The 114,621-nt window shown below is 72.8% G+C and carries 95 protein-coding genes, 2 pseudogenes and 2 riboswitches (2 of these 99 cut by a window edge); of the genes and pseudogenes, 59 read left to right on the plus strand and 38 right to left on the minus strand.

The window, feature by feature from the left end:
* On the minus strand, positions 1-581 hold the beginning of the coding sequence (locus ACIGXJ_RS26235; protein WP_399649903.1) for a methyltransferase domain-containing protein. The gene continues 586 nt to the left of window position 1, outside the view; the window shows 581 of its 1,167 coding nt (coding positions 1-581); it begins with the start codon at positions 579-581; its stop codon lies beyond the left edge, outside the window.
* Between the two features lie 90 nt (positions 582-671).
* Here ACIGXJ_RS26235 and ACIGXJ_RS26240 point away from each other — a divergent pair, with 90 nt between their 5' ends.
* From ACIGXJ_RS26240 to groL, 4 genes are all read left to right on the plus strand, one after another.
* Positions 672-1,781 (plus strand): polysaccharide deacetylase family protein, encoded by a 1,110-nt coding sequence (locus ACIGXJ_RS26240; protein ID WP_399649906.1) that lies wholly within the window; start codon positions 672-674, stop codon positions 1,779-1,781.
* Positions 1,778-2,683, plus strand: a complete 906-nt coding sequence (locus tag ACIGXJ_RS26245) for a polysaccharide deacetylase family protein (protein ID WP_399649909.1) — start codon at positions 1,778-1,780, stop codon at positions 2,681-2,683. Before ACIGXJ_RS26240 ends, ACIGXJ_RS26245 begins: the two co-directional genes overlap by 4 nt.
* A 250-nt stretch (positions 2,684-2,933) precedes the next feature.
* Positions 2,934-3,242 (plus strand): co-chaperone GroES, encoded by a 309-nt coding sequence (gene groES / locus ACIGXJ_RS26250; protein ID WP_019329594.1) that lies wholly within the window; start codon positions 2,934-2,936, stop codon positions 3,240-3,242.
* Positions 3,243-3,379: 137 nt separating this feature from the next.
* The gene (gene groL, locus ACIGXJ_RS26255; RefSeq protein WP_399649912.1) at positions 3,380-5,005 is read left to right on the plus strand and encodes a chaperonin GroEL; all 1,626 of its coding nucleotides are present in this window, start codon (positions 3,380-3,382) and stop codon (positions 5,003-5,005) included.
* Positions 5,006-5,116: 111 nt separating this feature from the next.
* Here groL and ACIGXJ_RS26260 read toward each other — a convergent pair whose 3' ends face one another.
* The 3 genes from ACIGXJ_RS26260 to ACIGXJ_RS26270 all read right to left on the minus strand — a co-directional run bounded on the left by ACIGXJ_RS26260 (position 5,117) and on the right by ACIGXJ_RS26270 (position 7,862).
* Complete coding sequence (locus ACIGXJ_RS26260; protein WP_399649914.1) at positions 5,117-5,824, minus strand: ester cyclase; 708 nt, start codon at positions 5,822-5,824, stop codon at positions 5,117-5,119.
* A 70-nt stretch (positions 5,825-5,894) separates the two neighbouring features.
* Positions 5,895-6,668 (minus strand): SDR family NAD(P)-dependent oxidoreductase, encoded by a 774-nt coding sequence (locus ACIGXJ_RS26265; protein ID WP_399649916.1) that lies wholly within the window; start codon positions 6,666-6,668, stop codon positions 5,895-5,897.
* A 516-nt stretch (positions 6,669-7,184) separates the two neighbouring features.
* Positions 7,185-7,862: an MOSC domain-containing protein gene (locus ACIGXJ_RS26270; protein WP_399649918.1), complete on the minus strand. Its 678-nt coding sequence runs from the start codon at positions 7,860-7,862 to the stop codon at positions 7,185-7,187.
* Positions 7,863-7,942: 80 nt separating this feature from the next.
* On the opposite strand from ACIGXJ_RS26270, the gene ACIGXJ_RS26275 reads away from it, so the two are divergent.
* Positions 7,943-8,848 carry a LysR family transcriptional regulator gene (locus ACIGXJ_RS26275; RefSeq protein ID WP_399649921.1) on the plus strand — a complete coding sequence of 302 codons (906 nt, stop codon included), beginning with the start codon at positions 7,943-7,945 and terminating at the stop codon, positions 8,846-8,848.
* A gap of 117 nt (positions 8,849-8,965) precedes the next feature.
* On the opposite strand, the gene ACIGXJ_RS26280 is transcribed toward ACIGXJ_RS26275, so the two are convergent.
* Positions 8,966-9,295 (minus strand): WhiB family transcriptional regulator, encoded by a 330-nt coding sequence (locus ACIGXJ_RS26280; RefSeq protein WP_399649924.1) that lies wholly within the window; start codon positions 9,293-9,295, stop codon positions 8,966-8,968.
* Between the two features lie 378 nt (positions 9,296-9,673).
* Between ACIGXJ_RS26280 and ACIGXJ_RS26285 the strand changes: the two genes are divergently transcribed.
* The 4 genes from ACIGXJ_RS26285 (at position 9,674) to ACIGXJ_RS26300 (ending at position 14,079) form a co-directional block, all read left to right on the plus strand.
* Complete coding sequence (locus ACIGXJ_RS26285; RefSeq protein WP_003948568.1) at positions 9,674-10,285, plus strand: response regulator transcription factor; 612 nt, start codon at positions 9,674-9,676, stop codon at positions 10,283-10,285.
* Between the two features lie 319 nt (positions 10,286-10,604).
* Entirely contained in the window at positions 10,605-11,192 is a 588-nt protein-coding gene (locus ACIGXJ_RS26290) for a sigma-70 family RNA polymerase sigma factor (RefSeq protein ID WP_399649927.1), read from the plus strand.
* Between the two features lie 151 nt (positions 11,193-11,343).
* Positions 11,344-12,846, plus strand: a complete 1,503-nt coding sequence (guaB, locus tag ACIGXJ_RS26295) for an IMP dehydrogenase (protein ID WP_399649931.1) — start codon at positions 11,344-11,346, stop codon at positions 12,844-12,846.
* 108 nt (positions 12,847-12,954) lie between these two features.
* A complete protein-coding gene (locus ACIGXJ_RS26300; protein ID WP_399649934.1) occupies positions 12,955-14,079 on the plus strand; it encodes a GuaB3 family IMP dehydrogenase-related protein in 1,125 nt (374 codons plus the stop codon).
* Between the two features lie 63 nt (positions 14,080-14,142).
* On the opposite strand, the gene ACIGXJ_RS26305 is transcribed toward ACIGXJ_RS26300, so the two are convergent.
* The gene (locus ACIGXJ_RS26305; protein ID WP_399649936.1) at positions 14,143-14,616 is read right to left on the minus strand and encodes a hypothetical protein; all 474 of its coding nucleotides are present in this window, start codon (positions 14,614-14,616) and stop codon (positions 14,143-14,145) included.
* A 179-nt stretch (positions 14,617-14,795) separates the two neighbouring features.
* Positions 14,796-16,004: a nucleotide sugar dehydrogenase gene (locus tag ACIGXJ_RS26310; protein ID WP_399649939.1), complete on the minus strand. Its 1,209-nt coding sequence runs from the start codon at positions 16,002-16,004 to the stop codon at positions 14,796-14,798.
* A gap of 315 nt (positions 16,005-16,319) precedes the next feature.
* On the opposite strand from ACIGXJ_RS26310, the gene ACIGXJ_RS26315 reads away from it, so the two are divergent.
* From ACIGXJ_RS26315 to ACIGXJ_RS26355, 9 genes are all read left to right on the plus strand, one after another.
* On the plus strand, positions 16,320-18,026 hold the full coding sequence (locus ACIGXJ_RS26315) for a glycerol-3-phosphate dehydrogenase/oxidase (RefSeq protein ID WP_399649941.1): 1,707 nt from the start codon (positions 16,320-16,322) through the stop codon (positions 18,024-18,026).
* 191 nt (positions 18,027-18,217) lie between these two features.
* The gene (locus ACIGXJ_RS26320) at positions 18,218-20,179 is read left to right on the plus strand and encodes a protein kinase (RefSeq protein ID WP_399649944.1); all 1,962 of its coding nucleotides are present in this window, start codon (positions 18,218-18,220) and stop codon (positions 20,177-20,179) included.
* Positions 20,180-20,356: 177 nt separating this feature from the next.
* Positions 20,357-22,948, plus strand: a complete 2,592-nt coding sequence (locus tag ACIGXJ_RS26325) for a protein kinase (protein ID WP_399649947.1) — start codon at positions 20,357-20,359, stop codon at positions 22,946-22,948.
* A 146-nt stretch (positions 22,949-23,094) separates the two neighbouring features.
* On the plus strand, positions 23,095-24,657 hold the full coding sequence (locus ACIGXJ_RS26330; protein WP_399649950.1) for a serine/threonine-protein kinase: 1,563 nt from the start codon (positions 23,095-23,097) through the stop codon (positions 24,655-24,657).
* 97 nt (positions 24,658-24,754) lie between these two features.
* Complete coding sequence (locus ACIGXJ_RS26335) at positions 24,755-25,801, plus strand: serine/threonine-protein kinase (RefSeq protein ID WP_399649952.1); 1,047 nt, start codon at positions 24,755-24,757, stop codon at positions 25,799-25,801.
* 193 nt (positions 25,802-25,994) lie between these two features.
* Entirely contained in the window at positions 25,995-27,704 is a 1,710-nt protein-coding gene (locus ACIGXJ_RS26340; protein ID WP_399649956.1) for a serine/threonine-protein kinase, read from the plus strand.
* A 44-nt stretch (positions 27,705-27,748) separates the two neighbouring features.
* The gene (locus ACIGXJ_RS26345; RefSeq protein ID WP_399649958.1) at positions 27,749-28,528 is read left to right on the plus strand and encodes a serine/threonine-protein kinase; all 780 of its coding nucleotides are present in this window, start codon (positions 27,749-27,751) and stop codon (positions 28,526-28,528) included.
* A 350-nt stretch (positions 28,529-28,878) separates the two neighbouring features.
* A complete protein-coding gene (locus tag ACIGXJ_RS26350) occupies positions 28,879-30,498 on the plus strand; it encodes a succinic semialdehyde dehydrogenase (RefSeq protein WP_399649961.1) in 1,620 nt (539 codons plus the stop codon).
* Between the two features lie 37 nt (positions 30,499-30,535).
* Positions 30,536-32,314 (plus strand): GMC oxidoreductase, encoded by a 1,779-nt coding sequence (locus ACIGXJ_RS26355; RefSeq protein WP_399649963.1) that lies wholly within the window; start codon positions 30,536-30,538, stop codon positions 32,312-32,314.
* Positions 32,315-32,463: 149 nt separating this feature from the next.
* Here the strand turns inward: ACIGXJ_RS26355 and ACIGXJ_RS26360 are convergent, their stop codons facing one another.
* Positions 32,464-33,408, minus strand: a complete 945-nt coding sequence (locus ACIGXJ_RS26360; RefSeq protein ID WP_399649966.1) for an LAETG motif-containing sortase-dependent surface protein — start codon at positions 33,406-33,408, stop codon at positions 32,464-32,466.
* 689 nt (positions 33,409-34,097) lie between these two features.
* Entirely contained in the window at positions 34,098-34,379 is a 282-nt protein-coding gene (locus ACIGXJ_RS26365) for a chorismate mutase (protein WP_399649969.1), read from the minus strand.
* Positions 34,380-34,719: 340 nt separating this feature from the next.
* Here ACIGXJ_RS26365 and guaA point away from each other — a divergent pair, with 340 nt between their 5' ends.
* The gene (guaA, locus tag ACIGXJ_RS26370) at positions 34,720-36,300 is read left to right on the plus strand and encodes a glutamine-hydrolyzing GMP synthase (RefSeq protein WP_399649972.1); all 1,581 of its coding nucleotides are present in this window, start codon (positions 34,720-34,722) and stop codon (positions 36,298-36,300) included.
* Between the two features lie 38 nt (positions 36,301-36,338).
* Here the strand turns inward: guaA and ACIGXJ_RS26375 are convergent.
* Both ACIGXJ_RS26375 and ACIGXJ_RS26380 read right to left on the minus strand, forming a co-directional pair.
* Positions 36,339-36,803: pseudogene (locus ACIGXJ_RS26375) on the minus strand (pyridoxamine 5'-phosphate oxidase family protein); the annotation flags it as partial.
* A 340-nt stretch (positions 36,804-37,143) separates the two neighbouring features.
* Entirely contained in the window at positions 37,144-37,776 is a 633-nt protein-coding gene (locus ACIGXJ_RS26380; RefSeq protein WP_399649975.1) for a hypothetical protein, read from the minus strand.
* Positions 37,777-37,967: 191 nt separating this feature from the next.
* Between ACIGXJ_RS26380 and ACIGXJ_RS26385 the strand changes: the two genes are divergently transcribed.
* Both ACIGXJ_RS26385 and ACIGXJ_RS26390 read left to right on the plus strand, forming a co-directional pair.
* Positions 37,968-38,780 (plus strand): class II aldolase/adducin family protein, encoded by an 813-nt coding sequence (locus ACIGXJ_RS26385; RefSeq protein WP_399649977.1) that lies wholly within the window; start codon positions 37,968-37,970, stop codon positions 38,778-38,780.
* Positions 38,781-38,922: 142 nt separating this feature from the next.
* On the plus strand, positions 38,923-39,453 hold the full coding sequence (locus ACIGXJ_RS26390; RefSeq protein ID WP_399649979.1) for a DoxX family protein: 531 nt from the start codon (positions 38,923-38,925) through the stop codon (positions 39,451-39,453).
* 319 nt (positions 39,454-39,772) lie between these two features.
* Here the strand turns inward: ACIGXJ_RS26390 and ACIGXJ_RS26395 are convergent, their stop codons facing one another.
* Both ACIGXJ_RS26395 and ACIGXJ_RS26400 read right to left on the minus strand, forming a co-directional pair.
* Positions 39,773-40,000 (minus strand): hypothetical protein, encoded by a 228-nt coding sequence (locus ACIGXJ_RS26395; RefSeq protein ID WP_399649982.1) that lies wholly within the window; start codon positions 39,998-40,000, stop codon positions 39,773-39,775.
* A complete protein-coding gene (locus tag ACIGXJ_RS26400; protein ID WP_399649984.1) occupies positions 39,987-41,462 on the minus strand; it encodes a PspC domain-containing protein in 1,476 nt (491 codons plus the stop codon). The genes ACIGXJ_RS26395 and ACIGXJ_RS26400 overlap by 14 nt, the downstream gene beginning before the upstream one ends.
* Here ACIGXJ_RS26400 and ACIGXJ_RS26405 point away from each other — a divergent pair.
* The 3 genes from ACIGXJ_RS26405 to ACIGXJ_RS26415 all read left to right on the plus strand — a co-directional run bounded on the left by ACIGXJ_RS26405 (position 41,434) and on the right by ACIGXJ_RS26415 (position 44,221).
* Positions 41,434-41,712: a hypothetical protein gene (locus ACIGXJ_RS26405; protein WP_399649986.1), complete on the plus strand. Its 279-nt coding sequence runs from the start codon at positions 41,434-41,436 to the stop codon at positions 41,710-41,712. The genes ACIGXJ_RS26400 and ACIGXJ_RS26405 overlap by 29 nt on opposite strands.
* 476 nt (positions 41,713-42,188) lie before the next feature.
* Complete coding sequence (locus ACIGXJ_RS26410) at positions 42,189-43,481, plus strand: PspC domain-containing protein (RefSeq protein WP_399649988.1); 1,293 nt, start codon at positions 42,189-42,191, stop codon at positions 43,479-43,481.
* Positions 43,478-44,221, plus strand: coding sequence for a LuxR C-terminal-related transcriptional regulator (locus ACIGXJ_RS26415; RefSeq protein WP_399649990.1), 744 nt, complete (start codon positions 43,478-43,480; stop codon positions 44,219-44,221). Before ACIGXJ_RS26410 ends, ACIGXJ_RS26415 begins: the two co-directional genes overlap by 4 nt.
* Positions 44,222-44,537: 316 nt before the next feature.
* Here ACIGXJ_RS26415 and ACIGXJ_RS26420 read toward each other — a convergent pair whose 3' ends face one another.
* Positions 44,538-45,626, minus strand: a complete 1,089-nt coding sequence (locus tag ACIGXJ_RS26420; protein ID WP_399650225.1) for an NlpC/P60 family protein — start codon at positions 45,624-45,626, stop codon at positions 44,538-44,540.
* A gap of 473 nt (positions 45,627-46,099) precedes the next feature.
* On the opposite strand from ACIGXJ_RS26420, the gene ACIGXJ_RS26425 reads away from it, so the two are divergent.
* Positions 46,100-46,453: a hypothetical protein gene (locus tag ACIGXJ_RS26425; RefSeq protein WP_399649993.1), complete on the plus strand. Its 354-nt coding sequence runs from the start codon at positions 46,100-46,102 to the stop codon at positions 46,451-46,453.
* Positions 46,454-46,794: 341 nt separating this feature from the next.
* On the opposite strand, the gene ACIGXJ_RS26430 is transcribed toward ACIGXJ_RS26425, so the two are convergent.
* Positions 46,795-48,003 carry an NlpC/P60 family protein gene (locus ACIGXJ_RS26430; RefSeq protein ID WP_399649996.1) on the minus strand — a complete coding sequence of 403 codons (1,209 nt, stop codon included), beginning with the start codon at positions 48,001-48,003 and terminating at the stop codon, positions 46,795-46,797.
* 8 nt (positions 48,004-48,011) lie between these two features.
* Positions 48,012-48,180, minus strand: a riboswitch (cyclic di-AMP (ydaO/yuaA leader).
* A 219-nt stretch (positions 48,181-48,399) separates the two neighbouring features.
* On the opposite strand from ACIGXJ_RS26430, the gene pcrA reads away from it, so the two are divergent.
* Positions 48,400-50,886: a DNA helicase PcrA gene (pcrA, locus tag ACIGXJ_RS26435; protein WP_399649998.1), complete on the plus strand. Its 2,487-nt coding sequence runs from the start codon at positions 48,400-48,402 to the stop codon at positions 50,884-50,886.
* A 74-nt stretch (positions 50,887-50,960) separates the two neighbouring features.
* Here pcrA and ACIGXJ_RS26440 read toward each other — a convergent pair whose 3' ends face one another.
* Both ACIGXJ_RS26440 and ACIGXJ_RS26445 read right to left on the minus strand, forming a co-directional pair.
* A complete protein-coding gene (locus ACIGXJ_RS26440) occupies positions 50,961-52,586 on the minus strand; it encodes a peptidoglycan DD-metalloendopeptidase family protein (protein ID WP_399650002.1) in 1,626 nt (541 codons plus the stop codon).
* A 199-nt stretch (positions 52,587-52,785) separates the two neighbouring features.
* A complete protein-coding gene (locus ACIGXJ_RS26445) occupies positions 52,786-53,760 on the minus strand; it encodes an esterase/lipase family protein (protein WP_399650004.1) in 975 nt (324 codons plus the stop codon).
* 530 nt (positions 53,761-54,290) lie between these two features.
* Here ACIGXJ_RS26445 and ACIGXJ_RS26450 point away from each other — a divergent pair.
* A complete protein-coding gene (locus tag ACIGXJ_RS26450; protein ID WP_399650006.1) occupies positions 54,291-54,707 on the plus strand; it encodes a cobalamin B12-binding domain-containing protein in 417 nt (138 codons plus the stop codon).
* A gap of 369 nt (positions 54,708-55,076) precedes the next feature.
* Here ACIGXJ_RS26450 and ACIGXJ_RS26455 read toward each other — a convergent pair whose 3' ends face one another.
* Positions 55,077-56,834: a DUF5691 domain-containing protein gene (locus ACIGXJ_RS26455; RefSeq protein ID WP_399650009.1), complete on the minus strand. Its 1,758-nt coding sequence runs from the start codon at positions 56,832-56,834 to the stop codon at positions 55,077-55,079.
* A 79-nt stretch (positions 56,835-56,913) separates the two neighbouring features.
* Positions 56,914-58,272 carry an SWIM zinc finger domain-containing protein gene (locus tag ACIGXJ_RS26460; protein ID WP_399650012.1) on the minus strand — a complete coding sequence of 453 codons (1,359 nt, stop codon included), beginning with the start codon at positions 58,270-58,272 and terminating at the stop codon, positions 56,914-56,916.
* A gap of 134 nt (positions 58,273-58,406) precedes the next feature.
* On the opposite strand from ACIGXJ_RS26460, the gene ACIGXJ_RS26465 reads away from it, so the two are divergent.
* The 4 genes from ACIGXJ_RS26465 to ACIGXJ_RS26480 all read left to right on the plus strand — a co-directional run bounded on the left by ACIGXJ_RS26465 (position 58,407) and on the right by ACIGXJ_RS26480 (position 65,238).
* Positions 58,407-59,699 carry an AAA family ATPase gene (locus ACIGXJ_RS26465; protein WP_399650015.1) on the plus strand — a complete coding sequence of 431 codons (1,293 nt, stop codon included), beginning with the start codon at positions 58,407-58,409 and terminating at the stop codon, positions 59,697-59,699.
* Positions 59,700-59,996: 297 nt separating this feature from the next.
* A complete protein-coding gene (locus ACIGXJ_RS26470) occupies positions 59,997-62,603 on the plus strand; it encodes a DUF5682 family protein (protein WP_399650018.1) in 2,607 nt (868 codons plus the stop codon).
* A gap of 299 nt (positions 62,604-62,902) precedes the next feature.
* On the plus strand, positions 62,903-64,060 hold the full coding sequence (locus tag ACIGXJ_RS26475; RefSeq protein ID WP_399650021.1) for a VWA domain-containing protein: 1,158 nt from the start codon (positions 62,903-62,905) through the stop codon (positions 64,058-64,060).
* A gap of 239 nt (positions 64,061-64,299) precedes the next feature.
* Complete coding sequence (locus ACIGXJ_RS26480; RefSeq protein ID WP_399650025.1) at positions 64,300-65,238, plus strand: hypothetical protein; 939 nt, start codon at positions 64,300-64,302, stop codon at positions 65,236-65,238.
* A 276-nt stretch (positions 65,239-65,514) separates the two neighbouring features.
* Here the strand turns inward: ACIGXJ_RS26480 and ACIGXJ_RS26485 are convergent, their stop codons facing one another.
* Together ACIGXJ_RS26485 and ACIGXJ_RS26490 are read right to left on the minus strand one after the other, a co-directional pair.
* A complete protein-coding gene (locus ACIGXJ_RS26485; RefSeq protein WP_399650028.1) occupies positions 65,515-65,799 on the minus strand; it encodes a hypothetical protein in 285 nt (94 codons plus the stop codon).
* Between the two features lie 330 nt (positions 65,800-66,129).
* A complete protein-coding gene (locus ACIGXJ_RS26490) occupies positions 66,130-66,612 on the minus strand; it encodes a hypothetical protein (RefSeq protein ID WP_399650030.1) in 483 nt (160 codons plus the stop codon).
* Positions 66,613-66,788: 176 nt separating this feature from the next.
* On the opposite strand from ACIGXJ_RS26490, the gene ACIGXJ_RS26495 reads away from it, so the two are divergent.
* The 3 genes from ACIGXJ_RS26495 to sucD all read left to right on the plus strand — a co-directional run bounded on the left by ACIGXJ_RS26495 (position 66,789) and on the right by sucD (position 70,426).
* Positions 66,789-67,802: a hypothetical protein gene (locus tag ACIGXJ_RS26495; RefSeq protein ID WP_399650032.1), complete on the plus strand. Its 1,014-nt coding sequence runs from the start codon at positions 66,789-66,791 to the stop codon at positions 67,800-67,802.
* Positions 67,803-68,332: 530 nt separating this feature from the next.
* Positions 68,333-69,514 carry an ADP-forming succinate--CoA ligase subunit beta gene (gene sucC, locus ACIGXJ_RS26500; RefSeq protein ID WP_399650035.1) on the plus strand — a complete coding sequence of 394 codons (1,182 nt, stop codon included), beginning with the start codon at positions 68,333-68,335 and terminating at the stop codon, positions 69,512-69,514.
* 27 nt (positions 69,515-69,541) lie between these two features.
* Positions 69,542-70,426, plus strand: a complete 885-nt coding sequence (gene sucD / locus ACIGXJ_RS26505) for a succinate--CoA ligase subunit alpha (protein ID WP_399650038.1) — start codon at positions 69,542-69,544, stop codon at positions 70,424-70,426.
* Between the two features lie 316 nt (positions 70,427-70,742).
* On the opposite strand, the gene ACIGXJ_RS26510 is transcribed toward sucD, so the two are convergent.
* Positions 70,743-71,933, minus strand: a complete 1,191-nt coding sequence (locus ACIGXJ_RS26510; protein WP_399650041.1) for a helix-turn-helix domain-containing protein — start codon at positions 71,931-71,933, stop codon at positions 70,743-70,745.
* 96 nt (positions 71,934-72,029) lie between these two features.
* On the opposite strand from ACIGXJ_RS26510, the gene ACIGXJ_RS26515 reads away from it, so the two are divergent.
* A complete protein-coding gene (locus tag ACIGXJ_RS26515; protein ID WP_399650044.1) occupies positions 72,030-73,985 on the plus strand; it encodes a DUF6350 family protein in 1,956 nt (651 codons plus the stop codon).
* On the opposite strand, the gene ACIGXJ_RS26520 is transcribed toward ACIGXJ_RS26515, so the two are convergent.
* Complete coding sequence (locus ACIGXJ_RS26520; protein WP_399650047.1) at positions 73,982-74,806, minus strand: hypothetical protein; 825 nt, start codon at positions 74,804-74,806, stop codon at positions 73,982-73,984. The genes ACIGXJ_RS26515 and ACIGXJ_RS26520 overlap by 4 nt on opposite strands.
* Positions 74,807-75,135: 329 nt before the next feature.
* On the opposite strand from ACIGXJ_RS26520, the gene purN reads away from it, so the two are divergent.
* Positions 75,136-75,774: a phosphoribosylglycinamide formyltransferase gene (gene purN, locus ACIGXJ_RS26525; protein WP_399650050.1), complete on the plus strand. Its 639-nt coding sequence runs from the start codon at positions 75,136-75,138 to the stop codon at positions 75,772-75,774.
* Positions 75,771-77,336, plus strand: a complete 1,566-nt coding sequence (gene purH / locus ACIGXJ_RS26530; protein WP_399650053.1) for a bifunctional phosphoribosylaminoimidazolecarboxamide formyltransferase/IMP cyclohydrolase — start codon at positions 75,771-75,773, stop codon at positions 77,334-77,336. The genes purN and purH overlap by 4 nt, the downstream gene beginning before the upstream one ends.
* Before the next feature lie 98 nt (positions 77,337-77,434).
* On the opposite strand, the gene ACIGXJ_RS26535 is transcribed toward purH, so the two are convergent.
* Positions 77,435-77,974 (minus strand): hypothetical protein, encoded by a 540-nt coding sequence (locus tag ACIGXJ_RS26535; RefSeq protein ID WP_399650055.1) that lies wholly within the window; start codon positions 77,972-77,974, stop codon positions 77,435-77,437.
* A gap of 268 nt (positions 77,975-78,242) precedes the next feature.
* Here ACIGXJ_RS26535 and ACIGXJ_RS26540 point away from each other — a divergent pair, with 268 nt between their 5' ends.
* From ACIGXJ_RS26540 to ACIGXJ_RS26555, 4 genes are all read left to right on the plus strand, one after another.
* Positions 78,243-79,100: a bifunctional methylenetetrahydrofolate dehydrogenase/methenyltetrahydrofolate cyclohydrolase gene (locus ACIGXJ_RS26540; RefSeq protein ID WP_399650058.1), complete on the plus strand. Its 858-nt coding sequence runs from the start codon at positions 78,243-78,245 to the stop codon at positions 79,098-79,100.
* Positions 79,087-79,560 (plus strand): DUF3017 domain-containing protein, encoded by a 474-nt coding sequence (locus tag ACIGXJ_RS26545; protein ID WP_399650061.1) that lies wholly within the window; start codon positions 79,087-79,089, stop codon positions 79,558-79,560. Before ACIGXJ_RS26540 ends, ACIGXJ_RS26545 begins: the two co-directional genes overlap by 14 nt.
* Positions 79,561-79,822: 262 nt before the next feature.
* The gene (locus tag ACIGXJ_RS26550) at positions 79,823-81,124 is read left to right on the plus strand and encodes a DUF2690 domain-containing protein (protein WP_399650064.1); all 1,302 of its coding nucleotides are present in this window, start codon (positions 79,823-79,825) and stop codon (positions 81,122-81,124) included.
* Between the two features lie 336 nt (positions 81,125-81,460).
* The gene (locus ACIGXJ_RS26555; protein ID WP_399650067.1) at positions 81,461-82,450 is read left to right on the plus strand and encodes a malate dehydrogenase; all 990 of its coding nucleotides are present in this window, start codon (positions 81,461-81,463) and stop codon (positions 82,448-82,450) included.
* Positions 82,451-82,654: 204 nt separating this feature from the next.
* On the opposite strand, the gene ACIGXJ_RS26560 is transcribed toward ACIGXJ_RS26555, so the two are convergent.
* The 8 genes from ACIGXJ_RS26560 to ACIGXJ_RS26595 form a co-directional block, all read right to left on the minus strand.
* Positions 82,655-83,488: a serine hydrolase gene (locus tag ACIGXJ_RS26560; RefSeq protein WP_399650071.1), complete on the minus strand. Its 834-nt coding sequence runs from the start codon at positions 83,486-83,488 to the stop codon at positions 82,655-82,657.
* A gap of 50 nt (positions 83,489-83,538) precedes the next feature.
* Positions 83,539-83,940, minus strand: a complete 402-nt coding sequence (locus tag ACIGXJ_RS26565; protein ID WP_399650074.1) for a thiol-disulfide oxidoreductase DCC family protein — start codon at positions 83,938-83,940, stop codon at positions 83,539-83,541.
* Complete coding sequence (locus tag ACIGXJ_RS26570) at positions 83,937-84,470, minus strand: hypothetical protein (protein ID WP_399650077.1); 534 nt, start codon at positions 84,468-84,470, stop codon at positions 83,937-83,939. Before ACIGXJ_RS26570 ends, ACIGXJ_RS26565 begins: the two co-directional genes overlap by 4 nt.
* Before the next feature lie 34 nt (positions 84,471-84,504).
* Positions 84,505-85,503, minus strand: a complete 999-nt coding sequence (locus ACIGXJ_RS26575) for a hypothetical protein (protein ID WP_399650079.1) — start codon at positions 85,501-85,503, stop codon at positions 84,505-84,507.
* Positions 85,500-86,138, minus strand: coding sequence for a DUF5819 family protein (locus ACIGXJ_RS26580; protein WP_399650082.1), 639 nt, complete (start codon positions 86,136-86,138; stop codon positions 85,500-85,502). The genes ACIGXJ_RS26575 and ACIGXJ_RS26580 overlap by 4 nt, the downstream gene beginning before the upstream one ends.
* Positions 86,135-86,458, minus strand: a complete 324-nt coding sequence (locus ACIGXJ_RS26585) for a hypothetical protein (RefSeq protein ID WP_399650085.1) — start codon at positions 86,456-86,458, stop codon at positions 86,135-86,137. Before ACIGXJ_RS26585 ends, ACIGXJ_RS26580 begins: the two co-directional genes overlap by 4 nt.
* A 106-nt stretch (positions 86,459-86,564) precedes the next feature.
* On the minus strand, positions 86,565-86,930 hold the full coding sequence (locus ACIGXJ_RS26590) for a hypothetical protein (RefSeq protein ID WP_399650087.1): 366 nt from the start codon (positions 86,928-86,930) through the stop codon (positions 86,565-86,567).
* 177 nt (positions 86,931-87,107) lie between these two features.
* On the minus strand, positions 87,108-87,371 hold the full coding sequence (locus tag ACIGXJ_RS26595) for a helix-turn-helix transcriptional regulator (protein WP_399650090.1): 264 nt from the start codon (positions 87,369-87,371) through the stop codon (positions 87,108-87,110).
* 267 nt (positions 87,372-87,638) lie between these two features.
* Here ACIGXJ_RS26595 and ACIGXJ_RS26600 point away from each other — a divergent pair, with 267 nt between their 5' ends.
* Genes ACIGXJ_RS26600 through ACIGXJ_RS26610 form a run of 3 tightly spaced genes read left to right on the plus strand, consistent with a single transcriptional unit; the run spans position 87,639 to position 91,267 of the window.
* On the plus strand, positions 87,639-89,420 hold the full coding sequence (locus tag ACIGXJ_RS26600) for a hypothetical protein (RefSeq protein ID WP_399650093.1): 1,782 nt from the start codon (positions 87,639-87,641) through the stop codon (positions 89,418-89,420).
* Positions 89,407-89,760, plus strand: coding sequence for a hypothetical protein (locus ACIGXJ_RS26605; RefSeq protein WP_399650095.1), 354 nt, complete (start codon positions 89,407-89,409; stop codon positions 89,758-89,760). Before ACIGXJ_RS26600 ends, ACIGXJ_RS26605 begins: the two co-directional genes overlap by 14 nt.
* A 10-nt stretch (positions 89,761-89,770) precedes the next feature.
* Positions 89,771-91,267, plus strand: a complete 1,497-nt coding sequence (locus ACIGXJ_RS26610; protein WP_399650098.1) for a hypothetical protein — start codon at positions 89,771-89,773, stop codon at positions 91,265-91,267.
* On the opposite strand, the gene ACIGXJ_RS26615 is transcribed toward ACIGXJ_RS26610, so the two are convergent.
* Entirely contained in the window at positions 91,264-92,007 is a 744-nt protein-coding gene (locus ACIGXJ_RS26615) for a hypothetical protein (RefSeq protein ID WP_399650100.1), read from the minus strand. The two genes, ACIGXJ_RS26610 and ACIGXJ_RS26615, sit on opposite strands and share 4 nt — an antisense overlap.
* Positions 92,008-92,217: 210 nt before the next feature.
* On the opposite strand from ACIGXJ_RS26615, the gene ACIGXJ_RS26620 reads away from it, so the two are divergent.
* The 5 genes from ACIGXJ_RS26620 to ACIGXJ_RS26640 all read left to right on the plus strand — a co-directional run bounded on the left by ACIGXJ_RS26620 (position 92,218) and on the right by ACIGXJ_RS26640 (position 99,385).
* Positions 92,218-93,717 (plus strand): aldehyde dehydrogenase family protein, encoded by a 1,500-nt coding sequence (locus ACIGXJ_RS26620; protein ID WP_399650103.1) that lies wholly within the window; start codon positions 92,218-92,220, stop codon positions 93,715-93,717.
* 167 nt (positions 93,718-93,884) lie between these two features.
* Positions 93,885-95,402 (plus strand): GMC family oxidoreductase, encoded by a 1,518-nt coding sequence (locus tag ACIGXJ_RS26625; RefSeq protein WP_399650106.1) that lies wholly within the window; start codon positions 93,885-93,887, stop codon positions 95,400-95,402.
* Complete coding sequence (locus tag ACIGXJ_RS26630) at positions 95,402-96,502, plus strand: glycine betaine/L-proline ABC transporter ATP-binding protein (RefSeq protein ID WP_399650108.1); 1,101 nt, start codon at positions 95,402-95,404, stop codon at positions 96,500-96,502. The genes ACIGXJ_RS26625 and ACIGXJ_RS26630 overlap by 1 nt, the downstream gene beginning before the upstream one ends.
* Entirely contained in the window at positions 96,502-98,436 is a 1,935-nt protein-coding gene (locus ACIGXJ_RS26635) for an ABC transporter permease subunit (protein WP_399650110.1), read from the plus strand. Before ACIGXJ_RS26630 ends, ACIGXJ_RS26635 begins: the two co-directional genes overlap by 1 nt.
* A gap of 1 nt (position 98,437) precedes the next feature.
* Positions 98,438-99,385, plus strand: coding sequence for an ABC transporter substrate-binding protein (locus ACIGXJ_RS26640; RefSeq protein ID WP_399650112.1), 948 nt, complete (start codon positions 98,438-98,440; stop codon positions 99,383-99,385).
* 3 nt (positions 99,386-99,388) lie between these two features.
* Here the strand turns inward: ACIGXJ_RS26640 and ACIGXJ_RS26645 are convergent, their stop codons facing one another.
* Both ACIGXJ_RS26645 and ACIGXJ_RS26650 read right to left on the minus strand, forming a co-directional pair.
* Entirely contained in the window at positions 99,389-100,117 is a 729-nt protein-coding gene (locus ACIGXJ_RS26645; protein WP_399650115.1) for an isocitrate lyase/phosphoenolpyruvate mutase family protein, read from the minus strand.
* Positions 100,114-100,614, minus strand: a complete 501-nt coding sequence (locus ACIGXJ_RS26650) for a carboxymuconolactone decarboxylase family protein (protein WP_399650118.1) — start codon at positions 100,612-100,614, stop codon at positions 100,114-100,116. Before ACIGXJ_RS26650 ends, ACIGXJ_RS26645 begins: the two co-directional genes overlap by 4 nt.
* A 47-nt stretch (positions 100,615-100,661) precedes the next feature.
* Between ACIGXJ_RS26650 and ACIGXJ_RS26655 the strand changes: the two genes are divergently transcribed.
* From ACIGXJ_RS26655 to ACIGXJ_RS26680, 6 genes are all read left to right on the plus strand, one after another.
* Complete coding sequence (locus ACIGXJ_RS26655; RefSeq protein ID WP_399650120.1) at positions 100,662-102,092, plus strand: PLP-dependent aminotransferase family protein; 1,431 nt, start codon at positions 100,662-100,664, stop codon at positions 102,090-102,092.
* 43 nt (positions 102,093-102,135) lie between these two features.
* A complete protein-coding gene (locus tag ACIGXJ_RS26660; protein WP_399650123.1) occupies positions 102,136-102,510 on the plus strand; it encodes a hypothetical protein in 375 nt (124 codons plus the stop codon).
* 25 nt (positions 102,511-102,535) lie between these two features.
* A complete protein-coding gene (locus ACIGXJ_RS26665) occupies positions 102,536-103,720 on the plus strand; it encodes a glutathionylspermidine synthase family protein (protein ID WP_399650126.1) in 1,185 nt (394 codons plus the stop codon).
* Positions 103,721-103,795: 75 nt separating this feature from the next.
* Positions 103,796-103,886, plus strand: a riboswitch (ZMP/ZTP riboswitch).
* A gap of 34 nt (positions 103,887-103,920) precedes the next feature.
* A complete protein-coding gene (locus ACIGXJ_RS26670; RefSeq protein ID WP_399650128.1) occupies positions 103,921-105,372 on the plus strand; it encodes a glycine hydroxymethyltransferase in 1,452 nt (483 codons plus the stop codon).
* Positions 105,373-105,760: 388 nt separating this feature from the next.
* Entirely contained in the window at positions 105,761-106,774 is a 1,014-nt protein-coding gene (gene trpS, locus ACIGXJ_RS26675; RefSeq protein ID WP_399650130.1) for a tryptophan--tRNA ligase, read from the plus strand.
* Positions 106,775-106,943: 169 nt separating this feature from the next.
* Positions 106,944-107,528, plus strand: a complete 585-nt coding sequence (locus ACIGXJ_RS26680; RefSeq protein WP_399650133.1) for a 2'-5' RNA ligase family protein — start codon at positions 106,944-106,946, stop codon at positions 107,526-107,528.
* 56 nt (positions 107,529-107,584) lie between these two features.
* Here the strand turns inward: ACIGXJ_RS26680 and ACIGXJ_RS26685 are convergent.
* Positions 107,585-107,731, minus strand: a pseudogene (locus ACIGXJ_RS26685) (helix-turn-helix domain-containing protein); the annotation flags it as partial.
* Positions 107,732-107,911: 180 nt separating this feature from the next.
* Here ACIGXJ_RS26685 and ACIGXJ_RS26690 point away from each other — a divergent pair.
* A complete protein-coding gene (locus ACIGXJ_RS26690) occupies positions 107,912-108,841 on the plus strand; it encodes a YihY/virulence factor BrkB family protein (protein ID WP_399650135.1) in 930 nt (309 codons plus the stop codon).
* Here ACIGXJ_RS26690 and ACIGXJ_RS26695 read toward each other — a convergent pair.
* On the minus strand, positions 108,795-110,117 hold the full coding sequence (locus tag ACIGXJ_RS26695; RefSeq protein ID WP_399650137.1) for a D-alanyl-D-alanine carboxypeptidase family protein: 1,323 nt from the start codon (positions 110,115-110,117) through the stop codon (positions 108,795-108,797). The genes ACIGXJ_RS26690 and ACIGXJ_RS26695 overlap by 47 nt on opposite strands.
* 91 nt (positions 110,118-110,208) lie before the next feature.
* Here ACIGXJ_RS26695 and ACIGXJ_RS26700 point away from each other — a divergent pair, with 91 nt between their 5' ends.
* The 3 genes from ACIGXJ_RS26700 to ACIGXJ_RS26710 all read left to right on the plus strand — a co-directional run bounded on the left by ACIGXJ_RS26700 (position 110,209) and on the right by ACIGXJ_RS26710 (position 113,460).
* The gene (locus tag ACIGXJ_RS26700) at positions 110,209-110,448 is read left to right on the plus strand and encodes an SCO4848 family membrane protein (RefSeq protein WP_399650140.1); all 240 of its coding nucleotides are present in this window, start codon (positions 110,209-110,211) and stop codon (positions 110,446-110,448) included.
* 45 nt (positions 110,449-110,493) lie between these two features.
* Entirely contained in the window at positions 110,494-111,735 is a 1,242-nt protein-coding gene (locus ACIGXJ_RS26705; protein WP_399650142.1) for a metallophosphoesterase, read from the plus strand.
* 183 nt (positions 111,736-111,918) lie between these two features.
* Positions 111,919-113,460 (plus strand): ABC transporter substrate-binding protein, encoded by a 1,542-nt coding sequence (locus ACIGXJ_RS26710; protein ID WP_399650144.1) that lies wholly within the window; start codon positions 111,919-111,921, stop codon positions 113,458-113,460.
* A gap of 39 nt (positions 113,461-113,499) precedes the next feature.
* Here the strand turns inward: ACIGXJ_RS26710 and ACIGXJ_RS26715 are convergent, their stop codons facing one another.
* Positions 113,500-114,621, minus strand: partial view of an ATP-binding protein gene (locus ACIGXJ_RS26715; RefSeq protein WP_399650147.1) — the 3' portion only. Its footprint extends 327 nt past the window's final position; the window shows 1,122 of its 1,449 coding nt (coding positions 328-1,449); the start codon falls outside the window, past its right edge; it ends in the stop codon at positions 113,500-113,502.

Here is a 114,621-nt window from a genome sequence, read left to right on the forward strand (position 1 = left end):
GCCGCCCGCACGGCCCAGGACAGCGGGGGCGAGTAGGCCTCCGGGTCGAAGATCCGGCCGCGTCCGCCGCGCCGGGCGGGGTCGACGAACACGGCGTCGTAAGGGGCCGTGTCGATGTCGGTGACATCCGCCTCACGCACGTCGATCAGGTCCTCGAGACCGAGCGCGCCGGCGTTGGCGCGCGCCACCCGCGCGGTCAGCGGGTCGCGGTCCACGGCGAGGACGCGGATGCCCGCGCGGGCCAGGGCGATCGCGTCCCCGCCGATCCCGCAGCACAGGTCGGCGACGGAGGTGACGCCGAGGTCCTTGAGCTTCTGCGCGCGATACGCGGCCACGCTCGCCCGCGTCGACTGCTCGACCCCGTTCGGCGTGAAGAACATCCGCCCGGCGTCCTCGGCCCCGAACTTCGCCGCCGCGCGCTGCCGCAGCCGCGCCTGGCCGAGCGCGGCCGACACCAGTTCGGCCGGGTGCTCGCGGCGCAGCCGGGTGGCGACGGCCAGTTCCTGCGCGGGGTCGGTGCCGCGCACCTCGTCGAGGAGGGCGCGGCCTGCGGGCGTGAGGAGGGCGTCGAGGTCGTTCACCGGGACATTGTCGGCCAGTCGGTGGATGGTGTGCCCGCGGCGGCGGTGTCGGGCGGGGTTCGGGGCGGGGGACTGCGAGGATCCGGCGCCATGACAGTAGTAGTACAAAATGATAAAAGTCGGGCGAGGGAGCAGGGGCGGGGGCAGGGGCGCTCGCTCGGGCGGACCCGCGGTGCCCGGGCCGGTGGTCCGCGTGACCGTGACCTCCATGGCCGCAGACCGCGTGTCCCTCGTCTGCGGGCCCGGATCGCGCTCGCCGTGCTGGCCGCCGCCGCGGTCGCCTCGGGCTGCGCGGACGGGGGCGGCTCCGGCGGTTCCGGTGGCCCCGGCGATACCGGCGGGCCGGTGGGTGCCGACGCCCCGGGCGCCTCGCGCGGCGCGCGGGGCGAGGCGCCTCCGGCGCCCGGCCGGCAGCCGCACCTGAAGGCCGCCCCGGCCCGCGCCCTGGAGGTGTACGCCGCGCGGCTGCACGCCGAACACACCGCCCGCGTGGCCGCCGCGAAACGCTGGGGGCTGAAGAAGGTGCCGCTCAGGGCCCCGGCCCCGCCCGCCACGAAGCCGGAGATCACCACCCGCGAGGGCTTCGAGGTCGACGGTCACGAGGAGCTGGGTCTCCCGCCGGTCTTCACCACGGTCCCGACCGAGCAGAAGGTCGTCTTCCTCACCATCGACGACGGCGCCGAGAAGGACCCGGCGTTCCTGCGCATGATGAGCGAGCTGCGGATCCCGTACACCGCCTTCCTCAGCGACTATCTGATCAAGAAGGACTACGGGTACTTCAAGCGGATGCAGGACCGCGGCACCGGCCTCAACAACCACACCCTGCACCACCCCTACCTGCCCGGACTGTCGTACGCCCGCCAGAAGCGCGAGATCTGCGGCATGCAGGACGTCATCGAGAAGCGCTACGGCGAGCGCCCCGTCCTGTTCCGGCCGCCCTTCGGCAGCTACAACAGGGACACGCTGCGCGCCGCGAAGGCCTGCGGCGTGAAGTACGCCCCCCTCTGGAACGAGGAGGTCTTCGTCGACCGCTGGGACTACCGCGAGTGGGACCGCAGTCTCCATCCCGGCGACATCGTCCTCAGCCACTTCCGGGGACGGGACGCCTGGAAGGGCACGATGCCCGACATGATCCGCCGGTTCCTGCGGAAGGTCACGGACGAGGGGTACGCGGTGGCCCGGCTGGAGGACTACCTGTGACGGTGTGGCGGCTGATCGCGGGCACCCTCGCCGTGACCGCCCTGCTGACGGGCTGCACCCGGTCCGCCGACCACCCCGCCGCACGCACGTCGCCGACGGCGGCGGGTGCACCGGCCGATGAGGCTCGCAGGGCTCACGGCGCCGACTCCCGGGGGGCCGGCTCGCGCGCCGGCGCCCCCCGCACCGCCGCGCCCGCTCACTCCGGCGCGCCTGAAGCGACCGGCCGGCGCGCCCGCGCGCCGCAGCCCGCGTACCGCCGTTGGGGTCTCACCGCCCCCCTCGCGCGACCGCCGCACCCCGTCGACCGGCCACGGCCGCAGGGGGCCCACGGGGCCGGTCCGGTCGTCGTCGAGCGGGTGCGGACCCGGGACCGGGTCGTGTTCCTGACGTACGACGACGGGGCCGAGCGGGACCCCCGGTTCGTCGACCTCGTCCGGGAACTGCGGCTCCCGGTCAGCCTGTTCCTCACCGACACCGTCGCAGGGCCGGGTTACGCGCACTTCGCGCGGCTGCGCGCGGTAGGTGCGAGCGTGCAGAACCACACCCTCGACCACACCTACCTGCGCGGCCTGCCGTACGCCGGGCAGCGGGCCGCGATCTGCGGCCAGCAGGACAAGCTCCGGGCCCGCTTCGGCGTCCGCCCCCGCCTCTTCCGCCCGCCCTACGGCGCGTACGACACCACCACGCTGCGGGCGGCCGCCGACTGCGGCGTCACGGCGGTCGTCCGGTGGGGCGCCACGGTCACCGACACCGAGGCACCCGCGGGGCTGGCCCCGGGCATGATCGTCTCCCTGCCCGCCGACGAACCCACGGCCGCGCCACTGCGCGAGCGCACGGTCGCCGTCCTGCGGGAGATCCAGCGCGCGGGACTGACGGTGGGAAGGCTGGAGGACTACCTGTAGGACCCCGCGGGGAGCACCTTCCGGCGCCGTCGGGACCACCCGGGGACGCTGCCCGCGTCCGCCGCGCCGCACGGCAATTGGCACTCCGCTTGACCGAGTGCTAATCGCGGTCATAGTCTCGGCTCTGGCACTCCCCCTAGGAGAGTGCCAACAACGCGACGGGCAGGTCCGGCACCCGCGACGACGGATCGACCTGGTCGCCACCTCAGACAGTTAACCCCGTGAGATCTCCGAAGGGGGAGGTCGGATCGTGACGACCGCCAGCTCCAAGGTTGCCATCAAGCCGCTCGAGGACCGCATCGTGGTCCAGCCGCTGGACGCCGAGCAGACCACGGCCTCTGGCCTGGTCATTCCGGACACCGCCAAGGAGAAGCCCCAGGAGGGCGTCGTCCTGGCCGTGGGCCCGGGCCGCTTCGAGGACGGCAACCGTCTTCCGCTCGACGTCTCCGTCGGCGACGTCGTTCTCTACAGCAAGTACGGCGGCACCGAGGTGAAGTACAACGGCGAGGAGTACCTCGTCCTCTCGGCTCGCGACGTGCTCGCGATCGTCGAGAAGTAAGTCACCTCGCTTCACCCGAAGCACCTCGAAGCACCTTTTTGCTTCCACTGCGCCCCTGGCCCCCGCGACCGATAAGAAGCCGGGCGCCCGGGGCGCAGTTTCTTTACCGCAGACTTTCCGAGAGGGCTCCCGCTGCCATGGCGAAGATCCTGAAGTTCGACGAGGACGCCCGTCGCGCCCTCGAGCGCGGCGTCAACAAGCTCGCCGACACCGTCAAGGTGACCATCGGTCCCAAGGGCCGCAACGTCGTCATCGACAAGAAGTTCGGCGCCCCCACCATCACCAACGACGGTGTGACCATCGCCCGTGAGGTCGAGGTCGAGGACCCGTACGAGAACCTCGGCGCCCAGCTGGTGAAGGAGGTGGCGACCAAGACCAACGACATCGCGGGTGACGGTACGACCACCGCCACCGTGCTGGCCCAGGCGCTCGTCCGCGAGGGCCTGAAGAACGTAGCCGCCGGTGCCTCCCCGGCCGCCCTGAAGAAGGGCATCGACGCGGCCGTGGCCGCGGTCTCCGAGGAGCTCCTCGCGACCGCCCGCCCGATCGACGAGAAGTCCGACATCGCCGCCGTGGCCGGCCTGTCCGCCCAGGACAGCCAGGTCGGCGAGCTCATCGCCGAGGCGATGGACAAGGTCGGCAAGGACGGTGTCATCACCGTCGAGGAGTCCAACACCTTCGGTCTGGAGCTGGACTTCACCGAGGGCATGGCCTTCGACAAGGGCTACCTGTCGCCGTACTTCGTGACGGACCAGGAGCGCATGGAGGCCGTCCTGGAGGACCCCTACATCCTCATCAACCAGGGCAAGATCTCCTCCATCCAGGACCTGCTGCCGCTGCTGGAGAAGGTCATCCAGGCGGGTGCCTCCAAGCCGCTGCTGATCATCGCCGAGGACGTCGAGGGCGAGGCCCTGTCGACCCTCGTCGTGAACAAGATCCGCGGCACCTTCAACGCGGTCGCGGTCAAGGCCCCCGGCTTCGGTGACCGCCGCAAGGCGATGCTGCAGGACATGGCCGTCCTCACCGGCGCCACGGTCATCTCCGAGGAGGTCGGCCTCAAGCTCGACCAGGTCGGCCTGGACGTGCTGGGCTCCGCCCGCCGCGTCACCGTCACCAAGGACGACACCACCATCGTCGACGGTGCCGGCAACTCCGCCGACGTCCAGGGCCGCGTCGCCCAGATCAAGGCCGAGATCGAGAACACCGACTCCGACTGGGACCGCGAGAAGCTCCAGGAGCGCCTCGCGAAGCTGGCCGGCGGCGTGTGCGTGATCAAGGTCGGCGCCGCCACCGAGGTGGAGCTGAAGGAGAAGAAGCACCGTCTGGAGGACGCCATCTCCGCGACCCGCGCCGCGGTCGAGGAGGGCATCGTCTCCGGTGGTGGCTCCGCTCTGGTCCACGCCGTCAAGGTCCTCGAGGGCAACCTGGGCAAGGAGGGCGACGAGGCCACCGGTGTCTCCGTCGTCCGCCGCGCCGCCGTCGAGCCGCTGCGCTGGATCGCCGAGAACGCCGGCCTGGAGGGCTACGTCATCACCTCCAAGGTCGCCGAGCTCGACAAGGGCCAGGGCTTCAACGCCGCCACCGGCGAGTACGGCGACCTGCTCAAGCAGGGCGTCATCGACCCGGTCAAGGTCACCCGCTCCGCCCTGGAGAACGCCGCCTCCATCGCCTCCCTCCTGCTCACGACCGAGACCCTGGTCGTCGAGAAGAAGGAAGAGGAGGAGCCGGCCGCCGGTGGTCACAGCCACGGCCACGCTCACTGATCGCGGTAACGCGAGGTCCCGAAGGCCCGGCACCCCGGTGGGGGTGCCGGGCCTTCCGGCTGCCCCGCCCTCCGGGCGGACGACGGGAACCGTCGGACAGGCCCTGGAGCCCTACATCTCCAGCTGGTCCAGCACACCCAGCTGCGCCATCAGCCCCAGCCGGTCGTACGACCACCAGCCCTCGACGATCTTCCCGTCGCCCCCGCACCGGAAGACCGTCGTGCCGGCCATGCTGCACTCCCTGCCGGTGGCCGCGACCCCCAGGAAGTCACCCTTGTGGGTGCCCTTCCAGAACCACCGCGCGCACACCCGGTCGCCGTCCGCGATCAGGTCCTCCACCGTGAACGTGAAATCGAACGCCCCGCGCCACATCTCCATCTCGCGCCGGATGTCGTCCCGCCCGAGGGTGTCCTGCTCGTTGGCCGGGTCGTGGTCGTGGTAGTGCTCCGCGATCAGGTCGTCGAGCGGCGGAAGCTCGCCCGTCGTCCCCATCGTCTCCAGCAGCCGCCGCACGTTCGACGCGTACAGCTGCTCGTCCCGGACGACCTCCAGATCGGTGAACGTCGGCATCTCGTCGCAGAGGGCGACCATGTCGCGGAAGATCCTGTCGGTCTCCGGAAGGTTCGAGTTCCGCATCGCCTCCTCGTACGACGGGAACTCCACGATCTCGATGTAGTGCGACGCGTCCGACCGGTCCTTGCCGATCACGTTGTGCGTCGCGGTCCGCTTCCCCCTGGTCTGCTCGACCCACGTGTCCATCAGCCGGTTCATCTCGTCGAACCGGCTGGTCTTGCAGTCGATGAGCTGTACGAACGTCATGGCGCCGCCTCCGGTCCCCCGTGGGGTCCGTCCCGACAGCTCCATTCTCCACCGCGCCGCCGCGCCCGGCCTACTGTGGCCCGTACTTCCGCCCCGTCCGGGACGTCACCCCGCCCAGCAGCCCGCGCGGGACCACCTTCACCACCCCCATCAGCGCCTTGTACCGCGGGTCCGGGATCGACAGCGACTTGCCCCGGTGCAGATCGGCCAGCGCCGACGCGACCAGCTTGTCGGCGTCGAGCCACATCCAGCCGGGGATGTTGTCGGTGCCCATCCCGGCCCGCTGGTGGAACTCCGTGCGCACGAACCCCGGGCACAGCGCCATCAACCGCACACCGCTGCCCGCCAGATCGCGCGCCGCCCCCTGCGTGAACTGCACGACCCACGCCTTGGACGCGCCGTACGTCCCGCGCGGCACGAACGCCGCCACCGAGGCCACGTTCACGACACCGCCGCGCCCGCGCTCCCGCATCGCGTCCGTCGCCGCCGAGGTCAGCCGGAGCACCGCCTCGCAGTGCACCTTGAGCATCCGCAGCTCGTCCTCCAGGGACACCTCCAGATAGCGGCCCTTGTTGCCGAAGCCGGCGTTGTTGACCAGCAGGTCGACCGCCCGCTTCCGGTCGGACAGCCGGGCCCCGACGGCGTCGATGCCCGCGTCCGTCGCCAGGTCGGCCACCAGCACCTCCGCCTCGATGCCGTGCCGGTCGTGCAGCTCGGTCGCCTGTTCGGCGAGCCGCTTCGCGTCCCGCGCCACCAGGACGAGGTCGTGCCCGTCCGCCGCCAGCCGCCGTGCGAAGGCGGCACCGATACCCGCGGTCGATCCCGTAATCAGAGCCGTTGTCATGCCGCAAGGTTATGGCCGGACCGGACGGATCGGTTCCCCGCACGCCGCCCGCCCGCTCCGCCCGTACGGCGCCCCCGGGCCGGCTGGGCCGCGGAGGCGCAGGGCCGGCTTCATGACGCTCCGTGCACATGGGTCGAGCGTCCTCGATCACGGCCGCCCGGGCATCGGGGAGCGACCCCACCTCACCCCCGAGCCGACCCGGGCCGTGCTCCGGGGGTTGTCCCCCAGGAGCCGTGCGGCGCCCGCGAAGAAAGGTGACTGCGTCTCAGACGAGAGCGTCTCGCGCGTGACGGCTCGTCAGTCTCCGTGACTCAGGCAGCGTCTGTCGCCACCGCTCAGCTCTCCAGGACCGCCCGGCAGTTGCCGCCCGTACTCGGCGTGGCCGTGCTGGGATGCAGCTGCCGCCGGTACTCGGCCTGGCCGTGCTGCGACGCAGTTGCCGCTGTTACTCGGCCTGGCCGTGCTGCGACGCAGTTGCCGCTGTTACTCGGCCTGGCCGTGCCGCGACGCAGTTGCCTACCGCTGCTCGACCCGCCCGGCCGCCGTGTACTTGCGCGCCGCCGCCAGCAGCTCCGGATGCAGCGCCTCACCGGCCGGCAGCACCCGCGGCAGCAGGTCGCGACGGGTGGTCTCGGCCCGGAACGCCAGGGCGACCGTCACGTCGTGGTCCGGCCGGTGCACGATCTCGACCGGGTCGCCGGCCCGTATCCCGCCCGGCTCGATCACCCGCAGATAGGCCCCCGGCGCCCCACGCTCGGTGAACCGCTTCACCCACCGCTCCTCGCCCAGATGGGCCTGGAAGGTGCGGCACGGGATCCGCCCGCAGGTGACCTCCAGCACCACCTCGGGCCCGATCCGCCAGCGCTCGCCGATCAGCGCGCCGGAGACGTCCAGGCCGAGGGTGGTGAGGTTCTCGCCGAACGCGCCGCAGGCCAGCTCGCGGCCCAGCTCGACCTCCCAGGCGTCGAGATCCTCCCGGGCCACCGCGTACACGGCCTGGTCGTCGCCGCCGTGATGCCGGGTGTCGCACACCGAGTCGCCGGCCAGCCCGCTCGCGCCGACCCCCTTCGGGCCCGGTGCCGCCACCCGCACCGGCCCCTGCGCCGGCCGCTTGTCGATGCCGGTCAGCCCTTCCGGCTGGTCGGTGTACGGGACGCGCGTCGCCCTGCCCAGGTTCACGGAAAGAAGCTTCATGGCCGCACGGTAGGGCGCCGACGGTCAAAGCGTCGACGCATTATTCGCGGCCGCACCCAAGGGCGGCTTATGCTCGAAGGGTGATCGAGGCCCGACATCTCCGTGTGCTGCGCGCTGTGGCCGCCACCGGCTCCTTCTCGGCGGCGGGGCGCGAGCTGGGCTGCACCCAGCCCGCCGTCAGCCAGCAGATGAAGGCCCTGGAGGCGTCCGTCGGCACCCCGCTGCTGGTGCGCGGCGGCCGCGAGATGCGGCTGACGCAGGCGGGCGAGGCCCTGGTGCGGCACGCCGCTGGCATCCTCGCCGGGCTGACCGCCGCCGAGGAGGAGGTCGCGGCCATCGCCGGGCTGCGCGCCGGCCGGGTCCGCCTCGTCTCCTTCCCCAGCGGCAGCTCCACCCTGGTCCCCACCGCGCTCGCCGCCCTGCGCGCCGCGCACCCGGGCACCCGGGTGTCCCTGGTCGAGGCCGAGCCGCCGCGCTCGGTGGAGATGCTCCGGGAGGGCGACTGCGACATCGCGCTGGCCTTCCGCTACGAGGACGCGGCGGGCGTACAGGAAGGGGAGTGGGACGACCTCGTCGTGCGGCCCCTGCTGACGGACCGTCTGGTGGCGCTCGTGCCCGAGCGCAACCGGCTGGCCCGGGCCGGGTCCGTGGCGATCGGGGAACTCGCCGACGAGCCCTGGATCGCGGGCTGCCCGCGCTGCCGCGGCCAGCTCGTGGAGGTCTGCGAGAAGGCGGGCTTCACGCCGCGCATCGACTTCGCCACCGACGACTACCCGGCCGTGGTCGGCCTGGTCGGCGCAGGTCTCGGCGTCGCCGTACTGCCCCAGCTGGCCATCGAGTCCGTACGGCCCCGAGGGGCGCGCGCGGTGACGCTGGAGCCGGCGGTGCGCCGCGAGATCGTCGCCCTCACGCTGCCCGACCTGGCCCAGGTCCCGGCCGTGACGGCCACGTTGGACCAGCTGGCGACCGCCGCGGGCCGTAAGTAGGGCGGGCGGCGCAAGAAGAGAGGGGCACACACACGCGTGCCCCTATGTCTCCGGAGAGAGCGTCTGCCTCGGGGGAGACACTCCCCCAGGTGCGGACGTCTCAGAAGAAACGTTCCTTCAAGTGTTCGAGACGGCGTCGCCGCCGGGAGCCGAAGCCGTCACCAGACGGTGGCGTGCCCGGCCCATGAGTTCCTCGCGCTCGTCCTCGGTCAACCCGCCCCACACGCCGTACGGTTCGCGCACCGCCAGCGCGTGTGCCGCGCACTGCGCGCGGACCGGGCACCTCATGCAGACCTCTTTGGCCGAGTTCTCACGAGCACTCCGGGCCGCCCCGCGCTCGCCCTCGGGATGGAAGAAGAGCGAGCTGTCCACTCCGCGACAGGCAGCCAGGAGCTGCCAGTCCCACAGGTCCGCGTTCGGTCCGGGAAGGCGGGAGAAATCTGCCATTGCGTGACCCCTTGTAGCCGTTCTGAGCGGATACGGTGCCCACGACCGTACAACTACGATCTAAGGAGATGAAAATATGACTCATTGCGAATCTAGCCTCGGACACCAGCAAAAGGGAAGAAAATGGGCCGAATGGGGCACGGTTGTGATGAAACGTTGAGGGTCTGCCGTTCATGTCTCCACCGTGTCCGCCCCCTCACGTAGAGTGCCGAAGATGGCAGACGGCCCCGTAACTCTTTCGAGTGACCGTCGTTGAGAGTGCGAGGCGGTTGAAAACACAAGCGCTCGGGCAGGCGTCCGAGACGGTCGACCGCACAGGTGACGATTCGTACCAGCCTGGAGGCTCAAGGTGACGCGCATCAGCTGCGGAGGGCGGCCATGACTTCCGTCCTCGTCTGCGACGACTCCCCGCTTGCCCGAGAGGCGCTCCGCCGCGCGGTCGCGACCGTGCCCGGTGTCGAGCGCGTGACGACGGCGGCCAACGGCGAGGAAGTCCTCCGCCGCTGGGGTGCCGACCGCTCGGACCTGATTCTGATGGACGTACGCATGCCCGGTCTGGGCGGCGTCGAGACCGTTCGGCGGCTGCTGTCCGCCGACCCCGGGGCGCGCATCATCATGCTCACCGTCGCGGAAGACCTGGACGGCGTCGCGCTCGCGGTCGCCGCGGGTGCCCGGGGATACCTCCACAAGGACGCCTCGCGCGCGGAGCTGCGGGCGACGGTGACCCAGGCGCTCGCCGACCCGACGTGGCGGCTCGCGCCCCGGCGGCTGCGGTCCGCCGAGATGGGGGCGGCTCCCACGCTCACCGCGCGGGAGATCCAGGTCCTGGAGGGCATGAGCCACGGACGGTCCAACGCCGAGATCGGGCGTGAGCTGTTCCTCTCCGAGGACACGGTCAAGACCCACGCGCGGCGACTGTTCAAGAAGCTCGGGGCGTCGGACCGGGCCCACGCCGTGGCGCTGGGCTTCCGGTGGGGCCTCGTCCGCTGACGCTCCCGAGGTGCGGCGAGCGGTTCGCGGCCACTCGTCCGCCGTCCTCCGCGACTGGTCCCGCGCCGGCCCTCCGTGGCCGGTCGCGCCCCGCGGCGGAGCCGCACATGTGAAACGGTCCCGCGTCCCTTTCGGGGCGCGGGTGCTCGTTTCGTGGCGGATGCCGCATCCTTGAGGTGTGGAGTTCCTCGGGGACGAGTCGGTCGAGCGGAAGGGGAGGGCGCAGGGGATGAGTTCCGGCGCACCTGCTCATAACGCTTCGGTGCACAACGACGGCCGTGGTGCCGCGGACGGTTCCGGCGCAGGGCACCATGGACCGATGCGCGACGACGAGGCGACCCGTGCCCAGGGGGCGATCGGTGCTCTCGTCCACCGCGCGGTCGACGGGGACGAACAGGCCACGCACGACCTGCTCGCCCATGTCCACCCGCTGGCGCTGCGCTACTGCCGTACCCGGCTGTCCCGGCTCCCGGGGGACGCGCGCCACTTCGTCGAGGACCTCGCCCAGGAAGTGTGCGTGGCGGTGCTGCTGGCGCTGCCGCGCTACCGGGACACCGGCCGGCCCTTCGAGGCCTTCGTCTTCGCCATCGCCGCGCACAAGGTCGCCGACCTCCAGCGGGCCGCGATGCGCCACCCCGGCTCCACGGCCGTCCCCTCCGACGAGATGCCGGAGCGCCCGGACGACTCCCTCGGCCCCGAGGAGCGCGCGCTGCTCAGCAGCGACGCCGAATGGGCCAAGAAACTGCTGGCCAACCTGCCCGAGAACCAGCGCGAGCTGCTTCTGCTGCGCATCGCCGTCGGCCTCACCGCCGAGGAGACGGGCCAGATGTTGGGAATGTCACCCGGCGCGGTCCGGGTGGCCCAGCACCGTGCGCTCAGCCGGCTGCGGGCACTGGCCGAGCAGTAGGAGCGCGGTACGGCACCTTGGTGGAGAAGGTGGCCGATCGCGTCCGTAGGAACATACGAAGACGAGTACGGCCTCGGACCGTGGAATGAGACGGGTGCACTTCCCGTTAGCATGGACATCCGCACCGATCAAGGCCATTGGGGAAGGTGTCATGACTGCCAACGTCGACGGAGTGCCCGACAAATTCGCGACACTCGGGCTGACCTACGACGACGTGCTGCTGCTGCCGGGTGCATCCGAGGTGCTCCCCAACGCGGTCGACACCTCGTCCCGGATCTCCCGTAATGTCCGGGTCAACATCCCGCTCCTGTCCGCCGCCATGGACAAGGTCACCGAGTCGCGCATGGCGATCGCGATGGCCCGTCTGGGCGGCGTCGGTGTACTGCACCGCAACCTCTCCATCGAGGACCAGGTCAACCAGGTCGACCTGGTGAAGCGGTCCGAGTCGGGCATGGTCACCGACCCGATCACCGTGCACCCGGAGGCGACCCTCGCCGAGGCGGACGCGCTGTGCGCCAAGTTCCGCATCAGCGGTGTCCCCGTCACCGACCCGGCCGGCAAGCTCCTCGGCATCGTCACCAACCGTGACATGGCCTTCGAGAGCGACCGCAGCCGCCAGGTGCGCGAGGTCATGACCCCGATGCCGCTGGTCACCGGCAAGGTCGGCATCTCCGGTGTGGACGCCATCGAGCTGCTGCGCAAGCACAAGATCGAGAAGCTCCCGCTGGTCGACGACGCGGGCGTCCTCAAGGGCCTGATCACGGTCAAGGACTTCGTCAAGGCCGAGAAGTACCCGAACGCCGCGAAGGACTCCGAGGGCCGCCTGCTCGTCGGTGCCGCCGTCGGCGCCAGCCCCGAGGCGCTGGAGCGCGCCCAGGCGCTCGCCGCGGCCGGTGTGGACTTCCTGGTCGTCGACACCTCGCACGGCCACAACAGCAACGCGCTCAGCTGGATGGCGAAGATCAAGTCGGCCGTGAACGTCGACGTGATCGGCGGCAACGTCGCCACCCGTGACGGCGCGCAGGCCCTGATCGACGCCGGTGTCGACGGCATCAAGGTCGGCGTGGGCCCCGGCTCGATCTGTACCACGCGCGTGGTCGCCGGCATCGGTGTCCCGCAGGTCACCGCGATCTACGAGGCCGCCCTCGCGGCCCGCCCCGCCGGCATCCCGGTGATCGGCGACGGCGGCCTGCAGTACTCGGGCGACATCGGCAAGGCGCTCGCCGCCGGCGCCGACACCGTCATGCTGGGCAGCCTGCTCGCCGGCTGCGAGGAGTCGCCGGGCGAGCTGCTGTTCATCAACGGCAAGCAGTTCAAGTCCTACCGCGGCATGGGCTCGCTGGGCGCCATGCAGTCGCGCGGCCAGGGCCGGTCCTACTCCAAGGACCGCTACTTCCAGGCGGAGGTCTCCTCCGACGACAAGCTCGTCCCCGAGGGCGTCGAGGGCCAGGTGCCCTACCGCGGCCCGCTGGCCAACGTCCTGCACCAGCTCGTGGGCGGTCTGCGCCAGACCATGGGCTACGTGGGCGCGGCCACCATCGAGGAGATGGAGTCCAAGGGCCGCTTCGTCCGCATCACCGCGGCGGGCCTGAAGGAGAGCCACCCGCACGACATCCAGATGACGGTCGAGGCGCCGAACTACAGCCGTAAGTAGTCACAGGTCTCGCACAAGGGCGGCCCCGGGATGCTCCGGGGCCGCCCTTGTCGTACCCGTCGGCGATACTGGAAGACGCTGAAACGCATCAGGGAAAGGCCACACATCGTGACTGAGATCGAGATCGGGCGCGGCAAGCGCGGCCGCCGGGCGTACGCCTTCGACGACATCGCCGTCGTCCCCAGCCGCCGTACGCGGGACCCGAAGGAGGTCTCGATCGCCTGGCAGATCGACGCCTACCGCTTCGAGCTGCCGTTCCTGGCCGCCCCCATGGACTCCGTGGTCTCCCCGGCCACCGCGATCCGCATCGGTGAGCTCGGCGGCCTCGGCGTGCTCAACCTCGAAGGCCTGTGGACGCGCTACGAGGACCCGCAGCCGCTGCTCGACGAAATCGTCGGGCTGCCCGTCGAGGCGGCCACGCGCCGGCTGCAGGAGATCTACGCCGCTCCCATCAAGGAGGAGCTGATCGGGCAGCGCATCAAGGAGGTGCGCGACTCCGGCGTGGTCACCGCCGCCGCGCTCTCCCCGCAGCGCACCGCCCAGTTCTCCAAGGCCGTCGTGGACGCGGGCGTGGACATCTTCGTCATCCGCGGCACGACCGTGTCGGCGGAGCACGTCTCCGGTTCGCACGAGCCGCTGAACCTGAAGCAGTTCATCTACGAGCTGGACGTCCCGGTCATCGTCGGCGGCTGCGCCACCTACACCGCGGCCCTGCACCTGATGCGCACGGGCGCCGCGGGCGTACTGGTCGGCTTCGGCGGCGGCGCCGCGCACACCACGCGCAACGTGCTGGGCATCCAGGTGCCGATGGCCACGGCCGTGGCGGACGTGGCGGCGGCCCGCCGTGACTACATGGACGAGTCCGGCGGCCGGTACGTGCACGTGATCGCCGACGGCGGTGTCGGCTGGTCCGGCGACCTGCCCAAGGCGATCGCCTGCGGCGCCGACGCGGTGATGATGGGCTCCCCGCTCGCGCGCGCGACCGACGCGCCGGGCCGGGGCCACCACTGGGGCATGGAGGCGGTCAACGAGGAGCTGCCGCGCGGCCAGAAGGTCGACCTCGGCACCGTCGGCACCCTCGAGGAGGTCCTCACGGGCCCGTCGCACACCCCCGACGGCTCCATGAACCTCTTCGGCGCCCTGCGCCGCGCCATGGCCACCACGGGCTACAGCGAGCTGAAGGAGTTCCAGCGCGTCGAGGTGACGGTCGCGGACTCGCAGCACCGCCGGTAGGCACCCGCACGGCGGCGAGGGGCCCTTCCACAGGTGTGGACGGGCCCTTCGTCGTACGTGTCCCTACGCGGCCGCTGCCTTCTTCGTGCCCGAGTACGCGGCGACCGCGCCGAGGGCGAGGAACAGGAAGGTGACCGGGTTCGCCGACCTCTGCCAGGCCTCCGTCAGGATGCCGAAGTGGTCGACGAAGAAGCCGGCCGCCGGCACGCCCAGGAGGTCGGCGGCGCCGATCGTCGTGCCGATGAGCTGGCCCAGCCAGACGGATCCCACGGACAGCAGCGCGCTCAGGAGGGGCAGCACCGGGTGCGAGCCGCCCGCCTTGCCGGCCGCGTAACCGACGAGGAGGCCGACCCCTACGGCCACGAAGCCGATCTGCTTCTGCGTGGCGCCGACGATCGCCCCGTACATCCCGGCGGTGACCAGGGCGACGACGACCGCGGTGACGATGCCCAGCGCGAGACTGCCCTCACCCGGGCGTGCGGGCACCGGCGGACCCGGCGGGAAGACACCGGGCTGCGGTGGAACTGACTGGCTCATGACAGGAACCCCCGTGACTGCGAATGAGACGCCGCACGGTAACAGGCCGGGTCGTGAACTCGGCTGGGGTTCCTTGAGGGGGCGCGTGGGGTGGAAGGGGCGCCCATGGGACGCCACCGCAAGCCCACCCGCTGCGACCGACTCCGTCTTTGGACGGTGAGGTGCCGGAGCGCCCCCTGTCACAACCTGTGCGCCGCCCCCGTGGGCGTGGCCCCCCGCGTGTCCAGCAGGAGCTGCGCCTTCACCGACAGGCCCTGGAGGTCGTAGGTGCGGTGGGGCTGGAGGAGGATCGTGAGGTCGGCCTCCGCCGCCGCCTCGTAGAGGGAGTCCGCGCGGGGGATCGGGCGGTCCAGGACCGTCCAGGCCGGGATGTGGGGGTCGTGGTAGCTGACCGCCGCGCCGAGGGACATCAGGCGGACGGCGATCTCATGGGCCGGGGTGCCCTGCTGGTCGGCGAGGTCGGGCTTGTAGGTGACGCCCAGCAACAACACGCGGGCGCCCCGGGCCGACTTGCCGTGCTCGTTCAGGAGCGTGGCCGCGCGCTGGACGACGTAGCGCGGCATCTGGTCGTTGACCTGCTTGGCCAGTTCCACCATGCGCAGGCCGCGGCCGGGCTGTCCGATGAGGTCCTGGGGGACGGTGTGGCCGCCGACGCCGGGGCCGGGGCGGAAGGCCTGGAACCCGAAGGGCTTGGACTCGGCGCAGCGGATGACGTCCCAGAGGTCGACGCCCAAGTCGTGGCAGAGGACGGCCATTTCGTTGACGAGGGCGATGTTGACGTGCCGGTACGTCGTCTCCAGGAGCTGCACCGCCTCGGCCTCGCGCAGCCCTCGCGCGCGGACCACCTTGTCGGTGATCCGGCCGTAGAAGGCGGCGGCGGACTCTGTGCAGGCCGGGGTGAGGCCGCCGATCACCTTGGGGGTGTTGGCGGGGGTGAAGGCACGGTTGCCGGGGTCGACGCGGGTGGGGGAGTGCGCGAGGTGGAAGTCGCGGCCCGCGCGAAGCCCTGAGCCCTCTTCGAGGAGCGGGCGCAGCACGTCCTCCGTGGTGCCGGGCAGGACCGGGGACTCCAGGATGACGGTGGTGTGCGGGCGCAGCCGGGCCGCGAGGGTGCGGGCGGCCGACTCCACCTGGGTCAGGTCGAGGCCCCCGTCGGCGGCGCGGGGGGTGGGCGCGCAGATGACGGCGGTGCGCACCCGGCCGAGTTCCGCGGGCCCGTCGGCGAGCCGGAAGCCCTCCGAGTGCATCCGGCGCAGTTCGGCGGGGCTGAGGGAGCCGGCCTCAGGTCCGGTGCGGTAGCCGACCGTGGGGATGCCGGCGGTGACGGCGGCCTGGGCCAGCGGCAGGCCGAGCGGGCCGAGTCCGATGACGGCGAGATCTGCGGGCATGGCGTATGCCGTCCTTCCCAGTAACCGAAGCGGGGCAGGTGCGCAAGCCCGGTGGACAGAACGGGCGAGCGCACTGTCAGACTAGGCGTAAATATGACCGATATGCGGGATTCATTCCTTGTGTCGTCCGGTGTGGCGCCGGTGTTCGTGTGCGGGTCCGCGCACGGTAGGGCGGGAGTTGTCCACAGGTCGATCGTGCGTGGTGGCTGAAGTCGGGCAAGCCGGTCAGAATTTGGGCAGGAGGGATGCAGAGCGATACGGACGGGGCTTCGCCCGACGGGTGCGGCCGGTGCGACCGACGAGCGGGAGGCAGCGGTGAGGACAGCGACACTGGGACCGGCGCAGCGCGCCGGGGCCCTCGCGGCCATGGCCGAGCACGAACTGGACCTGCTGGTCGTCGGCGGCGGAGTGGTCGGCGCGGGCACCGCGCTCGACGCCGTCACGCGCGGGCTGTCCACCGGCCTGGTCGAGGCACGCGACTGGGCGTCCGGCACGTCGAGCAGGTCCAGCAAGCTGATCCACGGCGGCCTGCGCTATCTGGAGATGCTCGACTTCGCGCTGGTGCGGGAGGCGCTGAAGGAGCGCGGCCTGCTCCTGGAGCGGCTCGCACCGCATCTGGTGAAGCCGGTGCCGTTCCTGTACCCGCTCCAGCACCAGGGCTGGGAGCGGTGGTACGCCGGATCGGGCGTCGCCCTCTACGACGCCATGTCGATGGCCCGCGGACACGGCAGGGGACTGCCCGTGCACCGCCATCTGACCCGCGGCCACGCCCTGCGCGTGGCGCCCTGTCTGAGGAAGGACGCGCTCGTCGGGGCGCTCCAGTACTACGACGCCCAGATGGACGACGCCCGCTATGTGGCGACTCTGGTGCGCACCGCCGCGGCCTACGGCACCCAGGTCGCCAACCGTGCGCGCGTCACCGGCTTCCTGCGCGAGGGCGAACGCGTGGTCGGCGCGCGCGTGCAGGACGTCGAGGCCGGCGGGGAGTACGAGATCCACGCCAAGCAGATCGTCAACGCCACCGGCGTGTGGACCGACGACACCCAGGCCATGGTGGGCGAGCGCGGGCAGTTCCACGTCCGCGCCTCCAAGGGCATCCACCTCGTCGTGCCCAAGGACCGCATCCACTCCAGCACCGGGCTGATCCTGCGCACCGAGAAGTCCGTGCTGTTCGTCATCCCCTGGGGCCGGCACTGGATCGTCGGCACCACCGACACCGACTGGGACCTCGACAAGGCCCATCCGGCCGCATCCAGCGCCGACATCGACTACCTGCTGGAGCATGTGAACTCCGTCCTGGCCGTGCCGCTCACCCGTGACGACGTCGAGGGCGTGTACGCGGGCCTGCGCCCCCTGCTCGCCGGGGAGTCGGAAGCCACCAGCAAGCTCTCCCGCGAGCACATCGTGGCCCACCCGGTGCCCGGCCTGGTCGTGGTGGCGGGCGGCAAGTACACGACGTACCGCGTGATGGCCAAGGACGCCGTCGACGAGGCGGTCCACGCCCTCGACCGGCGGGTCGCGGAGTGCGTCACCGAGGACATCCCGCTGGTCGGCGCCGAGGGCTACCGCGCGCTGTGGAACGCGCGAGCGCGCATCGCCGCCCGCGCCGGACTGCACGTGGTGCGCGTGGAGCACCTGCTAAACCGCTACGGCTCGATGACGGAGGAACTGCTCGAACTCATCGCGTCCGACCCGTCGTTGGCCGAGCCGCTGCAGGGCGCCGACGACTATCTGCGGGCCGAGATCGTCTACGCCGCCTCGCACGAGGGCGCCCGGCACCTGGACGACGTCCTCACCCGGCGCACCCGGATCTCCATCGAGACCTTCGACCGCGGTACACGCTGCGCACGCGAGGCCGCCGAGCTGATGGCGCCGGTACTCGGCTGGGACGCCGACCACGTCGAACGGGAGGTGAAGCACTACGAGAAGCGGGTGGAGGCCGAGCGCGAGTCCCAGCGCCAGCCCGACGACCTGACCGCGGACGCGGCCCGGCTGGGGGCGCCGGACATCGTGCCGCTGTAACGGCCGGCAGGGGCGCCGGGGCAGGGGTGGGCGCGGTCCACGCCCCGTCACACCCCGCCGCGGAAGGGGTTATTCAGCCCAGTACGGGACACCTGGGCACGGGTGTGCGGCGAGGGGCCCCCGGGGCGTGGGGCACTTGCCGGGTGAGAGACAATGGAGCCTCTGTCAGGGCGGGTTGTACGAGGGGACTCATGTCGGAGGCGGAGCGGGCGGGGACACCCCGTCAGGACAAGAGCGCACGTCTCCTCGCCGGGCGTTACCGGCTGGGAGACGTGCTCGGCCGCGGCGGCATGGGCACGGTCTGGCGGGCCGAGGACGAGACCCTCGGCCGCACGGTCGCCGTCAAGGAGCTGCGGTTCCCGTCGAACATCGACGAGGACGAGAAGCGCCGGCTGATCACGCGGACCCTGCGCGAGGCCAAGGCCATCGCACGGATCCGCAACAACAGCGCGGTGACGGTCTACGACGTCGTCGAGGAGGACGACCGGCCGTGGATCGTGATGGAGCTCGTCGAGGGCAAGTCGCTCGCCGAGGTCATCCGCGAGGACGGCCTGCTGGAGCCCAGGCGCGCCGCCGAGGTCGGACTCGCGATCCTGGACGTGCTGCGCTCCGCGCACCGCGAGGGCATCCTGCACCGCGACGTGAAGCCGTCCAACGTGCTGATCGCCGACGACGGCCGGGTCGTGCTCACCGACTTCGGCATCGCCCAGGTCGAGGGCGACCCGTCCATCACGTCCACCGGCATGCTCGTCGGCGCCCCCTCCTACATCTCGCCGGAGCGCGCCCGCGGCCACAAGCCGGGCCCCGCGGCCGACCTGTGGTCGCTGGGCGGCCTGCTGTACGCCGCCGTCGAGGGGACCCCGCCGTACGACAAGGGTTCGGCGATCGCCACGCTCACCGCGGTGATGACCGAGCCGCTGGACGAACCGAAGAACGCGGGGCCGCTGGCGGACGTGATCCGCGGGCTGCTCACCAAGGACCCGGCCGAGCGGCTCGACGACGCGGGCGCGCGGGCGATGCTCAACGCCGTGATCCACGCCCCCGACCCGGCCGAGGTGCCGGAGGCGCTGGACGCCACGCGGGTCGTGCCGCTGCCCGCGCAGCCGGGCGAGCCCGGTTCCGGCGGCCGGCGGGGCGAGGAGGCGGCCGAGCGGCTGCGCGGGGCGCTGCGTTCGGTGCGCAAGGCCGCCGCGAGCACGGCGGTCTCGTCGCGGACGAGGACCGGCGGCGGCGAGACGCGCACCACGGCGACGCCCGAGGCCGGTGCCGCCGCGGTCGGCGCGTCGCGCACGCAGTCCACGAGCGGCACCAACGCCGGCACCGGCGGCCGCAGTTCGGGCTGGCCCGTGATGCCTCCGCCGGACCTGCCGCCGCGGCCGGTGCAGCGCGCGCCGCTGACCGATGTCGTGCCCAGGCGGACGCTGGTGATCATCGCGGTCGTCGTGGCGCTGGCCGTGCTCGGCACCGTGCTCGCCCTCACCCTCGGCGGCGACGACACCGACGCGGCGCAGCCGGGCCCCGGCACCCGCACGGCGGCCGGGTCCACCCCGAGCGCCGACACCAAGGACGACGACCAGGGCGGGACGCACCCCGACGGCGACGCCTCGAAGTCCGCCGACCAGGGCTCGGCACCGGGCGCCGGCGCATCGAGCGGCGAAGGCACCCCGACCCCCACCGGCTCCGCCGAGGGGACCGACACCGGCAAGGGCGAGAAGGACGCCGACGTGGCCCGCACGCACCAGGGTGCTCAGGGCTACTCGATCGGGCTGCCCACGGGCTGGAAGTTCCAGACGGCCAGCTCCTCCGGCGACCGTTTCACCGGTCCCCGAGGGCAGAAGCTGCTCATCGGCTGGACCAGCACGCCCAAGGACGACCCGGTCGCCGACTGGCGCGACCAGGAGCGCTCCATGGTCCGTTCGCAGTACCAGCGCATCCGCATACAAGCGGTGGACTACCGCGGCTGGGACACGGCCGACTGGGAGTTCACCTACACCGAGGACGGGACGAGGTACCGGACCGTCGACCGCGGGTTCGTCGTCAACGACCACCAGGGCTATGCGCTGATGTACACGGCGAAGGCCGCCGACTGGCGCGGGGACCTGCGCCGGGACACCTGGCGGACGCTGGCGAGGACGTTCCAGCCGAAGAAGTGAGCCGGGGGTCCGGGGGGCCGGGCCCGGTATTTCGGGGGTCGCGGACGAAGTGAGATGTCCCATCCCCTCGGTGCGGGTTGCCTCCGGCACGTATCGTGAGTGCTTGCGGACCGTACGCAGCCGGAACCGAGCGGCGGGCGAACGGAATTGACCAGCCGGGCGGCCGGGGGAGGCAACGTGGACGACTATGCGGGACGGGTGCTCGCCGGCCGCTACCGCCTGCCGCTGCCGCCCGCCGACGAGTACGAACTCACCGAGACGCGCGCCTTCGACACCTACAGCGGACAGGAAGTCCTGGTCCGGCAGGTGCCGTTGCCCGAGGTCGTCGAGGCGGAGGTGCTCGACGCGGACGGGCTGCCCGAGGGTTTCACCGCACGGGAACCGGGCGCACGACGGCCCGCCGCACGCCCCGGCAGCGCGCGTCGGCCCGCGGACCCGGCGGTACGGCGTGCCGTGGAGGCCGCGCAGGCCGCGGCGGCGATCCCCGACCACCCACGGCTGGACCAGGTCTTCGACGTCTTCGCCGAGGGCGGGTCGCTGTGGATCGTCAGTGAGCTGGTGGCGGCGCGGCCGCTGGCGGCGCTGCTGGCCGAGCGGCCGCTGACGCCGTACCGCGCGGCCGAGGTCGCCTCCGACGTCCTCATGGCACTGCGGGTGCTGCACGGCCACGGCTGGGTGCACCGCAACATCACCGCCCGCACGGTCCTCGTCTGCGACGACGGCCGTGTCATGCTCACCGGCCTCGCGGTGGGGGCGGCGGAGGAGGCGCTGTGCGGGTACGACCCCGTCCCGGCGCCGGACGGCGACGACAACGGCGGCGGCGGGCACCCGGCGGGACCTGACGGGGGCACGGCACGCGGACCGGGTGCCGGCGGACCGGGCACTGACGGCGGACCGGGCGCCGGTGGTGCGTCGCCCTACGCCGGACCGCGCGGGATCGCCGGCGGGGGGGCGGGAGGCCACCCGGCCGGACCGGGCGGCAGCGTGGCCGACGCCGAGACCGCGCGGCGCGCCGCCATCGAGGCGCGGGGCGCCGGACGGCTGCCGGGGGCGCAGGAGCCCGGCGGGCCCGGCACCGCGGCCCTGCCCGCGAGCCGCCGCGCGCCGGAGACCGACGACGATGTCAGGGCGGCGCGCGCCGGGGCGATCGCGGCCTACCGCGCGGGCGCCCGCGCCGCGGCCCGGGTCCAGGAGGCCCAGCGGAGCGGCCCCACCCCGCTGCCCGGGGCCCGCCCCGCGCAGGGGACCGCGCCGCAGTCGCCGTACCTCCCCGGGCAGGACACCGGAGGCCGGCACGGCACCACCCCGCCGGGGCGGATAGCCGACCCGTACGGGGTGCGCGCCGGTTCCTGGCACGGCGCCTCACCGCGCGGCGGCAGCGCGCCCGGCGTACCCGGTGACACCGGCCGCCAGGCCCTCCCACCCGCCGGTCACCCCCAGGGTTCCGCAGCGGTGCCCGCCGGATCCGGGGCGGCCCACTGGGACTCCCAGGCCGCCCCCGCCCGCCGGGGCCCCGCCACCGCGCTCGCCGCCGAGCGGGCCCGGCAGGCACGGATGGCCGTCGTGGGGCCCGTCACCGAGCGGTGGGCGCCGGAGCAGGCCGGGCCGGTCCACGAGAACTGGCAGCTGGCGGCGCCCATCGGTCCGGCCACCGACCTGTGGGCACTGGGCGCGCTGCTCTTCAGGGCCGTACAGGGGCATGCGCCCTACCCGGAGGAGTCCACGGCCGAGCTGGTGCAGATGGTGTGCGCGGAGCCGCCCGCGTTCGCGGAGGAGTGCGGTCCGCTCCGGCCGGTCGTGGAGTCGCTGCTGCGCCAGGACCCGACCGAGCGCATCGACTTCGAGGAACTCGGCGGCTGGCTGCGCTCGCTCGTACGGTCGGCACCCGAGCCGGACGCCGGTGTGAACGTCGTCGCCCTGCCGCCCGTCGACGCGGGCCGGCTGCCCGTCGTACGGCGTCGGGGTGAGCTGGTGCGCAAGCGCCGCGCCGGGCTGCCCGCGCCGCACGGGCGGCACAAGCGGGCCCGGGAGCCGGAGCGTTCGCCGCGCAGCCTGGGCCGCACCCTGCTGGTGGCGGTGCTGGTGGCGATGGCCGTCGCGATCGCGTATGCCGCGCTGTTCATGCCCAAGTCCGAGGAGGCCGGCTCGGGCGGGGCGCCCCGCGCGGACCGTACCGGGGCGGCGGGCCAGGCCGACGAGGCACCCGAGCCGGAGGCCAGCAGCGAGCCCAGACCGGACCACACCACGCCCGGCGGCAACGACCCGTCGGAGTCGGCCGGTTCCCCACAGACCCGGACGACCGGGCCGGACGCCGCCGACGGGTTCACCGTACGGGCCGACGAGGCCGGTTTCCGGATCGCCGTCGCCGACGGCTGGGACCGCACGCCCCGCAACGGCCGCGGCCAGGTGCGCTACTCCCACGGCGCGTTCGAGCTGATCGTCGTACCGGGGAGGGACACCGCGGCGGAGTTCGGCGCGGACCCGATGGTGTACCAGCGGGAGCGGGAGGCCGAGTTGCAGCCGTACCGCGACTCCACCTGGGCCACGGCCACCGGGCTGAAGACGATATCGGTGGGCGGACGGACCATGGCCGAGGGGCAGTTCACCTGGACCGGGGCGGACGGCCGGGAGTTGTTCGTGCGCAATGTCGCGATCCTCCTCGACGGCCGCTACCACGTCGTGCAGGTACGCGGCCCCGAGGCCGAACGGGACGAAGTGACACGGCTGTACGAGCAGGCGTCCACCACCTACCAGGTCACCGGCGGCTGATTCACGGGACCGCGTTTCGGTTCCCTTCGGTCACGCAAAGCGACAACCGTCACAGTGCGGTATCCGAGCGGCCCCGCGTGTTCCCCGTCAGGTCACCGGTACTTACCCTGACCCTGTCAATATCAAAGCGGGGCAACGTGAATCAGATGCAGGGCCAGCTCATTGCGGACCGTTACCGCCTGGCCGAATCGATCGGCCGTGGTGGCATGGGCCGGGTCTGGCGGGCACGGGACGAGGTGCTGCACCGGACCGTCGCCGTCAAGGAACTGACGGCCGCTCTCTACGTCTCGGAGAGCGACCAGGCCGTCCTGCTGGCGCGGACCCGGGCCGAGGCACGCGCGGCCGCGCGGATCAACCACTCGGCCGTCGTCACCGTGCACGACGTGCTGGAGCACGACGGCCGCCCGTGGATCGTCATGGAGCTGGTCGAGGGCCGCTCGCTCGCCGACGCGGTCAAGGAGGACGGCCGCATCGCGCCCACCGAGGCCGCCCGGATCGGCCTGTGGGTGCTGCGCGCGCTGCGTGCCGCGCACACCGCCGGGGTGCTGCACCGCGACGTCAAGCCCGGCAACGTCCTGCTCGGCCGCGAAGGCCGGGTGCTGCTCACCGACTTCGGCATCGCCCAGATCGAGGGCGACTCCACCATCACCCGCACCGGAGAGGTCGTCGGCTCCGTCGACTACCTCGCCCCGGAGCGCGTCCGCGGCCACGACCCCGGGCCCGCCTCCGACCTGTGGGCGCTCGGCGCGACGCTGTACACCGCGGTCGAGGGGCGCTCGCCGTTCCGCCGCACCTCACCGATCTCCACCATGCAGGCCGTCGTCGAGGAAGAGGCCGACGCGCCCGCCCACGCCGGCGCGCTCGCGCCCGTCATCGACGCCCTGCTGCGCAAGGATCCGGCCAGTCGTCCGGGCGCCGCCGAGGCCGAACGGATGCTCGCCCAGGCGGCGGAGGGCCGCGTCCCGGCCGTCACCCAGCCGTACGTCCCCCCGCAGGCGGGCCCGCACCAGGGGCCGGCCACGGCGTCGCCGACGTCCACGACGACGCCGTACCCGCAGGCCCCCTACGGGACCCCGGGGCGCCCGCGCAGACGGCGCACCCTCGCCCTGGTCCTCGTCCTCGCGGCGCTCGTCGGGGGCGGCACCGCGGTCGGCGTCCAGCAGTGGCAGGCGCGGAACCAGCAGCACACCGGCGGACCCGGCCCGACGCCCACGGAGACGCAGACCTCCGGCACCCTCCCCGACGGCTGGGAGCGCCGCGACGACCCCTACGGGTTCAGCATCGCCGTGCCCGGACCCGAGTGGAAGCGCACGGACTTCGACAAGGCCACCGGGCAGGTCGACTACTCGCCCGACGGCGGCGAGCACTTCTTCCGTATCGCGGTCGACCCGGCACCCGACTTCGACGACCCCTACGAGCACCAGGCCGACCTGGAGGACCGGGTGGGCCGGCTCGTCGACTACCGCTCCCTGGGCATGGAGAGGAACATCTACCGGGACTGTCCGGGCGCGCTGTGGGAGTACACCTGGACCGCGCAGGACAAGCCCGAGGTGAAGACGAAGCCCGGGCCGCGCCGCGCGATCGACCAGATGTACATCTCCCGTGACGGGGTCGAGTACGCCCTCTACGCCTCCGCCCCGGCCGCGGACTGGGCGACGATGCGCGAGCAGTTCGACACCCTGCTGCGCAGCTGGCGGCCGAAGAACTGAAGAACCGCTGAACGGCGGTGCGGCGACCGTCGGTTGTCGGCCAATCACGCACTCACCTCCCGGAGGGTGGTGCTCCGGCTGGTGCATCATGGGGCGTATGGGGACCGAGGGGGCCGGCGGACGTGTGATCGCGGGACGCTACCGGCTGGAGACGGTGCTCGGACGCGGAGGCATGGGCGTGGTCTGGCGGGCCACCGACCTGCTGCTCGGCCGGCCCGTCGCCGTCAAGGAACTCGCCCTGGACGACTCGTTCTCCGCGAGCGAGTCCCGGCGACGGCGCGAGCGCACCCTGCGGGAGGCGCGCGCGGTCGCGCAGCTGCGCCATCCGCATGTCATCGTCGTCCACGACGTCGTCGAGTGCGACGAACGCCCGTACCTGGTCATGGAGTTCATCGACGGCGGCTCCCTCGCCGACCGCATCACCGCGTACGGGCCCGTCGACGCCCGGGAGGCCGCCCGGATCGGCGTCGCCCTGCTGGGCGCCCTGCGCGCCGCGCACACGGCCGGGGTGCTGCACCGCGACCTCAAGCCCGCCAACGTCCTGGTGGAGAACGGCACCGGCCGGGTCGTCCTCACCGACTTCGGTGTCGCCCACGTCAGCGGTACGACCACGCTCACCGAGTCGGGGTCCTTCGTCGGCTCGCCCGAGTACACCGCGCCGGAGCGCATGTCGGGGGCGGGCACCGGCGCCGCGTCCGACCTGTGGTCGCTGGGGGCGCTGCTGTGCGCGGCGGTCAGCGGCGAGTCGCCCTTCCGCCGCGAGTCGCTGGGCGCGGTCGTGCACGCCGTGCTGTCCGACGACATCCGCCTGCCCGAAGGCGTGGGCCCGCTGCTGCCCGTCGTACGGGGGCTGCTGGAGCGTGATCCGTCGCGGCGGCTGGACGCCGTGGAGGCCGAGCGGATGCTGCGGGCCTTCCGGGAAACCGGGCGCACCCCCGAGCCGGAACCGGCCGAGCGGCCGGCGCGCGCCGGGAGGCTGGCGGTCGCGCTGCTGGTGGCGGCGATGGCGGCGGCCGGACTGTCCGCGGCGGCACTGCTCGTCAACGGCGAGGGGGAGGGCGGAGGTTCACCGACCAGCCCGGCACCGTCGACGTCGGTGAGCACCTCCCAGCCGACCCCCTCCGTCTCGGCCGGCGGTGTGTAGGGCCTGACCGCGCCGGGCCGGGGCTCGGTGACCTCGCCCGTCCGAGCGGGGGCAGTTCGTGTGGGCCTGTGCCTGCCCGTTCGAGCGCGGTCACGGCTTCGTGCACATGCCCCGTCCGGGCAGGGTCACGGGTTCGTGACCGTGCCCGCTTCCGGCTGGCTGATCACGCGGCCGGCGCGATATGCATGGACCCATGAGCAACAACGGGGGAGCCCGCTACGGGGCCGACGAGCCGACGAGTTTCGGCCTGCAACCGCCGCACCCGCAACCGCCGGTCCAGGCCCCTCCCGCGGGGGTCCCGCACCCCGGCAACCCGTACGCGACCCCGGCCCAGGCCGTCCCGCCGCAGCAGCCCGGCCAGATCCCGGCCCCGGTCGCGCAGCCCGCCCACGCCGCCCACGACCCCGGCGCCGGGCGGCTGATCGCCGGGCGCTACCGGCTGCTCGCCAAGCTCGGGCACGGCGGCATGGGCACGGTGTGGCGGGCCAAGGACGAGACCGTGGACCGTGAGGTCGCCGTCAAGGAGCCCCGCGTCCCGGACCACCTGCCCGAGCGGGAGCAGGCCAACGCGTTCGAGCGCATGCGCCGCGAGGCCCGCGCCGCGGCCCGGCTCGACCACCCCGCGGTCGTCAACGTCCATGACGTGGCGGTCGTGGACGGGCGGCCCTGGATCGTCATGGAGCTGGTGCAGGGGCGCTCCCTCGGTGCCGCGCTCCAGGAGGGCACGCTCGGCGCCCGCGAGGCCGCCCGGATCGGCCTGGAGGTGCTCGGTGCGCTGGAGGCGGCCCACGCGGCCGGGATCCTGCACCGTGACGTCAAGCCGGACAACGTGCTGCTGGGCCGGCACGACAGGGTCGTCCTCACCGACTTCGGCATCGCCCAGATCGAGGGCGAGACCAACCTGACCGACACCGGCGGCTTCGTCGGCTCGCCCGAGTACATCGCGCCGGAGCGCGTCCTCGGGCAGCGGCCCGGCCCGGCCTCCGACCTGTGGTCGCTGGGCGTGGTGCTGTACGCGGCGACGGAGGGCGTCTCGCCGTTCCGCCGCAGCAACACCCCGGCCACCCTCCAGTCCGTCCTCAACGCCCACCCCGCCCCGCCCGCCTCCGCGCAGGGCCCCCTCGCCGAGGTCATCAACGGCCTGCTGCAGAAGGACCCGGCCCACCGGCCGGGCGCCGCCCGGGTGCGCGCCCTGCTGGAGGCGGCCGCGAACCCGCCCGTTCCCGCGCCGACCCAGGTCGTGACGGTGACCGGCGGCGGCGACCGGGGCGGCATCCGCCTCGGCCGCAAGGCGCTGCTCGGGATCGGCGCCGCGGTCGTCGCGGTGGCGGTCGCCGGCTGGTTCGCGATCGCCCGGCCGTTCACGGACCCGTCGGCGGAGGGCTGGGAGGAGCAGCAGGCCAAGGAGCTGGCCGCGACGCTGTCCGTGCCCACGGGCTACCAGAGGTCAGGGCCCGGGCCCACGGACCCCAAGGACGATCACTGGGTGCGCTACACGGACCCCAGCGGCGCCGTGTACATCCGGCTGGAGCTCAGCAAGAAGTCCGAGGACACCCTCGACGCCATCGCCAGCACGCCCACCGGCCAGGCCTACGACGAGAAGGAGGAACTGGAGGGCGGCACCAGCTCCGCCTACAACATCGCCGACGACAAGCCCGTCGAGGTGGAGACGGAGAAGACCACGTACCAGGGCCGGGAAGCCGCCGAGTCCACCCTGACGTACACGGACGACACGGTCAGCGACTTCCTCGTGCCCAGGGAGGTCAAGATCTTCTACGTCAGGACGGAGAAGGGCGACATGTACCGGCTGTCCGTCTCCTATCCGGGCCGGGGCGACTTCACCGAGCGGGGCCGGGAAGTGGCGGAGCACGTGATCGACAGCGTCGACATCGACAATCTCTGAGCCTGTCCTTCGACAACTTGCGCCCCACACGGTAGGCATGGGGCATGAGCGGCGAACGCGCGCGCGACGGACACCTGGTCGACGGGCGCTACCGGCTGAGCGGGCGGCTCGGCTCCGGTGGCACGGGCACCCTCTGGCAGGCGTACGACGTCCTGATGGAACGTCAGGTGGCGGTCAGGCAACCCTCGTTGTCCGGTCCGCCGGACGAGGACGAGGGGCGGCGGGCCGTCAAGCGGCTGTACCGGGAGGCGCGCGCGGCCGCCCGCGTCGACCATCCGTCCGCCGTCGTCATCCATGACGTGGTCGTCGACGACGGACTCCCCTGGATCGTCATGGAGCTGGTGCGCGGCCGGTGCCTGCGCGACCTCCTCGCGCAGGGCCCGCTGCCCGGCAGCGAGTGCGCCCGCGTCGGGCTCGCCGTCCTCGGCGCGCTGCGCGCCGCGCACTCGGTCGGGATCGTCCATCGCGACGTACGTCCCGCCAACGTCCTCGTCGAGCACGGCACCGGCCGGGTCGTCCTCACCGACTTCGGGGTCGATCCCGTACGGGGCTCGGAGTTCGCCGCACCCGAGCGCCGGGCCGGACGCGACGCCGGGCCGGCCTCCGACCTCTGGTCGCTCGGCGCGCTGCTGCACGCGGCGGCGGTGGGGGTGGCGCCGGGCGCGGGCGGCGGGGCGGTCGGGGGAGGCGGTCCGGACGGTCCGCTGGGGGCGCTGATCTCCCGGTTGCTGCACGTGGAGCCGGCATTGCGCCCGGCCCCGGACCGCGTGGCCGCACAGCTCGCGTCGATGGCCGGGCAGCCGCGCGCCGACGCCGCGGGGTAGCCGCGGGATGATCAGGGGGCGGTCGCCGGTGGTGCCGCGGGATGATCAGGGGGCGGTGGTCGGTGGTGCCGCGGGACGGTCGTAGCGGTGGTCGGTGGTGCCGCGGGACGGTCGTAGCGGTGGTCGGTGGTGCCGCGGGACGGTCGCAGCGGTCGCCGGACGGGCCGCGGGGTGGTCGTCGTAGCGGCCTCGGCGGAGGCCGTCGGGAAACTGGCGTTCGAGTAGAGGGGGCGGGACAAGCCCCTGATCAGGGCGTTTGTGCCAGTGATCACTGGCGGTGTGTGTGCGGTCGGTGAATCCCTATTACCGACGGGTACACAAAGCCCTCGCCTGCGCATACCCTGCGCGTCATGACCGAAGCGCAGGCACCCGAGAAGGCCGCCCCCGGCACCAACCCCGTCGCTCCCGCCCCCGCCGGCGTGCGCACCGCCGCCGACGTGGTCACCCCAGAGCTGGTGGCCCAACTCACCAAGGGCGTCACGGGTTCCGGCCGGACCGCCAACCACACGCCGTTCACCGGCGAGCAGCTGGCCGACCTGCCCGAGTCCGACCCCGAGGACGTCGCCCGCGCCTTCGAGGCGGCCCGCGCCGCGCAGGCGGTCTGGGCCCAGGTGCCGGTACGGCAGCGCGCGGCCGTGCTGCTCCGCTTCCACGACCTCGTCCTGGAACGCCAGGCCGAGGTGCTCGACCTCATCCAGCTGGAGACCGGCAAGGCCCGGCTGCACGCCCACGAGGAGGTCCAGGCCGTCGCCGTCGCGGCCCGCCACTACGGCCGTAAGGCGTCGGCGTACCTGAAGCCCAAGCGGCACACGGGCGCCGTGCCGACCCTCACCAGGGTCACCGAACTGCGCCACCCGCGCGGCGTCGTGGGCCAGATAGCCCCCTGGAACTACCCGCTCGAACTCTCCGTCGGCGACGCGCTCCCCGCCTTCGTCGCGGGCAACGCCGTGGTGATGAAGCCGGACACGGAGACCTGCCTGACCGCCCTGTGGGCGCGTGACCTGCTCATCGAGGCCGGGCTGCCCGCCGATGTCTTCCAGGTCGTCCTGGGCGAGGGCCCGGTCGTCGGCCCCGAGGTCGTCCGCCACGCCGACTACGTCTCCTTCACCGGCTCCACCCGCACCGGCCGCGAGGTCGCCCAGGGCGCCGCCGCGCGCCTGGTCGGCGTGTCCCTCGAACTCGGCGGCAAGAACGCCATGCTGGTCCTTCAGGACGCCGACCTGGACAAGGCGGCCGCGGGCGCGGTCCGCTCCTGCTTCTCCTCCGCCGGCCAGCTGTGCATCTCCATCGAGCGGCTCTACGTCCACGAGTCGATCGCCGACGCCTTCCTGGAGCGCTTCGCCGCCCGCACCAAGGCCATGCGCCTCGGCACGTCCCTCGCCTACGGCGCCGACATGGGCTCCCTCGTCGGCGAACGCCAGCTGGAGACCGTCAAGCGGCATGTGGAGGAGGCCGTCGCCCAGGGCGCGAAGCTCGTCGCCGGCGGGGTCGCCCGCCCGGACGTCGGCCCGTACTTCTTCGAGCCGACCATCCTCGACGGCGTCACGGACTCGATGTCCGTCTGCGCCGAGGAGACCTTCGGCCCGGTCGTGTCGGTCTACCGCTTCAAGACGGAGGAGGAGGCGATCGAGCGCGCCAACGCCACGTCGTACGGGCTGAACGCCTCGGTCTGGACGAAGGACGGCCGCCGTGGCCGCGAGATCGCCGCCCGCCTGCGCACCGGCACCGTCAACGTCAACGAGGGCTACGCCTCCGCCTACGGCTCCGTCCAGTCGCCCATGGGCGGCATGAAGGACTCCGGCCTCGGCCGCCGCCACGGCTCCGAGGGCATCCTCAAGTACACGGAGGCCCAGACCGTGGCCCACCAGCGGATCCTCCCCATGGCCCCGTCGCTGGGCATGAACGACGAGCAGTACGCGGCCTTCATGAGCCGCAGCCTTCGCCTGATGAAGGCGTTCCGCCTCCGCTAGACCCCTTCTCCCCACCCGTTCTCAACGAGGAGAGCACGTGTCCCAGGACGCTTACGACTACGACGTCATCGTCGTCGGCTCAGGATTCGGCGGATCGGTCACCGCCCTGCGCCTGACAGAGAAGGGCTACTCCGTAGGCGTCCTGGAGGCGGGAAGGCGCTTCACCCGAGCAACCCTCCCCAAGAACTCCTGGGACATCAAGAACTACCTCTGGGCCCCCAAGCTCGGTCTGTTCGGCATCCAGCGCATCCATCTGCTCGGCAACGTCATGGTGCTGGCGGGTGCCGGTGTGGGCGGCGGGTCCCTCAACTACGCCAACACCCTCTACGTGCCACCGAAGCCGTTCTTCGACGACCCCCAGTGGAAGGACATCACCGACTGGCAGGAGGAGCTGAAGCCGTACTACGACCAGGCCCGGCGCATGCTCGGCGTACGGCTCAACCCGACGATGACCCCGTCGGACGTGCACCTGAAGGCGGCCGCGCAGCGGATGGGCGTCGGCGACACCTTCCACATGGCCCCGGTCGGCGTCTTCTTCGGCGACGGCAAGGACGCCGACGGCAAGGTGAAGGCCGCGCCGGGCCGGCGGGCCGACGACCCCTACTTCGGCGGTGCGGGCCCGGCCCGCAACGCCTGCATCGAGTGCGGCGAGTGCATGACCGGCTGCCGGCACGGCGCGAAGAACACCCTCAACGAGAACTACCTGTACCTCGCCGAGAAGGCGGGCGCGGTCGTGCACCCCATGACGACCGTGGTCGCGGTGACCGAGGACTCCCAGGGCGGCTTCGCGATCACCACCGTGCCGACGGACAACCGCCGCAAGGGCCGGGGCCGGGTGTTCAAGGCCCGCCGGGTCGTCCTCGCCGCCGGCACCTACGGCACCCAGACCCTGCTGCACCGCATGAAGGCCGACGGCAGACTGCCGTACCTCTCCGACCGGCTCGGCGAGCTGACCCGCACCAACTCCGAGGCGCTGGTGGGCGCGCAGACCACCGACCGGCGCTACCGCAGGGCCACCGGAGAGCGGCGCGCCGACTTCACGCGCGGGGTCGCCATCACGTCGTCCATCCACCCGGACGCCAACACCCACATCGAGCCCGTCCGCTACGGCAAGGGCTCCAACTCGATGGGCAGCCTGTCCATCCTGCAGGTGCCGTACGCCGAGAACTCCTCCCGGGTGCTCGGCTGGCTCGCCAACGCCGCCCGGCACCCGGTGCTGGTGCTGCGTTCGCTGTCCAACCGGAAGTGGTCGGAGCGGACCATCATCGGCCTGGTGATGCAGTCGCTGGACAACTCCCTGACGACGTACCTGAAGCCGGACGGCGTCGGCAAGGGCCTGCTGACCGCCCGCCAGGGCCACGGCTCGCCCAACCCCAAGCAGATCCGGGCCGCGCAGGAGGGCGCCGACGCGCTGGCCGCCGAGATCAACGGCTTCGCCGGCTCCAACGTCGGCGAGCTGATGGGCACCCCGCTGACCGCCCACTTCCTCGGCGGCTGCCCCATCGGCGACTCCCGCGAGACCGGCGTCCTCGACCCCTACCACCGGCTGTACGGCCACCCCGGCATCTCGGTCGTGGACGGAGCGGCCGTCTCGGCGAACCTGGGCGTGAACCCGTCCCTGACGATCACCGCGCAGGCCGAGCGGGCGATGTCCTTCTGGCCGAACAAGGGCGAGGCCGACCCGCGTCCCGCGCAAGGGGCGGCGTACGAGCGCATCCAGCCGGTCGAGCCGAAGTCGCCTGCCGTGCCGGCGGACGCGTTCGGTGCGCTGCGGCTGCCGTTCCTGGGGATGCCGGAGGTGCCGCCGAAGCGGTAGGCGCGGAAAGGAAGCAGGGGGGCGCGTAAAGCCAGAGAGACCTGCGCCCCCCTCCGAGCGCAGGTCCCTCTGGTGGTCTGTGGTTCTGTGTGTGCGACGCCCTCGGACGCTGCGGCTCGGCCGTTGCCCGGCCGCTGCCCAGCCGTCCGTCAGGCGTCGCCCCCCTTACGCCGCCGTACGGCGATGACCGCGCCCGCTCCGGCGACGACGGCGAATCCGCCGACGAGGGCGATCACGGGCAGCGCGGAGCTCGAACCGGTGGCGGCGAGGTTGCCGCTCGTGGCGGAACCGGCGCCGCCCTGCGGCTTCCTGTCCGTGTCGCTCGGCGTGGCCGTGCCCGGGCTGGGGTTGGCGGAGCCGGCCTCCAGCACCTCGAAGTCGTACTGCGCCCAGCCCTCGGCGATGCACTCCTTGCCGCCGATCCGGTCGAGGTAGGCGCCGGAGCCGAAGGAGTAGGCGTCACCGGCGGGGGCCTCGGCGTCGATGCTCAGCCGCAGCTCGACCGACCTGGAGGCATGCGCGGCGAGCGTGGTCTCGAGGAACTCGTCGCCGGCCCAGTCGAGGTCGCCGATCCGGGTCCAGCGGCCGCCGTCCTTGAACTCCAGCTCGACGTACGGGCTGAGGTACTTGGACTCCTCCAGCTCGTAGTTCTCGACCTCGGCGTAGAGGTGGACGTCCTCGATCGGGGCGCCGGAGTCGTTGGTGACGACCAGGCGGAAGGTGTGCGGGCCGTCACCCGCGACGATCTTCCCGGGCAGGCCCTTGATGTCGGCGGAGACCTTGACGTCGTCGTAGTCGGCGTCGAGGTCCTCGCAGAACGGGTAGTCCTCGCCGGACGGCACCTCGCTCGGCTCCGGCTCGGGCTCGGCGGACCCGGTGGGCGTCGGCGTCCGGGACGGCTCGGGCGTGGCCGTCGGGGTGGGCGTCGGGCTCGTGGTGGAGCCGGGGGTCCCGGCCGTGGCGCTCGGGGTCGAGGTCGCGCTCGTGGCCGGCGTGGTCGACGGGTCGGCGAAGGCGACGGACGCGGACAGCACGGCGAGCGGCGCGACGACCGCCGTGGCGGCGGCCGCTGCCACGGCACGGTGAAGCTTCATCAGGACCTCGAGATCACGTACGGCCAGAGGTGGGGGTGCCCCCTGGTGCCAGGTTTGATCAGTGAGGCCTGGGAATGGTTGTCCACCCGCACACACAAATTTCATGTGACCTGAGTCACATGGCGTGGGGGGGTTCCGGATATGGCGGTAGCCGGTGGCGTGGCGAAGGTGGCGTGGCGAAGGTGGCGTGGCGAAGGTGGCGTGGCGAAGGTGGCGTGGCGAAGGTGGCGTGGCGAAGGGCCCCGCGGCGCTGCGCCGCGGGGCCCTTCGCTGTCGGCGCCGACGTCAGGACCATGTCGGTGCCCGGGGCGGCGGCGCCGGGGGGAGGGTGCGCCGCCGGTGGTGTGGTGAGGGTGTGCTGGAGGGACGGGGAGGAGTGGCAGGGGGAGCGGGAGAGGTGCGGGAGAGGTGCGGAAGGGGTGCGGATGGGGGACTGGGATGGGTCCGCCGGCCGGCCCCGGGCGTCCCCGGAGCCGACCGTTCTCTTGGGTGACCGGGCTGCTGTCCCCTGCCGTCCGGTCACGACCCTGGGGCGAGGTCCCACGACGCACGGCACGTTCCGTACGTCTCATCGCCCCAGTGAGCCACGCGTGGTTCTTTCGGGCCCGCGCCTGGCTGACACGGACACCTGGAGCAACGAAGCGACGCACAGCCGGTCACGCGCCGTACGGGTGAGTCCGGGCTCGAACTCAGATGCGCCCCCGGCACAGCTCCAGCAGCGTCATGGCGAGGGCGGTGCCCGGCTTGCCGAGCGCCGTGCGGTAGTGGTCCAGGATCTCCATCTCGCGCGAGAGGTTCACCCGGCGGCCGCCGGACGTGATCCGCGCCTCCTGGACGACGGCCGAGACGGCCATCCGTTCCTGGATGAGACCGATGATCCGGTCGTCGAGCGCGTCGATGCGCTCGCGCGCGCCGGTGATCACGTCGGCGGCCTCGGAGGTGCGGGCGCCGGTCATGTCGAGGGCGGTCATAGGGGGCTCCTTGGGAAAGGGGCGGCCCTGGAGCGACACGGCCCGGAAACGGCAGACGCCCCGGGCCTTGTCGGCCCGGGGCGCCTGGGAAGTCGCTTGTCAGTAGCTCAAGCAGCACGACCATGGCAGCCGGCGGGCCGGTTGCCATAGGTAAAGAGGAAGGTCGTCTGCGTGAGCATGGGGTTCAGTATGCCGGGCCGGGGCGGCGGGACCAACACGGTTCGGATGGTGAGATGCGCGACTGTCCGGCCCTGCCCCCGGCAGCGCGGGCGGTAACCCGGTCCCACCTCGGTAGAATCGGACAGCAGAAGACCCCCGCCCAGCCGCCGGAAGGCAACCCGTGTCATCTGCGACCCCCGCTGCCGCCGCCCCCGACACCGTTCTGGTCGTCGACTTCGGCGCGCAGTACGCCCAGCTCATCGCCCGTCGAGTCCGCGAGGCCCGGGTCTACAGCGAGATCGTGCCCAGCACCATGCCGGTCGCCGAGATGCTCGCCAAGAACCCGGCGGCCATCATCCTCTCCGGCGGCCCCTCCTCCGTGTACGAGGAGGGTGCCCCTCGTCTCGACCGCGCGATCTTCGAGGCCGGCGTTCCCGTCTTCGGCATGTGCTACGGCTTCCAGCTGATGGCACAGGTCCTCGGCGGCACCGTCGACAACAGCGGCGCCCGCGAGTACGGCCGTACCGACCTGCACGTCTCGCGCACGTCCTCCACCCTCTTCGAGGGCACCCCCGCCGAGCAGCACGTGTGGATGTCGCACGGCGACGCCTGCTCCGCCGCCCCGGAGGGCTTCACCGTCACCGCTTCCACGGACGTCGTCCCGGTCGCCGCCTTCGAGAACGACGACAAGAAGCTCTACGGCGTCCAGTACCACCCCGAGGTCATGCACTCCACGCACGGCCAGCAGGTGCTGGAGCACTTCCTCTACCGCGGCGCGGGCCTGAAGCCCTCCTGGACCACGGGCAACGTGATCGAGGAGCAGGTCGCCGCGATCCGCGAGCAGGTGGGCGACAAGCGCGCCATCTGCGGTCTGTCCGGCGGCGTGGACTCCGCGGTCGCCGCGGCGCTCGTCGCGCGGGCCATCGGCGACCAGCTGACCTGCGTGTACGTCGACCACGGCCTGATGCGCAAGGGCGAGACCGAGCAGGTCGAGAAGGACTTCGTGGCAGCGACCGGCGTCAAGCTGGTCGTCGTGGACGCCGAGGAGCGCTTCCTCAAGGCGCTCGCCGGGGTCAGCGACCCGGAGGAGAAGCGCAAGATCATCGGCCGTGAGTTCATCCGCGTCTTCGAGCAGGCGCAGGCGGACATCATCGCGGACGAGGGCCCGGCCGTGGAGTTCTTGGTCCAGGGCACCCTCTACCCGGACGTCGTCGAGTCCGGCGGCGGCACCGGCACCGCGAACATCAAGTCCCACCACAACGTCGGCGGTCTGCCCGAGGACCTCGAGTTCAAGCTGATCGAGCCGCTGCGCAAGCTGTTCAAGGACGAGGTGCGCATGGTCGGCCAGGAGCTCGGCCTGCCGGAGGAGATCGTCCAGCGCCAGCCGTTCCCGGGCCCGGGCCTCGGCATCCGCATCGTCGGCGAGGTGACCAAGGAGCGGCTCGACCTGCTCCGCGACGCCGACGCCATCGCCCGCGAGGAGCTGACGGCCGCCGGCCTCGACCGCGACATCTGGCAGTGCCCGGTCGTGCTGCTCGCGGACGTCCGCTCGGTCGGCGTCCAGGGCGACGGCCGCACCTACGGCCACCCGATCGTCCTGCGCCCCGTCTCCTCCGAGGACGCCATGACGGCCGACTGGTCGCGCCTGCCGTACGACGTCCTCGCGAAGATCTCCACCCGCATCACCAACGAGGTGCGGGACGTCAACCGCGTCGTCCTCGACGTCACGTCGAAGCCGCCGGGCACCATCGAGTGGGAGTAGGCCCCTGCCGCTGACGGGGCTCCGGGGGCTCCAGGGGTTCAGGTGCGCTTGATCGTGCGCACCGGCTCCCCGGGCTTCCAGACCTGGACGACCAGATAGGTGTCGTCCTCGACGTAGGTCCGCACGACCTCCGTCAGCTCGGTGCGAAAGAGGTGGAACGGCTCCGGCGGTTCCACCTCTTTCGTGTACGCCGCCTTCGCCACGCCGTCGTCCACCTCGACCGCCCGTCCGCTGATCCGGACGTCGCCGCCGCCCATGGACTGCCCCTCCCCGGGGTTCGCCTGGAGCGCGAAGCGCGGGTCCCGGCGCAGGTCGAGCGCCTTGAGCGAGCCCGGCATCATGCCGAGCCACAGCTCACCGTGCAGGAAACGGACCTCCAGACCCGTCGTGCGGGGCGAGCCGTCCTTGCGGAGCGTGGCGAGGACATGATGCGTGAAGGCGCCGAACCGCTCCTCGACGGTCCGGGCGAGATCCGGTTCGGCGGCGCGGAAGGTCTCCCAGTTTGCGGCGCCGACCGTGTTCGCTGCACCGGCCGCACCGGCTGTGTTCGCTGCATCGGCCGCACCGGCTGTGTTCGCTGCATCGGCCGCACCGGCTGTGTTCGCCGCATCCGCCGCACCGGCTGTGTTCGCTGCATCGGCCGCGTCGGTCGGGTCGGCCCCTCCGGCCGTGTCGGTCGTGTTCGCTGCATCGGCCGCACCGGCTGTGTTCGCTGCATCGGCCGCGTCGGTCGGGCCGGCCCCACCGGCCGTGTCGGTCGTGTTCGCTGCGGTTGTCGCGTTCGTTGCCATACGGCGAGTGTGGCGCTGATACCCGACATCCGCTGTCGGGATTGCGCGGCTCTTATGCGGCGTGGTGGGCCGGGCGGACATAGCGCGTGCGGCCCATCTCGTCCTGGATCGGTGTGCAGCCTGCCGCGGTGAGCCGCGCCGCCAGCTTCGCGCGCCTGCGCACATTGATGCGCAGGGCGACCTGGAGCAGCACCGGAAGCAGGACGGCGAGCGGCAGTGCCACCGCGTACTTGCCGGTCACCACCGCCAGCAGCACCATCACGGCCGCGATCATCCAGGACATGGCCATGAACTTCTTGGGGTCGGCGACCGAGACCGCCGTGTCGAACCGGATGAGCCCCATCAGCAGATCGACCTCCGCCTCGGCTTCGGGCAGCGGCGTCAACGTGCCCTGCCGCATACCGGGCACCGGGCCGCCGGCGCCCGCCTGCGGATACGCCGCCGCGTTGGCCGCCGCGCGCTGCCGCGCCCGCTCGTCCGGGTCCCGCACGAGATAGACGTGCAGCGACTTGCGCTGGGCGTCGCCCTCGAGACGAGCGTCGGCGTACCGGAAGCCGTACGCCTCGGCGATGTACGCGAGCGCGGCGACCGTCCGTCCCTTGGCGTACGGATGGTCGATCTCGACGACATCCTGGGACGCGACCTGCCGCATGATCGCGGTGATCTGCTTCTCGGCGAGACTCACGAGGGCTCCTGGTGTGCGGGTGGCCGGAAAACGGCGCTGAACTTCTGCTTCCGGACAGCAGACCGGCGAGGTCCCGCGAGGGTTGTGTGCCGTGACCTTGTTGCGTGCGTCATGTTTGCGTAACGGCCTGTCTTCCTGCGCGGGGCGGGGGTAGCTTCCGCCTCGTACAGCACCCCCGCCTGGAGGACTCGATGCACGGGACGCCCCGGCCGACCCCACCGACCCCGCCCCTCGCCGTCCCGACCGACCGGCTGCGGTTCGCCATGCCCCCCAGGCACGACTCGGTCGAGGACGAACGCCGGCACCGCAAGGAACGCCTCGCGGGCGCCCTGCGCATCTTCGGACGTCTCGGCTTCGAGGACGGTGTGTCCGGCCACATCACCGCCCGCGACCCCGAGTACAGCGACTGCTTCTGGGTGAACCCGTTCGGGATGCCCTTCAAGCACGTCACCGTCAGCGACCTGGTCCTCGCCAACTCCGACGGGCAGGTCGTAGAGGGCCGCTACCACGTCAACCAGGCCGCCTTCACCGTCCACGCCCAGGTCCACGCCGCCCGCCCCGACGTCGTCGCCGTCGCCCACTGCCACTCGGTGCACGGCCGCGCCCTCGCCGCGCTCGGCGAACTCCTCGACCCGATGACCCAGGAGAGCTGCGCCTTCTACGAGGACCACGCCCTCTACGACGCCTACACCGGCGTCACCGTCGACGCCGGGGAAGGCCGCCGTATCGCCGCCGCCCTCGGCTCCGGCAAGGCCCTCGTCCTGCGCAACCACGGGCTGCTCACCGTCGGCGACTCGGTGGACGCCGCCGCCTGGTGGTTCATCACCATGGAACGCTCCGCCCAGGTCCAGCTCACCGCCCGCGCCGCCGGCCGCCCCGTCCTCATCGACCACCGCATGGCCGTCGCCACCCGCGAACAGCTGGGCGGAGACCTGGTGGCCTGGATCAACTACCAGCCCCTCTGGCAGGACATCAGCGACAGCGAACCCGACCTGCTGAGCTGACTTGCTGCGCTGACCGCGCCTGAGTTTCGCTGGGTGGCTGCTGCTGGTTCCTCCGGCTGGGAGCCGGATTGAGCAGCACCCGCCTTTCCTACGTATCGTCGGTCGAGGGGCCATGTCGTGGGCGAGAGGGCGGCCAGTAGTGATGACGCACCGTATTCATCCCAACACGCACACCTCCTACCCGGGCGGTGGCCGGGACTGGCGTGCCACCGCCACGTACTACGCGCTCCTTCCCCTTCGCCTCTTCCTCGGCGTCACCTTCATCTACGCCGGCCTGGACAAACTCACCGACAGCGGCTTCATGAAGGACTCCGGCTCCGGTTCCATCGGCGAGATGATGCGCGGCGTCCGGGACTCGGCCGCCATCCCCGATCTGGTCGACCTGGCCCTGAAGAGCCCCGTCGGCTTCGGCTACACCATCGCGATCGGTGAGCTGGCCGTCGGCATCGGCACCCTGCTCGGCCTCCTCGCCCGCATCGCGGCCCTCGGCGGTGCCCTGATCTCCCTCAGCCTGTGGCTGACGGTGAGCTGGGCCTCCGACCCCTATTACTACGGCAACGACCTCGCCTATCTGATGGCCTGGCTGCCCCTCGTCCTCGCCGGCGCGCCCTACTTCTCCCTGGACGCGGCCCTGCACGACCGACGCCGGGAACGGGTCGCCGGGGGCCCGTGAGGGAGCCGGACGACCAGTGGCCGGGACCGCGTGGCCTGACTGCTGCCAGGGCTGCCGCGAGCCGGGCCTGAGCGGCCCCGGCGGTGGCCGCGGCCGAGCGTGAACCGGCACTTGCTTCCGCTAGGGGGTGTCTCGTCGATCAGGCCGGATCAGTGAGCGGTGTCTGGTGCCGTGCGTCGCAAGGCGGAGGAAGGGGTCGACGCGATGGGGGTCCCCCCGCTCGAGCGAAGCCGAGAGTGGGGGAGTCGGGGACTGACGACGACGCGGCGAGGCGCGGTGCCGGGCGCCGGGAGCCCGGCATGATCGGCCAGACACGCCCTTAGGGCGTCGCCCCCGTCCTGGGTGTCCCGGTCCCGCGTCGCCGCCGTATGCCGCGCCCCGCCAGCCCCGCCACGGCCGCCAGGCACAGGCCGCCCACGACGAGGGGTATCACGGCGAACCACGGTGTCTCCCAGGCGCCGCCCGCGTCACCGGCGTAGACGACGCCCGCGACGGTGACGAAGAACCCGGCCACCAGCTTTCCCGGCCGGAACTCATGACGCAGCACGGCTCACCTCCGCTTGTCCCACACCGACCTGAAGGTCGAGTTCGATGGTGCCGCCGGCCTTCGTGTCCTCGGCCGGTGGCAGGACCGTCTCCTTGCTCTTGCCGGCCGCCACGTCCACGTCCTGCTTGCCCTCGCCCGGCAGCTGGATGTCACCGACGCCGACCTCGATGCTCGCCTCGACGGTCACGTCCGGCGGCACGATGATCCGCAGCCGTCCCACCCCCACCTCGGCATTGATGCTCACCCGCCGGCCGTCGGCCACGTCGAGCCGGGACAGGTCCAGCGTGCCGACGCCGGTGCCGAGGTCGTACGCCGGCCTGACGTCGGCCACGGTGGCCGGCCGCCACGTCGTGCGGACCCAGTCGGTGCCGATGTCCTTGGGCAGCGCGGCCGCGGCGGCCAGCAGCCCGGCGGCGACGACGGCGAGGAACACGGACCCGGCGCCGGTGCGCCCCAGGAAGGCGCTCACCGCTATGCCCAGGCCGAGGACGATCAGCGCACAGGCCAGCCCAGCCTGCACGCTGGTCCCCAGCGGGTGCTCCTCCCAGGTCAGCCGGGTGGTCAAGGCGCCACCGAGCAGGGCGAGCAGGAAGACCCAGCCGCCGATCCAGCGCGGCCCGCGTGGCTCGGGCGGCTCAGGACGCGCGGCGCGGGACGCCGCGCCGGCGTGAGGGTACGACTTGAGGTCGAGGCCGATGGAGGACACCAGGTCCTGGCCCTCGGAGTCGTACGGGCCCCACAGATAGCCGGTGCCGCCGACATGCGTGCCGTCCTTGACGATGGGGTCACGCCACCAGGACGGATAGGAGACCGCCACCGGCGGTGCCTGGGCCTCCGGCGGAGCGTCGGCGGCGGCCTGCGCGGCCAGCGGGTCGTGGTCGGGGGCACCGCGGCGCTGCGACCAGTACCCCGCGCCGGCGAGCAGGAGCGAGAGGACGACGGCGAACGTGAGCACCCCGCCGTTGTTCATCATCGTCAGGAAGACCCCGCAGCCGACCAGAGCGAACAGCACCGCCGCGAGGGCGTGCCCGTCGACCCGGCCGGTCAGCAGCTTGTGGAACTCGTTCTCGTCCTCGTCGTCGTACGGCACGAAGAGCCAGGCGAAGCCGTAGAAGATGAGGCCGATACCGCCGGCGGCGGCCAGCACGGCGAGAGTGATACGGAAGATCACCGGGTCCAGGTCGCACTGCCGCCCCAGGCCCGAGCACACCCCCGCGAGCATCTTGTGCCCCCGCTCCCGCCGAAACCGCCGAGGCGGCTCGGAAGCATCGCGAGCGCCGGCCGGCTCGTCCTCGCCGGCCCGCCCACCCCCGGGGGATCCGGTGGACCCGGGGGATCCGGTGGACCCGGGGGACCCGGCGGACCCGGGGGATCTGGGGGATCCGGTGGACTCCGCGGACCCAGCGGCTCGACCAGCCCCTTGGGCGGGACCGGTGGCTACCGCGGAGTCCCAAGAACTCAAGGACCCCGAGGGAGCCGAGGAGCCCGAGGGAGCCGAGGAGCCCGAAGGAGCCGAGGAGCCCGAAGGACCCGAGGGAGCCGAGGGAGCCGAAGAGCCAACGGCCTCTGCCGAGTTCGAGGACGCGGTCGAGTCGGAGGAGCCGGAGGAGTCGGCGAAGTCCGTGGCGGCGGTGGAGTCGGCGGGGTCGGGAGGAAAGGGCCGCGGCGCGGGGGCGTCGTCGTTCCTCGGTCCGTCGTTACCGGACGGGTGACTGTCACCGTTGCCGGACGGCGTGTCGCTCCCGGACCCGTCCGCTGCCGCGGAGCGGTGACTGTCACCGTTGCCGGACGGCGTCCCGCTCCCGGACCCGTCCGCTGCCGCGGACGCTGCCGCGGAGGCCGGGTCCAGGTTGCTCGGGTCCGTCCCCTTCTTCCGCGCGCCCGCCCGCCCGGGCGCGTCCGCGCTCGCGTGCTTGCGCGGGCCCGCACCCGCGGAGGTAGTGGGCAGCGGGCCGGGCCCGGTGCCCGTGTCGGGCCCGGTGTCCGCGGCGTGCTGGTGATCAGTCATGCCTCCATGGTGACGGCCGAGCCGCCGTGGCGGCAGTCGGTATGACCCTGGCCGGACCCTGATATCGCCCCTGAGCCGGTGGAGGGGATCCGTGCGAAGGGCACGCCGTCCGAAGATCAGGGGCGTCTCGGGGGCCGACCCTGATGCCCCGCCGCCACCGACCGTGTGAACATCGGTGGCATGCCGGAAGCCGCAAGCGCACCCATCGTCGAACCGCGGCCCCCGCGCAAGCTCTACCGCAGCAGCGACGGACGCTGGCTGGGTGGCGTGGCGCGGGGGCTCGCCGGGCATCTCGGACTGCCCGTGATCTGGGTGAGGCTCGTCTTCGTCGGCCTGTTCACTGCGGACGGCCTCGGCGCCCTGCTCTACGCCGCCTTCTGGTTCTTCGTGCCGCTGGGTGTCGGCGGGGTCGAGACCCAGAGGCCGCCCTCCTTCGTCGCCACCGAGACCGCGCCGGACGGCCGCCGCAGACTCGTCACCCGCAAGCCGGACAGAGGCCAGATCGTCGCTCTGCTCCTCATGGTCATCGTGGCCATGGTCTTCGTGGGCAATGTGAACCTCGGCAACGGCGCGAAGGCGTACCTCTGGCCGACCGTGCTCGTCGGGGCGGGTGTCGCCCTCGTCTGGCGGCAGGCGGACAACGCCCGCCGGGCCCGCTGGGTCGAGGTCGGCCGCCGTCGGCGCACCCTCACACTGCTGCGTGCGGTGGCCGGTGTCCTGCTGGTCACGGCCGGTGTCTCGGGGATATTCGTCCTGCAGGGCTCCGCGGCCCACCTCGGTTCGGTCCTCCAGGCCGCGCTCGCGGTGCTCGTCGGGATAACGCTGCTCGCCGGTCCCTACCTGGTGCGCATGACGCAGGACCTCTCCGAGGAACGCCTGATGCGCATCCGAGCCCAGGAGAGAGCGGAGGTCGCGGCCCACGTCCACGACTCGGTGCTGCACACCCTGACCCTGATCCAGCGCAACGCGGAGAACGCGGGCGAGGTGCGCCGTCTCGCCCGTGCCCAGGAGCGCGACCTGCGCACCTGGCTGTACAAACCCGAGGGCACCGGAAAGGACGAGGCCGACGAACCGGCCACGCTCGCCGACGCGGTGCGGCGCAACGCCGCCGAGGTGGAGGACAAGCACGGTGTCCCGATCGAGGTGGTCATAGTCGGGGACTGCCCGCTCGACGAGAAGGTCGGGGCACAGATGCAGGCCGCGCGCGAGGCGATGGTGAACGCCGCCAAGTACGGTGGCGAGGGCGGCGCCGTGCAGGTCTACGCCGAGGTCGAGGGCAAGACGGTCTTCGTGTCCGTCAGGGACCGCGGCCCGGGCTTCGATCTCGACTCGATACCCGCCGACCGTATGGGCGTCAGAGAATCGATCATCGGCCGCATGGAGCGCAACGGCGGCACGGCGCGGCTGCGCGCGGTGCCGGACGGCGGCACGGAGGTCGAGCTGGAGATGGAGAGGGCGGAGAAGACGTCATGAGCGATCCGACCGAGACGAACGGCACGGCGGCAGCCGGGGAGGCCGCCGAGACCGCGGAGGCGTCCGGCGGCGCGGGTGGGCGTCGAGTGCGCGTTGTCCTCGTCGACGACCACCGGATGTTCCGCACGGGAGTGCAGGCCGAGATCGGCCAGACCGCGCTGACCGGGGTCGAGGTGGTCGGCGAGGCGGCGGACGTAGACCAGGCGGTCACCGTCATCACGGCGACTCGGCCGGAGGTGGTCCTGCTGGACGTACATCTGCCGGGCGGCGGCGGGGTCGAAGTGCTGCGCCGGTGCGCCCCGTTGATGGCGGACGCCGAGCAGCCGGTGCGGTTCCTCGCCCTGTCCGTGTCGGACGCGGCGGAGGATGTGATCGGGGTGATCCGTGGGGGTGCCCGGGGCTATGTGACGAAGACGATCACCGGCTCGGATCTGATCGACTCCGTCTTCCGGGTGCAGGAGGGCGACGCGGTCTTCTCGCCCCGCCTGGCCGGGTTCGTGCTCGACGCCTTCGCGTCGACCGACGCGCCGCCGGTGGACGAGGACCTCGACCGCCTCACCCAGCGCGAGCGGGAGGTGCTGCGGCTGATCGCGCGGGGATACGCGTACAAGGAGATCGCCAAGCAGCTGTTCATCTCGGTGAAGACGGTCGAGTCCCATGTGTCGGCCGTGCTGAGAAAGCTCCAGCTGTCTAATCGGCATGAGCTGACGCGCTGGGCGACGGCGCGCCGGCTGGTCTAGCCAGCCTCCGCGTCCGCGCTTCCTCGCCGCGCCGATGGGGCGCTGCCGGTGTGCGGGTCCCCTTGCCGGTGAGGGGCCTTACCGGCGTCGGGGCTTCCTCGCCGCTGGGGCGGGGGCTACCGGTGTCCGGGGGCGGGGACTACCGGTGTCCGGGGGCGGGGGCTACCGGTGTCCGGGGGCGGGGGCTACCGGTGTCCAGGGTGGGTGCCGGTCCTAGGCGGCGTAGCGCCCAGCGGTAATGGCGTACCGCCTTGGTCGCGCCGGTCAGGCCGGTCAGGCCGGTCAGCCGGCCTCGTCCGAGGGGCCGGGCACCGGCTCACACCACCCGCGTCGCCCCCGCGAAGGGCATCTCGTCCAAGGGGGCCACGCGGACCGGGGCGGAGGGGTTGGGGGCGTGGATCATCTGGCCGTTGCCGATGTAGATGCCGACATGGCTGATGGCGGAGTAGAAGAACACCAGGTCGCCGGGGAGGAGTTCGGAGCGGGAGACACGGCGGCCGGCGCCGATCTGCGCGTAGGTGGTGCGGGGCAGCTCGACGCCGGCGGAGCGGTAGGCGGCCAGGACGAGGCCGGAGCAGTCGAAGGCGTCCGGGCCGGTGGCGCCCCAGACGTAGGGGCTGCCGAGCTTGCTGTAGGCGTAGGAGACGGCGGCCGCGGCGCGCGAGTCCGGGGCGGTGGCGGTGGCTGTGGTGGACGTCGGGGCGAGGGCCTGGAGGTCGGGGCGGGAGGCCGTCGCGTCGCGTGAGGCTCGGGGCGTCGTGGCGGTGGCGTCCTGGCCGGTCACCTCGGTCCGCTCCTCTGCCGTGAGGCGGGACAGCAGTCGGCGGGCCGCGTCGAGTTTGCCGGTGACGGTGCGGCGGTGGCGTTGCAGCTCGGCCTGGCGGGACTTCAGCGAGGTCAGCTCGATGCGTGCGGCGCCGCGCAGTTGCTCGAACTCGCGGAGCCGGTCGCGGACCCGGTGTACGGCGGCGGACTGGCGGTCGCCGGCGCGTTCGGCGAAGGCGGCGTGGTCGAGGTACTCGTCGGGGTCGGCGGAGAGGGCGAGGCTCAGCGCCGGGTCGAGGCCGCCCTGGCGGTACTGGGCGGCGGCCATCGAACCCAGTTCCTCGCGAGCGGAGTTGAGCTTGTCCTGCTTGCGGGCCGCCTCGTCGCGCAGTTCCTCGAGCCGCTGCTCGGCGGCGTCGACCTCCTCCTTGGCGCCGTTGTACTTCTCGGTGGCCACCTCGGCCTCCTGATACAGCCGGTCCACCTGGGCCTTGACCTGCGCCGGGGTCAGGTCCGGGGCCGCCTGCCCGGTGCCGTCGAAGACGGTGGCGGTCGCCGCTCCCGCGAGGGCGAGCGTGGCCGCCGTACGGGCCGTACTGCCGCCGGCCGGGCGCTGTCTGGGCTTGCGGTGCGCTGCCACGACCTGCACGTCCTTTCCTGGGACCGCCGGAACCCCGCGAACGCGGTAGGTACGGCCGCCAGGGGGAGCGGCGTGCGGGTCGGGGACGGCCCGCGCGTCCGGCGGCGCCCGCACAGGGGGGAGCGGACACCGCCGGACTTCTCGGCGGTGGTGTCCGGCTGCCGCCCCTGGCCCGGGCGGCGGTGGGGAGCCGGTCACCTGGGGGAGGACGCTAGACCCGGATATGACAGCCGGGTAACACGATGTACGGAAGTGTCGGGAGGGGACCGGTGGGCGACCGGATCTGTCCGGGTCACAGGATCGGGTCGGTCGACTTCTCGGGGTGCGCTGACCGATGTGGCCGTTCCGGTGCTGGTGGGAAGGCTGGGGTGCTATGCGGCGCATATATGCGGCGGCGCACCGGGCGGAACGGCCTGCGCATGGGCGGGCCCGGTGTACCGGCGCGGTGGAGGCGCTGATTAGGCTCCGGCCTCATGGACGTACTCATCCATCTCTTCGTGGGCCTGCACATCATCGGCATCGCCTCGCTCCTGGGCGGCTTCCTCACTCAGATGAAGGCGATGGGCCAGGGCACTGCCCGCTTCGTCCCGGCGATGCTGCACGGCGCCCTGACGATGCTGGTCACCGGCGTGATCCTGGTCGGCCTCAACCAGGCCGACGACCAGTCGGTGAACAACATCAAGATCGGCGTGAAGCTGGCCCTGCTGATCGTGATCCTGGGGCTCGTCTATGTGAAGCGGGACGAGGAGAAGGTGGACAAGGGGCTGTTCGGCCTGGTCGGCCTGCTGACCACGGCGAACATCTTCATCGCGGTGCTCTGGACCTGACCGGCCCCTCGCGGCGCGGGGCGCGGCCCGCCGGAACACCGAGCCCGACCTCCAGGGCTTCCCGCGCCTGACCACCACCGTCAGGCACTGCCGGTGTCACGCCGCGGCCGGGGCCACCTCGGCCGCCACCCGGGCAGCCCCGCAGCAGTCGTACGACGAGATCCGCGGACGGCGTCGAGCCCGCTGCCGTCAGGGCCCGCCGTCCGCAAGGCTCCCCGGCTGGAAGGGCCCGCTGTCCGCAGGCCCCGCCCGTCCGCAAGGCCTCTTGGCCGCGAAGGCTCCCGGCCGGAAGGCCCGCCGCCCCGAGGTCCGTGGGCCCGAGGCTCCCGGCCGAGCCGCGGTCAGGCCGGACGTACCACGCTGTGGATCGAGGACTCCCCGTCGTAGTAGACGGACTCCTCGCGGACGTACGCGCCCGGCTTGGGGGCGTGGATCATCATGCCGTTGCCGACGTAGATGCCGACGTGCGTGACATCGGCGTAGAAGAAGACGAGGTCACCGGGCTGGGCGTCCGACAGGGAGACCGTGGTGCCGGCGTTGACCTGGTCGTAGGTGACGCGCGGGATGTCCACGCCCGCCGCCTTCCAGGCCGCCTGGGTGAGGCCGGAGCAGTCGTAGGAGTCGGGGCCGGTCGCGCCCCAGACGTACGGCTTGCCGATCTGGGCGCGGGCGAAGGCGAGCGCCTTCTCGGCCTTGCCCGCGTAGGTGGAGTCGGTCGGCGTCGAAGACTCGGAAGTGCCGGTGCCGGTACCGGTGGACGTCGACGTGTCGCCGGTCCCGGTCTCCTGCGCGGCATCCTGCTGCGCCGCCGCCTCGGCCGCCTCCCGCTGCCGCTCCTCCTCGGCCGCCTGCTGCGCGGCGAGCTCGGCGGCCTTGCGGGCGGCCTCCTCGCGCTTGCGTTCCTCGATCGCCGCGAGGCGGGCCTTCTCCTCGGCGGTCAGCCGCGACAGCAGCTCGCGCGCGTCGGAGAGCTTCTTCTGGACGGTCGCCTTGGCCGTCTGCAGCTCGGTCTGCGAGTCGGTGAGCGTCGACAGGCTCTGGGTGGCCTCGCGGCGCTTCTCCATGGTCGCGGACTGCTGGGTGATGTAGTCGTCGACCGCGTCCTTCTGGCGGCCGGTGAGACGGTCCATCAGCTGCGTCTGGTCGAAGTAGTCCTGCGGGGTGTCGGCGAGCAGGAGGGTCGCGGTGTCGGGCGCGGACGCGCCGGTGCGGTACTGGGCCGCGGCGAAGGAGCCGAGCTGCTCGCGCGCCTCGTTGAGCTGCTGGGTGCGCTCGGCCACGTCGTCGAGGAGGGAGTCGACGCGCTTGCGCTGCTTGGCGGTCCGTTCCTTGGCCGCGTTGTACTTCTCGGTCGCCGTCTCCGCCTGCCGGTAGAGATCGTCGACCTTCTTCTCGACCTCCTCCAGGCTCGGGCGGTCGTCGTCCGAGGGGCTGGCGTTGGCCGTCTGGGACAGCAGGGCCACGGAGGTCAGGGCGGCGGTGGCCAGCGCGGGGGTCCGTATGCCTGCGATGCGCGTCCCGGAGGGGCGCGCCTTGCGGTGCGACGCCAAGTGAGGCGACTCCTTCCATGCGCCGCCTACCGGGTTAGCTGTCGGGTTCGGGCGTCTGGTTTTGGAAGGCTTGCCCTACGGCGCGCTCCCGCGAGGGAGTGGGCCGATTCACCCCGGGATCGGTGGGTCCCCGGCTCCGGCGGCGCACGGGCGCACCGGACTCGGCGGAGGCCGCGCGGCCCGGCGACGTTCGCCGGTGGGGGTCGTACGGCCTGCCCGGCACGGTAGCCAACTCGTGTGGCCCGTGTGAAGGTTGATGGGTGATATGCCCGATACATTTTCGTGACCTTGGCATGCACGGGCTCAGAGCGACGCAGGCCGTGGCCCAGGGACTACGCAGAGTAGTTCTCGGGACCGGGACCCGTTGTCAGTGGGGACCCCTAGACTCGTAGAGCGATGAGCAGCCTCTTTGACGACAGCTTCCTGGCGGACCTCCAGGCCCCTCGCGGGCACGACGAGGGGCCCCCGCCGCCGCCCGAGGACGATCACGCTCCGGAGCAGCTTCCGGACGATCTGTTCGGCGGGAAGTTCGACGTGCCCCCGGACCGGGACGCCTACTACCGCGACGGCGCCCCGCGCCCGGCCCTGGACGCCGCAGCGCTGCTGGAGGGGCTGAACGAGAACCAGCGCGCCGCCGTCGTCCACTCCGGCACGCCCCTGCTCATCGTGGCCGGCGCCGGCTCCGGCAAGACCCGGGTGCTCACCCACCGCATCGCCCACCTGCTCGCCGAGCGGAACGTGCACCCCGGGCAGATCCTCGCGATCACCTTCACCAACAAGGCCGCGGGCGAGATGAAGGAGCGCGTCGAGCAGCTCGTCGGCCCCCGCGCGAACGGGATGTGGGTCATGACCTTCCACAGCGCGTGCGTACGCATCCTGCGCCGCGAGTCGAAGAAGCTCGGCTTCACCTCAAGTTTCTCCATCTACGACGCCGCCGACTCCAAGCGCCTGATGGCCCTGGTCTGCCGCGACCTCGACCTCGACCCCAAGCGCTTCCCGCCCAAGTCCTTCAGCGCCAAGATCAGCAACCTGAAGAACGAGCTGATCGACGAGGAGGACTTCGCCGCCCAGGCATCCGACGGCTTCGAGAAGACCCTCGCCCAGGCCTACGCCCTCTACCAGTCCCGGCTGCGCGAGGCGAACGCCCTCGACTTCGACGACCTGATCATGACGACGGTCAACCTGCTGCGCGCCTTCCCGGACGTCGCCGAGCACTACCGCCGCCGCTTCCGGCACGTCCTGGTCGACGAGTACCAGGACACCAACCACGCCCAGTACGCCCTGGTCCGCGAGCTGGTGGGGACGAGCGAGCATCCGGTCGACGTGCCGCCCGGCGAGTACGACGTGCCGCCCGCCGAGCTGTGCGTCGTCGGTGACGCCGACCAGTCGATCTACGCCTTCCGCGGCGCGACCATCCGCAACATCCTCCAGTTCGAGGAGGACTACCCGGACGCGACGACGATCCTGCTGGAGCAGAACTACCGCTCCACGCAGACGATCCTCTCCGCCGCCAACGCGGTCATCGAGCGCAACGAGTCCCGCCGGCCCAAGAACCTGTGGACCAACGCCGGCGCGGGCGCGCGCATCACCGGCTACGTCGCCGACACCGAACACGACGAGGCGCAGTTCGTCGCCGACGAGATAGACCGCCTCACGGACGCGGGCGACGCCAAGGCCGGCGACGTCGCCGTCTTCTACCGCACCAACGCCCAGTCCCGTGTCTTCGAAGAGGTCTTCATCCGCGTCGGCCTGCCCTACAAGGTCGTCGGCGGCGTCCGCTTCTACGAGCGCAAGGAGGTCCGGGACGTCCTCGCCTACCTGCGGGTTCTCGCCAACCCGGAGGACTCCGTCCCGCTGCGCCGCATCATCAACGTCCCCAAGCGCGGCATCGGCGAGCGCGCCGAGGCGATGATCGACGCCCTCGCCCAGCGCGAGAAGATCAGCTTCCCGCAGGCGCTCAAGCGGGTCGACGAGGCGTACGGCATGGCCGCGCGCTCCACGAACGCCGTCAAGCGGTTCAACACGCTGATGGAGGAGCTCCGCACGATCGTCGAGTCGGGCGCGGGCCCCGCCACCGTCCTGGAGGCCGTTCTGGAACGCACCGGCTACCTCGCCGAGCTCCAGGCCTCCACCGACCCGCAGGACGAGACCCGCATCGAGAACCTCCAGGAACTCGCCGCCGTGGCGCTGGAGTTCGAGCAGGAGTCGGAAGAGGGCGCCTCCGGCGGACTCGCCGCCTTCCTGGAGCGGGTCGCCCTCGTCGCCGACTCCGACCAGATCCCCGACGAGGACGAGGAAGGCTCCGGCGTCATCACCCTGATGACCCTGCACACCGCCAAGGGCCTGGAGTTCCCCGTCGTCTTCCTCACCGGCATGGAGGACGGCGTCTTCCCGCACATGCGCGCCCTCGGCCAGACCAAGGAGCTGGAGGAGGAGCGCCGCCTCGCCTACGTCGGCATCACACGCGCGCGTGAGCGGCTCTACCTCACCCGCGCCGCGATGCGCAGCGCCTGGGGGCAGCCGTCGTACAACCCGCCCTCCCGCTTCCTGGAGGAGATCCCTCCGCATCACGTGGACTGGAAGCGCACGGGTGCCACCGCGCCCATGTCCTCAGGCCCGGCCGCCGGGATCGCCGCGTCGCTGTCCTCCTCCCGTTCGCGTTCCTCGGCGTCGGGTGCGTCCGGCTTCGCCACGCGCCGCGGGGCGGCGGAGAAGCCGGTCGTCGGCCTCGCCGTCGGCGACCGCGTCACCCACGACCAGTTCGGGCTCGGCACGGTCATGGCCGTCAAGGGCACCGGCGCCAACGCCGAGGCGACGATCGACTTCGGCGACGCCAAGCCCAAGCGGCTGCTCCTGCGGTACGCGCCGGTGGAGAAGCTCTGAGCCCAGGGCATGAGTGAGCCCCGCTGTCCGGGACAGCGGGGCTCACCGAAACGCTCAAGGGCTACGACCAGGGGTTACGACGGCTCCAGGCCGTGGCTGCGCAGCCAGGACAGCGGGTCGATCGACGAACCGCCGCCCGGCCGCACCTCGAAGTGCAGGTGCGGGCCGGTGGAGTTGCCGGAGTTGCCGGAGTAGGCGATCTGGTCGCCCGCCTTCACCGTCGAACCGGACGGGACCTGATAGCTGGAGAGGTGGCAGTACCACGTCTCCGTGCCGTCCATCGCCGTCACGATCAGCATGTTGCCGTACGCGCTGTTCCACTGCGTCCGTACGGTGCCGTCGGTCGCGGCCATCACCGGAGTGCCGTACGAGACGGGGAAGTCGATGCCGGTGTGGAGCGACATCCAGTTGACGCCGGACTGGCCGTAGTAGGCGCTCAGCCCGTGCTGGGCGACCGGCAGCGCGAACTTGGGGCGCATCCGCTCCTTGCGTGCCGCTTCCTCAGCCGCCCGCTTCCGCTCCAGCTCCTGCTGCGCCTTGAGGTCGATGCGCTCCTGGGTACGGCTGGCACGGTCGGCGAAGTCGTCGGCCTCGGCGGTGAGGCTCGCCAGCTGGGTGTCGAGCTTGTTGTTGGCGGCGGACGGTTTCACCGGCGCCGCGTCCGGGGCGGCCTGCGCGGTGGTGTCCGTGCCGTCGCCGGTCAGCGTGCCCACCGAGGCCGCGGCGATCCCGGCGACCCCCATCACACACGCCGAGGGCACCGCCACGGTCAGCAGCGCGGAACGCTTGGCGGGCGTACGGCGCCGGGAGCGCGACCCGCTGCGCGTGGCGGCGCGCGAGGCGGGCGCGGCCGTCTCCTCCTGGTCGTCCAGAAGGCTCAGGGCGGGCAACTCGCCGGTGGCGCTGAGGCCGTCCTCGTCCTGCGCGACCGCATGGTCGTAGGCGGCGGAGTCCTCGTACGTGTGCTCTTCCTGGGCGACCTCGTCGTACTCGCCGGCGACCGAGGCGGTGGAGGCGGCGGCGTGGTGGGTGCCGTCGGTGTTCCACTGCGTGGCGTCGTAGGCGCCGGTGTCGAAGCCCTGGGTGCCCCAGTCCCACTGCTGGGTCTGGGCGGCGGCGCTTCCGGACTGGTCGGGCTGGACCCAGGCGCTCGCGTCCCACTGGCCGCTGACGTCGGCGGGGGTGGCCTGCGGGGGGACCAGCGGCAGGTGCTGGTCGGTGGCCCAGGCCGTGGCGTCGTAGGCGCCGGTGTCATAGGCAGCGTGGTGCTGGGCCGCGTACGCGTCGTAGTTCACGGTCTGGTGGTCACCGGTGGACCACTGGCCGCTGTCATAGCTGCCGGCGCCGGCACCGGTGGCCGTGGCCGTGTCATGGCCACTGTCGGGGAACGCGCCGAAGAGCGGATCCGTGGCGTACGTCCCGGTGGTGTGGCCGTCGGCCGCAAAACCAGTCGCGTCGTAACCGCCGTATGTGGTGAAGTCGCCGTACACGGCTTCCTGGGTGCCGTACGACGCATAGGGCGCCGGGGAGGCGTCGGAAGCCGAAGCCGGGGTGGTCATGGTCCCCGACGGGTGACGGTCGTTCACCAACTTCTCTTTCGCCTCGACAACAGGGGCTGCCAGAGCAGTGCGGCGACTGTACCCGGCGGTACGCGGGCACGACAATCTTCCGCAGGTTTCACCTAAGCAGGAAACGGGCATTCGGCCGTGTTTCGGGGGACTGCGGGCACGATGTTGGCTTTGTGTTCGAGGATTGTTCGATCATCAGGGGCTCTTGGGTGGCGCCCGGCCATGCTTTGAAGGGGGCTTCGGGGCACGCCGAGTCGCCTCTGGGGTGGCGAGGCGCGGATGTGTTGCTGCCGGTGCGGGCATCGTTCTGCCGGTGTCCGGGGCCCGGCTGTCACGCCACGGTGAGGCCGTCAGCGGGGGTGGCCGCCCCGGCCGCGGGGCCGGTGCTGTCCAGGGCCTGTCGTATCCCGGTCGCGACGGCGGGGTGCACGGGCAGGGCGAGATGGCCGATTCCGCTCACCCGTACGTTCCGCGCCTGGAGGTCGGGGTGGTCGATCCGGGCGGTCTCCAGCGGGTCCATCAGATGGTCGAGGTCGCTCCAGAAGCTGACGAACCGCGTGTGGCAGTCGGGCGCCGGCCGGGACAGCTCCTCGATCACAGGGGAGCCCGGACGCATCTGGCGCACGATCGGGTGCGCGTCCGCCAGCGGCACGACCCGGGTGCCGGAGTGCGGGGTGCCGAGCGTGACCAGCGTCTGTACGCGCAGATCACCGCCCAGCCGCTGCACGTAATAGCGGGCGATCAGTCCGCCGAGGCTGTGCCCGACCACATCCACCTGCCGGCTGCCGGTGCGCTCGCAGATCTCCTCGATGTGCCGGCCGAGGAGTTCCGCGGCGGTGCGGATGTCGCACGTGAGCGGTGAGTAGTTGAGCGACTCGATCCGGTGCCTGCCGTGCTGGGCCAGGGCCCGGCGCAGCACCAGGAACACCGAGCGGTTGTCCATGAAGCCGTGGAGGAGGACCACGGGCGGGCGGTCCTGAGCCGGCAGCCGTGCCGTGTTCGCCGGGCTCACCGTCTGTGTCGGGTTCGCCGTGGGGGGTGGGTTCGCCTTGGTCGTCGAGCTTGGCGTGCTCGCGGTGGTTGTCGAGCTCGTCGAGTCTGTCGAGGTGTCGGGGGAAGGGGGCGGGTGCGGGGCGGGCCGGCGCTCCTGGCTGATGCCGGAGGGGTAGAGGACCAGGTGTCCGGCGAGGATCACGACCTCCAGCGCGGTCGCCTTCAGCAGCGCCACGGACAGGCCGGTCAGTCTGCCGGGGAGCAAGCGGCGGCACACCGTGTGAAGAGGCAACAGGTCCCAGGTGACCTTCACGGCCGACCTCCCATCGGCGCACGGAGGACCGCTCTGTCCCCCGTATGCCCTCATGGAAAGCCGCGACGGGTACGGCCGGTCCGGTCCGGCGAGGCCACGCCCGAGGTGAGAGTGGGTGGCGCGGAAGGCGCCGGTGAGGTGATGAGGTCCGTGGCCGGTCACTGCGGCCCCGATGCGGCTCTCCTTGCGCGTGTTCCGCCTCGGTGCGGGGAGCCCCGGCCGCGGGATGCCGCGGCGCGAGGGCCGCGAAGACTCGGAACGGTGCGCGGCGAACGTGTCCCACGTGTGATTTCCCCCTCCCTCTCCTCCGTGAAACTGCCGGGTGCGAGATGCTGGGCGATAACGTTCGTTCACTTCCCCGGTCTGTGTGGTCCGGGGCGTCCGTGCCGTGACGGTGCCGCCCCCTACCGGGGGCGGGGCGAGGGTGGCACCCACCCGACGTGCATGTGGCCTGCGTCACATGTACGGGGTGTCTGATGTGTGCGGTACTTGTCGGTACGGATGGATGAAGTCGCTTCATGGAGGCAGTGATGGGTGTGGCAGCCGGTCCGATCCGCGTGGTGGTGGCCAAGCCGGGGCTCGACGGCCACGATCGCGGGGCCAAGGTGATCGCGCGTGCGCTGCGCGACGCCGGTATGGAGGTCATCTACACCGGCCTTCACCAGACCCCTGAGCAGATCGTCGACACCGCGATCCAGGAGGACGCCGACGCGATCGGCCTGTCCATCCTCTCGGGCGCCCACAACACGCTCTTCGCCGCCGTGATCGACCTGCTCCGGCAGCGCGACGCCGAGGACATCCTCGTCTTCGGCGGCGGCATCATCCCCGAGGCGGACATCGCGCCGCTGAAGGAGAAGGGTGTCGCGGAGATCTTCACCCCGGGTGCGACGACCGCGTCGATCGTGGACTGGGTCCGCGCGAACGTGCGGCAGCCGGCCGAGGCGTAGGCCTCCGGCGGGGAGCGGGCCCTCCGGCTCGGCGGGATGTGCCTGTCCGTCTGCCTGCCGGGCCGGCGGGGCTCGGTTTCGTTCGGCCTGAGGGGCGTGGGCTCCTCGGGTCTGCGGTCTGCGGTCTGCGGGTCTGCGAGTCTGGGGTCTGCGGGTCTGGGCGTCTCCGGCCCCCAGGGGTGTTGGCTTCTTGGGGTCGAGGGGTGCACTTTCTCCTTGGCCGAGGGCGTTGGCTTCGTAGGCCGAGGGCGTGGACTCCCTGGTCTGAGGGCGCGCGCCCTTTGGCGTATCACTGGCTCGGCCGGTTCGGTGGCCCGGCCGGCCCGGCGGCTCGGCGGCTCGGCAGCTGAGGCGGAGCACGGGCGGGGCTCACCCCTTCTGCGCCGGCCCCTCATCCGCTCTCACTCCCAGTTCCTCCGCCATCACCGCACGCAGACGCAGCGTGGAGACCAGGCGCTGGAATGCCTCCGCCCAGTAGCCGCCGGCGCCCGGTGAGGCATCCTCCGGTTCCTCCGGTATCGCGAGCAGCCCGTCGAGGCGGCGAGCCTCCGCCGGGTCCAGGCAGCGCTCGGCGAGGCCCATGACGCCGCTGAAGCTCCATGGATAACTCCCCGCGTCGCGTGCGATGTTGAGCGCGTCCACCACGGCCTGCCCCAAGGGTGGCGCCCACGGCACCGCGCACACGCCGAGCAGCTGAAACGCTTCGGACAGCCCGTGCGTCGCGATGAACCCGGCCACCCAGTCGGCCCGCTCCCCGGCGTCCAGCGTGCCCAGCAGCTTGGCGCGCTCGGCCAATGACACCGCGCCCGGCCCACCCGCCTCCGGAGCCGACGGTGGCCCGAGGAGCGCCCGCGACCAGGCCGGGTCCCGCTGCCGCACCGCCGCCCGGCACCAGGCCGCGTGGAGCTCACCTTGCCAGCCGTCCGCGACGGGCAACGCCACGATCTCCTGGGGCGTGCGCCTGCCGAGCCGAGCCGGCCAGGTGCCGAGTGGTGCCGCCTCCACCAACTGGCCAAGCCACCAGGAGCGTTCGCCCCGCCCTGCCGGTGCGTTGGGCGCGACGCCGTCCCGCTCCATGCCCGCGTCGCACTCATGAGGTGCCTCGACGCTGATCGTCGGTGACTCCAGCGTGTGGTCCAGGGCCACGCAAGCCGAGGCCCGCATCGCCATCCGCGCGGCCAGTGCCGACTCCGGCAGCGCCGACAGCAGTTCCGCCGCCGTGGCTCGTACGTTGCGGCTGCGGTCGTCCAACGCCTGCTCCAGGAACGGCTCGTCCCTCGGGCTCAGCCCCACGCGCAGCGAGTCCAGGAACATCAGCCGGTCCTCGGCCCGCTCCACCGCCCAGGTCGACACGAGCAGCGCGCGCGCGGCGGCCGGCTCCCGGGACCGTATCGCCGCGAGCAGCGCGACTCGCTCGGCGAACAGCCCCTCCTCCCACAGCCGTCGGACGCCCTCGATGTCGTCGAGGCGCGGCAGCGCGGCCCCGCCCCCGGGCGTGGCACGCAGAGCGAACCGCCAGTCCGGGTTGAGCCGGGCCAGCCACAGGGCACGCGGTCCCGCGAATGTCAGGGTCGCGGGCCGCAGATCCGTACGACCCCGTGCCGCGTCCAGCAGTGCGGGCAGCAGCTCCGGTGGTGGCGCGTACCCGCGGGCGTTCGCGGTGGCCAGCCACTGCGGGAGCAGCTCCATCAGGTCGGGCGCGGACCCTCGGCGGCCTCCTCCCGCCGCCCCGGGGCGGTCGGCCAGCAGTGCCGCAAGGCGTCTTGCCGCGGCTGCGGGCAACACCGGCCGCGGATCCGTCGGCGCCGCCTCCAGTCGCTGCCCAACCGGCGCGGCCCGCAGCCCGGCCCGCCGTCGTACGGTCTCCTGCGCGGCGGCGTCCAGGAGGGCCACGGGCGCGGGAACCTGCCGGCGCGGCCCGGGGCTGACGGGTGGTGTGCGCCGGGTGGTGTCGGGGGCGACAGGTGGTATGCGCTGGGCGGCGTCGAGGGTGACGGGTGGTGTGCGCCGGGTGGTGTCGAGGGCGACGGGTGGTGTGCGGCGGTCCGTGCCCAGCAGGGCAGCGGTGACGAGTTCCTCCCAGACGCCCTGCTCGGGCGCTTCCGTGGAGGCGGACTGCCTGGTCATCGGCTGCTTCCTTTCGGGGCGTGGAGTTCGGGTCGCTTTCGGGGCCGGGGATCGGGTGGGGGTACGTCCGTAGGGCGGGTCAGTACAGCCGTATGGGTTCGCCCGCGCCCTGGGGCCAGGCGGTGAGCGGTGTGAAGCCCCGGTGGCCGCACTCGCCGAAGACCTTGACCGGCGCACCGCCCGACAGCGACACCAGCCGCCACAGGCCGGGCCGGGCCCGGGCGGCCGGGGTGAGCGGCAGCGCAGCGTCCTCGGTGGCGTCGGCCAGATGCCAGGAGTCGCCGTCCGGCGTGGGCACGACCCCGTCGAGCGTGACGGGGACGGACTCCAGCCACGGATCGTCCCGCAGGGCTTCGCCGTACCGGGCGACGGCACGCGTCACCGGCACACCCGGAGGCCGTATCGCCGCGGGCCCCGGCGGCGCGAACCGCTCCCCGAGCGCGCCGCGCAATCCGGCCGGATAGGCGGAGACCTCCGCGTCCAGCACCAGGCCCACCGGCAGCGCGAGCTCTGGAGCCCGGCCGGCGGCGCCGTAGGAGAGCAGCAGGCTCGTGCGGCCGGAGTCGGTTCCGTACAGCCATATCCGGCGTGTCGTCAGTTTGGGTTCGGACGTGTCGTACTGGGCGAGGATCAGCCAGCGGTCCCGCATCGGTGGTCCCTCAGGGGCGCCGGGCAGCCCGACCCGGGTGCGGACGGTGGCCGCCAGGCCCGGCGGCAGCCGCTCGCGGTGCAGCCAGCCCTGGACGAGCAGGTGCAGCAGGGCGCACTCCTCCAGCAGACGTACGGGCCAGCCCGGGCCGGAGGACACCGTCGCACCCAGCTCCCTGACCCTCGCGGCGAGACCCGGCGCCTGCGCGTCGACCATGCGGGCGGCGGTCTCCTCCCACAGCCCGTACCCCGCCTGTTCCACCGCGGCCAGGCCGCCGCGCAGCAGGTCCGCCAGGCGCTGCTCCAACTCCGTGGCCCCTGCCGTGATGCGCTCGGCCCGCCGCTCCGCCCTGCGCCGCGCCGCCGCCTCCGCCTCGGAGGCCCCTCCGCCCGAACTGCCTTGATCAGAGCTCGACTTCCCCTCGCTCGGCTTCTCCCTTCTCTCCTTTATCCACCGCTCAGCCCACTCCGGTGCCCGCTCCCGCGACACCACGTGCCCGCCGGCCCCGTCCGCCCACAGCAACAGCAGCCCGAGCGCGTGTTTGCAGGGGAACTTCCGGCTCGGGCAACTGCATGTGTACGCCGGGCAAGAGGCGTCCCCCAGATCGACGGCCGTGCGGTATGGCCGACTGCCGCTGCCCTTGCACAGGCCCCACACCGTCCCCTCGTCGAACCCCGCCTCGGACCACGGACCGGCCGCACCGAGTCTGCTGCCCGCGTCGCGTGACGCGGCATCAGGCGCCAGTGCCAGCACCTGGTCAGCCGTCCAGCGCACCCCCTGCTGTGTCATGCCATCGAAGGTAGATCCCCCCACTGACAATCGGCCCGGCGCCGGCGTTTGCGCAGGTCGCAACGCGTTGTCAGTGGTGTGGTGCACGGTGGATGTCAGATCCGAACCGGCCGAGCTGGAGGGGGCACTCAGCCATGTCCGTGTCCATCGAAACGAAGCCCGACGATCCGACGACCCCCCGACCGACCGACGACTCGACGCCCACCGAACCGATCGCGGGACCGGCCACCGAACCGATCGCGGGACCGGCGCCCGAACCAATCGCGGGACCTGCCATCGCGTCGACCGTGGAACCGGGCGCCGAGTCGGCGACCGCCAAGCCGACCGACACCGGCCGGACGACCGACTCGGAGGCACTGCGGCCGCACGCCGAGCACGCCTTCGCCGATGAACTCGCCGCGCTGGCGGCGCACGACGACCGGCCGCGCCCGGCCCGCTGGAAGCTGTCGCCATGGGCGGTGTCCCTGTATCTGCTCGGCGGCACCCTGCCCGACGGCACCGTGATCACACCGAAGTACGTGGGGCCGCGCCGCATAGTCGAGGTCGCCGTCACCACGCTCGCCACCGACCGGGCACTGCTGCTCCTCGGAGTCCCCGGCACCGCGAAGACCTGGGTGTCCGAGCACCTGGCCGCGGCGGTCAGCGGTGACTCGACCCTGCTCGTGCAGGGCACGGCGGGCACCCCGGAGGAAGCCATCCGCTACGGGTGGAACTACGCCCAGCTGCTCGCCCACGGACCCAGCCGCGACGCCCTCGTGCCCAGCCCCGTCATGCGGGCGATGGCACAGGGCATGACGGCCCGGGTCGAGGAACTGACCCGTATCCCGGCCGATGTGCAGGACTCGCTGATCACGATCCTGTCGGAGAAGACACTGCCGATACCCGAGCTGGGCGGGGAGGTGCAGGCGGTCCGCGGGTTCAACCTGATCGCCACCGCCAACGACCGTGACCGCGGGGTCAACGAACTGTCCAGCGCGCTGCGCCGCCGCTTCAACACCGTGGTGCTGCCGCTGCCCGAGAGCGTGGAGGCCGAGGTCGACATCGTCTCCCGCCGTGTCGACCAGATCGGCCGCTCGCTCGACCTGCCGGCCGTCCCCGACGGGATCGATGAGATCCGCCGCGTGGTGACCGTCTTCCGTGAGCTACGCGACGGAGTCACATCCGACGGCCGTACGAAGGTGAAGTCGCCCAGCGGCACCCTCTCGACGGCTGAGGCGATCTCCGTCGTCACCAGCGGCCTGGCGCTGGCCGCCCACTTCGGCGACGGCGTGCTGCGGCCGGGCGATGTCGCCGCCGGCATCCTCGGCGCCGTCGTCCGCGACCCGGCGGCCGACCGGGTCGTCTGGCAGGAGTACCTGGAGACGGTGGTGCGCGAACGGGACGGCTGGACGGACTTCTACCGCGCCTGCCGGGAGGTGACGGCGTGAACAACACCTCCATCTGGGGCCACGCGAGCAAGGGCCGCACGCCTGCGGCGACACCCACGCACATGCACTCCGACGACGACACGGCCTGGCCGCGGTGACCGAAGCCGCCGGATGTCACTCACTGTGATTGGCGCGGAGCGCGGGGCAACGAAATGCGGGGGTGCGGGCCTCTTTATGAGTGAAGCCGCGAACGCCGGGAGCGGGACGGTGTGAGACCCGCGGTGACGGGCGGGTCGAGAACGGCGGCAGCCGCACATGAAGCGAAGGGGGTGTGAAATGAGAGGAGTTGAGGACGGCATGAGTGGGCACATCCGGGCTGGGGCTGGGGCTGGGGCTGGGGCTGGGGCAAGTGCCGGTTCTGGTTCTGGCGGCACTGCCGCTGCCACTGCCGGTACTGGTGCCATCGCCGCGGCCGGGCCCGTGCTGCTCGGGGTGCGGCACCACGGACCGGGGTCCGCCCGGGCCGTGCGGGCGGCGCTCGACGAGGTGCGGCCCCGAGTCGTGCTGATCGAGGGTCCGCCCGAGGCCGACGTGCTCGTGCCACTGGCCGCCGACCCGGACATGCGGCCACCGGTGGCACTCCTCGCCCATGCCGTGGACGAACCCGGCCGTTCGGCCTTCTGGCCGCTCGCCGACTTCTCCCCGGAGTGGATCGCCCTGCGCTGGGCCTTGGAGCACCAGGTCCCCGCCCGTTTCATCGACCTGCCCGCCACCCACACGCTGGCCTGGAGGAAGGAGGAGGACGCAACCGACGCCGACAGCCCGAAGACCGCCGGGGATGCGGCGGACTCGGAGGATTCGCGGGTCGCGGAGGACTCGAAGGACTCGGAGGACTCGGGGGGCGCAGAGGGTGCGGACGGGCGGGACGTCCGGCTCGACCCGCTCGCAGTGCTCGCCGAGATCGCCGGATACGACGACCCCGAGCGCTGGTGGGAGGACGTCGTCGAACACCGGGGCACGGCCGGGACGGACCCGCTCGCTCCGTTCGCCGCGGTGGAGGAGGCCATGGGCGCACTGCGGGAGGCCTGCGGGACCGGCGGCCACGACCGGGACCCGGTGCGGGAGGCGTACATGCGGCTCCAACTGCGCTCCGCGCAAAAAGAGTTCGGGGACGGTGTGGCCGTGGTGTGCGGGGCGTGGCATGTTCCCGCGCTGCGGTTGCGGACCACCGTCGCGGCCGACCGAGCACTGCTCAAAGGACTGCCCAAGGTGAAGGCCGAGCTGACCTGGGTACCGTGGACGTACCGCAGGCTGGCGCGGGCCGGAGGGTACGGGGCGGGGATCGACTCGCCGGGCTGGTACGGGCATCTGTTCGCCGCGCAGGACCGGCCCGTGGAGCGGTGGATGACCAAGGTGGCGGGGCTGTTGCGGGCCGAGGACCGCACTGTCTCCCCGGCGCATGTCATCGAGGCCGTGCGGCTGGCCGAGACGCTCGCCGCGCTGCGCGGCCGGCCCCTGCCGGGGCTGAGCGAGACCACCGACGCGGTACGGGCGGTGATGTGCGAGGGCTCCGACGTGCCGCTGGCGCTGGTGCAGGACCGGCTGGTGGTGGGGGACGTGCTGGGGCACGTCCCCGCCTCGGCGCCCGCGGTGCCCCTGCAGCGGGACCTCGACCGGCTGCAGCGCCGGCTGCGGCTCAGGCCGGAGGCGGCGGAGCGCGAGCTGGAGCTCGACGTGCGCAAGGAGACCGACGCCGAGCGCAGCAGACTGCTGCACCGGCTGCGGCTGCTGGGCGTGCCCTGGGGTGAACCGGCCGTCTCGCGGGGCAGCACCGGGACGTTCCGGGAGACCTGGCGGCTGCGCTGGGAGCCGGAGCTGTCGCTGCGAGTCGCCGAAGCGGGGGTGTGGGGGACGACCGTGCTGTCCGCGGCGAACGCGAAGGCCGAGGCCGACGCCGTCGCCGCGCGGACCCTCGCCGAGGTGACCGCTCTGGCCGAGCGATGTCTGGCGGCGGGCCTGTCCGACGTGCTGCCGGCGGTGATGCGAGTGCTCGCCGACCGTGCCGCGCTGGACACGGACGTCGGCCACCTCGCCCAGGCCCTGCCCGCCCTGGTGCGCTCACTGCGCTACGGAGACGTGCGCGGCACGGACACCGGCGCGCTCGCGAAGGTCGCCGTCGGGCTGGCCGAGCGGGTCTTCGTGGGGCTGCCTCCGGCCTGCACCGCGCTGGACGCGGACGCGGCCGAGGAGATGCGGCGTCATCTGGACGCCGTGCACGGGGCGGTGGGGTTGCTGACCGACGAGGAGATACCCGGCCCCGGGGATCGCGTCGGGCTGCGCGCTCGCTGGCAGGGGGTGCTGGGGGTCCTGTCGGAGAGGGAGACCGTGCCGGGGGTCATCCGGGGCCGAGCGGTGCGGCTGCTGCTGGACGGCGGACGGCTGGCGCAGGACGAGGCTGCGCGACTGATGGGGCTGGAGCTGTCCCCGGGCACGCCACCGGCTGGCGCGGCCGCCTGGATCGAGGGCTTCGTGGGCGAAGGCTCCGGCGGTGGGCTGCTGCTGGTGCACGACGAGCGGCTCCTCGGCCTGGTCGACGACTGGCTGACCGGGGTGCCGGCGGAGGCCTTCACCGACGTTCTGCCCCTCCTGCGACGCACCTTCTCGGCGTACGAGCCCGGGGTACGCCGGACGCTGGGCGAGCTGGTGCGGCGCGGCCCGGCCGAGCGGGGGAGAGCCTCGGTCGCCGGAGCCGGGACACCGGGGTTCGCGGCCGAACCGGACAGGGAACGGGCCGATGCCGTGCTGCCGGTGGTAGGGCTGCTGCTCGGGTGGGAGACGGAGGCGCCGAGTCCTGACCTCAAAGAACGGGCGGAGGAGGGGGTGCCAGATACGCGCCTCGGAGGGTCTGTGGAGACGGGAGCGCCGGGCGCCGGCCGCGAAGGAGCTGTGGGGGTGAGGAGATGACGGCGGGAGCGCCGGAAGGCGCGGCGGGGGGAGCGCAGTCGGCGGACACGGCGGTGGGCGCGCAGGCGGAGGATCCAACGCAAGGCACCCGGGCGAACGGTGCGCGGGTGGCTGGCGCAGCTGAAGGCGGGGATGCGGAGGCTACGGCAGCGGCCGCGCAGGCGGAGGACCCAACACAAGGCACCCAGGCGGAAGGTGCACAGGTGGAGGAGTCAACGCAAGACACCCGGGCGGTGAACACTCAGGCGGCAAACACCCACGTGGCAACCACACAGGCGCAAGCCGAGCAAAGGGACGGCATGGCGGAAGGCGCGGTGCAGGAGCGGTTGCGGCGGTGGCGGCTCGTGCTCGGCGGGGACGGGGCGGACGGCACCGGATGTGCGCTCGCCGGGCGGGACGCGGCGATGGACGGGGCGCTCTCCGCGCTCTACGGAAAGGGGGAGAAGTCACGGACGACGGGGCGGGAGCGTGCGGCGGGGCTCGGGGCGTCGGCGCCGTCGGTGGCGCGCTGGCTCGGGGACGTCCGGACGTACTTCCCTTCCTCGGTCGTGCAGGTCATGCAGCGGGACGCGATCGACCGGCTGGGCCTGGCGACGCTGCTGCTGGAGCCGGAGATGCTGGAGGCGGTCGAACCGGACGTCCATCTGGTCGGCACGCTGCTGTCGCTCGACAAGGCGATGCCGGAGACGACGAGGGAGACCGCACGGGCCGTCGTGCGCAAGGTCGTCGAGGACCTGGAGCGGCGGCTCGCCCCGCGCACCCGGGCCACGCTCACCGGCGCTCTCGACCGCAGTGCGCGGGTGCAGCGGCCGCGCCACGGCGACATCGACTGGAACCGCACGATCGCCGCCAACCTCAAGCACTACCTGCCCGAGCAGGGCACGATCGTGCCCGAGCGGCTCGTCGGCTACGGGCGGGCGTCGCGGTCCGTGCGGAAGGAGGTCGTGCTCTGCATCGACCAGTCGGGGTCGATGGCGGCGTCGGTGGTGTACGCGTCGGTTTTCGGGGCGGTGCTGGCGTCCATGCGGTCGATCAGCACCCGGCTGGTCGTCTTCGACACGGCGGTCGCCGACCTCACCGACCGGCTCCACGACCCCGTCGACGTCCTCTTCGGCACCCAGCTCGGCGGCGGCACGGACATCAACCGGGCGCTCGCGTACTGCCAGTCGCGGATCACCCGGCCCGCCGAGACGGTGGTCGTGCTGATCAGCGACCTGTACGAGGGAGGCATACGGGAGGAGATGCTGCGGCGGGTCGCGGCGATGAAGGCGGCGGGGGTGCAGTTCGTGACGCTACTGGCGTTGTCGGACGAAGGGGCTCCGGCCTACGACCGGGAGCACGCGGCGGCGTTGGCGGCGCTGGGCGCACCGGCCTTCGCCTGTACGCCCGATCTGTTTCCGGAGGTGATGGCGGCGGCCATCGAGAAGCGCCCGCTTCCGATACCGGACACCTCATGACGGAGTGGAAAAAGGATATGACTACCTATCGGTAACAGGGGGCTTGCGCAACCTCAGGAGTCCCGTGCAAGGATCGAGGACCGTGCCGGTGCGTCGAGCTCCGCTTGGCAGTACCGCTCGCACGCACTCCTCACATCGAACACGCGATAGCGCTCCGACTCTCCGCGATTCGTTCCGCCGTAACGGAGGACCCCCCGTTGATCAGCTCGGCCATGTTGCCCGGGGCCGCTGTGCGCGTGATGCGCGCTGCGGTGGGGCGGCATGCGCTGCGAGTGGTGCTGCTGGTGGGTGGACTGTTCGTGGCCGGGTTGCTGTGGGCTGGGGAGGCCCGCGCGGCGGAGCCGGTGGGGGCAACTGACTCGGGGACGGTGGCCGAGGCGTCGGCGCTGTCCTCCACCTCCGACTCGCTCGACTCGCTCGACTCGGTCGAGTCCCCCGAGCTGTCCGAGCTGCCCGAGGCGCCCAAGGGGTCTGCGCTGCCCGACCAGCTCGGACAGCCGGACCAGCCTCGGCAGCCACAGCGGCTGGACCAGCTCTCGCAGCTCGAGCAGTTCCCGCAGTCCGAGGGGCTCCCCCGGCTGCCGGCTCTCCCCGGCCTGTCCGGCCTCTCCGACCTGTCCGGCCTCTCCCTGCCGCCCAGTGCGCAGCCCGAGCCCGGTCTTCCCGGCCTGGGTGAGCTGCCCGGGCTGCCGGCTTCTCCCGCGGTGCCCGGTGCCGATGGGCTGAACGTGGGGCTGAGGCCCGGCGACCCGCGGGGCTTCGCCGTCGAGGTGGCCGATGGGCCGGTCGAAGGCTCGGCTGCTTCGCGCCCTGACAGGCCGGTCGAAGGCTCGGCTGCCTCGCGCCACGGGGTAAGGCACCGTGCCTCGCGGCAGGGGCCGTCGGCCGACGCCCTCCGCCTCTTCCAGTGTCCCGGCACCTCGACCGCCGGCTCCGCCACCGCCGGCACCGCGGCGCGCCCCGCCCTCAGCGCGCGGGCCCCGCTCGGGCCGGTGCCTGTGGAAGGTGTGCCGGTGAACGGTCCGGCGGGGGACGCCGGCTCGTCGCGGCACGGGGACGCGGGGGCCGTGACTCCGGATCACAGTGCGGCGCTGCGGCTGGTGCCCGGCGCTGCCGTGCGGGCCGAGGTGCCCGGGACCCGGGATCGGCACCGGGACATCCCTGTCTTTCCCGGCTAGGGCAGGCCGTACCGCCCCGTTGACCTGCCGCGCGGGGGCGGATCAGGTCTGCCCGCCCGTTCCGGATGCCGCACCAGGTGGTGCCTCCGGACGGGAAGCCGGCGCGCCGTAGGACATCACCGTTCGCTGGTCCCCTTTCCCGGACCGCGCCCGGAACCGACGCCGCCATGTCCCCAAGTCCCCTGGTGCGAGCCCGGCCGTGGTCAGTGACCCGGTGTGGGGAGCTCGTGCCGTTCCGGGGCCCGGAGTCCTGACGCTCCGGTGCCGCGGAAGTCCCTAAGGATCTGACGTACGCATGAACAAGAACATCCGCCGGTCCATCGTGATCGCCGCCGGGGTCACCGGCGCGTGGGCGCTCGGCTCCACCGTCGCGAGCGCCGACGAACTGCCCGCCTCCTCGCTGTCGCTCCCGGATGTCTCGGACACCCTGGAGACCCCGGACGTCGTGGACGTCGTGGACGTCTCGGAGACCACCTCCGACGCCGGTGACACGCTCGCTGCCGTCACCGGGTCCGTCACCGGGTCCGTCACCGGCACCCGCACCCGCACCCTCACCGACACGGCAACCGGCGTGGTCGAGGACGTCCGCAGTGCTGTGGAGGGCGTCGACAGCACCCTCGGCGCGGTCGAGGGCGCGCAGCGCACCGCAGCCGCGACCGGCGGGAGCGCCGACGATCAGGCGCGGCGGTACGTCGACGCCGAGGTGAGCGTCCCGAAGGCCGCCAGGGGGCGGGGAGCGCAGGCCGTCGAAGGGGCCCGGTGGGCGCGTGCGGAGAAGGCGGCGCGGGCTGCCGAGGCCGTGCGGGCGGGCGCCGGTGCCGCCGAGGCCACTGCCGACCGGGTCGGTGACGAGATGCCGACGCCGCCGCACACGCCCGGCGGTTTCATCGACTACCTCTTCGGTCCGCTGTCGGCGTTCGCGCCCGAGCTCGAGAAGGCGCTGGCCGCCGCGCAGACGCGCCTGCACACCACGCAGGGCGCGGCCCGCCCCCAGGTGCAGGGCGTCGACGGCGTCGTACGGACCAGGACGCAGCAGACCGTCGCCGCGGCGGGTCGTACGCCGGCCCAGGCAGCCCAGGCAGCCCAGGCAGCCCAGGCAGCCCAGGCAGCCCAGGCATCCCACGCGGCCCACGCGGCCCACGAGGTGCAGCCGACCGCCACGGGTGCGCAGGACCGCGCCGCGCGGGTCACCACCACGGCCGGGACGACCGCGAACACCGCCGCCACGGCCGCACGCGCCTCCGTCACCCACGACTCGGCCCATGTCACGGTCACGGCGAACGGCGTCCGGCAGCGGCTCGTCGGCACGGCCGACACCGCCCGGACGTCCGCCCTCACCACGGCCGACACCGCCCGGACGTCCGCCCTCACCACGGCCGACACCGTCCAGGCATCCGCTCACACCACGGCCGGCACAGCCCAGGCATCCGTCCTCACCGCGACGGGCACGGCCCGTCGGCAGGCGTCCGGCACCGCCGCGGTCGTCGCGCGGGAGACCGCCGAGGCCGCTGTTCCGCCGGTCGCGGAGTCCGCGGTCGACGGGGTCGGCCGTGCACGGGGTCGTGCCGGTGGCCGGGCGTGCCGTGGGCGGGGTGGTGCCCGTCGCGACGGGTGCGGTGCAGGGCGTGCGGCCCGCCGCGGGTGGTGCGGTGCAGGGGGTCGTGCCCGTCGCCGGGCAGGCGGTGGCCGGGGTCGGGGCGACCGCGTCCCACACCGTCGATGCCGCGACCGGGCTGGCTTACGGCGTCGTGGCGGACGTACGACCCGTCGCGGACAGGTTGGTCCACGGGGTGGTGCCCGTCGCCGGGGAGGCGGTCGCCGACGTGCGGGGTGTCGCCGGCGGTGCCGTCGCCGGGGTGCAGCCGGTCGCCGCAGGGGCGGTCGCCGGTGTGCGCGGGGTCGCCGGTGGCGTGGCGGCCGACGTGCCGCCCTACGCGGCCGGGCTGGCCGGCCAGGTCGCCGGGGACACCACGGCCGCCGTGCTGCCGCCGGTCGCGCACACCGTCGTGCAGGGGGTCGTACCCGTCGCAGGTCAGGCCGTCGCGGACGCGGGCGCGCTGGCGTACGGCGTCCAGGGTGATGTGCGGCCCTTCGCGGGCGGCGTCGTCGCGGACGTACCGCCGCTGGCGTACGGCGTGGCCGGGCAGGCCGACGGCTTCGCGGGCGGCGTCGCAGAGGAGGTGCCGGCGTTCGCGCACGGGGTCGCCGAGGCGGTCCGGCCGACCGTCGACCGGGTCACATACCTCGCCGGTCAGGTGGCCGGCACGGTCGGGCGGACCGCGCAGCCGGTCGTGCGGGGCGTCGGTGGCAGCGGCACCGCGCTGGCGTACGGCGTCACGGACGACGTCGCTGCGTTCGCGGGCGGCGTGACCGGCCAGGTCGACCCGTTCGCGCACGGGGTCGCCGGGCAGGCCGGGTACTTCGCCCAGGACCTGACGGGCACCGTCCACACCACTGCGGGCCCCCTCGCCCACCACGCCGTCGGCGGCGCCCAGACCGTCGCCGGCTCCGCCACCCCGGGCTACGCACCCCACGTCGGCCCCCACGTCGACCCCCGCGTCTGACGACCCGGACCCGAACAGCGGCCCCCGCCCTCGCCCTCGGCGCTCATGTGAACCACCGCCCGGGGCGAGGCGGGGGCCGCACCGCGGCAGCCCCGGCAACCACCCCCGCGCACGGGTGCCCGCATTCACTCTCCGGCCCCCTCACGCACCGCCCCCACCCGGACGGCCGAACCCCCCGCGCCCCACCCCCCACGCGGGTCCGCGCCCAGCCCCCCACAGCTCCCCACGGCCGAAGAAGCCCTGCTCAGGGGCCTCACCCGGTCCGGCGGCGCTCGGTGAGTCTCCGGTCGGGTCCGCTCACCACTGGCACGGCGTGTCAGTGAGGGCGGCATCATGTGACAGGTATCACCGCTCAGGTGTGACCCGCGATTTAGAGGGCCCACGGAAGCAGAGATAACCTGCGAGACGGACATGCCGCGCGCTCGGACACCGTGTGCGCCCCCCTTGTGACACAGCGGACGTCACGTTGCCCTTCGCGGCACGCCCACGCATCCAACGAACCGCGAGATCACTGATAGGGACGGAAGCGCGTGGACCTGTTCGAGTACCAGGCGAGGGACCTCTTCGCCAAGCACGATGTACCGGTGCTGGCCGGTGAAGTCATCGACACGCCTGAGGCGGCGCGCGAGATCACCGAGCGTCTGGGCGGCAAGTCCGTCGTCAAGGCGCAGGTGAAGGTCGGTGGTCGCGGCAAGGCCGGTGGCGTCAAGCTGGCCGCCACCCCGGACGAGGCCGTCGCCCGCGCGACGGACATCCTCGGCATGGACATCAAGGGCCACACGGTCCACAAGGTCATGATCGCCGAGACCGCTCCGGAGATCCTCGAGGAGTACTACGTCTCCTTCCTCCTCGACCGTGCCAACCGCACCTTCCTCTCCATCGCCTCCGTCGAGGGCGGCATGGAGATCGAGGAGGTGGCGGCCACCCGTCCGGAGGCCGTCGCGAAGATCGCGATCGACCCGATCGACGGTGTGGACGAGGCCAAGGCCCGCGAGATCGTCGAGGCCGCCAAGTTCCCGGCCGAGGTCGCGGACAAGGTCGTCAACGTCCTGATCAAGCTGTGGGACACCTTCCTCAAGTCGGACGCCCTCCTCGTCGAGGTCAACCCGCTCGCGAAGGTCGCCTCCGGCGAGGTCATCGCGCTCGACGGCAAGGTGTCGCTCGACGACAACGCCGAGTTCCGTCACCCCGAGTACGAGGAGCTCCACGACAAGGCCGCCGCCAACCCGCTCGAGGCGGCCGCCAAGGAGAAGGGCCTCAACTACGTCAAGCTCGAGGGCGAGGTCGGCATCATCGGCAACGGTGCCGGTCTCGTCATGAGCACCCTGGACGTCGTCGCGTACGCCGGTGAGGCGCACGGTGGCGTCAAGCCCGCCAACTTCCTGGACATCGGCGGTGGCGCCTCCGCCCAGGTCATGGCGAACGGCCTGGAGATCATCCTGGGCGACCCGGACGTCAAGTCCGTCTTCGTCAACGTCTTCGGCGGCATCACCGCCTGCGACGAGGTCGCCAACGGCATCGTGCAGGCCCTGAAGCTCCTCGAGGACCGCGGCGAGAAGGTCGAGAAGCCGCTCGTCGTCCGCCTCGACGGCAACAACGCCGAGCTGGGCCGCAAGATCCTCACCGACGCCAACCACCCGCTGGTCCAGCGCGTCGACACCATGGACGGCGCGGCCGCCAAGGCCGCCGAGCTGGCCCACGCCGCCAAGTAAGCACTCAGGACGAGGACACAACACACCATGGCTATCTGGCTCAACAAGGACAGCAAGGTCATCGTCCAGGGCATGACCGGCGCCACGGGCATGAAGCACACCAAGCTCATGCTCGGCGACGGCACCAACGTCGTGGGCGGCGTGAACCCGCGCAAGGCGGGCACCACCGTGGACTTCGACGGTACCGAGGTACCGGTCTTCGGCACCGTCAAGGAGGCCATCGAGGCCACCGGCGCCAACGTCTCCGTCATCTTCGTGCCGGAGAAGTTCACCAAGGACGCGGTCGTCGAGGCCATCGACGCCGAGATCCCGCTGGCCGTCGTGATCACCGAGGGCATCGCCGTGCACGACACGGCCGCCTTCTGGGCGTACGCCGGCAAGAAGGGCAACAAGACCCGCATCATCGGCCCGAACTGCCCCGGCATCATCACGCCGGGCGGCTCGAACGTCGGCATCATCCCGGGCGACATCACCAAGCCGGGCCGCATCGGCCTGGTGTCGAAGTCCGGCACGCTGACCTACCAGATGATGTACGAGCTCCGTGACATCGGCTTCTCCACGGCCGTCGGCATCGGTGGCGACCCGATCATCGGCACCACCCACATCGACGCCCTCGCCGCGTTCGAGGCCGACCCCGACACCGACCTGATCGTGATGATCGGCGAGATCGGCGGCGACGCCGAGGAGCGGGCCGCGGACTTCATCGCGAAGAACGTCACCAAGCCGGTCGTCGGCTACGTCGCGGGCTTCACCGCGCCCGAGGGCAAGACCATGGGCCACGCCGGCGCCATCGTCTCCGGTTCCTCCGGCACCGCCCAGGCGAAGAAGGAGGCCCTCGAGGCCGCCGGTGTCAAGGTCGGCAAGACCCCGACCGAGACCGCCAAGCTGGCCCGCGAGATCCTCGCCGGCTGAACCGGCCGCAACGGCTGACGCCCACCCGGGCGAACCGCCCACCCGGGCGAACCGCCCGCCTGGGCACATCGCCCACCCGGGCGAACCGCAGGCGCAGGCGAACCGCCCGCACAGGCGACACGAGGCCCGCATCCCGTCCCACGGGGTGCGGGCCTCGCGCATGTCACCACGGACCACCGGACCACACCGAACGACCGGACCACACCGGACGACCGGACGATCGAACGACCAGAAGACCAGACGACCGGACGACCGGACGACCAGACGAGCGGACCACCGGACCACCGGACGACGGCTGACCGGACCGCCGGGACGCTCACCGCACCTGCGGCACCAGCCGCTCCGGCCCGTTCGCCGTCTCCCGCCGCAGCTTGGCGCGCAGCTCCAGCTCCTCGTCCGACAGCGGCCCCGGCGCCGCCCGAGGGGGCACGCCCGGCACGGTCTCACCGGGTGCGACGGGTGGCTCGTAATGCGTGGGAGCCGTGCGCAGGGTGAGCGCGGTGGCACCGATGATCGCGACGGTGAAGGCGATGGCGGCGCGGGTCCAGAACCGGGCCCGGCGTTCGCTGCCCGCCCGGACGACGGGCGGCCGGGCCGCGCGCAGCCGCTCGGCGGAGGCCAGTTCGGCGAGGCGCCGGCCCAGTTCGACGGGGTCGGACAGCTCGGGCAGCCGTGCGGCGACCTCCTCACGGGCGTGCATCAGACGGTAGGCGGCCGCCGGGGTGGTCGCCTCCGTCTCCGCCGCGGTCTCCGGCAGCCGCAGGCCGACGCCGTCGTGCAGCACCAGCGTCCTGCGGTACGGCGCCGGGAGCTGGAGCAGGACGTCCAGCAGCGCGCGGTCGGCGGCGTCGGCGGGCGGCGGCTCGGGGTGCCGGTAGCGGGGGCGGAAGCGGTGCCAGGGGGAGAGGGCGTACTCGTAGGCCGCCGCCCGCACCCAGCCCGCCGGGTCGGGGTCCACGGCGACCTCGGGCCAGCGGTCCCAGGCCAGCTGGAAGGCCCACTCGACCGACTCCCGCGCCAGCTCGCGCCGCCCGCTGAGCAGATAGGCCTGCCGCACGAGAGCGGGCGCGCAGAACCCGTACAGCGCGTCGAAGGCCTGAGCCGGTGTCAGCGTCTCCCCGACCTCGGGCCCGGGCAGCGGCCGCGGCTGTACGACGGGCTCGGCGGCGGGTGCCTCCAGGGGCGCCGCCACCGCGACCACGGGTTGACGTGCCGTCACCTCGGTGTCCGGCTCCGCCTTCTGCGCGACCTCCACAGCCTTCTCCTCAGCAGCCTTCTCCACGGCAGCCTTCTCCACGGCGGCCGGATCGGCGAGGGAGGCCAGTACCTTGGCGTACACCTCCCGCTTGCGGCCGCGCGGAGTCGTGCGGCCGGTCTCCCACGCGCGCACCGTCTCCCGGGTGACACCCACCCGCGCGGCGAGCTGACCCTGGGTCAGCCGGGCGGCCTCCCGCAGGCGTCGGCGTTCCTTCGGGGGAGGGAGAGGGGTCGCAGGGCTCTGTGTCACAGGGGGCCCCTTCGTACGATAAGAAACATAAGCACATATTGGGTGACACGTCGGAGGTTCGCCTGTTACGACGGGAAAGCGCGTGTCGTTGGGAGCATGACGTCCGTGATCCCGATGACCGCTCGCCGACCGCCGCTCTCGCTCCTGCTCACCCGGATGCGCGGACGTTCGCCCGGGCTGGCCGCCGGCCTCCTCGGCGGGGTGCTCGCGGCGGGCCTGGGGCTCGGCTCGTTCGCGGTGCTGGTGATGGTGCTGTGGATCAGCTCGCCGTATCCCGACAGCGGGCCCGGCGGTGCGCTGCATGTGGCGGCCGCGCTGTGGCTGCTGGCGCACGGCGCCGAACTGGTCCGCGCCGACTCGCTGTCCGGCGCCCCCGCGCCCGTCGGCCTCACCCCGCTGCTGCTGCTCGCCCTGCCGGTGTGGCTGCTGCACCGCGCGGCACGCGACGCGGTCGACGCGGGGGAGGACGAGCGGCAGGTGAGCCGGCGCACGGCGTGGGCGGGCGTCGTCCTCGGCTATCTCGCCGTCGCCGCCCCCGCCGCGCTGTACGCGGCCGGCGGGGACCTGCGCCCGGACTGGCCCTGGACCTGCCTGTGTCTGCCGCTCGTCACGACCGCGGCGGCCGGTGCCGGGGTGTGGACGGCGTACGGCCGCCCCCGCGACGCCCTCGACTCCGTGCTGCTCCTCCTCCCGGCCCGGCCCCGCCGGCTCGCCCTGGACCCGCGGGTCAGGGCCCGGCTCGGCACGGCCGCCCGCGCGGCGGCGGCCGGACTGGGCGTCCACATCGGCGGCGGCGCCCTGCTCCTCACGGCCTCCCTGGTCTGGCACGGCGACACGGCTCGCGCGTCCTTCGCCCAGCTGACGGAGGGCTGGTCCGGCCGTTTCGCCGTCCTCCTCCTGTGCCTGGCGCTGGTCCCCAACGCGGCCGTCTGGGCCGCCTGCTACGCCCTCGGCCCCGGCTTCGCCCTCGGTACCGGCCATCTCACCGGCCTCCTGTCCTCCGACCCGGCCCCGCTGCTCCCCCCGTTCCCGCTCCTGGCCGCGGTCCCCGGCCCCGGCCCGGGCACCCCGCTGAACTGGGCGGCCACGGCGGTGCCGGTCGCGGCGGGGGTGACGGTGGCGTGGTTCGTGGCCCGCGCGGCAGCGGGGGCGCCGGGGCGGCCCGGTGACGCCGGGTCAGCGGGCGGGACGGGCACCCGGGGCGGGGACCGCCGCGCGGCCGGGCCGGCGGCGGGTGACGGGGGACGGCGCCCCGGCCCGCGGTTCGAGGGGGCGGTTCGGCGTCGCGGCGCGGACCTGCCCGACGCGGAAGCCCCCGAGCCCTGGCCGCTGCGTCGCACCGCCAAGGTGGCCGGGCTCGCGGTCGCGCTGTGCGCCGGCGCGCTCGCTGTGGCGGCCGCGCTGTCCGGCGGCCCGCTCGGGGTGTCCGCGCTCGCACGCTTCGGGCCGCTGTGGTGGCAGTCCGGGGCGGCGGCCCTGGCCTGGGGCGTCCTCGCCGCGCTCCCCGTGGTCCTGGGCGCCCACGCCTGGCGCTGCCGGGGCCGGAACCGGGTCCCGCGGCGGCCGCGTATCGCCCGGCAGCGCGCCCTGACCCCGCCGGAGCCCGTCCGCCCCGACGGCTCGTCCGAGGCCCGGGCCGCGGCGGCGGAGCCCCGGCCCACGCAGGCCACGCGCCGCGGGGGAGAGGCCCAGGCCGACACCGACGCCCGTGCGGCCCACGACCTCGCGGGCGCCCCCGACCCCCGTGATCCCAGCACCCTCCGCAACCCCGCGGACGCCTACGACCCCGGCGGCCTCCGTGCTTCCCACGACCTCGACGACACCTACGACGCCCGCGATCCCTACGGAGCCTCGGACGCCTACCCCGCTTTCGAGCCGTACGACTTCCTCCCCGCGGACCCGCCCCCGGCCCCGCCCTCGCCCTGGCCCGTGCGCGACGACGGCATCGGCGAGGCCCGCTGGGCCGCGCTGAGGGAGGCGGCGGCACTCCGGCCGGACCCGGGGGAGGCCCTGCCGGGACAGGAGGGCCCGGATGCAGGCGGTGGGCCCTAGCTCTCCGCCCCGAGGACCCCGCGCAGCTCCTTGGGCAGCAGCTCGCTGCACGACTGCTCGGCCTCGGCCGTCAGGGCGTCCTTGGTGCAGGTGTAGTAGTCCTGGTACACCAGCTGGGCCGTGAAGGACGCGGCGACCAGCAGAAGCGCGAGGGACGCGGTGACCAGGCCGGCGACCGCCGAGGTGGTATGGGAGCGGCCGGGGGTCTCCGGGGCGGGCCGGTCGGGGTCCGGGGTGCGCGGGCGGGTGCGCAGGGAGTCGATGCCCCAGTAGAGGGCGAGGGCGCCCAGCATCAGGGCGACGTACGGCCAGCCGAAGAGCGCGAAGAAGAAGGCCCACATACCGGACAGCAGGGCATACCGGGCGCGGCGCTGCGCGGGGTCGGTCGGGTCCCAGCGCATGCCGGAGCCGGGCCGGCCGCCGCCGGGGCCGCCGGACCCGTCCTCCTGGTCCGGGCGGGGCCGCTCGCCGAAGCCGCCGCCGGAGCGGCCGGGCTGGCGGTCGCTCCATCGGCTGCCCCACGGGGCGCCGCCGCGCGAGCCGTCACCCGCGCCGTCGCCCGGCCCGTCACCGGAGCCTTCGCCGGGGGACGGGTGCCGGGGCTGCCAGGGCCGGTCGGGAGTGCCCTCAGGGGGCGGGGCGAAGGGGTTCTCCTCGCGGCCCTCGCTCTCCCGGCCCCGCGGGTCCTGTCCGCCCGGTCCGCCCGAGTGCGCGTCCGGCGGGGAGGAGGAGGAGCGCTCCCGCAGCAGCAGGCCGCCGCGCTCCCCTCCCTGCGCCGGCTGCGGGGGGAGCGTGAGAAGTCGCAGGCTGCGGTGGGGCATCAAGTGGGCGTCTTCCCTCGGTGATACGACTGCTGACAACGACTGACGACGACGAGCGAACCGGGTCCGTCGGTGTCCGTCGGCGTCTGTCGAGTGCTCAACGAACCACGCGCGACGCGCGTTCCCGACCCGGCTCCTCCCAGACGCTACCTCCCGGCCACGCCCCCGTCCCGTGGGGGCCGTCCGGAGTGCCGGTATCGTTGCTGACGGCCGGCCGCTTCGTAGGCTTCCCCGTATCGGGGGAGGCGAAGCATTCGTACGAACGTACAAACTCCACGCGCGTGCGGTCGCCGGCCCGGACAGACGCACCCCCGAGAAAGGGCCCCACCGTGGCCGCCAAGCCCGTGGCCGAGCGTGCCAAGCGCCTCGTCGTGCTGGTCTCCGGATCCGGCACCAACCTCCAGGCGCTGCTCGACGAGATCGCCGCCGTCGGCTCCGAGGCCTACGGTGCCGAGATCGTGGCCGTCGGCGCCGACCGGGACGGCATCGAGGGGCTCGCCCGCGCCGAGCGCGCCGGGCTGCCGACCTTCGTCTGCAAGGTCAAGGACTTCGCGGCCCGCGAGGAGTGGGACGCCGCGCTCGCCGCGGCCGTCGCCGCGTACGAGCCCGACCTGGTGGTGTCCGCCGGGTTCATGCGCATCGTCGGCAAGGAGTTCCTGGCCCGTTTCGGCGGCCGGTTCGTGAACACCCACCCGGCCCTCCTCCCCAGTTTTCCCGGCGCCCACGGCGTGCGCGACGCGCTCGCGTACGGCGCCAGGGTCACCGGCTGCACCGTCCACTTCGTCGACGACGGCGTCGACACCGGGCCGATCATCGCGCAGGGCGTGGTGGAGGTCCGGGACGAGGACGACGAGAGTGCGCTGCACGAGCGCATCAAGGAAGTCGAGCGAAGGCTGCTCGTCGACGTCGTGGGGCGGCTCGCCCGCAACGGCTATCGCATTGAGGGACGAAAGGTAGTTATCCAGTGACCGCCGAGAGCAACAAGCGGCCCATCCGTCGCGCACTGGTCAGCGTCTACGACAAGACCGGCCTGGAGGAGCTCGCGCGCGGGCTGCACGAGGCGGGCGTCGAGCTGGTCTCCACCGGCTCCACGGCCGGCCGGATCGCCGCGGCGGGGGTCCCCGTCACCAAGGTCGAGGAGCTCACCGGCTTCCCCGAGTGCCTGGACGGCCGGGTGAAGACCCTGCACCCCAAGGTCCACGCGGGCATCCTCGCCGACCTGCGCCTGGAGGACCACCGGCAGCAGCTGGCGGAGCTCGGCGTCGAGCCGTTCGACCTGGTCGTCGTCAACCTCTACCCGTTCCGCGAGACCGTCGCCTCCGGCGCCTCGGCCGACGAGTGCGTCGAGCAGATCGACATCGGCGGTCCCTCGATGGTCCGCGCCGCCGCCAAGAACCACCCGTCGGTGGCCGTGGTGACCAGCCCCGCCCGTTACGCCGACGTCCTCGCGGCCGTCCAGGACGGCGGCTTCGACCTCGCCACGCGCAAGCGGCTCGCCGCCGAGGCCTTCCAGCACACCGCCGCCTACGACGTGGCGGTCGCCTCCTGGTTCGCGAGCGAGTACGCCCCGGTCGACGACTCCCGGTTCCCCGACTTCCTCGGCGCCACCTGGGAGCGCAAGAACACCCTGCGCTACGGCGAGAACCCGCACCAGCCGGCCGCCCTCTACGTCGACGGCACGCGCGCGGGCCTGGCCGAGGCGGAGCAGCTGCACGGCAAGGAGATGTCGTACAACAACTACACGGACACGGACGCCGCCCGCCGTGCCGCGTACGACCACGACGAGCCCTGTGTCGCGATCATCAAGCACGCCAACCCGTGCGGCATCGCCGTCGGCGCGGACGTCGCCGAGGCGCACCGCAAGGCGCACGCCTGCGACCCGCTGTCGGCGTTCGGCGGCGTCATCGCCGTGAACCGCCCGGTCAGCAAGGAGATGGCCGAGCAGGTCGCGGAGATCTTCACCGAGGTCATCGTGGCCCCGGACTACGAGGAGGGCGCGCTGGAGGCCCTCGCCAAGAAGAAGAACATCCGCGTCCTGAAGGCCCCCGCCGCGCCCGGCGGCCCGGTCGAGGTCAAGCCGGTCGACGGGGGCGTGCTGCTCCAGGTCACCGACCGCCTCCAGGCCGACGGCGACGACCCGGCCAACTGGACCCTGGCGACGGGTGAGGCGCTGAGCGCCGAGGAGCTCAAGGAGCTCGCCTTCGCCTGGAAGGCATGCCGCGCGGTGAAGTCCAACGCGATCCTGCTCGCCAAGGACGGCGCCTCCGTCGGCGTCGGCATGGGCCAGGTCAACCGCGTCGACTCCGCCAAGCTGGCCGTCGAGCGCGCGGGCGCCGAGCGCGCCCAGGGCTCCTACGCCGCCTCGGACGCCTTCTTCCCGTTCCCCGACGGCCTGGAGATCCTGACCGGGGCCGGCGTCAAGGCGGTCGTCCAGCCGGGCGGCTCGGTCCGCGACGAACTCGTCGTGGAGGCCGCGAAGAAGGCGGGCGTCACGATGTACTTCACCGGCACGCGCCACTTCTTCCACTGAGCCCCGGGAGCCGGGCCCCTCGGGGCCCGGCCCCGCAACGCGCCAGGGCCGCGCCCTTCCCCCAGGGGGACGGACGCGGCCCTTGGACGTGATGTCGCTCAGTAGCGCGGCCGGTTGAACCAGGCCTTGCCCTTGGAGTTGCCGACGAAGACGGCGATCAGGATGCCGAACACCAGGTGCACGATGCCCGCGATGGTGAAGACGAGCGCGAGCAGCGCGGTGAGGATGCCGAAGACCAGGATGGTCACGCGGGTGCCGTTGCCGCCGGAGTTGAACTTCGTGGCGAGGACGGCGCTCCACACGAGCCACACCAGCGCGAGCGCGGCGATGCCCCAGATCACACCGGTCGGGTAGTCGGCGATCTGCGTGGCGAAGGTGTCGTCCTCCTCCTTCGCCTTGTCGACGACCGCGGCGGCGAAGCCGTACAGCGCCGTGCCGATGACCTGGAGGCCCACGATGATCCACAGCAGGATGCGCGCGGTGCTCACCGTGCCGGGCATCGTCGCCGGCGCGGGCGCCGCGTACGAGCCGACCGGCGGGGCGGACGGGTAGCCGTAACCGGGCTGCTGCGGCTGGCCGTAGCCCTGCTGCTGGCCCTGCGGGGTGCCGTAGGGGTTGTTGGGGTCGCCGAAACTCATGGCGCTCTTTCCTCCGTTGTCCGAGTGCGGGGACGACGCGCGGCATCGTGCGGAGGAAAAGTCACAGAAGCGGTGCGTCCCCCCGGTGCTGCCCGCGGCACTGTCCGCTCATCGTTCTTCAGCCGTCGCACACTTGTCCAGCCGGAACCCCAGGTGTTGTGCAAGTGCAACATCGGCGATCACGGGGAGAAACGGGCATGTCACCGGTACGACGCCCAGGAAGGGCCCGGATTGGAACCAGGGGGCGGTCATCCGGGAGGATGGGGGTATGACCGCCCAGATTCTCGATGGCAAGGCCACCGCAGCCGCGATCAAGTCCGATCTGACCGCCCGCGTGGCGGCGCTGAAGGAGAAGGGCGTCACGCCCGGCCTCGGCACGATCCTCGTCGGGGACGACCCCGGCAGCCAGAAGTACGTCGCCGGCAAGCACCGCGACTGCGCGGAGGTGGGCATCGCCTCCATCCAGCGCGAACTGCCCGCCACCGCCACCCAGGAGGAGATCGAGGCGGTCGTACGGGAACTCAACGAGGACCCCTCCTGCACCGGTTACATCGTCCAGCTGCCGCTGCCCAAGGGCATCGACGAGAACCGCATCCTGGAGCTGATGGACCCGGCCAAGGACGCCGACGGCCTGCACCCGATGAACCTCGGCCGGCTCGTCCTCAACGAGCCCGCGCCGCTGCCCTGCACCCCCAACGGCGTGCTCACCCTGCTGCGCCGCTACGGCGTCGAGATCAAGGGCGCCGAGGTCGTGGTCGTCGGCCGCGGTGTGACCATCGGCCGCCCGATGCCGCTGCTGCTGACCCGGCGCAGTGAGAACGCCACCGTGACCCAGTGCCACACCGGCACCAAGGACCTCTCGGCCCACCTCAGGCGCGCCGACATCATCGTCGCGGCGGCCGGTTCCGCCCACCTGATCCGCGCCGAGGACGTCAAGCCGGGTGCGGCCGTCCTCGACGTCGGCGTCTCCCGCAGCGCCGAGGGCAAGATCGTCGGCGACGTCCACCCGGACGTGCGCGAGGTGGCCGGCTGGATCTCCCCCAACCCCGGCGGTGTCGGCCCGATGACCCGGGCCCAGCTGCTCGTCAACGTCGTCGAGGCGGCCGAGCGCAGTGTCGGACAGTAGGACGCCCGAGGAGGACGAGCCGGTCGTGCGGGACGCGGTCAGCGCGCCCGACGCCGAGGGGCGCCCGCGCCGTACGACCCGGCGCTTCCCGCGCGTCACCCGGGACACCGCACGCCCCGAGGGCAGCGGCCGGGCCGTGCCGGGTGCCGCCTCGGTGCCCGCCCGGCAGTGGCCGATCCTGGCCGTGCTCGCCACGGTCGCTCTCGGCCTGCTGCTGACCGCGCTGGACCAGTTCCGCGTCGGCACCCTGCTGGTCGGCGCCGCCCTGCTCGGCGGCGCCGTACTGCGCTGGCTGCTGCCCGGCGTCGGCATGCTCGCGGTGCGCTCGCGCTTCACGGACATCGCCACCTACGGCGTCCTGGGGCTGGCGATCGTGCTGCTGGCGATGATGGTCCAGCCGAAGCCGTGGCTGGAGATCCCCTTCTTCAAGGACGCGTTGCACTTCACGGTCGACAACTGAGCCGGCCGGGGCGCCCCACCCGTCCCGGCCGGCCCCCGGAGGCCGCCGGGACGGTTGAGGTTCCGCCCGTGTGACCGTTGTGTCGATGTATCGACAAGTCCGGGGGTGGCCTCCGGTCCCGGCCGCGGTCGGTGGAACACTGGACCGCGGACCCGCGGGCGTGCAACGGTGCATGCCCACGGCCCCGAAGCTCCCGAGCGCCCCCATGGGCACCACGCGCGGGACAGACATGAGCACGTACCGGGGGGAAGAGGGGGAAGCGATGCCTCGCTGGAAGGCCTTGCCCGAGGAACTCGATCCGCAGATCAGAGAGTTCACCAGCCAGCTGCGGCGGCTGGTGGACCGCAGCGGGCTGAGCATCGCGGCGGTCTCCGACCGGACCGGCTACAGCAAGACGTCCTGGGAGCGTTATCTGAACGGACGGCTGCTGGCGCCCAAGGGCGCGATCGTCGCCCTCGCCGAGGTCACCGGCACCAACCCGGTCCACCTCACCACCATGTGGGAGCTCGCCGAACGGGCGTGGAGCCGTGCCGAGATGCGGCACGACATGACCATGGAGGCGATCCGGATATCGGCTGCGCGCGCCGCGCTCAGCGAGTTCGGGGCGCCGCCGGCGAACGCCCGCAACGGCAAGGCCCGCAAGGGCGGCAGCGCCACGGCCGCACCCGGCCTCGCGGGCCCCGCGGGGGCCGCTCCCACGGTGCCGCCCCAGCCGACGGGCGCCGACGCCGACGTACGGGGCGCCGGCGCACGCGCCACCGGTGCGGGCGAGGGGGGCGTCCACGACGCGGGCGTACGCGACGCGGGCCCGCGCACCTCCGCGCAGCCCTCCGCCTCCCCGGAGCCGGGCGTCAACTCCTGGAACATCGCCGGATACCGCGGACCGGCTCCGACGGGCGGCGGCCGCCGCCCCGGCACGGGCGCGAACACGGGCGCGGCTCCCCTGGCCGGTCCCGGCGGCCCCGGCGGTCCGGCCGGCCCCGGCGTCACGGCCGCCCCGGCCGGTGCGCCGCTGCCCTCGCACGCCTACGGCGAACCGCCGCGCGGCACCCGGAGGGCGCCCTCCGGCGGCGGGGGCGGGCGGCGGACGACGATGATCGTCGCGGGCGTCCTCGGCGTGGTGGTCGTGGCCGTGGGGGTGTTCCTGTTCCTCGACGGCGGCGGCAAGAAGAACGAGGGCACCGGCACCAAGCCCTCGCCCACCCCCAGCACCGCCCCGAAGCTGCCGCCCGGCGTGAAGTGCAGCGGCGAGAGCTGCGGCGGCAAGGACGCCGAGGCCATGGGCTGCAGCGGCGAGCTGGTGACCACGGCCCGGTCGGCCACCGTCGGCACCACCGTCGTGGAGGTCCGCTACAGCAAGACCTGCCAGGCCGCCTGGGGCCGTATCACCGGGGCGGCGCAGGGCGACGAGGTGAAGGTGACGGCCGGCAAGCGCACCGAGACCGGCACGACCGGCACGGCGGGCGACACCATCGCCTACACGCCGATGGTGGCGGTGAAGGACGCCGGCGACGCGGTCGCCTGCGTCACGCTGGCGGCCGGCACCACCGGCTGCACGCAGTGACCGCCTGACGGGGAGATCCGCGGGAGGATTCCGCGGAAATCTCTCCCGAAGCAGGAATGGCCGCCGGGATCCGGGGCACGCGACCGGTAACCCCCACGGGAGTCCGGCCCGATCGGTACCCCCGCCCGGCGGCCGCCCCGTCTCTCCTCTCCCGGACGGGCGGCCGCCGTTCTTCGTGGCGACCTGTGGGGTGGGCCACACCGACCCGGACGCCCGGGAACACGCGGGCGCGATAGCCTGACCGCTGGTGGATCTCTTGATACCAAGAGATCGATCATCTGTACGTCCGCACCCCGGGGCAGTGCCGCCCCCCGCCAGCTTCATACGGAGAACGCCATGACCCGCACTCCCGTGAACGTCACCGTCACCGGCGCGGCCGGCCAGATCGGTTACGCCCTGCTCTTCCGCATCGCCTCCGGCCAGCTGCTCGGCGCGGACGTGCCGGTCAAGCTGCGCCTGCTGGAGATCACCCCGGCGCTCAAGGCCGCCGAGGGCACGGCCATGGAGCTCGACGACTGCGCGTTCCCGCTCCTGCAGGGCATCGAGATCACCGACGACCCGAACGTCGCCTTCGACGGCTCCAACGTCGCCCTCCTCGTCGGCGCCCGCCCCCGCACCAAGGGCATGGAGCGCGGTGACCTGCTGGAGGCCAACGGCGGCATCTTCAAGCCGCAGGGCCAGGCCATCAACGCCCACGCCGCCGACGACATCCGCGTCCTGGTGGTCGGCAACCCGGCCAACACCAACGCGCTGATCGCCCAGGCCGCCGCCCCGGACGTACCGGCCGAGCGCTTCACCGCGATGACCCGCCTGGACCACAACCGCGCGCTGACCCAGCTCGCGAAGAAGACCGGCTCCACGGTCGCCGACATCAAGCGCCTGACCATCTGGGGCAACCACTCCGCCACCCAGTACCCGGACATCTTCCACGCCACCGTCGCCGGCAAGAACGCCGCCGAGGTCGTCAACGACGAGAAGTGGCTGGCCGAGGACTTCATCCCGACCGTCGCCAAGCGCGGTGCGGCGATCATCGAGGCCCGTGGCGCCTCGTCGGCCGCGTCGGCCGCCAACGCCGCCATCGACCACGTCTACTCCTGGGTCAACGGCACCGCCGAGGGCGACTGGGTCTCCATGGGCATCCCGTCGGACGGCTCCTACGGCGTCCCGGAGGGCCTGATCTCCTCCTTCCCGGTCACCTGCAAGGACGGCAAGTACGAGATCGTCCAGGGCCTGGAGATCAACGAGTTCTCCCGCACCCGCATCGACGCCTCCGTCAAGGAGCTGGAGGAGGAGCGCGACGCGGTCCGCGCGCTCGGCCTCATCTGAGCCTCGGTGATGTGACCCCGGCGGCCGGTGTGGGCTATAGTCGATCACACACCGGCCACCGGAACTCCCGGAAGCCGACTGTGCGTTGGTGGTCCAAGGAAAGACGCCCCGCTTCCTGCGGGGAGATGCAGGTGCAAGGCCTGCCCGGCGCTCCACATCGAGAAAGCCCCCTGCCGCAGCAGCGGCAGGGGGCTTTCTCGTGTTTCAGAGGCCGTTCTGCTCCCGCTTCAGCAGCTCGATCCCGGTCCGGTCCGTCTCCTGCGGCGATCCGCCCAGCCGGTGCACCAGCACCCAGCGGCCGTCGTCCATGGCCCCGGCGAACACGGAGGCATGGCGGGTCGCGCCGTTGTGCCAGCGCAGTGGTCCGGCCGTCTGCCACGAGAGGGCCGGCTCGCCCAGCCGGCGCTCCACCAGCAGGCCGACGACGAGTTCGGCCGCGGCCCTGGGCGTCGCCCACAGGCCGCCCGCCGGAAGGACGGCCCCGTCCATCGTCCAGGTCCTGCGCGGCCTGCCGAGCAGTCCGGGCGCGGACAGCCGCCGTGCCGGCTCCGGATGGGCGGTCACCTCGCTCACGCCCAGCGGGCGCAGCACATGCTCGGCGAGCAGCTCCTCGTAGCCGGTGCCGGCCGCGGCGGCCAGGGCCGCGCCGAGCACGGCATACCCGAGGTTGGAGTACTCCTCCCGCTCCTCGGGCGCGGCCACCGTCAGCGTGTCCAGCCGGCCCAGCAGGCGCAGCAACTCGTCCTGGCCGAAGGCCGCGTAGGGATCCCGGCGTCCGACGCGGGGCGGCAGCCGGGGCAGGCCCGAGGTGTGCCGGGCCAGGTTCCGCAGCGTGATGCCCGTGCCGGACGGCACCGGCAGCCACCGGTCGACCGGGTCGTCGAGCCCGACCAGCCCGGCCGACGCCATCCGGGCCAGGGCCGTACCGGTGAGCACCTTGGTCAGCGAGCCGATCTCGACGTACCGGTCCACGGCATGTCCGTCGGCCGCCTCGGGCGGGGCGGCGTCAGTCAGGACGCAGGTGGGAACGCGGCGCACGGGGGTCCTCTCGGGCGTGGGGAGGTGCTGTCGGGTGCGGGGAGGTGCTGTCAGCGGGGGCGTGCCGGTACCGCGCAGGCCGCCGTACCGCCGGGCATGCGCAGCCGGTTGCGGGCGACCCAGCGGTAGACGAGCCGGGCGCAGCCGCGGATGCCGGGCAGGGCGGCGAGGGCCGACAGGGTCCGCCAGGAGCGGTACGGCGAGGAGCCGACGTAGCGCAGCAGTGCGTCCGCGCCTCCGGCGACGACGGTGCCGGAGCGCAGGAGCAGGACCTCGCGGTCCAGCCGTTCGAGGTGGGGCGCGGTGAGCCGGTCCGGCAGCGACTGCCAGGGGACCGCCTCCCATGCCGGTGTCGCCGACCTGCGGATGCGGTCGACGGAGGCCTGGCAGAAGCCGCAGTCTCCGTCGTAGGCGAGCACCTGGGTGCCTGATGCGGTGCGGGGTCGTGTCATATGTGCTCCGTCCATCGGTGCAGCAGGGCTTCCCGGTCGGCCTGGCGCGGCGGACGCGGGATGCCGGTGGTGGTCAGCCAATGGGTGAGGACCGCCGGGGAGGTCTTCTCCTGGACGAACAGGTCCAGGAGACGCTGGGACAGCTCCGCCTCGCGGAGGGTGTAGGCCGACGCGGCGGCGGAGTGCACGGGGACGGCGAGCCGTGAGCCGTCCGCGACCGTGACGGCCACGGTCATCTCGGTCGGGCTCTGCGGCCCCAGCACGACCTCCAGCGCCCGGACGAGGGTGCGGCGTGCGGACGTCCGCGCGGGCACGTCCTCCACCCGCACCGACGCGATGTCCCGCCAGGGGAGGAAGGCCTCCCGCGGGCCGACCGTCACCAGGCCCTCGGGGGTGAGGGCGACCGCGGAGGGCGTGGTGGCGGGCGGGGCGCCCAGGTGAACCGTCTCCGGCGTGATCCAGAAGAGCCCCACCATGGCACCGCCGTACCGGCCCACGAGGCGGTTCGGCTTGTGGTCGTGTGGTGTCATCGTGCCCCCGTCGGCCGTGCCGGCTGTGCTGTGGTCAGCCCGCATTCTCTGTCAGAGACGCCGGCACGACGTCACCTTTCGGCCGTCTCCAGCGCCCGCTCACCTGCCCGGCGAGCAGGGTCCCCGACCGCCGCGACCAGGCCAGGGCTTCCGTGATGCCGCGGCTGAGGAAGATCAGGTCGCAGGCCACCATGGTCAGTGCGAATCCGGTCAGACCCATGAAGACCGCGATGGAGACATGGAAGGCGATGGAGGTCATCGCCGCCCAGGGCCGCAGCGCGGGAACCAGGACGCCGAGCGGGAAATAGACGAGGAACACCACGGTCGCGTACGTGCCGGTGAAGACGAGGAAGTCGTTGCGGTACACGAGCTCGGAGACGCCGGGCAGCGTGAACTCGGGCACGCGCATGACGTAGAACAGCGCTGTTCCGTCCTGCCAGAGCTTGCCCTGCACCTTGTACAGCCCGCTCGTCGTGTACACCAGGCACATCTGGGCCGCGATCGCGAGAACGCCCAGGTTGTGCAGGGGAGTGGCGCAGGCGCGCAGGACCTGCGGGAGGCGTCGGCCCAGTCTTTCCGCCAGGCCGGTGGAGAGCGCGAACCGGCTGTAGCAGCGGGTGAGCAGAAGCATGGGGATGACGACATAGGCGAGGTTGTCGCCTCCGTCCAGGATCGCCACCTGGCGCTGGTAGATCGACCACAGCAAGACCCAGTGGACCAGCAGCAGCAGCCGCCCGCCGATGCCCAGCGTCACCGCGAGGGCCACCAGCATGCCCGCGTGGAAGACGACTTCGAACCAGACCGTCGTATCACTGACCGCGTACAGGCTGAACGTGCCCGACTCCCGCAGCTGTTCGGTGAACGCAGGCCACGGCAGGACGCCGTCCGGGCCGAACAGGTAGCGCCTGTCGCCGTATTCGCCGGCGTAGAACATGAAACCCACGAACCCGAGCAGCGCCCGGGTGCCGGAGACGCCGACCAGGCTCAGTGGACGGGACGTCAGTGCGTCGATCCGGGCGAGAACGTTCTTCACCGCAGATCACTCACCTTCAGCCACTTCAGATCCTGGGCGGACACCTTTCCCTCGGTGGCCGGTTTCTTTCGCTGCGACCACGGGGGCATCTCGTGGTAATAGACGCGTATCTGGATCTGCTCCGCCCGCCCGTCACAGACATCCGGCATCTTCGTGAGGGAATACCGGGCGAGAAACCGCTCGGCCTCCACCCGCGAGGTCCGCTCTGCCGGAAGCAGCGGCAGCACCGGTTTCTTCTTCTCCTTCTCCGTCTCCCGGATTCTGCTGAGTACCGGGTCGGACTGGTTGAGCTGTTGCAGCGTGCTGGATATCAGCCGGGCGGTGCGTGGCGGAAAGAACCTGCTGTCCTGGGTGCTGCGGATCGCCGGGGTGGTGACGTCGTAATAGTGGGTGACCGTGCCGTCCGTGCAACGGGCCCGGGCGAGAATCCCCCGGTCGTCGGTGAGCGGGTCGGGGGCGAACAGCATCCAGTTCTGAGTGAAGTACGGATGCAGGTATTCGGTCATGGCCTCGTAATAGCGCAGCTTGACCGGCGACAGCGGGGCCTGGGAGAGGGACGCGACGAGAAAATGGAAGCCCAGGAGGGCAGCGCCGACGAGCAGCACCGCCCTCCTGGCCGCGACGTGCTGTGTCACTCGTCGAAGATCCCCTCGGAGGGGACGGCCTTCGCGCCCGGGGAGTCCTTGGGCGCCGAGCCGAGGCTGGCGATCATCGCGGCGTTCTCCACGGCGTTGTTCAGAGCCGAGGAGCTGACGGCGGCCCGTGCGTGCACGGCGGCCCGCGCGACGGCCGACCGGATGATGCGCGGCTGCTTGTCGGAGTCGACGGCCGCGGTCGTCTTCTGCGGGACGACGACGGGGGCCGCGGTACCGGCCTGTGCCGAGCCCTGGGTCGCGAGCACGACGCCCGCGCCGGCAAGGGCGGTGCCGACGACGACGATTGCCTTCCGCTTCATGTTCGTCCAATCCGCGACACGAGAGGGGATCGCCCCCGCGCGTCGTCGATGAGCTGCGTGGATATCGGGTGCGTCCGGGAGACCGGCGGGTCGGTGGGACCCGCGGTCAGTGGTCGAAGATCGATTCGGCCGGGAGGGAACCGGCCTGCGGGGCGACGGGGGTCGCCGAGCCGAGGCTCGCGATGCGGGCGACCTGGGTCGCGTCGCCCACGGCCTGGCGGACGGCGGACGTGCCGGCCGCGGCCCTTGCGTGCACGGCGGCCCGCTCCGCGGCGGAGACGGCGCTGCTCGCGACTCGCGCGGCCGCCGACCGGATGATGCGCGGCTCGTGCCCCGACGGGACGGCCCGCTCCTGGCCCGCGGTCGTCACGGGCGCCGCCGGGGTGTCGGCCTGCGCCGAGGCCTGGGTGGCCAGGACGATGCCGAGGCCGGCGGCGGCCGCGCCGACCACGGTGATGGCCTTTCTGTTCATCTGTTTCCAATCTGCCTTCACGCCGTGCATGAACGCTGGATACGGCTGCGTTCCGGGGAATCCCCCGGTGGGCGGCATCAACTATCCATGGCGTGAAGGCAGATCGGCCATTGTCAGTTACGGCATTGTCGGTTACGGCATTGTCAGGTGCGGCATTGTCAGGTGCGGCATGGCCGGTTACGGCATTGCCGCTTGTGGCATTGCCGATTCCGGCGATGCCGTCCCCTGACCCGCCGCCTCCGGTGCGAGCGCCGAGCGATGGCGGTCACCCATGATGGCCGCTTCGGTTCTCGAGCGAAGCTCGAGTTTGCGCACAATGCCGAACACGTGGGCCCGCACGGTACGTTCCGCGATTCCCAGCCGTTGTGCCAGCCCCTGGTTGGTCAGACCGTCGGCCAGCAGCAGGAGGACCTCACGCTCGCGCTTTGTGAGCAGGTCCATCCCCCTGGGCAGGCGATCCGCTGGTCGAGCGGATCGGTCGCAGCTCGGGGCTCCTGCGTGCATGACTACCCTCCGTGTTATCGATTCCCCCATGGTCGACTCGAACATAACGCAAAGGGTTTGGCGGCGGTCGGAGCGACCGGCTGCCCCGCGAAGGGGGTGAGAAGGGAGACGGCCGAAGGGCGGACGGGGTTGCTTCGCGGCCTCTATGCTGATGATCTCTCAGATGATCCACCAGTAGGCCGATGCAGACCACGGGGGAGTGGTGTGAGCACCGCGTATGTGCCGTCCCAGTCGCAGTCCTCGGGGGTGTCGCCCGGGGCGGCCGTCCTGCCGCATGCCAGTGAGGCGACGCGGCTGTTGTGTGCGGGTGTGTATCTGGACGCCGGGTACCGGGACCGCGTGATCGAGGAGCTGCACCTCAACGAGCAGCGGATCGCGGCGCCTTCGCTGGGCTTCGACGCGGCGCGGGTGCTGGCGCACGCGCTGCGCGCCCGGCGGCAGGAGATCGCCTGGGCGTCGGCGATCCTGGGGCTGTGGGTGGTCGGCGGGGGCCTGAGCGGCGGTCTTCTGCTCGTGTTCCTCCTGCCCAGCCTGCTGCTCGCGGCCGCCTCCTGGATCCGCGGGCGGGCCGCCCTGCCGCCGCTGTACCGGCTGGTGCCCGCCTTCGTGCTGCGCTGGTACGGCCGCATCCTGTTCGCCGCGCTGCTGGCCGCGATGGTGCTGGCCGCGTTCGGCGCGGGAGAGGACGAGGACTCCTACGACTCCTACGGGTACGGCTCCTCCGACGGCCTCGGGCTGTACGGCGACGACTCCGGCGACGGGGGCCTGTTCGGATGGGTGCCGGACCTCGTCGGTGAGCCGGCCTCCGCCGTCCACGTCTGGCAGGCATGGCTGGGCCTCGCCGTGCTCGCGCTGATCGCGCTGTGCGAGGCGGGCAGGCGGGGCCAGTTCGCGCGGGTGCTGGCCGGGGAACTGTCCCCGCAGCGCTTCCCGGACGCGGTGAACGACCCGGCCGAACGCGCCGAGGGCGCGCGGTTCCACCGGCTGCGCGACCGCATCCGCACCGAGCAGCACGCGCCGCTGGTCATGTACCACCAGGCGCGGCCCTTCTGCGGGGCCGGCGCGGCCTACGAGACCTGGGTGCTCGCCGTCGAACTGCGGCCCGACCCCGCGAAGAAGCAGCAGCCCCTCAGCAACCGTGCCGTGCTGGAGAGGATCCGCCCGCTGCTGGAGCGGCTGCGGCTGCCCGCCGAGACCGCCGAGCACGCCGGGCACACCGTGCGCGACCGGCTGCGCGGGCTGGAGATCGACGAGTGCGTGTTCCTGCCCGCCGAGGGCCTGGCGCGCCGCGAGGACGCCCCCTACCCGGCCTTCGCCGAGCACCGGGAGCGGGCCGTCGAGGAAGGCGCGGAGAAGCGGCGCCACTTCCTGCGCGTCCGGGTCGGCGGCTGGGAGGAGGAGCTCGTCACCACGGTGTTCGTGCGCGTCCACACCCAGGGCCGCATGCTCATGCTGGAGATCGCCCCGCATGTGCTGCTGCCGGTGCGCGCCGACTTCAAGGACGCCGACCGGGCCGCCCACCGCTTCCGCAACAACAACGCGCTGGGCAAGGCCGCCTGGGCGCTCGCCCGGGTCCCGCGCTCGGCGGCGTCCGCGCTGGCCGTGCTGTGGCGGGCCCTGGCCTACGGCTGGCGGCTGCTGACCGGCGGCCACGCGGGCGCGCTGCCGGAGGGGCCGGCGCTGTCGGTGCGCGAACTGGGTTCGGCGGACGCCGGGTCGACGTTCCAGGAGATGGACGTCGTCCGCTACCTCCGCAGCGTGCAGGACCGGGTCGCGCACGGGGTGCGCACCGCGCTCGACGAATCCGGTTACCAGACCGGCGAGTTCGTGCAGAAGATCGTCAACATCAGCAACGGCGGTGTGAACGTCGAGAACATGGGGGACGTCTCGCACAGCACCTTCGCGGTCGGCTCCCACGCCTCCGCCACCTCCGTCTCCGGCGGCGCCACGCCGCAGAAGGGATCAGCCGGCGATGCCCAGCGATGAGCCGAACATCCGCATGGGGGACGTCTCCCACAGCACCTTCGCCATCGGCAGCCACGCGCGCGCCGAGAGCCACCACCACGCGGGCGCCCCGCGCGACCCGGCCTCCGAGGAACTGCTGAACGCCGTACGGGAGCTGCGCGCCGACCTCGCCCGTGTGCGCGGGACCGAGCAGACCGCCGCGCTCGACGCGGAGCTGGCGGAGACCGAGGACGAGATCACCCGCACGGGACAGGCCGCGCCCTCCCGCCGGGAACGTCTGCGCGCCCTCCTCACCGACTCCGAGACCCTGGTCAGCCTGCTCGCGTCCGCCGGGGCCGTCGCCGCGATGGTGGGGATGTGAGAGGAGCGCGATGAGCGGGGGACAGCGGTACTGGAACGAGGACACCCAGCGCTGGGAGGACCAGGCGTCCGGCCCGGCCCCGGCCCCCTCCGCCCCGCCGCGGTCCGACGCCGCACCGGGGGCCGAAGACCTGGCGTGGTGGGACGAGGACGCGGGGACGTTCGCGGGGGCCGGACCCGGTGCGGGCCGCGAACGTCCCGCCGCGCTCACGCCACCCGCCCGCCCCACGGCCCCGGCACCGGGCTCCGCGCCCTCCGCGCCCGATCCGGCGCCGTCCGGTTCCGGATCGATGCCGTCCGGTTCCGGTTCGGTGCCGTCCGTGCCCGGTCCGGCGACGCCGCCTCCGTCCGGCTCGGTGCTGCCCGCGTCCGGCTCGGTGCCGTCCGTGCCCGGTTCGGTGACGCCGCCTCCGTCCGGTTCGGTGCCGTCCGTGCCCGGTTCGGTGACGCCGCCTCCGTCCGGCTCGGTGCCGTCCGTGCCCGGTTCGGCGACGCCGCCTCCGTCCGGCTCGGTGCTGCCCGCGTCCGGTCAGACGCCGCCTCCGTCCGGCTCGGTGCTGTCCACGTCCGGGCAGGCGCCGTCCGCGTCCGGCCCGTTGCCGTCCGCGTCCGGCCCGTTGCCGTCCGCGCCCGGCTCGGTGCTGCCCACGACAGGTCAGGCGCCGTCCGCGTCGCCCGGTCCGATGTCGCCTTCGTCCGGCTCTCTGCCCCCCGGTGTCCTGCCCGCGCAGCAGTGGCCCGGCGGACAGCCTGTGGTGACGGGCGGCGACGCCGGACCGCCCCGGCCCGCGGTGGACCGGCGGGTCGTCTGGTCGGTCGTCGTGGGCGCGGCGGTCGTCGGTGTCGCCGTGAGCCTCCTGCTGACGTTCGTCGCCGGGAAGGACGACGGCGACGGCACGGACGCCCGGCCGCCCGCGACGAGCGGCTCCCCGCGCGTGGAGTCACCGTCCCCGACGGACCCCACGCCCACCGAGGAGGAGTCCGTCCCGCCGTCGCCCACCCTCGCAGCGCCCCCGGCGGGCTATGCGCTGACCGAGGACGAGGAGGGCTTCCGCACCGCCGTCCCCGAGGGCTGGTCGCGCAGCGAGGTCGACTCGCAGTTCGGCATCTCGGTGGTCAACTACCGCAGCCCGGACGGCACTCAGCGGATCCAGGTGTACCAGGTCGCCGAGGCGTCGCCGGACGAGTCGTTCGCGCTGTACCTGTCCGAGGACACGCCCAGGCCGGACGGCTTCGTACAGCTCTCCCTGGAGAACCTGGACGACGGCGACTTCACCGGCTCGCGCCTGGAGTACCTGGCCGGTTCCATCAAGGGCGAGCCCGACGTGGGCACCTGGCACGTCTACGACGAGCGGTTCGTCGCCTCCGACGGCCAGATCTACGCCGTGGCGTCCTACGGCCCCGACTCCGACGGCGGCGGGGACGAACTGGAGCTGCTGAACACCGCGTTGGGCTGGTTCTGCCCGCCGTACGGCACCTGTGCGGGCCCGGAGCCCGACCTCTCCTAGATCTTCTGCAGCTCGTCCTGCAGCTTGTCCACGTCCACGCTGTCGCCCGCCGACGGCGTCCTCGTCGGCACCGGCTCGTCGTAGTCGTCGAAGGTGACGGACCGGTCGGTGCCGCCGCCGCGCTGGACGATCTCCACGACCCGGTGCGGCGAGTCCGTGGTGACGTACATCGTGAGGTCCTTGCCCTCCTGGCGGCCGGAGAGCGGATAGACCTCGGTGCCGCGGCGCTCGGTCCTCTCGCCCCGCTTCAGCGTGGCCGGCGTCCCCTCGCCGGAGCCGATGTCGTCCTGGAGGCTGTCGAGGTCGCAGGTGTCGGCCATGCCCTTGAGGAGGGCGTCGCGGGTGGTGCCGTGGATCCAGCGGTTCTCGAACAGCTCGGCCACCGCGTCGCCCTCCCCGCCCGGCACCTGCGCCTTCCAGAAGGCGGTGTCCGGCTTCATCCAGACCTGCTCGCCCTGCTTGACGACGGCGACGGTGCCGCCGTGGCGGCCCATCCGCAGGGTGCCGGCGCAGTCGCCGTCCTGGTCCAGGGTGAGATCCATGGAGGTGGGCTGCGTCCGGCCGGCCGCCGCCTCCTTGCCGCGGTCCGTCAGCTTCAGATGGACGGACTTCGCGTCGAGGAGGTTGTCCCGCGCCTCGTCGGCGAGCTGCCGGGCGCTGGGGTCGTCCCCCGCGGCCGCGGCCGGGGCCAGCAGCAGGGTGGCGGTCACCGCGGCGGAGAGCAGGGTCGTCATGGCCATGGCGTCACCTCCAGGCGCCCGTCAGCTCCAGGCGCGCATCACCCCCCAGCGTAGGATTCGCCCTTTTTGTCCGCATGTTCAGTGATGCAGCGCACTTTCCGGCACCGATCGCGCATGCATCCGGGGCACACGGGCATGCGCTCCCGGTCTCCGAGGGTGACCCCCGTGTCACCCAGGGGAACCACACAGGAACGGAAGGCAATACCGACCATGGCAAGGCAGCAGGCACGACGGACGATCCACGCGGACGGCGAGTGGTACGACGCGCTCTCCGGAGCCACCCGCGAGATCGTCGACCCGGCGGACGGCCGGACCTTCGACGTCGTCGCGGAGGGCGACCAGAGGGACGCGGACCGCGCCGTCGCAGCGGCCCGCCGCGCCTTCGACGGCGGACAGGGTGCCTGGCCCCGCACCCCCGCCGCCGAACGTGCCGCCCTGCTCCGGCGCGTGGCCGGCCTCCTGGCGCGCGACCGCGAGCGGCTCGGACTGCTGGAGAGCCGGGACGCCGGCAAGACCCTCGAAGAGGGCCGGGTCGACATCGACTGCGTCGCCGACGCCTTCCGCTACTTCGCCGACCTCGTCGCCGCCGAGACCCCCGGCCGGGTCGTGGACGCGGGCTCGCCCGACATCCACAGCGTCGTCGTGCACGAACCCGTCGGCGTGTGCGCGCTGATCACCCCCTGGAACTACCCCCTGCTCCAAGCCAGTTGGAAGATCGCGCCGGCCCTCGCCGCAGGCAACACCTTCGTCGTCAAGCCCAGCGAGATCACCCCGCTGACGACGGTCGCCCTGATCGACCTGCTCCTGGAGGCGGGCCTGCCCGCCGGGACCGCGAACCTCGTCACCGGCCCCGGCCACACGGTCGGCGCCCGCCTCGCCGAGCACCCCGACGTCGACCTGGTCTCCTTCACCGGCGGCCTGGCCAGCGGCGTCAAGGTCGCCCAGGCCGCCGCCCCCACCGTCAAGAAGGTCGCCCTCGAACTCGGCGGCAAGAACCCCAACGTCGTCTTCGCCGACGCCTGCGCCACCGACGAGGGCTTCGACACGGCCGTCGACCAGGCCCTCAACGCCGCCTTCATCCACAGCGGCCAGGTCTGCTCGGCCGGCTCCCGCCTCATCGTCGAGGAGACCGTCAGGGACCGCTTCGTCGCCGAACTCGCCGGGCGCGCAAGCCGTATCCGCCTCGGCCGCGGCACCGACGACGGCGTCGAGTGCGGCCCCCTCGTCTCCGAGCAGCAGCGCGCCAAGGTCGAGGCGTACGTCGCCTCCGCGCTGGAGGAGGGCGCGGTGCTGCGGACCGGCGGCAAGCGCCCCGAGGGGCCCGGGTACTTCTACGAGCCGACCGTCCTCGACGGGTGCCACCGCGAGATGAAGGTCGTCCGCGAGGAGGTCTTCGGCCCGGTCCTCACCGTCGAGACGTTCCGCACCGAGGACGAGGCCGTCGCCCTCGCCAACGACACCGAGTACGGCCTGGCGGGCGCGGTGTGGACGGCGGACGCGGGCCGAGCCCGGCGCGTCGCGGGCCGGCTGCGGCACGGCACCGTCTGGATCAACGACTTCCACCCCTACCTGCCCCAGGCGGAGTGGGGCGGCTTCGGCAGGAGCGGCGTCGGCCGCGAACTGGGCCCGTCCGGGCTCGCCGAGTACCGCGAGACCAAGCACGTCTACCAGAACCTGGCGCCCTCACCCGTGCGTTGGTTCAAGGGCTGAGCCCGCTCGCCGCTCGCCTCTGAGAGTGCCGCGTCATGCCGTCCGGCGTCTGCGGCTTCGTCGGGGCTCGTCGCGCAGCTCCCCGCGCCCCTTCGGCGGCGTCCGCGCCACGGCCCCCTTCGAACCTGACCCCCTGGAGTTCCCTCCCCATGTCCCACGACACACCCATGAACGAATACGACTACGTCGTCATCGGCGGCGGCACCGCAGGGTCCGTCATCGCCTCCCGCCTCACCGAGAACCCCGACGTCACCGTCGCCGTCGTCGAGGGCGGCCCCAGCGACGTCGGCCGCGACGACGTCCTCACCCTGCGCCGCTGGATGGGCCTGCTCGGCGGCGAGCTCGACTACGACTACCCCACGACCGAGCAGCCCCGCGGCAACTCCCACATCCGGCACAGCCGCGCACGTGTGCTGGGCGGCTGCTCCAGCCACAACACCCTCATCTCCTTCAAGCCGCTCCCCTCCGACTGGGACGAGTGGGAGGCGGCCGGCGCCAAGGGCTGGGGTGCCGTCACGATGGAGGCCTACTTCGCGCGGCTGAAGAACAACATCGTCTCCGTCGACGAGAAGGACCGCAACGCCATCGCCCGCGACTTCGTGGAGGCGGCCGAGGCGGCGCTCGGCGTCCCCCGGATCGAGGGCTTCAACAAGCAGCCGTTCACCGAGGGCGTCGGCTTCTTCGACCTCGCCTACCACCCCGAGGACAACAAGCGCTCCTCGGCGTCGGTGGCGTATCTGCACCCGGTCATGGACGAGCGCCCCAACCTGACGATCCTGCTGGAGACCTGGGCGTACAGACTGGAGCTCGGCCAGGGCCGGGCCGAGGGCGTCCATGTGCGCACCAAGGACGGCGGGGAACTGCTCCTCCGGGCCCGCCGCGAGGTCGTCCTGTGCGCCGGCGCGATCGACTCGCCCCGGCTGCTGCTGCACTCGGGCATCGGCCCGCGGGAGGACCTGGAGGCGCTCGGCATACCCGTGGCGCTCGACCTGCCCGGCGTCGGCGAGAACCTCCTCGACCACCCCGAGTCGGTGATCGTGTGGGAGACGAACGGCCCCATCCCGGAGAACTCCGCGATGGACTCCGACGCGGGCCTGTTCGTGCGCCGCGACCCCGGACACCCGGGCCCGGACCTGATGTTCCACTTCTACCAGATCCCCTTCACCGACAATCCCGAGCGACTGGGCTACGAGCGGCCGGAGTTCGGCGTCTCGATGACCCCGAACATCCCCAAGCCGAGGAGCCGGGGCCGGCTGTACCTCACCAGCCCCGACCCGTCCGTGAAGCCCGCGCTGGACTTCCGCTACTTCACCGACGAGGACGACTACGACGGCCGCACCCTCGTCGACGGCATCCGCATCGCCCGCGAGATAGCGAAGGCCGAACCCCTGGCCGGCTGGCTCAGGCGCGAGGTCTGCCCCGGCCCCGACGTCACGAGCGACGAGGAGCTCGGCGAGTACGCCCGCAAGGCGGCGCACACCGTGTACCACCCGGCGGGCACCTGCCGCATGGGCGCGGCCGACGACGAACTCGCCGTCGTGGACCCGGAGTTGCGCGTCCGCGGCCTGGAGGGCATCCGGATCGCCGACGCGTCCGTGTTCCCGACCATGACCGCCGTCAACCCGATGATCGGAGTGCTCATGGTCGGGGAGAAAGCCGCCGAGCTGATCGGTGGTGATGCGTGATGAGTACCCCCGTGTTCTCCGTCGACGGACTGTGGAAGGTGTTCGGCCCCAAGGCGGACCGCGTCCCCGCAGACCCCGAGCTCGCCGCCCTCGGCCCCGCCGCGCTGCGCGACCGCACCGGCTGCACCGCCGCCGTCCGGGACGTGTCGTTCGACGTCCGCAAGGGCGAGGTCTTCGTGGTCATGGGCCTGTCCGGCTCCGGCAAGTCCACCCTGGTGCGCTGTCTGACCCGGCTGATCGAGCCGACCGCCGGGTCCCTCGCCATCGACGGCGAGGACGTCCGCGCCATGGACGCGGCCCGGCTGCGCGATCTGCGCCGGCACCGCGCCGCGATGGTCTTCCAGCACTTCGGCCTGCTGCCGCACCGCACGGTCCTCGACAACGTGGCCTACGGCCTGGAGATCCAGGGCGTCGGCAAGGCCCGACGCCGCGAGCGGGCCGCCGAGTTCGTCGCCAAGGTCGGCCTGGAGGGCCTCGAACAGCGCAGGCCCGGCCAGCTGTCCGGCGGCCAGCAGCAGCGCGTGGGCCTCGCCCGGGCGCTGGCCGTGGACCCGGAGGTGCTGCTGTTCGACGAGCCGTTCAGCGCCCTGGACCCGCTGATCCGGCGCGACATGCAGGAGGAGGTCGTCCGCCTGCACCGCGAAGAGGGCCGCACGATGGTGTTCATCACCCACGACCTGAACGAGGCGCTGCGCCTCGGCGACCGCATCGCCCTGATGCGCGACGGCCGTGTCGTCCAGCTGGGCACGCCCGAGGAGATCGTGGGCTCCCCGGCCGACGACTACGTCCGCGACTTCGTCCGTGACGTGCCGCGCGAGCAGGTCATCACCGTCCGTACGGCCATGCGCCCCGCGTCGGCCGACGAGGCGGGCTCCGGCCCGGCGGTGGCTCCCGGCGCGACGGTCGCCGAGGCGATCGAGGCCGTGGCGCGGGCGGGCGGGCCGGCCCGGGTCGTGGACCGGGGCCGCTGCCTGGGCGTGGTCGACCACGAGCGGCTGCTGGGGGTGGTCGCCGGGGTCGCCACGAGCGGCCCCGCACCGGCCGTGCCCGCCCCGCGGCCCGCCCCGCTCCCGGGCGCGGAGAACGCGGAGGCCGTCTGATGGCCACGCTCACCGCGACACCCCCGCGCACCCTGCCCGCCTTCCTGCGCCACCGCGGCCTCGCCAAGCTGCTCCTGCTCGCGCTCGCCGCCGCGGTCCTGGTGCCGCCGGCCGTGATCCGCTGGCCGGACGCGACCTGGCCCGCCGCCCTCACCGTCGATCTCGACAAGCCGCTGACCGGCGCCGGCGAGTGGATCATCGACCACCGCGACAGCCACCCGGTCTTCCTCTACGGCCTCGGCCACGTCAGCAACGCGGTCGTGCTCGCCGTCCGCGCCGTCTACCTCACCCTCCTCGCCGCGGGCTGGGCCGGAGTCACCGCGATCGGCGCATTCGTCGCCTGGCGGGTGGCGGGCGCCCGCCTCGCGCTCGGCACGGCCGTCGCCTTCCTCGCCTGCGGCGCGCTCGGCATGTGGGTGCCCACGATGCAGACCCTGGCACTGATGACCGTCGCGGTCCTCGCCTCCGTCGTCGTGGGCGCGCTGCTCGGCCTCGCCGGCGGGCTGTCCGACCGGCTGCACCGCGCCCTGCGCCCCCTGCTGGACACCATGCAGGTGCTGCCGGCCTTCGCCTATCTGCTGCCCGTCGTGCTGGTCTTCGGCATCGGCGTGCCCGCCGCGGTCCTCGCCACCGTCGTCTACGCCGCCCCGCCCATGGCACGCCTGACCGCGCTCGGCCTGCGCGGCGCCGACCAGGGGGTCCTGGAGGCGGTCGACTCGCTGGGCGCCACCGCCCGCCAGCGGCTGCTGACCGCCCGGATCCCGCTGGCCCGCAGGGAACTCCTCCTCGGCCTCAACCAGACGATCATGATGGCGCTGTCCATGGCGGTCATCGCCTCCGTGATCGGCGCCGGCGGCCTCGGCGACCGCGTCTACCAGGCGCTCGCCTCCGTCGACGTCGGCGCGGCCCTCGCCGCCGGCATCCCGATCGTGCTGCTCGCGGTCGTGCTGGACCGGGTCACCGCCGCGGCGGGCCGCAGCGGCACCCGGCCGGCGCGGACGGCGTGGCCGTACGCCCTCGCCGGCGCGGCCGGGACCGCGGTCGCCGGGCGGCTCGCGGGCCGCACGGAGTGGCCCGAGGCGTGGGAGCTGGACATCGCCGCCCCCGTCAACCACGCGGTCGACTGGATGACCGCGCACCTGTACTCGGGCGTGCCCGTGATCGGCGGCACCGCCGACTGGGCGGGCCGGTTCACCACCTGGGTCCTCGACCCGCTGCGCGACGGCCTGCTGTGGCTGCCCTGGTGGGCGGTGCTGCTCGTGGTGGCGGCCCTGGCCTGGCTGATCGGCACCTGGCGCAGCGCCCTCACGGCGACCGCCGCCATGGCCGCAATCGGGGTGCTGGGCGTGTGGGAACCCGCCCTGGACACCCTCTCCCAGGTCCTCGCGGCCGTCGCCGTCACCCTGGTCCTCGGGTTCGCCGTCGCCGTGGCGGCCGCCCGCAGCGAGCGGGTCGAGAGGCTGCTGCGGCCCGTCCTCGACGTGTTCCAGACGATGCCGCAGTTCGTGTACCTGATCCCGGTCGTCGCCCTGTTCGGCGTCGGCCGCGCCCCGGCCGTCGCCGCCGCGGTCGTCTACGCGCTGCCCGCCGTCGTCCGGATCACCGCGCAGGGACTGCGCCAGGTCGACCCGGCCGCGCTGGAGTCCGCGCGCTCGCTCGGCGCGACCGGCCGGCAGCAGCTGTGGCAGGTCCAGCTGCCGCTCGCCCGCCCCGCGCTGCTGCTCGCCGTGAACCAGGGCGTGGTCCTGGTCCTCGCCGTCGTCATCATCGGCGGCCTGGTCGGCGGCGGAGCGCTCGGCTACGACGTCGTCCTCGGGCTGGCCCAGGGCGACCTGGCCACCGGCCTGGTGGCGGGCGCCGCCATCGTGTGCCTGGGCCTGATGCTCGACCGCGTGACCCAGCCGACCGAGCGGCGCGCGAAGAAGGGAGCCTGACATGCGTATCCGTACCTTCGCCGCGGTGGGCGCGCTGACACTGCTCACCGGCTGCGGCGCCGCCGACATGACCGAGCAGGCCTCGCCCTTCGCGAACGCCGGGGGCGCGAAGACCGTGACCCTGTCCGTGCAGTCCTGGGTGGGAGCGCAGGCCAATGTGGCCGTCGCCCGGTACCTGCTGGAGCACGAGCTGGGCTACCGCGTCGACACCGTCCAGGTCGACGAGGTGCCCGCCTGGGACGCGCTCAGCCAGGGCCGCGTCGACGCCATCCTGGAGGACTGGGGCCACCCGGACCAGGAGCAGCGGTACGTCGAGGACAAGAAGACCATCGCGCGCGGCGGCGACCTCGGGGTCACCGGGCACATCGGCTGGTTCGTGCCGGCCTACTTCGCGAAGCAGCACCCGGACGTCACCGACTGGAAGAACCTCGACAAGTACGCCGACCGGATGCGCACCCCGGAGAGCGGCGGCAAGGGCCAGCTCCTGGACGGCTCCCCGTCGTACGTCACCAACGACAAGGCGCTGGTGAAGAACCTCGGCCTGGACTACCAGGTGGTGTTCGCCGGCTCCGAGGCCGCCCAGATCACGCAGATCCAGCAGTTCGCCAAGGCGAAGAAGCCCTTCCTGACCTACTGGTACGCACCCCAGTGGCTGTTCGAGAAGGTGCCCATGACCGAGGTGAAGCTGCCCGCGTACGAGGACGGCTGCGACGCCGACCCGGAGAAGGTCGCCTGCGCCTACCCGCGCACCCCGCTGCAGAAGTACCTCAACGCGGACTTCGCACGCGACGGCGGGCGGGCCGCCGCCTTCCTGAAGAAGTTCCGGTGGACCACCGAGGACCAGAACGCGGTGTCCCTGATGATCGCCGACCAGAAGCTCACGCCCGAGCAGGCGGCGAAGAAGTGGGTGGACGGCCACGAGTCGACGTGGCGGGCGTGGCTGTCCTGACGGTCACTTCACCAGTCCGGCCGCGATCTCCCGCAGGGCCGCCGTCGCCCGCCGCTGCAGGCCCGGCCCGAACGTGACGCGGGTCGCCCCTCGTTCGCCGAGCTCGGCGGGCGAGGGGCCCTCGCCCGCCGCGGCCGGCGCGTACACGTTCAGCGGCCCCTGGATCCCCGACCGCAGCAGCGGCAGCAGGTCCGGCGGGGCGCCGATCGGGTACACGCAGTCGGCGCCCGCGGCGACGTACGCTGCGGCCCGCGCGATGGCCTGTTCGGGGTCGCCGTCGCCGTGCAGGAACACATCGATCCGGGCGTTCACGAACAGCCGGTCGGCCGCCTCGGAGCGCATCTCGGCGAGCCGGTCGGCGTGCGCCCGCGGGTCCTGGAGGACACCGCCCTCGGAGTCCTCCAGGTTGCAGCCGACGGCCCCCGCCTCCAGCAGCCGCTCCACCAGCTCCTTCGGCGCGAGCCCGTAGCCGCCCTCGACGTCCGCGGACACCGGCACGTCCACGGCCCGCGTGATCCGGGCGACCGCCGCGAACATCTCGTCGGCCGGGGTCCGCCCGTCCTCGTAGCCGAGCGAGGCGGCGACCCCCGCGCTGGGCGTGGCGAGCGCGGGGAAGCCCGCCTCCGCGAAGACCCGGGCGCTGGCCGCGTCCCAGGGGCCGGGCAGGACGAGCGGGTCGTCGGCGGACGGGCGGCGGTGCAGGGCGCGGAAGAGCCGGGCGCGGTCGGTCACTGCTTGTACATCCCCGGCTCGTAGTGCCCCGGCGCCAGCCGGCAGGTCACGCCGAACCGGTTCCACGCGTTGATGACCGTGATCACGGCGATCAGCTGGGCCAGCTCCGCCTCCTCGAAGTGCTTGGCCGCCCGCTCGTACACCTCGTCCGGCACGAAACCGTCGGTCAGCACGGTCACCGCCTCGGTCAGCGCGAGCGCCGCCAGCTCCTTCTCGGTGTAGAAGTGCTCGGACTCCTCCCAGGCGCTGAGCTGGACGATCCGCTCCACGCTCTCCCCGGCGGCGAGCGCGTCCTTGCTGTGCATGTCCACGCAGAACGCGCAGTGGTTGACCTGCGAGGCGCGGATCTTCACCAGCTCGACCAGCACCGGGTCGAGACCCTTCTTGGCGGCCACCTCCAGCCGCACCATGGCCTTGTAGACATCGGGGGCGAGTTCCGCCCAGGGCAGGCGGGCGGGGCGTTCGGGGGCGTACTCGCCGGCATCGTTCGTCGTCATGTCCTCGACCCTAGGAGCGAGGCGTCCCAGGGGTATGGTCCATTCCCATGGCGGAATCGTGGGCCACTTTCGGCGTCGACCTGCATCTGGAGCCCGCCGGGCCGGGCCTGCGGCGCGGGCTGACCGACGCCCTGCGCGAGGCCGTGCGCACCGGCCGGCTCGCGCCCGGCACCCGGCTGCCGTCCTCCCGCGCCCTCGCCGCCGACCTCGGCATCGCCCGCAACACCGTCGCCGACGCCTACGCCGACCTCGTCGCCGAGGGCTGGCTCACCGCCCGGCAGGGCTCGGGCACCCGCGTCGCCGACCGGGCGGCACCGGCGGCCCCGGCCGGCCCGCCGCCGGCGCACCGCGCTCCCGGCCGCCCCCGCTACGACCTCACCCCCGGCACCCCCGACCTCGCCTCCTTCCCCCGTGCCGCCTGGCTCAGAGCCACCCGCCGCGCCCTGACGGCCGCCCCGCACGACGCCTTCGGCTACGGCGACCCGCGCGGCCGCATCGAACTGCGCACCGCCCTGGCCGGCTACCTCTCCCGCGCCCGCGGGGTGCGCACCGACCCCGACCGCATCGTCGTCTGCGCCGGCTTCGCCCAGGGCCTGCGGCTGCTGACGGAGGCCCTGCGCGGGCGCGGCCTCACCTCCCTGGCCGTGGAGTCCTACGGCCTCGACCTCCACTGGGACCTCGTCGAACGGGCGGGCCTGCGCACGGTCCCGCTGCCGCTCGACACCCAGGGCACGGTCACGGACGGCCTCGGGGGCGAGGGGCTGCCCGGGGACGCCCCGGACGGCGGCCTCGGTGCCGCACGGGCCGTGCTGCTCACCCCCGCCCACCAGTTCCCCATGGGCGTCGCCCTGCGCCCCGACCGGCGCGCCGCCCTCGTCGACTGGGCCCGCCGCACCGGCGGACTGATCCTGGAGGACGACTACGACGGGGAGTTCCGCTACGACCGCCGCCAGCCCGTCGGCGCGCTCCAGGTCCTCGACCCCGACCACGTCGCCTACCTCGGCACCGCCAGCAAGTCCCTCGCCCCGGGCCTGCGCCTGGGCTGGCTGGTGCTGCCGCGGCCGCTCGTGCAGGAGGTGGCGGAGCTGGGCGGCGCCCGCTCCACCGGCGTCATGGAGCAGCTGGCCCTCGCCGAGTTCATCGCCTCCGGCGCCTACGACCGCCATCTGCGCGCCGCCCGGCTGCGCTACCGGCGCCGCCGGGACGCCCTGGTCGCCGCCCTCGCCGAACGCGCCCCCGAGGTGACCGTCACCGGTATCGCCGCCGGACTGCACGCGGTGCTGCGCCTGCCGCCCGGCGCCGAGCAGTCCGTCGTCCGCGCCGCCGCCTGGCACGGACTCGCCGTGCACGGACTGTCCCGCTTCCGCCACCCCGCCGCCCGCGTCGACCCCCTCGACGCCCTCGTCATCGGCTACGGCACCCCGCCCGACTCCGCCTGGGCCGGAACCCTCGACGCGCTGTGCGCGGCCCTCCCGTAAGGTGTTCGCGCACGCGATCGAACTCCCGGGGGAGACAGGGCAGATGGCACAGGCTCGGCGAAGGCTGCGCTCCAGCACGGTCGTCCTCGGCGGCATGGGCGTCGTCGCGGCGGCCCTCACCTCCTGCGGCTCCGACCCCGACCGCCGCTGCGTGGACCGCGACAGCTACGACTACCTCAACGGCTACAGGATCGTCGCCGACGGCAACTGCAAAGCGGGCACGTCCGGTTCGTCGTCGGGCAAGGGCGGCAAGGGCGGCAAGGGCGGCAAGTCCGGCGAGGCCGGCGCGCGGGACGCGGCCTGGTACTACGACGCCGAGGTCGACGGCGGCTACGCCGACCACGGCACCTTCAGCCGCAGCGAGGCCGTCGACCGGGGCGGCTTCGGCTGCTCGGGCTCGGGCAGCGGCGGCGGCTGAGCCCGCACCCGCACGGACGGACACCATGGAACGCAGGACCACCGAACCCCGCCCCGGCTGGCAGCGGACCGTCGAGGAGCAGGGCCTGGTCTACCCGCTGACCCGTTACCCCGACGGCTCCCTGCGCCCCTACTGGGACGAGAGCGCCTACTACGTCTTCTCCCTGGAGGAGGTCGAGGCACTGGAGGAGACCGTCGAGGAACTCCACCGCATGTGCCTCGACGCCGCGGACCACATCGTGCGCGAGGACCGCCTCGCCGACCTCGGCATCACCGACCCGCGGGTGGCGGACGCGGTCACCGAGTCCTGGCGCCGCCGCGCCGAACTCCCCTCCCTCTACGGCCGTTTCGACCTCCGCCACGACGGCACCGGCCCGGCCAGGCTGCTGGAGTACAACGCCGACACCCCCACCTCCCTGGTGGAGGCGGCCGGCCCGCAGTGGTTCTGGATGGAGGAGCGCTTCCCCGGCGCCGACCAGTGGAACTCCCTGCACGAACGCCTCGTCGCCGCCTGGAAGCGGCAGGCCGCGCTGCTCCCGCCGGGCAGCCCCCTGTACTTCGCGCACTCCAGCGCCGACGAACTGGGCGAGGACCTGATGACGGTCGCCTATCTGCGGGAGACCGCGGAGCAGGCGGGCCTCGCCACCGAGTGGATCTCCATGGAGGACATCGGCTGGGACCGCCTCTCGGGCCGTTTCGTCGACAAGCGGCTGCGGTTCATCCGCAGCCTGTTCAAGCTCTACCCGTGGGAATGGCTCACCACCGACCGCTTCGCCGGACACCTCCTGGACACCCTCGACAACGGCGGCGGCACCGGCTCCACCCTGTGGATCGAGCCCGCCTGGAAGATGCTGCTCAGCAACAAGGCCCTGCTGGCGATCCTCTGGGAGCTGTTCCCCGGCCACCCCAACCTGCTCCCGGCGTACCTCGACGGCCCCCGCGAGCTGGCGGCGACGACCGGCTACGTCGCCAAGCCCCTCCTCGGCCGTGAGGGCGCGGGCGTCACGGTGCACGCCCCCGGCACGGACCCCGTCCCGCGCGAGGAGCCCTGCTGCTACCAGGAGCTGGCCCCGCTGCCCGCCTTCGACGGCAACCATGTCGTCCTCGGCGCGTGGGTCGTCGAGGACGAGGCCGCGGGGCTCGGCATCCGCGAGTCGTCGGGGCTGGTGACGGACGAGTACGCGCGCTTCCTGCCGCATGTGATCCTCTGAGGCACGCGCCGGTGCGCGTGTCCCGCTCGCATGGTGGACGCCCGGGCGGCACGCTCATGACCGAACGGTAGGCTGGGGCCGGGCCGTGACTGGCGCGCTGGGATGGGACCGACCATCGGGGAGCGGCCCGCGTGATGATCAAGTGCCGTGCGCCTGGGCCACCCGTGAACCGTGAACGCACACGCCATCCGGAGGCCGAGATGCCAGAGCAGCAGCCCCTGACCACCGAGTCCACCGCCTTCCGCGCCGCCCTCGACGTGATCCGTGCCGTCGAGCCGCGCGTCGCCGACGCGATCGGCCAGGAGGTGCACGACCAGCGCGAGATGCTCAAGCTGATCGCCTCCGAGAACTACGCCTCCCCGGCGACGCTCCTCGCCATGGGCAACTGGTTCAGCGACAAGTACGCCGAGGGCACCGTCGGCCGCCGCTTCTACGCCGGCTGCCGCAACGTCGACACCGTGGAGTCGCTGGCCGCCGAGCACGCCAAGGCGCTCTTCGGCGCCCGGCACGCCTACGTCCAGCCGCACTCCGGCATCGACGCCAACCTCGTCGCCTTCTGGGCCGTCCTCGCCGACCGGGTCGAGGCGCCCTTCCTGGAGAAGACCGGCGTCCGCCAGATCAACGACCTCACCGAGGCCGACTGGGCCACCCTGCGCCACGCCTTCGGCAATCAGCGCATGCTCGGCATGTCCCTGGACGCCGGCGGCCACCTCACCCACGGCTTCCGCCCGAACATCTCCGGCAAGATGTTCGACCAGCGCTCCTACGGCACCGACCCGGCGACCGGCCTCATCGACTACGAGGCCCTGCGCGCGCAGGCCCGCGAGTTCAAGCCGCTGATCATCGTCGCGGGCTACTCGGCGTATCCGCGGCTGGTGAACTTCCGGATCATGCGCGAGATCGCCGACGAGGTCGGGGCGACCCTGATGGTCGACATGGCGCACTTCGCGGGCCTCGTCGCGGGCAAGGTCCTCACCGGCGACTTCGACCCGGTCCCGCACGCCCAGATCGTCACCACCACCACCCACAAGTCCCTGCGCGGCCCGCGCGGCGGCATGGTGCTGTGCGACGACTCCCTCAAGGACCAGGTCGACCGCGGCTGCCCGATGGTGCTCGGCGGCCCCCTCCCGCACGTCATGGCCGCGAAGGCGGTGGCCCTCGCCGAGGCCCGGCAGCCCTCCTTCCAGGACTACGCCCAGCGCATCGTCGACAACTCCCGGGCCCTCGCCGAGGGCCTGATGCGCCGGGGCGCGACCCTGGTGACCGGCGGCACCGACAACCACCTCAACCTCATCGACGTGGCCACCTCGTACGGGCTGACCGGCCGTCAGGCCGAGCAGGCCCTCCTCGACTCGGGCATCGTCACCAACCGCAACGCCATCCCGGCCGACCCCAACGGCGCCTGGTACACCTCCGGCATCCGCGTCGGCACCCCCGCCCTGACCACCCGGGGCCTCGGCACCGCCGAGATGGACGAGGTGGCCGGCCTCATCGACCGTGTGCTGACCGCCACCGAGCCCGGCACCACCAAGTCCGGCGCCCCCTCCAAGGCGGCACACGTCCTCGACACGAAGATCTCCGACGAGATCTCCCGCCGCGCCACCGACCTCGTGGCCGGCTTCCCGCTCTACCCGGAGATCGACCTGGGCTGACCTCCGCGCCCGCCGCGGATCCCGGGAGCAGCGGCTTTCCGGGACCCGCGGCGGCCGCGCACGGCCCGGCGCGCGCCCAGGGGGCTGCCGCCGCGCCCGGACGGGACCGGCCTCCGCGGGCCCGGCCGCCGTCCGCACTGTGTTCCTCGTCTCATCGGCGACGGCAGGCGGCGGCCGGCGCCTGCAGCGACCGCGGCCGGACCGCGCACCGTCGCCGAACCCGCCCGGACCGCGGCGGACGCGATCACCGCGGCCACGTCGGCGCCGCGCCGCTCCCGCGCCCCCTCCCGTGCTCCCGCACCCCTGTCACAGAGCCGGAGACGGATCGTTTCCCGCCTGTTCCCGCCCTGTCCCGGACCGCACCCCGCGCTCTGAGAGAATGGGGGGCATGGCCTCTGATCGACCTCGCGTGCTCTCCGGGATCCAGCCCACGTCAGGCTCGTTCCACCTCGGCAACTACCTCGGTGCCGTCCGCCAGTGGGTGGCGCTGCAGGAGTCCCACGACGCGTTCTACATGGTCGTGGACCTGCACGCGATCACGGTCCCGCAGGACCCCAAGGAGCTGCGGGCCAACACCCGGCTCGCCGCGGCGCAGCTGCTCGCCGCCGGACTCGACCCCGAGCGCTGCACCCTGTTCGTCCAGAGCCACGTGCCCGAGCACGCCCAGCTCGCCTGGATCATGAACTGCCTCACCGGCTTCGGCGAGGCCTCCCGTATGACGCAGTTCAAGGACAAGTCCGCCAAGCAGGGCGCCGACCGCGCGTCGGTCGGCCTGTTCACGTACCCCGTCCTCCAGGTCGCCGACATCCTGCTCTACCAGGCGAACGAGGTCCCGGTGGGCGAGGACCAGCGCCAGCACATCGAACTGACCCGCGACCTCGCCGAGCGGTTCAACGGCCGCTTCGGCGACACCTTCGAGGTCCCCAAGCCGTACATCCTCAAGGAGACGGCGAAGATCTACGACCTCCAGGACCCGGCGATCAAGATGAGCAAGTCGGCGTCCACGCCGAAGGGCCTCATCAACCTCCTCGACGAGCCCAGGGCCACCGCCAAGAAGGTCAAGAGCGCGGTCACCGACACCGACACCGTGATCCGCTACGACGCCGAGGCCAAGCCGGGCGTCAGCAACCTCCTGACGATCTACTCCACCCTCACCGGTACGGGAATCGCCGAACTGGAGGAGAAGTACGCGGGCAAGGGCTACGGTGCGCTCAAGACGGACCTCGCCGAGGTCGTGGTCGACTTCGTGACGCCCTTCCGGGAGCGCACCCAGAGCTATCTGGACGACCCGGAGACGCTCGACTCGATCCTGGCCAAGGGCGCGGAGAAGGCGCGTGCCGTCGCGGCGGAGACGCTGGCGCAGGCCTACGACCGGGTGGGTTTCCTGCCGGCCAAGCACTGAGCCGGGACCGGGGCGCACCACCGCACACCCGTACGACCGGGCAGAGCGCTGCACATCACTGCGGCTGCGCCTGCCCGCGGCACAGTCGTGGCCGTACAGTCGATAGCGGGGACCCGCGGTACACGCGGCACAGGCAGTACACGCACACGACACGACGACAGGAGACGACGTGGGGACCGTAACGATCGGTGTGTCGATCGCGGTCCCGGAGCCTCACGGCAGCCTGCTCCAGGAGCGGCGCGCGGGCTTCGGCGACGCCGCTGCTCACGGCATCCCCACCCACGTCACCCTGCTGCCGCCGACCGAGGTCGAGGCCGGTGACCTGCCGGCCGTCGAGGCCCATCTGACGGGGGTCGCAGCGGCCGGCCGGCCCTTCCCGATGCGGCTGTCCGGCACCGGCACGTTCCGGCCGCTGTCGCCGGTGGTGTTCGTCAACGTCGTCGAGGGAGCCGAGGAGTGCGCCCGGCTGCAGCAGCAGGTGCGGGACGCCTCCGGCCCCGTCGCGCGCGAGCTGCAGTTCCCGTACCACCCGCACGTCACCGTGGCGCACGGCATCGACGAGGCGGCCATGGACCGCGCGTTCGAGGAGCTCGCCGACTACGAGGCCGCCTGGCCCTGCACCGGCTTCGCGCTGTACGAACAGGGCCCGGACGGTGTCTGGCGCAAGCTGCGCGACTACCTCTTCGGCGGTCCCGTGGTCCCGCAGCAGGCCACGCCGACCCCCGTGCAGCAGGGCTCCCTGCCCAGGCACTAGATGTATTGACCCGCAGCGTTGTTCACACGGCTGATCGGTGGCTGGCCTCCGAGTGCGGCCTGCCAGCGGCGAACCCGTTTGTGGGCGGTGGGCCGGGATATCCCCATCTCCGCGGCGACGTGCGCGACCGGACGTCCGGACAGAACACGCTCGATGAGGATCCGCCTGCCGTGAACGGTCAGCCGGGCATTACGGTGGGGCACGAAGACCTCCGTGCGTGGTGTGGAGCCTAGACACCTCCACCACACCGGAGGTCTTCGCCATGATCAAGACCTGCCGGCGTTAACAACGCTTGTGATCAATACAACTAGAGCCTGCGCATCGGGGACGACTTCCGGGTACTCGCAGACATCGGTCGGGTGCGCGGAGGGCAGAGTCGGATCATGGACTGGCTGAAGAGGCTCCCCGTCGTCGGACCGGCGTTCACCCGGCTGACGGCGACCCACGCCTGGCGGTCGTACGAACGGCTGGACCGGGTGAAGTGGACGCGGCTGGCGGCCGCGATGACGTTCGTCAGCTTCGTGGCGCTGTTCCCGCTGCTGACGGTGGCCGCCGCGATCGCCGCCGCGACGCTCGACGAGGACGGCCAGAAGCAGCTGGAGGACAAGATCGCCGACCAGGTGCCCGGCATCGCCGACCAGCTGGACATCGGTGGCCTGGTCGACAACGCCGGCACGGTCGGCCTCATCGCCGGTGCCGTGCTGCTGTTCACCGGCATCGGCTGGGTCGGCCAGATGCGCGACTGTCTGCGCGCGGTGTGGGAGCTGCCCGAGAAGGAGGAGAACCCGCTGCTGCGCAAGGCGGCCGACGCCGGCGTGCTGCTGGGCCTCGGCGGCGCCCTGCTGGTGACGCTGGCGGCCTCCGCGGTCGCATCGGCGCTGGTCGGCTGGATCGTCGACCAACTGGGCATCGAGCGCGGCGGGATCGGCAGCGTCCTGCTGCACCTGGCCGCGTTCTCCGTCGCGGTGCTGGCCGACTTCCTCGTCCTGCTGTACGTCCTGACGCTGCTGCCCGGCGTCGAACCGGAGCGCCGCCGCCTGCTGGTCGCCGCACTGACCGGCGCGGTCGGCTTCGAACTGCTGAAGCTGCTGCTCAGCGGCTACATCCAGGGCATCGCCGCGAAGAGCATGTACGGCGCGTTCGGCGTCCCCGTCGCCCTGCTGCTGTGGATCAACTTCACGTCGAAACTGGTGCTGTTCTGCGCCGCCTGGACGGCGACGCGGAGCAAGGAGCAGGATCTGCACCAGGAGCAGCGGAGCGACCCGGTCAGCGACGGCGGCGCACCAGGTCCGGCAGCGGCCACCGGCGGTTGACCAGGAACACCCCGGCCGCCAGCAGCGCCAGCACCCCGCCCGCGATCCCCAGGGCGACACCCGCACCACCCGCACCACCCGCGCTGCCGCTGCCGGCCGCCGCGCCCACGGCCGCCTGCTTCCCGGAGAGGCCGGAGTCCGACCCGGTGGCGGTGCCGGAGTCCGTGCCGCCCGCCTCACCGGCGGTGTCCGCGCCGGGCTGGGCGCCCGCCCCCGCAGCGCCCTGCGGCGGCACCAGCTCACCGACAGGCTCCACCTTGCCGGCCGCGCGGAAGCCCCAGTCGAACAGCCGGGCGGTCTCCTTGTAGACCTCGTTGTGGTCGTCCTTCTGCGGGTTCATCACCGTCACCAGCAGCACCTTGCCGCCCCGCTCGGCGACCCCGGTGAAGGTGGCGCCCGCGTTGGTGGTGTTGCCGTTCTTGACGCCCGCGATGCCCGGGTATTGGGAGATGTCGTAGTCCCCGGTCAGCAGCCGGTTGGTGTTCTGGATCTCGAAGGACGGCCGGACCAGCCTGCCCTTCTTGTTCTTCGTCGTCTCGCCGGGGAACTCCGCCCGCGCGGTCGCGCAGTACTCGCGGAAGTCCTTCTTCTGCAGCCCGGAACGCGCGAACAGCGTCAGGTCGTACGCGGAGGAGACCTGCCCCGGGGCGTCGTAGCCGTCCGGGCTGACCACGTTGGTGTCCAGTGCCTGGAGCTCCTCGGCGTGCCGGTTCATCTCGGCGACGGTGGCGTCGACTCCGCCGTTCATCGCGGACAGCACGTGCACGGCGTCGTTGCCGGAGCGCAGGAACACACCGAGCCACAGGTCGTGGACGCTGTAGGTCTCGTCCTCCTTTATGCCGACCATGCTGGACCCGGCGCCCACGCCCGCCAGGTCCGAGGGCACCACCTTGTGCCGGTCGGTGCGCGGGAACTTCGGCAGCAGCGTGTCCGCGAACAGCATCTTCAGCGTGCTGGCCGGGGCGAGCCGCCAGTGCGCGTTGTGCGCGGCGAGCACCTCACCGGACTCCGCGTCGGCCACGATCCACGACCGCGCGGTCAGGCCCTTCGGCAGCACCGGGACACCGGGCGCCAGCTCCACCTGGGTGCCGGGCAGGCCGAGCCGGGCGCCGCCGACGGTCGACATGTTCGCCGGGGGAGTCGCCGAAGGGCTCACCGACGCGCTCGGCGACGGGGCCGGCGCGGCCAGGGCGGCCGGCGCGGTCAGCGACAGGGACAGCAGGGCGGCGGAGGCGACCAGCAGGGATCGCCTGCCGGTCTTCTGGGGTGCGGACACGACCGAGAAAGTACATGCACGGGAAGGGGAAGTCCCGCCCCCCTCCCCACCCCCGCCGAGGAACCCACCGGGCGGCGGCGATACTGGAGCCATGAAACTCAGCCGCCCCGTCTCCTGGTTCCTGCTCGCGTTCGGGGTCTGGAGCTGGGTCATCTGGATCACTTTCGTCAAGAACCTCGTCAAGGACGGCAGCGGGCTCGCCTTCGAGGACGGCGACCCGACGGCGTACTTCTGGGTGCACCTGCTGCTGGCCGTCGTCTCCTTCGTATTGGGGACGGTCGTCGGGGCCATCGGGTTGCGCGGTCTGCGCGCACTGCGCCGGACCTCATAGAGCCGAACCTCATCGACACCACAACCGGATCAGGGGCACGACAGCGTGGTCATCGTCTTCGCACTGCTCGCACTCGGCGTCATGGTCGTCGCCAACTGGTACCTGTGGCGCCGCCTGTTCCGGGACACGACCGCCGGCCCCGGCTGGGTGCGCCGGGCGGGCGCGGCCCTGATCGCGGGCGGCTGGGCGCTGTGCTTCGGCGCGCTGGTGGCAGAGCGCACGGAGGCGCCGTTCTGGCTGCAGCGGACGCTCGCCTGGCCGGGCTTCCTGTGGATGGCGCTCGCCGTCTACCTGCTGCTGGCCGTGGCCGTGGGCGAGGCCGTGCGGCCGCTGCTGCGGCGCGTACTGGAGCGTCGTACGGCCGATGACCGCGTACGGCGCACGGAACCGGAGCCCGCGACGGTCGGCGCACCGCCCCGTGAGCCGGAGCGCGCGCCGGAGCCGGAGCCCGCGCCCCCGGCGCCCTCCCGCCGCGTCTTCGTCTCCCGGGTCGTCGCGGGCGCCGCCGCCGCGGCCGCCGTCGGAACCGTCGGCTACGGCACGTACGGCGTGCTGCGCGGCCCCGGTGTGAAGCGGGTCACCGTGCCGCTGACCCGACTGCCGCGCGCCGCGCACGGCTTCCGCATCGCGGTCGTCAGCGACATCCACCTCAGCCCCGTCCTCGGCCGCGGTTTCGCGCAGAAGGTCGTCGACACCATCAACTCCACCCAGCCCGACCTGATCGCCGTGGTCGGCGACCTCGTCGACGGCAGTGTGGCGAACCTCGGCCCGGCCGCGGCCCCGCTCGCCGGGCTCCAGGCACGCCACGGGGCGTACTTCGTCACCGGCAACCACGAGTACTTCTCCGGCGCGGGCCAGTGGATCGAGGAGGTACGACGGCTCGGGATGCGCCCGCTGGAGAACGCCCGCACCGAGCTGCCGTACTTCGACCTCGCCGGCGTCAACGACATCGCCGGCGAGAGCGAGGGCCAGGGCCCCGACTTCGCGCGCGCCCTCGGCGACCGCGACCGCACCCGCGCGTGCGTGCTCCTCGCCCACCAGCCGGTGCAGATCCACGAGGCCGTCGAGCACGGCGTCGACCTCCAGCTCTCCGGCCACACCCACGGCGGCCAGCTGTTCCCCGGCAACCTGATCGCCGGCGCCGCGAACCCGACGCTGGCGGGCCTGGACCGCTACGGCGACACGCAGTTGTACGTCTCCCGCGGCGCGGGCGCGTGGGGACCGCCCACGCGCGTGGGGGCGCCCTCGGACATCACGGTCGTGGAACTGGCGTCGAAGCAGGCCTGACGGGGCGGCCGAGCTTGGCCGATAACCGTCTGGGAAACGGTCGCATAACGACTCTCATCAATTTCTTCCTCAACTTCCCAGATCGCTCTTCCGCCCGCTCAGCAGCGTGTGATTGATTGAGCCCGGCCACTGGGGAGGTGGCTTCGTGTTGCCTGGGGAGGGGAACCGGTGCGCTCGGTTCGCATGCGGATTCTCGCGACGCTGCTGGTCGTGGCGGTCGCGGGAGTGGGTGGCTGGCAGCTGCTGCCGGATCAGGACGACAGGGACGACGCCATCGCGGTCGGCACCACGGACGCCGTGACGTCCCTCGACCCGGCCGGCGCCTATGACGCCGGATCCTGGGCGCTGTTCAGCAACGTGTTCCAGTCACTGCTGACCTTCGAGCCGGGCGGCGCCGAACCCGTGCCGGACGCGGCCGAGGAGTGCGACTTCACCGCCACCGACCTGCGCACCTACCGCTGCGAGCTGCGCGAGGGCCTGAAGTTCCCCAGCGGGCGCGAGATGACCGCCGAGGACGTGAAGTTCTCCTTCGACCGGCTCCGCAAGATCGACTCGGACGTCGGCCCGGCGTCGCTGTTCACCACCCTCGAGTCCGTCGACGCCGACGGTCTCAGGGTCACCTTCCATCTGTCGTCCGCCGACGCCACCTTCCCGTTCAAGGTGGCCACCGGAGCGGGCGCGATCGTCGACAGCACCGCATACCCCGCGGACGCCCTGCGCGAGGACGACGCCGTCGACGGCACCGGCCCCTACGAGCTGACCTCGTACACCAAGGACAGCCGCGCGGTCCTCACCCCCAACGACGACTACCGCGGCGCGCTGAAGGAGACCGGCAAGCCGGTCGAGCTGCGCTACTTCGAGGACTCCGAGGCGCTGGACGCGGCCTGGAGGAGCAAGCGGATCGACGTGGCCGCGCGTCAGCTGCCGCCGAAGGTGCTGTCCGCGCTGTCCGCGAGCGACCCCGACATCCGGGTGTCCGAGGCCGACGGCTCCGAGACCCGCAACCTGTACCTCAACACCCGCAAGGGCAGGGCGCTGCACGACGTGCGCGTGCGGCGGGCCATGGCCTGGCTGATCAGCCGCGAGGACCTCGCCGTCAACGTCTACGACGGGACGGTCGACCCGCTCTACTCGCTGATCCCGGCCGGCATCGTCGGCCACACCACGTCCTTCTTCGACACCTACCCCGAGCAGAACGCCGCCAAGGCCCGCGCCCTGCTCGACGAGGCCGGCGTCGACCTCCCCGTCCGCTTCACCTACGGCTACGGCAAGGGACGCGGCGCAGCGGAGGCCGAGGCCAAGGCGATCGAACGGCAGCTGGAGAAGGACGGCCTGTTCGAGGTCGACCTCAAGGGCTACGAGTGGACCGACTTCCAGAAGCGCTGGGCCGGCGGCAAGCTCGACGCGTACGCCGTCGGCTGGGTCGCCGACTACCCCGACGCCGACACCTTCGGCTCCCCGCTCGTCGGCACCGACAGCACCATGAACACCGGCTACTCCTCGCAGCAGGTCGACACGCTGATCCGGGGCAGCCAGCGCTACGCCGACCGCGGCCAGGCCGCCGACGACTTCAAGGACCTCCAGCAGACCATCGCCGAGGACGTGCCGGTCATCCCGCTGTGGCAGGGCAAGGAGTACGTCGTCACCAGCGTGGACGTCGGCGGCGGCCAGTACCTCTCCGACGGCACGGGCGTGTTCCGCCTGTGGCGCCTGACCTGGATCTGACCCGGCAACGCCGGGGCGGCCGAGCCTGAGCGGCGGCGCTCACCCGCCGCCGCGCTCCGGCAGCGTCACCGTCACCGCGAGCCCCTCGCCGGGGGCCGTGCGCACCGCGACCTCGCCGCCGTGGGCGTGCACGACCCCCTGGACGATGGCCAGGCCGAGCCCGCTGCCCGCGCCGCCGCCCGCGCGGAAGAACCGGTCGAAGACGCGGGCCGCGTCCTCCTCGGCGAGGCCCGGCCCCGCGTCGGCGACACACAGCCGCACGACGCCGTCCGCGCGCTCCAGGCCCAGCCGCACCGGCACCTCCGCGGGCGTGTGCACCCGTACGTTGCCCAGCAGGTTGCCCAGCACCTGCCGCAGCCCCGCCTCGTCGGCCCGCACCAGCAGCGCGCCGTCCGCGTCGACATCGACCGGCCGCTGAGGCTGCTGCACCCGCAGATCGCCGGCCGCCTCCCGCACCAGCCGGCTCAGATCGACGTGGCGCAGCCGCAGTTCGGGCCGCTGGTCCAGGCGGGCCAGCGTGAGCAGCTCGTCGACCAGCCGCCCCATCCGGTCGGTCTCGGCCAGCACCCGGTCCCAGGCCCGCTGCCGCTCGGCCGGGTCCTGGAGCATGCCCTTGTCGTACAGCTGGAGATAGCCGCGGATCGCCGCGAGCGGGGTGCGCAGCTCGTGCGAGGCGTCCGCGACGAACCGCCGCAGCTGGGCCGCGCTGCGCTCGCGGGTGCGATGGGCCGACTCCACCTGGTGCAGCATCGAGTTCAGGGCGGTCCGCAGCTGCTCCACCTCCTGCGTGGGATGCCGGCTGGAGGGCACACGCGCGGTCAGGTCACCCTCGGCGATCGCCGACGACGTCTCCACCATGTCCTCCAGCGGCCGCATCCGCCGCCGCACGCTGAACAGCGTCACGCACGCCAGCGCCGCGAGCAGCAGCGTGCCGAAGGCGAGATCGAGCCGCAGCGCCTTGCCCATGCCCTCCTGCAGCGCCCCGGTGGACGTGCCGATCAGCACGACGGTGCCGTCGGTGAGCCGCACCCCCACCAGCCGGAACGGCTCGCCCTGCACCCGCACGTCACGCGGCTCCTCGTCGGCGGCCAGCGCCACCGGGTCGCCCACGGCCGCCGCCAGGGCCCGCTGCCGGGGCGTGGGCCGCAGCGCGCCGAGCGG

Source organism: Streptomyces sp. NPDC053367 (assembly GCF_044545925.1).
Lineage (GTDB): Bacteria > Actinomycetota > Actinomycetes > Streptomycetales > Streptomycetaceae > Streptomyces.

Excerpts from the sequence above, each read along its gene's own strand:
- ACIGXJ_RS26240 (WP_399649906.1), top strand. The coding sequence starts at position 672 with ATGACAGTAGTAGTACAAAATGATAAAAGTCGGGCGAGGGAGCAGGGG.
- groL (WP_399649912.1), top strand. The coding sequence starts at position 3,380 with ATGGCGAAGATCCTGAAGTTCGACGAGGACGCCCGTCGCGCCCTCGAG.
- ACIGXJ_RS26260 (WP_399649914.1), bottom strand. The coding sequence starts at position 5,824 with ATGACGTTCGTACAGCTCATCGACTGCAAGACCAGCCGGTTCGACGAG.
- ACIGXJ_RS26265 (WP_399649916.1), bottom strand. The coding sequence starts at position 6,668 with ATGACAACGGCTCTGATTACGGGATCGACCGCGGGTATCGGTGCCGCC.
- ACIGXJ_RS26270 (WP_399649918.1), bottom strand. The coding sequence starts at position 7,862 with ATGAAGCTTCTTTCCGTGAACCTGGGCAGGGCGACGCGCGTCCCGTAC.
- ACIGXJ_RS26280 (WP_399649924.1), bottom strand. The coding sequence starts at position 9,295 with ATGGCAGATTTCTCCCGCCTTCCCGGACCGAACGCGGACCTGTGGGAC.
- ACIGXJ_RS26285 (WP_003948568.1), top strand. The coding sequence starts at position 9,674 with ATGACTTCCGTCCTCGTCTGCGACGACTCCCCGCTTGCCCGAGAGGCG.
- ACIGXJ_RS26290 (WP_399649927.1), top strand. The coding sequence starts at position 10,605 with ATGCGCGACGACGAGGCGACCCGTGCCCAGGGGGCGATCGGTGCTCTC.
- guaB (WP_399649931.1), top strand. The coding sequence starts at position 11,344 with ATGACTGCCAACGTCGACGGAGTGCCCGACAAATTCGCGACACTCGGG.
- ACIGXJ_RS26305 (WP_399649936.1), bottom strand. The coding sequence starts at position 14,616 with ATGAGCCAGTCAGTTCCACCGCAGCCCGGTGTCTTCCCGCCGGGTCCG.
- ACIGXJ_RS26310 (WP_399649939.1), bottom strand. The coding sequence starts at position 16,004 with ATGCCCGCAGATCTCGCCGTCATCGGACTCGGCCCGCTCGGCCTGCCG.
- ACIGXJ_RS26320 (WP_399649944.1), top strand. The coding sequence starts at position 18,218 with ATGTCGGAGGCGGAGCGGGCGGGGACACCCCGTCAGGACAAGAGCGCA.
- ACIGXJ_RS26330 (WP_399649950.1), top strand. The coding sequence starts at position 23,095 with ATGCAGGGCCAGCTCATTGCGGACCGTTACCGCCTGGCCGAATCGATC.
- ACIGXJ_RS26335 (WP_399649952.1), top strand. The coding sequence starts at position 24,755 with ATGGGGACCGAGGGGGCCGGCGGACGTGTGATCGCGGGACGCTACCGG.
- ACIGXJ_RS26340 (WP_399649956.1), top strand. The coding sequence starts at position 25,995 with ATGAGCAACAACGGGGGAGCCCGCTACGGGGCCGACGAGCCGACGAGT.
- ACIGXJ_RS26345 (WP_399649958.1), top strand. The coding sequence starts at position 27,749 with ATGAGCGGCGAACGCGCGCGCGACGGACACCTGGTCGACGGGCGCTAC.
- ACIGXJ_RS26350 (WP_399649961.1), top strand. The coding sequence starts at position 28,879 with ATGACCGAAGCGCAGGCACCCGAGAAGGCCGCCCCCGGCACCAACCCC.
- ACIGXJ_RS26360 (WP_399649966.1), bottom strand. The coding sequence starts at position 33,408 with ATGAAGCTTCACCGTGCCGTGGCAGCGGCCGCCGCCACGGCGGTCGTC.
- ACIGXJ_RS26365 (WP_399649969.1), bottom strand. The coding sequence starts at position 34,379 with ATGACCGCCCTCGACATGACCGGCGCCCGCACCTCCGAGGCCGCCGAC.
- ACIGXJ_RS26385 (WP_399649977.1), top strand. The coding sequence starts at position 37,968 with ATGCACGGGACGCCCCGGCCGACCCCACCGACCCCGCCCCTCGCCGTC.
- ACIGXJ_RS26390 (WP_399649979.1), top strand. The coding sequence starts at position 38,923 with ATGACGCACCGTATTCATCCCAACACGCACACCTCCTACCCGGGCGGT.
- ACIGXJ_RS26410 (WP_399649988.1), top strand. The coding sequence starts at position 42,189 with ATGCCGGAAGCCGCAAGCGCACCCATCGTCGAACCGCGGCCCCCGCGC.
- ACIGXJ_RS26415 (WP_399649990.1), top strand. The coding sequence starts at position 43,478 with ATGAGCGATCCGACCGAGACGAACGGCACGGCGGCAGCCGGGGAGGCC.
- ACIGXJ_RS26425 (WP_399649993.1), top strand. The coding sequence starts at position 46,100 with ATGGACGTACTCATCCATCTCTTCGTGGGCCTGCACATCATCGGCATC.
- pcrA (WP_399649998.1), top strand. The coding sequence starts at position 48,400 with ATGAGCAGCCTCTTTGACGACAGCTTCCTGGCGGACCTCCAGGCCCCT.
- ACIGXJ_RS26440 (WP_399650002.1), bottom strand. The coding sequence starts at position 52,586 with ATGCCCGTTTCCTGCTTAGGTGAAACCTGCGGAAGATTGTCGTGCCCG.
- ACIGXJ_RS26450 (WP_399650006.1), top strand. The coding sequence starts at position 54,291 with ATGGGTGTGGCAGCCGGTCCGATCCGCGTGGTGGTGGCCAAGCCGGGG.
- ACIGXJ_RS26455 (WP_399650009.1), bottom strand. The coding sequence starts at position 56,834 with ATGACCAGGCAGTCCGCCTCCACGGAAGCGCCCGAGCAGGGCGTCTGG.
- ACIGXJ_RS26460 (WP_399650012.1), bottom strand. The coding sequence starts at position 58,272 with ATGACACAGCAGGGGGTGCGCTGGACGGCTGACCAGGTGCTGGCACTG.
- ACIGXJ_RS26465 (WP_399650015.1), top strand. The coding sequence starts at position 58,407 with ATGTCCGTGTCCATCGAAACGAAGCCCGACGATCCGACGACCCCCCGA.
- ACIGXJ_RS26470 (WP_399650018.1), top strand. The coding sequence starts at position 59,997 with ATGAGTGGGCACATCCGGGCTGGGGCTGGGGCTGGGGCTGGGGCTGGG.
- ACIGXJ_RS26475 (WP_399650021.1), top strand. The coding sequence starts at position 62,903 with ATGGCGGAAGGCGCGGTGCAGGAGCGGTTGCGGCGGTGGCGGCTCGTG.
- ACIGXJ_RS26480 (WP_399650025.1), top strand. The coding sequence starts at position 64,300 with ATGCGCGCTGCGGTGGGGCGGCATGCGCTGCGAGTGGTGCTGCTGGTG.
- sucD (WP_399650038.1), top strand. The coding sequence starts at position 69,542 with ATGGCTATCTGGCTCAACAAGGACAGCAAGGTCATCGTCCAGGGCATG.
- ACIGXJ_RS26515 (WP_399650044.1), top strand. The coding sequence starts at position 72,030 with ATGACGTCCGTGATCCCGATGACCGCTCGCCGACCGCCGCTCTCGCTC.
- ACIGXJ_RS26520 (WP_399650047.1), bottom strand. The coding sequence starts at position 74,806 with ATGCCCCACCGCAGCCTGCGACTTCTCACGCTCCCCCCGCAGCCGGCG.
- ACIGXJ_RS26535 (WP_399650055.1), bottom strand. The coding sequence starts at position 77,974 with ATGAGTTTCGGCGACCCCAACAACCCCTACGGCACCCCGCAGGGCCAG.
- ACIGXJ_RS26540 (WP_399650058.1), top strand. The coding sequence starts at position 78,243 with ATGACCGCCCAGATTCTCGATGGCAAGGCCACCGCAGCCGCGATCAAG.
- ACIGXJ_RS26550 (WP_399650064.1), top strand. The coding sequence starts at position 79,823 with ATGCCTCGCTGGAAGGCCTTGCCCGAGGAACTCGATCCGCAGATCAGA.
- ACIGXJ_RS26555 (WP_399650067.1), top strand. The coding sequence starts at position 81,461 with ATGACCCGCACTCCCGTGAACGTCACCGTCACCGGCGCGGCCGGCCAG.
- ACIGXJ_RS26565 (WP_399650074.1), bottom strand. The coding sequence starts at position 83,940 with ATGACACGACCCCGCACCGCATCAGGCACCCAGGTGCTCGCCTACGAC.
- ACIGXJ_RS26570 (WP_399650077.1), bottom strand. The coding sequence starts at position 84,470 with ATGACACCACACGACCACAAGCCGAACCGCCTCGTGGGCCGGTACGGC.
- ACIGXJ_RS26585 (WP_399650085.1), bottom strand. The coding sequence starts at position 86,458 with ATGAAGCGGAAGGCAATCGTCGTCGTCGGCACCGCCCTTGCCGGCGCG.
- ACIGXJ_RS26590 (WP_399650087.1), bottom strand. The coding sequence starts at position 86,930 with ATGAACAGAAAGGCCATCACCGTGGTCGGCGCGGCCGCCGCCGGCCTC.
- ACIGXJ_RS26595 (WP_399650090.1), bottom strand. The coding sequence starts at position 87,371 with ATGGACCTGCTCACAAAGCGCGAGCGTGAGGTCCTCCTGCTGCTGGCC.
- ACIGXJ_RS26605 (WP_399650095.1), top strand. The coding sequence starts at position 89,407 with ATGCCCAGCGATGAGCCGAACATCCGCATGGGGGACGTCTCCCACAGC.
- ACIGXJ_RS26610 (WP_399650098.1), top strand. The coding sequence starts at position 89,771 with ATGAGCGGGGGACAGCGGTACTGGAACGAGGACACCCAGCGCTGGGAG.
- ACIGXJ_RS26615 (WP_399650100.1), bottom strand. The coding sequence starts at position 92,007 with ATGGCCATGACGACCCTGCTCTCCGCCGCGGTGACCGCCACCCTGCTG.
- ACIGXJ_RS26620 (WP_399650103.1), top strand. The coding sequence starts at position 92,218 with ATGGCAAGGCAGCAGGCACGACGGACGATCCACGCGGACGGCGAGTGG.
- ACIGXJ_RS26625 (WP_399650106.1), top strand. The coding sequence starts at position 93,885 with ATGAACGAATACGACTACGTCGTCATCGGCGGCGGCACCGCAGGGTCC.
- ACIGXJ_RS26630 (WP_399650108.1), top strand. The coding sequence starts at position 95,402 with ATGAGTACCCCCGTGTTCTCCGTCGACGGACTGTGGAAGGTGTTCGGC.
- ACIGXJ_RS26635 (WP_399650110.1), top strand. The coding sequence starts at position 96,502 with ATGGCCACGCTCACCGCGACACCCCCGCGCACCCTGCCCGCCTTCCTG.
- ACIGXJ_RS26640 (WP_399650112.1), top strand. The coding sequence starts at position 98,438 with ATGCGTATCCGTACCTTCGCCGCGGTGGGCGCGCTGACACTGCTCACC.
- ACIGXJ_RS26650 (WP_399650118.1), bottom strand. The coding sequence starts at position 100,614 with ATGACGACGAACGATGCCGGCGAGTACGCCCCCGAACGCCCCGCCCGC.
- ACIGXJ_RS26655 (WP_399650120.1), top strand. The coding sequence starts at position 100,662 with ATGGCGGAATCGTGGGCCACTTTCGGCGTCGACCTGCATCTGGAGCCC.
- ACIGXJ_RS26660 (WP_399650123.1), top strand. The coding sequence starts at position 102,136 with ATGGCACAGGCTCGGCGAAGGCTGCGCTCCAGCACGGTCGTCCTCGGC.
- ACIGXJ_RS26665 (WP_399650126.1), top strand. The coding sequence starts at position 102,536 with ATGGAACGCAGGACCACCGAACCCCGCCCCGGCTGGCAGCGGACCGTC.
- ACIGXJ_RS26670 (WP_399650128.1), top strand. The coding sequence starts at position 103,921 with ATGCCAGAGCAGCAGCCCCTGACCACCGAGTCCACCGCCTTCCGCGCC.
- trpS (WP_399650130.1), top strand. The coding sequence starts at position 105,761 with ATGGCCTCTGATCGACCTCGCGTGCTCTCCGGGATCCAGCCCACGTCA.
- ACIGXJ_RS26690 (WP_399650135.1), top strand. The coding sequence starts at position 107,912 with ATGGACTGGCTGAAGAGGCTCCCCGTCGTCGGACCGGCGTTCACCCGG.
- ACIGXJ_RS26700 (WP_399650140.1), top strand. The coding sequence starts at position 110,209 with ATGAAACTCAGCCGCCCCGTCTCCTGGTTCCTGCTCGCGTTCGGGGTC.
- ACIGXJ_RS26710 (WP_399650144.1), top strand. The coding sequence starts at position 111,919 with ATGCGGATTCTCGCGACGCTGCTGGTCGTGGCGGTCGCGGGAGTGGGT.